This is a genomic window from Nonomuraea sp. NPDC023979 (assembly GCF_040639085.1).
Lineage (GTDB): Bacteria > Actinomycetota > Actinomycetes > Streptosporangiales > Streptosporangiaceae > Nonomuraea > Nonomuraea ceibae.
Genome location: NZ_JBEZZG010000023.1, coordinates 1 through 114228, shown reverse-complemented (window position 1 = coordinate 114228; position 114228 = coordinate 1). Strand labels below are relative to the sequence as shown.

107 protein-coding genes and 1 pseudogene (1 of these 108 only partly in view) are annotated in these 114228 nt (G+C 71.0%); 68 read left to right on the top strand and 40 right to left on the bottom strand.

The genetic code is table 11. The features are described from left to right. The 5 genes from AB0G11_RS32550 to AB0G11_RS32530 all read right to left on the bottom strand — a co-directional run. A protein-coding gene (locus tag AB0G11_RS32550; protein ID WP_357590464.1) for a flavin-dependent oxidoreductase crosses the window boundary here: on the bottom strand, window positions 1-983 show its 5' portion. Its footprint begins 259 nt before the window's first position; only the first 983 of its 1242 coding nucleotides appear in the window; the start codon lies at window positions 981-983; its stop codon lies beyond the left edge, outside the window. Between the two features lie 55 nt (window positions 984-1038). After that, the gene (locus tag AB0G11_RS32545) at window positions 1039-1974 is read right to left on the bottom strand and encodes a methyltransferase (protein WP_357590462.1); all 936 of its coding nucleotides are present in this window, start codon (window positions 1972-1974) and stop codon (window positions 1039-1041) included. 93 nt (window positions 1975-2067) lie between these two features. Continuing rightward, a complete protein-coding gene (locus tag AB0G11_RS32540; protein WP_308126088.1) occupies window positions 2068-2880 on the bottom strand; it encodes an ABC transporter permease in 813 nt (270 codons plus the stop codon). Continuing rightward, window positions 2844-3620, bottom strand: coding sequence for an ABC transporter permease (locus AB0G11_RS32535; RefSeq protein WP_219512059.1), 777 nt, complete (start codon window positions 3618-3620; stop codon window positions 2844-2846). The genes AB0G11_RS32540 and AB0G11_RS32535 overlap by 37 nt, the downstream gene beginning before the upstream one ends. Then, on the bottom strand, window positions 3617-4606 hold the full coding sequence (locus tag AB0G11_RS32530) for an ABC transporter substrate-binding protein (protein ID WP_219512049.1): 990 nt from the start codon (window positions 4604-4606) through the stop codon (window positions 3617-3619). The genes AB0G11_RS32535 and AB0G11_RS32530 overlap by 4 nt, the downstream gene beginning before the upstream one ends. Before the next feature lie 429 nt (window positions 4607-5035). On the opposite strand from AB0G11_RS32530, the gene AB0G11_RS32525 reads away from it, so the two are divergent. The 20 genes and pseudogenes from AB0G11_RS32525 (at window position 5036) to AB0G11_RS32430 (ending at window position 23327) form a co-directional block, all read left to right on the top strand. After that, a complete protein-coding gene (locus AB0G11_RS32525) occupies window positions 5036-7879 on the top strand; it encodes a nitrate- and nitrite sensing domain-containing protein (protein WP_357590460.1) in 2844 nt (947 codons plus the stop codon). Beyond that, window positions 7876-8298, top strand: a complete 423-nt coding sequence (locus AB0G11_RS32520; RefSeq protein ID WP_219512032.1) for a roadblock/LC7 domain-containing protein — start codon at window positions 7876-7878, stop codon at window positions 8296-8298. The genes AB0G11_RS32525 and AB0G11_RS32520 overlap by 4 nt, the downstream gene beginning before the upstream one ends. Before the next feature lie 98 nt (window positions 8299-8396). After that, window positions 8397-8705, top strand: coding sequence for a DUF742 domain-containing protein (locus tag AB0G11_RS32515; RefSeq protein WP_231618833.1), 309 nt, complete (start codon window positions 8397-8399; stop codon window positions 8703-8705). Further along, window positions 8686-9273, top strand: coding sequence for an ATP/GTP-binding protein (locus AB0G11_RS32510; RefSeq protein ID WP_357590458.1), 588 nt, complete (start codon window positions 8686-8688; stop codon window positions 9271-9273). The genes AB0G11_RS32515 and AB0G11_RS32510 overlap by 20 nt, the downstream gene beginning before the upstream one ends. Before the next feature lie 56 nt (window positions 9274-9329). Continuing rightward, window positions 9330-10877, top strand: coding sequence for a signal recognition particle protein (gene ffh / locus AB0G11_RS32505; RefSeq protein ID WP_219512020.1), 1548 nt, complete (start codon window positions 9330-9332; stop codon window positions 10875-10877). 196 nt (window positions 10878-11073) lie between these two features. Continuing rightward, window positions 11074-11514: a 30S ribosomal protein S16 gene (gene rpsP / locus AB0G11_RS32500; RefSeq protein ID WP_219512013.1), complete on the top strand. Its 441-nt coding sequence runs from the start codon at window positions 11074-11076 to the stop codon at window positions 11512-11514. A 1-nt stretch (window position 11515) separates the two neighbouring features. Continuing rightward, window positions 11516-11761, top strand: a complete 246-nt coding sequence (locus tag AB0G11_RS32495) for an RNA-binding protein (RefSeq protein ID WP_043634919.1) — start codon at window positions 11516-11518, stop codon at window positions 11759-11761. A gap of 70 nt (window positions 11762-11831) precedes the next feature. Next, on the top strand, window positions 11832-12335 hold the full coding sequence (gene rimM / locus AB0G11_RS32490) for a ribosome maturation factor RimM (RefSeq protein WP_357590456.1): 504 nt from the start codon (window positions 11832-11834) through the stop codon (window positions 12333-12335). Next, window positions 12332-13114 carry a tRNA (guanosine(37)-N1)-methyltransferase TrmD gene (trmD, locus tag AB0G11_RS32485; protein ID WP_219511995.1) on the top strand — a complete coding sequence of 261 codons (783 nt, stop codon included), beginning with the start codon at window positions 12332-12334 and terminating at the stop codon, window positions 13112-13114. The genes rimM and trmD overlap by 4 nt, the downstream gene beginning before the upstream one ends. Window positions 13115-13252: 138 nt before the next feature. Beyond that, window positions 13253-13615, top strand: a complete 363-nt coding sequence (gene rplS / locus AB0G11_RS32480; protein ID WP_219511985.1) for a 50S ribosomal protein L19 — start codon at window positions 13253-13255, stop codon at window positions 13613-13615. A gap of 141 nt (window positions 13616-13756) precedes the next feature. Beyond that, window positions 13757-14620 (top strand): signal peptidase I, encoded by an 864-nt coding sequence (lepB, locus tag AB0G11_RS32475; RefSeq protein ID WP_219511964.1) that lies wholly within the window; start codon window positions 13757-13759, stop codon window positions 14618-14620. Further along, the gene (gene lepB, locus AB0G11_RS32470) at window positions 14617-15207 is read left to right on the top strand and encodes a signal peptidase I (protein WP_219511945.1); all 591 of its coding nucleotides are present in this window, start codon (window positions 14617-14619) and stop codon (window positions 15205-15207) included. Before lepB (AB0G11_RS32475) ends, lepB (AB0G11_RS32470) begins: the two co-directional genes overlap by 4 nt. 45 nt (window positions 15208-15252) lie before the next feature. Continuing rightward, on the top strand, window positions 15253-15921 hold the full coding sequence (locus AB0G11_RS32465) for a ribonuclease HII (RefSeq protein WP_357590454.1): 669 nt from the start codon (window positions 15253-15255) through the stop codon (window positions 15919-15921). Window positions 15922-15960: 39 nt separating this feature from the next. Beyond that, window positions 15961-16284, top strand: a complete 324-nt coding sequence (locus tag AB0G11_RS32460) for a DUF2469 domain-containing protein (RefSeq protein ID WP_357590452.1) — start codon at window positions 15961-15963, stop codon at window positions 16282-16284. 239 nt (window positions 16285-16523) lie between these two features. Then, window positions 16524-16877, top strand: a complete 354-nt coding sequence (locus AB0G11_RS32455) for a YraN family protein (RefSeq protein ID WP_219511891.1) — start codon at window positions 16524-16526, stop codon at window positions 16875-16877. Beyond that, window positions 16878-18002, top strand: a pseudogene (locus AB0G11_RS32450) (ATP-binding protein); the annotation flags it as partial. Between the two features lie 222 nt (window positions 18003-18224). Next, window positions 18225-19316: a hypothetical protein gene (locus AB0G11_RS32445; protein ID WP_357590450.1), complete on the top strand. Its 1092-nt coding sequence runs from the start codon at window positions 18225-18227 to the stop codon at window positions 19314-19316. 1073 nt (window positions 19317-20389) lie between these two features. Beyond that, window positions 20390-20800 carry a hypothetical protein gene (locus tag AB0G11_RS32440; protein WP_357590448.1) on the top strand — a complete coding sequence of 137 codons (411 nt, stop codon included), beginning with the start codon at window positions 20390-20392 and terminating at the stop codon, window positions 20798-20800. Window positions 20801-22147: 1347 nt separating this feature from the next. Next, a complete protein-coding gene (locus AB0G11_RS32435) occupies window positions 22148-22519 on the top strand; it encodes a hypothetical protein (RefSeq protein ID WP_357590446.1) in 372 nt (123 codons plus the stop codon). 1 nt (window position 22520) lies between these two features. Continuing rightward, on the top strand, window positions 22521-23327 hold the full coding sequence (locus tag AB0G11_RS32430; RefSeq protein WP_357590444.1) for a hypothetical protein: 807 nt from the start codon (window positions 22521-22523) through the stop codon (window positions 23325-23327). Window positions 23328-23910: 583 nt separating this feature from the next. Here the strand turns inward: AB0G11_RS32430 and AB0G11_RS32425 are convergent. The 6 genes from AB0G11_RS32425 to AB0G11_RS32400 all read right to left on the bottom strand — a co-directional run bounded on the left by AB0G11_RS32425 (window position 23911) and on the right by AB0G11_RS32400 (window position 28301). Then, window positions 23911-24234 (bottom strand): hypothetical protein, encoded by a 324-nt coding sequence (locus AB0G11_RS32425; RefSeq protein WP_357590442.1) that lies wholly within the window; start codon window positions 24232-24234, stop codon window positions 23911-23913. A gap of 236 nt (window positions 24235-24470) precedes the next feature. Beyond that, a complete protein-coding gene (locus AB0G11_RS32420; protein ID WP_357590440.1) occupies window positions 24471-24857 on the bottom strand; it encodes a hypothetical protein in 387 nt (128 codons plus the stop codon). A 33-nt stretch (window positions 24858-24890) separates the two neighbouring features. Further along, window positions 24891-25736: a helix-turn-helix transcriptional regulator gene (locus AB0G11_RS32415; protein WP_357590438.1), complete on the bottom strand. Its 846-nt coding sequence runs from the start codon at window positions 25734-25736 to the stop codon at window positions 24891-24893. Continuing rightward, window positions 25718-26239 carry a DUF6879 family protein gene (locus AB0G11_RS32410; RefSeq protein WP_357590436.1) on the bottom strand — a complete coding sequence of 174 codons (522 nt, stop codon included), beginning with the start codon at window positions 26237-26239 and terminating at the stop codon, window positions 25718-25720. Before AB0G11_RS32410 ends, AB0G11_RS32415 begins: the two co-directional genes overlap by 19 nt. After that, window positions 26226-26420: a hypothetical protein gene (locus AB0G11_RS32405; RefSeq protein ID WP_357590434.1), complete on the bottom strand. Its 195-nt coding sequence runs from the start codon at window positions 26418-26420 to the stop codon at window positions 26226-26228. The genes AB0G11_RS32410 and AB0G11_RS32405 overlap by 14 nt, the downstream gene beginning before the upstream one ends. 291 nt (window positions 26421-26711) lie before the next feature. Then, the gene (locus AB0G11_RS32400; RefSeq protein WP_357590432.1) at window positions 26712-28301 is read right to left on the bottom strand and encodes a recombinase family protein; all 1590 of its coding nucleotides are present in this window, start codon (window positions 28299-28301) and stop codon (window positions 26712-26714) included. Window positions 28302-28338: 37 nt separating this feature from the next. On the opposite strand from AB0G11_RS32400, the gene AB0G11_RS32395 reads away from it, so the two are divergent. Together AB0G11_RS32395 and dprA are read left to right on the top strand one after the other, a co-directional pair. Continuing rightward, entirely contained in the window at window positions 28339-28953 is a 615-nt protein-coding gene (locus AB0G11_RS32395) for an ATP-binding protein (protein WP_357590430.1), read from the top strand. A gap of 51 nt (window positions 28954-29004) precedes the next feature. Continuing rightward, the gene (gene dprA, locus AB0G11_RS32390; RefSeq protein ID WP_357590428.1) at window positions 29005-30849 is read left to right on the top strand and encodes a DNA-processing protein DprA; all 1845 of its coding nucleotides are present in this window, start codon (window positions 29005-29007) and stop codon (window positions 30847-30849) included. A gap of 72 nt (window positions 30850-30921) precedes the next feature. Here dprA and AB0G11_RS32385 read toward each other — a convergent pair whose 3' ends face one another. Then, entirely contained in the window at window positions 30922-31455 is a 534-nt protein-coding gene (locus tag AB0G11_RS32385) for a hypothetical protein (protein WP_357590426.1), read from the bottom strand. A 476-nt stretch (window positions 31456-31931) separates the two neighbouring features. On the opposite strand from AB0G11_RS32385, the gene AB0G11_RS32380 reads away from it, so the two are divergent. Together AB0G11_RS32380 and AB0G11_RS32375 are read left to right on the top strand one after the other, a co-directional pair. Then, window positions 31932-32927, top strand: a complete 996-nt coding sequence (locus tag AB0G11_RS32380) for a hypothetical protein (RefSeq protein ID WP_357590424.1) — start codon at window positions 31932-31934, stop codon at window positions 32925-32927. 582 nt (window positions 32928-33509) lie between these two features. Next, on the top strand, window positions 33510-34415 hold the full coding sequence (locus AB0G11_RS32375; protein WP_357590422.1) for a tyrosine recombinase XerC: 906 nt from the start codon (window positions 33510-33512) through the stop codon (window positions 34413-34415). Between the two features lie 22 nt (window positions 34416-34437). Here AB0G11_RS32375 and AB0G11_RS32370 read toward each other — a convergent pair whose 3' ends face one another. Further along, on the bottom strand, window positions 34438-35283 hold the full coding sequence (locus AB0G11_RS32370; protein WP_357590420.1) for a M23 family metallopeptidase: 846 nt from the start codon (window positions 35281-35283) through the stop codon (window positions 34438-34440). Window positions 35284-35368: 85 nt separating this feature from the next. Continuing rightward, entirely contained in the window at window positions 35369-36631 is a 1263-nt protein-coding gene (locus AB0G11_RS32365) for an MFS transporter (RefSeq protein ID WP_357590418.1), read from the bottom strand. 111 nt (window positions 36632-36742) lie between these two features. Here AB0G11_RS32365 and AB0G11_RS32360 point away from each other — a divergent pair, with 111 nt between their 5' ends. From AB0G11_RS32360 to AB0G11_RS32335, 6 genes are all read left to right on the top strand, one after another. After that, entirely contained in the window at window positions 36743-37345 is a 603-nt protein-coding gene (locus tag AB0G11_RS32360; protein WP_219510003.1) for a winged helix-turn-helix domain-containing protein, read from the top strand. A 238-nt stretch (window positions 37346-37583) separates the two neighbouring features. Further along, window positions 37584-38534, top strand: a complete 951-nt coding sequence (rpsB, locus tag AB0G11_RS32355; protein ID WP_357590416.1) for a 30S ribosomal protein S2 — start codon at window positions 37584-37586, stop codon at window positions 38532-38534. 951 nt (window positions 38535-39485) lie between these two features. Continuing rightward, entirely contained in the window at window positions 39486-40319 is an 834-nt protein-coding gene (gene tsf, locus AB0G11_RS32350) for a translation elongation factor Ts (RefSeq protein WP_219510001.1), read from the top strand. Window positions 40320-40550: 231 nt separating this feature from the next. Further along, complete coding sequence (gene pyrH, locus AB0G11_RS32345) at window positions 40551-41249, top strand: UMP kinase (RefSeq protein ID WP_246646054.1); 699 nt, start codon at window positions 40551-40553, stop codon at window positions 41247-41249. A gap of 43 nt (window positions 41250-41292) precedes the next feature. Continuing rightward, window positions 41293-41850 (top strand): ribosome recycling factor, encoded by a 558-nt coding sequence (gene frr, locus AB0G11_RS32340; protein ID WP_219509999.1) that lies wholly within the window; start codon window positions 41293-41295, stop codon window positions 41848-41850. Window positions 41851-41906: 56 nt separating this feature from the next. Beyond that, complete coding sequence (locus tag AB0G11_RS32335; RefSeq protein WP_308125995.1) at window positions 41907-42731, top strand: phosphatidate cytidylyltransferase; 825 nt, start codon at window positions 41907-41909, stop codon at window positions 42729-42731. 22 nt (window positions 42732-42753) lie between these two features. On the opposite strand, the gene AB0G11_RS32330 is transcribed toward AB0G11_RS32335, so the two are convergent. Further along, window positions 42754-43764, bottom strand: coding sequence for a suppressor of fused domain protein (locus AB0G11_RS32330; RefSeq protein WP_357590414.1), 1011 nt, complete (start codon window positions 43762-43764; stop codon window positions 42754-42756). Window positions 43765-43864: 100 nt separating this feature from the next. On the opposite strand from AB0G11_RS32330, the gene rlmN reads away from it, so the two are divergent. Beyond that, on the top strand, window positions 43865-44965 hold the full coding sequence (rlmN, locus tag AB0G11_RS32325) for a 23S rRNA (adenine(2503)-C(2))-methyltransferase RlmN (protein ID WP_219509996.1): 1101 nt from the start codon (window positions 43865-43867) through the stop codon (window positions 44963-44965). A 26-nt stretch (window positions 44966-44991) separates the two neighbouring features. Here the strand turns inward: rlmN and AB0G11_RS32320 are convergent, their stop codons facing one another. Both AB0G11_RS32320 and AB0G11_RS32315 read right to left on the bottom strand, forming a co-directional pair. Next, the gene (locus tag AB0G11_RS32320) at window positions 44992-45663 is read right to left on the bottom strand and encodes a hypothetical protein (RefSeq protein WP_357590412.1); all 672 of its coding nucleotides are present in this window, start codon (window positions 45661-45663) and stop codon (window positions 44992-44994) included. Next, a complete protein-coding gene (locus AB0G11_RS32315) occupies window positions 45660-46391 on the bottom strand; it encodes an ATP-binding cassette domain-containing protein (RefSeq protein WP_357590410.1) in 732 nt (243 codons plus the stop codon). Before AB0G11_RS32315 ends, AB0G11_RS32320 begins: the two co-directional genes overlap by 4 nt. Before the next feature lie 118 nt (window positions 46392-46509). Between AB0G11_RS32315 and AB0G11_RS32310 the strand changes: the two genes are divergently transcribed. Continuing rightward, window positions 46510-47031 (top strand): DivIVA domain-containing protein, encoded by a 522-nt coding sequence (locus AB0G11_RS32310; protein ID WP_357590408.1) that lies wholly within the window; start codon window positions 46510-46512, stop codon window positions 47029-47031. A gap of 15 nt (window positions 47032-47046) precedes the next feature. Here the strand turns inward: AB0G11_RS32310 and AB0G11_RS32305 are convergent, their stop codons facing one another. The 6 genes from AB0G11_RS32305 to iolC form a co-directional block, all read right to left on the bottom strand. Continuing rightward, a complete protein-coding gene (locus tag AB0G11_RS32305; protein ID WP_219509992.1) occupies window positions 47047-47685 on the bottom strand; it encodes an HAD-IA family hydrolase in 639 nt (212 codons plus the stop codon). Between the two features lie 49 nt (window positions 47686-47734). Further along, a complete protein-coding gene (locus AB0G11_RS32300; RefSeq protein ID WP_219509991.1) occupies window positions 47735-48748 on the bottom strand; it encodes an AI-2E family transporter in 1014 nt (337 codons plus the stop codon). A gap of 65 nt (window positions 48749-48813) precedes the next feature. Then, the gene (gene iolD, locus AB0G11_RS32295) at window positions 48814-50670 is read right to left on the bottom strand and encodes a 3D-(3,5/4)-trihydroxycyclohexane-1,2-dione acylhydrolase (decyclizing) (protein ID WP_219509989.1); all 1857 of its coding nucleotides are present in this window, start codon (window positions 50668-50670) and stop codon (window positions 48814-48816) included. Beyond that, entirely contained in the window at window positions 50667-51506 is an 840-nt protein-coding gene (gene iolB / locus AB0G11_RS32290) for a 5-deoxy-glucuronate isomerase (RefSeq protein ID WP_357590406.1), read from the bottom strand. Before iolB ends, iolD begins: the two co-directional genes overlap by 4 nt. Continuing rightward, window positions 51503-52399: a deoxyribose-phosphate aldolase gene (locus AB0G11_RS32285; RefSeq protein ID WP_308125996.1), complete on the bottom strand. Its 897-nt coding sequence runs from the start codon at window positions 52397-52399 to the stop codon at window positions 51503-51505. The genes iolB and AB0G11_RS32285 overlap by 4 nt, the downstream gene beginning before the upstream one ends. A gap of 5 nt (window positions 52400-52404) precedes the next feature. After that, the gene (gene iolC, locus AB0G11_RS32280; protein ID WP_219509987.1) at window positions 52405-53343 is read right to left on the bottom strand and encodes a 5-dehydro-2-deoxygluconokinase; all 939 of its coding nucleotides are present in this window, start codon (window positions 53341-53343) and stop codon (window positions 52405-52407) included. A 274-nt stretch (window positions 53344-53617) separates the two neighbouring features. Here iolC and AB0G11_RS32275 point away from each other — a divergent pair, with 274 nt between their 5' ends. Genes AB0G11_RS32275 through AB0G11_RS32240 form a run of 8 tightly spaced genes read left to right on the top strand, consistent with a single transcriptional unit; the run spans window position 53618 to window position 63671 of the window. Continuing rightward, window positions 53618-55003, top strand: a complete 1386-nt coding sequence (locus AB0G11_RS32275; RefSeq protein ID WP_357590404.1) for an extracellular solute-binding protein — start codon at window positions 53618-53620, stop codon at window positions 55001-55003. Then, window positions 54978-55913 (top strand): sugar ABC transporter permease, encoded by a 936-nt coding sequence (locus tag AB0G11_RS32270; RefSeq protein ID WP_357590402.1) that lies wholly within the window; start codon window positions 54978-54980, stop codon window positions 55911-55913. The genes AB0G11_RS32275 and AB0G11_RS32270 overlap by 26 nt, the downstream gene beginning before the upstream one ends. Then, complete coding sequence (locus AB0G11_RS32265; RefSeq protein ID WP_219509985.1) at window positions 55910-56728, top strand: carbohydrate ABC transporter permease; 819 nt, start codon at window positions 55910-55912, stop codon at window positions 56726-56728. The genes AB0G11_RS32270 and AB0G11_RS32265 overlap by 4 nt, the downstream gene beginning before the upstream one ends. Next, a complete protein-coding gene (locus AB0G11_RS32260) occupies window positions 56729-57799 on the top strand; it encodes an ABC transporter ATP-binding protein (RefSeq protein ID WP_219509984.1) in 1071 nt (356 codons plus the stop codon). It begins immediately after the preceding gene. Continuing rightward, the gene (locus AB0G11_RS32255; protein ID WP_246646051.1) at window positions 57796-58977 is read left to right on the top strand and encodes a CehA/McbA family metallohydrolase; all 1182 of its coding nucleotides are present in this window, start codon (window positions 57796-57798) and stop codon (window positions 58975-58977) included. The genes AB0G11_RS32260 and AB0G11_RS32255 overlap by 4 nt, the downstream gene beginning before the upstream one ends. Continuing rightward, the gene (locus AB0G11_RS32250; protein WP_246646050.1) at window positions 58968-59861 is read left to right on the top strand and encodes a TIM barrel protein; all 894 of its coding nucleotides are present in this window, start codon (window positions 58968-58970) and stop codon (window positions 59859-59861) included. Before AB0G11_RS32255 ends, AB0G11_RS32250 begins: the two co-directional genes overlap by 10 nt. A gap of 49 nt (window positions 59862-59910) precedes the next feature. Beyond that, window positions 59911-60990, top strand: coding sequence for a Gfo/Idh/MocA family oxidoreductase (locus tag AB0G11_RS32245; RefSeq protein ID WP_219509983.1), 1080 nt, complete (start codon window positions 59911-59913; stop codon window positions 60988-60990). Then, window positions 60987-63671, top strand: a complete 2685-nt coding sequence (locus AB0G11_RS32240; protein ID WP_357590400.1) for an alpha-mannosidase — start codon at window positions 60987-60989, stop codon at window positions 63669-63671. Before AB0G11_RS32245 ends, AB0G11_RS32240 begins: the two co-directional genes overlap by 4 nt. Here AB0G11_RS32240 and AB0G11_RS32235 read toward each other — a convergent pair. Beyond that, a complete protein-coding gene (locus AB0G11_RS32235; protein WP_357590398.1) occupies window positions 63668-65125 on the bottom strand; it encodes a PucR family transcriptional regulator ligand-binding domain-containing protein in 1458 nt (485 codons plus the stop codon). The two genes, AB0G11_RS32240 and AB0G11_RS32235, sit on opposite strands and share 4 nt — an antisense overlap. Window positions 65126-65194: 69 nt before the next feature. Between AB0G11_RS32235 and speB the strand changes: the two genes are divergently transcribed. From speB to AB0G11_RS32220, 3 genes are read left to right on the top strand one after another with little or no spacing between them, the layout of a single operon-like run. Then, window positions 65195-66127, top strand: a complete 933-nt coding sequence (speB, locus tag AB0G11_RS32230) for an agmatinase (RefSeq protein WP_357590396.1) — start codon at window positions 65195-65197, stop codon at window positions 66125-66127. Continuing rightward, the gene (locus AB0G11_RS32225) at window positions 66124-67632 is read left to right on the top strand and encodes a cytosine permease (protein WP_357590394.1); all 1509 of its coding nucleotides are present in this window, start codon (window positions 66124-66126) and stop codon (window positions 67630-67632) included. Before speB ends, AB0G11_RS32225 begins: the two co-directional genes overlap by 4 nt. Beyond that, window positions 67629-68297, top strand: a complete 669-nt coding sequence (locus AB0G11_RS32220; protein WP_357590392.1) for a cyclase family protein — start codon at window positions 67629-67631, stop codon at window positions 68295-68297. Before AB0G11_RS32225 ends, AB0G11_RS32220 begins: the two co-directional genes overlap by 4 nt. On the opposite strand, the gene AB0G11_RS32215 is transcribed toward AB0G11_RS32220, so the two are convergent. Further along, the gene (locus AB0G11_RS32215; RefSeq protein WP_219509977.1) at window positions 68276-68770 is read right to left on the bottom strand and encodes an Lrp/AsnC family transcriptional regulator; all 495 of its coding nucleotides are present in this window, start codon (window positions 68768-68770) and stop codon (window positions 68276-68278) included. The two genes, AB0G11_RS32220 and AB0G11_RS32215, sit on opposite strands and share 22 nt — an antisense overlap. Window positions 68771-68972: 202 nt before the next feature. Here AB0G11_RS32215 and AB0G11_RS32210 point away from each other — a divergent pair, with 202 nt between their 5' ends. The 9 genes from AB0G11_RS32210 (at window position 68973) to AB0G11_RS32170 (ending at window position 79208) form a co-directional block, all read left to right on the top strand. Beyond that, the gene (locus AB0G11_RS32210; protein ID WP_357590390.1) at window positions 68973-70406 is read left to right on the top strand and encodes a gamma-aminobutyraldehyde dehydrogenase; all 1434 of its coding nucleotides are present in this window, start codon (window positions 68973-68975) and stop codon (window positions 70404-70406) included. 38 nt (window positions 70407-70444) lie between these two features. Continuing rightward, entirely contained in the window at window positions 70445-71515 is a 1071-nt protein-coding gene (locus AB0G11_RS32205; protein WP_357590388.1) for an ABC transporter ATP-binding protein, read from the top strand. Between the two features lie 6 nt (window positions 71516-71521). Beyond that, on the top strand, window positions 71522-72751 hold the full coding sequence (locus AB0G11_RS32200) for a spermidine/putrescine ABC transporter substrate-binding protein (RefSeq protein WP_219509974.1): 1230 nt from the start codon (window positions 71522-71524) through the stop codon (window positions 72749-72751). A 4-nt stretch (window positions 72752-72755) separates the two neighbouring features. Continuing rightward, the gene (locus tag AB0G11_RS32195) at window positions 72756-73607 is read left to right on the top strand and encodes an ABC transporter permease (protein ID WP_219509973.1); all 852 of its coding nucleotides are present in this window, start codon (window positions 72756-72758) and stop codon (window positions 73605-73607) included. Beyond that, window positions 73604-74389: an ABC transporter permease gene (locus AB0G11_RS32190; protein WP_219509971.1), complete on the top strand. Its 786-nt coding sequence runs from the start codon at window positions 73604-73606 to the stop codon at window positions 74387-74389. Before AB0G11_RS32195 ends, AB0G11_RS32190 begins: the two co-directional genes overlap by 4 nt. A 139-nt stretch (window positions 74390-74528) precedes the next feature. Beyond that, entirely contained in the window at window positions 74529-75923 is a 1395-nt protein-coding gene (locus AB0G11_RS32185; protein ID WP_357590508.1) for an FAD-dependent oxidoreductase, read from the top strand. A 51-nt stretch (window positions 75924-75974) separates the two neighbouring features. Then, complete coding sequence (locus AB0G11_RS32180) at window positions 75975-76847, top strand: alpha/beta hydrolase (RefSeq protein ID WP_357590386.1); 873 nt, start codon at window positions 75975-75977, stop codon at window positions 76845-76847. Window positions 76848-76937: 90 nt separating this feature from the next. After that, the gene (locus tag AB0G11_RS32175; protein ID WP_357590384.1) at window positions 76938-77837 is read left to right on the top strand and encodes a serine hydrolase; all 900 of its coding nucleotides are present in this window, start codon (window positions 76938-76940) and stop codon (window positions 77835-77837) included. A 138-nt stretch (window positions 77838-77975) separates the two neighbouring features. Beyond that, window positions 77976-79208, top strand: coding sequence for an MFS transporter (locus AB0G11_RS32170; RefSeq protein ID WP_357590382.1), 1233 nt, complete (start codon window positions 77976-77978; stop codon window positions 79206-79208). Here AB0G11_RS32170 and AB0G11_RS32165 read toward each other — a convergent pair. The 8 genes from AB0G11_RS32165 to AB0G11_RS32130 form a co-directional block, all read right to left on the bottom strand. Then, on the bottom strand, window positions 79171-80679 hold the full coding sequence (locus AB0G11_RS32165) for a DHA2 family efflux MFS transporter permease subunit (protein WP_219509967.1): 1509 nt from the start codon (window positions 80677-80679) through the stop codon (window positions 79171-79173). The genes AB0G11_RS32170 and AB0G11_RS32165 overlap by 38 nt on opposite strands. 34 nt (window positions 80680-80713) lie before the next feature. After that, window positions 80714-83524 carry a BTAD domain-containing putative transcriptional regulator gene (locus tag AB0G11_RS32160; RefSeq protein ID WP_357590380.1) on the bottom strand — a complete coding sequence of 937 codons (2811 nt, stop codon included), beginning with the start codon at window positions 83522-83524 and terminating at the stop codon, window positions 80714-80716. A 7-nt stretch (window positions 83525-83531) separates the two neighbouring features. Then, complete coding sequence (locus tag AB0G11_RS32155) at window positions 83532-84284, bottom strand: isocitrate lyase/phosphoenolpyruvate mutase family protein (protein WP_357590378.1); 753 nt, start codon at window positions 84282-84284, stop codon at window positions 83532-83534. Then, window positions 84281-85078, bottom strand: a complete 798-nt coding sequence (locus AB0G11_RS32150; RefSeq protein WP_357590376.1) for a cytochrome P450 — start codon at window positions 85076-85078, stop codon at window positions 84281-84283. The genes AB0G11_RS32155 and AB0G11_RS32150 overlap by 4 nt, the downstream gene beginning before the upstream one ends. Before the next feature lie 62 nt (window positions 85079-85140). Beyond that, entirely contained in the window at window positions 85141-85848 is a 708-nt protein-coding gene (locus AB0G11_RS32145; RefSeq protein WP_219509959.1) for a DUF998 domain-containing protein, read from the bottom strand. Beyond that, window positions 85845-87050: a glycosyltransferase gene (locus AB0G11_RS32140; protein WP_246646056.1), complete on the bottom strand. Its 1206-nt coding sequence runs from the start codon at window positions 87048-87050 to the stop codon at window positions 85845-85847. Before AB0G11_RS32140 ends, AB0G11_RS32145 begins: the two co-directional genes overlap by 4 nt. Window positions 87051-87118: 68 nt before the next feature. Next, a complete protein-coding gene (locus AB0G11_RS32135) occupies window positions 87119-87922 on the bottom strand; it encodes a DMT family transporter (protein WP_357590374.1) in 804 nt (267 codons plus the stop codon). 37 nt (window positions 87923-87959) lie between these two features. Next, the gene (locus tag AB0G11_RS32130) at window positions 87960-88577 is read right to left on the bottom strand and encodes a DedA family protein (protein ID WP_357590372.1); all 618 of its coding nucleotides are present in this window, start codon (window positions 88575-88577) and stop codon (window positions 87960-87962) included. Between the two features lie 383 nt (window positions 88578-88960). On the opposite strand from AB0G11_RS32130, the gene AB0G11_RS32125 reads away from it, so the two are divergent. Together AB0G11_RS32125 and AB0G11_RS32120 are read left to right on the top strand one after the other, a co-directional pair. Continuing rightward, the gene (locus AB0G11_RS32125) at window positions 88961-90094 is read left to right on the top strand and encodes a histidine kinase (RefSeq protein WP_357590370.1); all 1134 of its coding nucleotides are present in this window, start codon (window positions 88961-88963) and stop codon (window positions 90092-90094) included. Window positions 90095-90253: 159 nt separating this feature from the next. Next, window positions 90254-91234, top strand: coding sequence for a hypothetical protein (locus AB0G11_RS32120; RefSeq protein WP_357590369.1), 981 nt, complete (start codon window positions 90254-90256; stop codon window positions 91232-91234). On the opposite strand, the gene AB0G11_RS32115 is transcribed toward AB0G11_RS32120, so the two are convergent. The 4 genes from AB0G11_RS32115 to AB0G11_RS32100 all read right to left on the bottom strand — a co-directional run bounded on the left by AB0G11_RS32115 (window position 91142) and on the right by AB0G11_RS32100 (window position 93700). Then, a complete protein-coding gene (locus AB0G11_RS32115) occupies window positions 91142-91768 on the bottom strand; it encodes a VC0807 family protein (protein WP_219517247.1) in 627 nt (208 codons plus the stop codon). The genes AB0G11_RS32120 and AB0G11_RS32115 overlap by 93 nt on opposite strands. A 270-nt stretch (window positions 91769-92038) precedes the next feature. Next, complete coding sequence (leuE, locus tag AB0G11_RS32110; protein ID WP_357590367.1) at window positions 92039-92692, bottom strand: leucine efflux protein LeuE; 654 nt, start codon at window positions 92690-92692, stop codon at window positions 92039-92041. A gap of 55 nt (window positions 92693-92747) precedes the next feature. Beyond that, a complete protein-coding gene (locus AB0G11_RS32105; protein ID WP_357590365.1) occupies window positions 92748-93092 on the bottom strand; it encodes a hypothetical protein in 345 nt (114 codons plus the stop codon). Between the two features lie 119 nt (window positions 93093-93211). Continuing rightward, window positions 93212-93700: an Lrp/AsnC family transcriptional regulator gene (locus tag AB0G11_RS32100; RefSeq protein ID WP_357590363.1), complete on the bottom strand. Its 489-nt coding sequence runs from the start codon at window positions 93698-93700 to the stop codon at window positions 93212-93214. Between the two features lie 94 nt (window positions 93701-93794). Here AB0G11_RS32100 and AB0G11_RS32095 point away from each other — a divergent pair, with 94 nt between their 5' ends. The 5 genes from AB0G11_RS32095 to AB0G11_RS32075 all read left to right on the top strand — a co-directional run bounded on the left by AB0G11_RS32095 (window position 93795) and on the right by AB0G11_RS32075 (window position 101514). Beyond that, a complete protein-coding gene (locus AB0G11_RS32095; RefSeq protein WP_219517240.1) occupies window positions 93795-94481 on the top strand; it encodes a nitroreductase family protein in 687 nt (228 codons plus the stop codon). 70 nt (window positions 94482-94551) lie between these two features. Beyond that, the gene (locus AB0G11_RS32090) at window positions 94552-96378 is read left to right on the top strand and encodes a M14 family zinc carboxypeptidase (RefSeq protein WP_357590361.1); all 1827 of its coding nucleotides are present in this window, start codon (window positions 94552-94554) and stop codon (window positions 96376-96378) included. A gap of 242 nt (window positions 96379-96620) precedes the next feature. Further along, window positions 96621-98195: a cellulose binding domain-containing protein gene (locus AB0G11_RS32085; RefSeq protein WP_219517237.1), complete on the top strand. Its 1575-nt coding sequence runs from the start codon at window positions 96621-96623 to the stop codon at window positions 98193-98195. Next, window positions 98192-99640, top strand: coding sequence for a carbohydrate-binding protein (locus AB0G11_RS32080; RefSeq protein WP_219517235.1), 1449 nt, complete (start codon window positions 98192-98194; stop codon window positions 99638-99640). Before AB0G11_RS32085 ends, AB0G11_RS32080 begins: the two co-directional genes overlap by 4 nt. Before the next feature lie 77 nt (window positions 99641-99717). After that, window positions 99718-101514 (top strand): glycosyl hydrolase family 18 protein, encoded by a 1797-nt coding sequence (locus AB0G11_RS32075; protein WP_219517233.1) that lies wholly within the window; start codon window positions 99718-99720, stop codon window positions 101512-101514. 3 nt (window positions 101515-101517) lie between these two features. On the opposite strand, the gene AB0G11_RS32070 is transcribed toward AB0G11_RS32075, so the two are convergent. Beyond that, window positions 101518-103137 (bottom strand): molybdopterin-dependent oxidoreductase, encoded by a 1620-nt coding sequence (locus AB0G11_RS32070; RefSeq protein ID WP_357590359.1) that lies wholly within the window; start codon window positions 103135-103137, stop codon window positions 101518-101520. Between the two features lie 106 nt (window positions 103138-103243). Between AB0G11_RS32070 and AB0G11_RS32065 the strand changes: the two genes are divergently transcribed. Then, window positions 103244-104626, top strand: a complete 1383-nt coding sequence (locus AB0G11_RS32065; protein WP_357590357.1) for a hypothetical protein — start codon at window positions 103244-103246, stop codon at window positions 104624-104626. Here the strand turns inward: AB0G11_RS32065 and erm are convergent. Next, complete coding sequence (gene erm / locus AB0G11_RS32060) at window positions 104601-105422, bottom strand: ErmE/ErmH/ErmO/ErmR family 23S rRNA (adenine(2058)-N(6))-methyltransferase (RefSeq protein ID WP_357590355.1); 822 nt, start codon at window positions 105420-105422, stop codon at window positions 104601-104603. The two genes, AB0G11_RS32065 and erm, sit on opposite strands and share 26 nt — an antisense overlap. Window positions 105423-105647: 225 nt before the next feature. On the opposite strand from erm, the gene AB0G11_RS32055 reads away from it, so the two are divergent. Genes AB0G11_RS32055 through AB0G11_RS32020 form a run of 8 tightly spaced genes read left to right on the top strand, consistent with a single transcriptional unit; the run spans window position 105648 to window position 112809 of the window. Then, window positions 105648-106328 (top strand): response regulator transcription factor, encoded by a 681-nt coding sequence (locus tag AB0G11_RS32055; protein ID WP_219517227.1) that lies wholly within the window; start codon window positions 105648-105650, stop codon window positions 106326-106328. After that, window positions 106325-107716, top strand: coding sequence for an ATP-binding protein (locus AB0G11_RS32050; protein WP_357590353.1), 1392 nt, complete (start codon window positions 106325-106327; stop codon window positions 107714-107716). Before AB0G11_RS32055 ends, AB0G11_RS32050 begins: the two co-directional genes overlap by 4 nt. 24 nt (window positions 107717-107740) lie before the next feature. Continuing rightward, window positions 107741-108256 carry a hypothetical protein gene (locus AB0G11_RS32045; RefSeq protein WP_357590351.1) on the top strand — a complete coding sequence of 172 codons (516 nt, stop codon included), beginning with the start codon at window positions 107741-107743 and terminating at the stop codon, window positions 108254-108256. Between the two features lie 5 nt (window positions 108257-108261). Continuing rightward, window positions 108262-109335, top strand: coding sequence for a peptidoglycan-binding protein (locus AB0G11_RS32040; protein ID WP_357590349.1), 1074 nt, complete (start codon window positions 108262-108264; stop codon window positions 109333-109335). Continuing rightward, window positions 109335-109997, top strand: a complete 663-nt coding sequence (locus AB0G11_RS32035; protein ID WP_308126161.1) for an ABC transporter ATP-binding protein — start codon at window positions 109335-109337, stop codon at window positions 109995-109997. The genes AB0G11_RS32040 and AB0G11_RS32035 overlap by 1 nt, the downstream gene beginning before the upstream one ends. Continuing rightward, window positions 109994-111190 carry an ABC transporter permease gene (locus tag AB0G11_RS32030; RefSeq protein WP_357590347.1) on the top strand — a complete coding sequence of 399 codons (1197 nt, stop codon included), beginning with the start codon at window positions 109994-109996 and terminating at the stop codon, window positions 111188-111190. Before AB0G11_RS32035 ends, AB0G11_RS32030 begins: the two co-directional genes overlap by 4 nt. Window positions 111191-111243: 53 nt before the next feature. Continuing rightward, complete coding sequence (locus AB0G11_RS32025) at window positions 111244-112089, top strand: hypothetical protein (protein ID WP_219517223.1); 846 nt, start codon at window positions 111244-111246, stop codon at window positions 112087-112089. A 33-nt stretch (window positions 112090-112122) separates the two neighbouring features. Continuing rightward, complete coding sequence (locus AB0G11_RS32020) at window positions 112123-112809, top strand: DUF6597 domain-containing transcriptional factor (protein WP_357590345.1); 687 nt, start codon at window positions 112123-112125, stop codon at window positions 112807-112809. A gap of 13 nt (window positions 112810-112822) precedes the next feature. Here AB0G11_RS32020 and AB0G11_RS32015 read toward each other — a convergent pair whose 3' ends face one another. Beyond that, a complete protein-coding gene (locus tag AB0G11_RS32015) occupies window positions 112823-113869 on the bottom strand; it encodes an AI-2E family transporter (protein ID WP_357590343.1) in 1047 nt (348 codons plus the stop codon). Between the last annotated feature and the right edge of the window lie 359 nt (window positions 113870-114228).

Here is a 114228-nt window from a genome sequence, read left to right as displayed (position 1 = left end):
GTCGCCAGGCGGCGGGCCAGCACCCGGGCGTCCAGCACCGCCTGCGACCCGCCGTTGGAGCCGACCGGGTACATCGGGTGCGCGGCGTCGCCGAGCAGCGTCACCCGGCCCGTCCCCCAGAACGGCAGCGGATCGCGGTCCACCATCGGGTATTCGAGGATGCGCGCGGAGGAGGCGATGAACGACGGGATGTCGAAGTGCCGGTACGCCCACCCGGCGTAGTGCGGTGCCACGTCCTCCAGCCGCCCCGGCCGCGACCAGTCGGCCGCGCCCGTCACGCCCGGCTCGGCCACCTTGACCTCGGCGACCCAGTTGACCCGGCGCGGATGGGCGGGGGAGATGTGGTACGAGACGAACTTGCCCGCCGCGTTGGTGCCGGAGACCAGCACGGTCGAGCCGTCGAGGACTCGGTCGGCGTCGGCCACGCCGCGCCACATGCGGATCCCGTTCCAGCGCAGCGGGTCGCCCGACGGGTGGAGCTGGGCGCGCACCGCCGACAGCACGCCGTCGGCGCCGACCAGCACGTCCGCCCGCTCGCGCAGCACCTCGCCCGACGCGGTGTCGCGCAGCGTGACCGTGACCCCCGCGGCATCCTGCTCGAACTCCTCGAACCGGACGCCCAGCCGTACCGGCCCGACCCGCTCGCGCACCGCGGCGAGCAGGAGCATCTGCAGCTCACCCCGGTGGATGGAGTACTGCGGCCAGCGGTAGCCCGCCAGCCGGCCGCGCGGCAGCGCCAGGATCTCGCCGCCGAACCGGTCGGTGAAGGTCATGTACGTGGTCTCGACGCCGGTCGCGGCCAGCTCGGCGGCCAGGCCCAGCTCGGTGAGCTCGCGTACGGCGTGCGGCTGCAGGTTGATGCCCACGCCGAGCGGCAGCATCCGGGCGGCGCCCTCGACGACGACGCAGCCGATCCCCGCAGCGTGCAGGCTGAGCGCGGCCGTCAGGCCGCCGATCCCCCCGCCGACGATCAACACCCGCATCGGATGTCCCCCTGTCATGAGGCGGGGAGCGCCGCACCGGACGCTCCCCGGGCGATCACTTGGGAACGGCCTCGATGAGGCTCGCCGCCGCGCCCAGCTCGATGACCTCCGTCAGCCGGAGACCGGCCTCATCGAGAAGTGTGGCGTACTGCGCGGCGCTGCGCTCGGTGCCGCCGTCGAAGATGGCCAGCATGCGCATGTCGAGGTCGTTGCCCAGGTGCGGAGCCGGCTCGTCCGGCAGCACCACCTCCAGCACCAGCACCCGGCCGCCGGGGCCCATCGCGGCGCGGACGTTGCGCAGGATCCGCACCGCGTCCTCGTCGTCCCAGTTGTGCAGGACGCTGGACAGCAGGTAGACGTCGGCGCCGGCCGGGACCCCGTCGAAGAAGCTGCCCGCCACGACCTCGGTCCGGTCGGCCAGGCCCTCGGCCGCCAGCGCCTCGCGGGCGCTGCCGGTCACGTGGTCGAGGTCGAACAGGATGCCGCGCATGCCGGGGTTGGCGTGCAGCACCGTGGCCAGGATGTGCCCCCGGCCGCCGGCGACGTCCACCATGGAGGCGGCGCCGGCGAAGTCGTAGCGCTTGAGCAGGCCGTCGGTGAACGTGATGGCCCGGGTGGTCATGTACTCGTCGAACAGGCGGCTGGCCTCCGGCTGCACCGCCAGGTGGTCGTACAGGTGGCCGTAGCGCCTGGCGAACGCCGAGCTGCCCTCGCGCACGGTGGACGGCAGGTTGCCCATGGCGTACCAGAAGCTCTCCTCGCCCAGCATGCGGATCGAGCTGCGGATCGAGCCGGGCACGTCGGAGCGCAGCGCGGTGCCCCGGGCGGTCAGGTCGTAGCCGTCGTCCCCGTGCGGCCTGACCACGTCCATGCCGGCCAGCTCGCGCAGCACCCGGCGGAGCGCGGGCGGGTGCGCCCCGCTGCGCCGGGCCAGCTCGCCGGTGTCGAGCGGCCCGTCCGCCAGGTGGTCGGCCAGGCCCAGCTCCGCCATGGTCAGCAGAGCCGCGAATCGCGAAATGTCGGATACGGCCCCCCAGAGGAGGTCTTCAGATGGGGACATGTGCCCTTCCGTAGAGATGAGAGGTCAAACCGTGCGGTTGGCCTGCCGGTGCCACACCAGCACGCGGCGCTCCGCCAGCACGAACAGCCCGTTGACGGCGTACCCGAGCACGCCGAGCAGCGCGATGGCCGCCCAGACGCCGGGCGCGTCGAAGGTGCGCTGCGCGTACAGGAGCTGGTAGCCGATGCCGTCGGTGCCGCCGAACAGCTCCGAGATCACCATGAGGATCAGCGCGAGCGACAGGCTCATCCGCAGTCCGGCGAAGATCTTCGGGGAGGCCGCCGGGATGACGACCACGCGCAGGCGCTCGGCCCTGGACAGGCCGAACACGGTCGCGGTCTCGGTGTAGGTCCGGTCGATGGCCCGGGCCCCGTCGATCGTGTTGAGCAGCACCGGCCAGATCACGCCGAACACGATCACCGCGAGCTGCGTCGCCAGCAGGCCCTGCAGCAGGACCACGAACAGCGGCAGCAGCAGCGGCGGCGGGATGGCGCGGCCGAACTCGATCAGCGCGTCGACGTAGTCGGTGGCCACCCGGGAACGGCCGAGCAGCACGCCCAGCACCACGCCGATCAGCGAGGCGAGGATCCACCCGCTGAACATGCGCCCGAGGCTGGGCAGCACGTTGTCCATCGCGTCGTCGGTCAGGAACAGCCGGGAGGCCGGGCCCGAGAACCACAGCTCGTACATGCGCGCGACGATCGTCGTCGGCGGGGGGAAGTCGAGGTCGCCGGCGGCGCGCGTGACGAGCTCCCACACGACGAGGACCACCGGGACGAACCACAGCTTGTTGAGCGTCTTCACGAGCGTGCCGCCCCCGTCCGCAGCGCGTGCCACCGGAACAGGCGGCGCTCCCCGGCCAGCAGTGCGAGGTTCGCCAGCACGCCGAAGACGCCCGCCCACACGGTCGCCGCCATGATGAGGTCCATCCGGTTGGCGCTGCCGGCCATCACCACGTACACGCCCAGCCCGTCGGAGCCGCCGGCGACCAGCTCGGCGCTCACCGCCAGCACCAGCGCGATGCCGGCGGCGATCCGCACGCCCGTCGCGACGAACGGCGCGGCGTTCGGCAGGCTCACCCGCCTCAGCACGGCCAGCTCCCCGAATCCGAAGGTCCGCAGCGAGTCCTTGGCCAGCGGATCGACGTCGTGCATGCCGTACAGCGTGTTGATCAGGATCGGCCACAACGACGCGAACACGATGACCGAGACCTTCATCCACTGGTCCGACGGGATCAGCAGGATCGCGAGCGGGATGATCGCGACGGACGGGATGGGACGCAGGAACTCCACCAGGGGCCGCACCGCCTGCTCCACCGGCGGCACCGCGCCGAGCAGCACGCCCAGGGGGACGGCCACGGCCACGGCGATCAGCAGGCCGAGCCCCCAGTTGCCGATCGTCGTCAGGCTCCCGGCCAGGAAGTCCGGGTCGGCGGGGAGCCGCGCGGCCTCCAGGAAGATGACGGACGGCGGCGGGAACAGCAGATCCTCGCTCATGACGAAGCGGATGAACAGCTCGCCGGCCACAAGGAAGCCCGCGGCGCCGATGACGCCGCGGGTCAGGCGCGCTCTGGTCATCCGCTCGTCGGCGCCGGGACGATGACCGAGGAGACGTCGATGGGGCTGCTCAGGTACTTGTACTCGGCCATGAGGTCGGCGACCTTCTGCAGGCGGTCGCGGTTCAGCTCACTCGGGAAGGTGCCCAGGGTGATGACCGACGCGGTCTTGGCGTCGATCTTCGTGTAGGTCGGGATCATCTTCTCGATCTCCTTGCGGTCGCTGGAGGCGAGCTCCTGCGCCTTGGAGATGGCCCGCTGGAACGCGGCCAGCGTCTTCGGGTACTTCTGCACCCACTCGTCGGTGGCCATCCAGCCCGCGATGGGCAGGTTCTCGGTCTGGCCGGTCATCGTGTCGGCGAGCTTGGTGAAGCCGAACTGGCTCTGGTTGGCGGTGATGAACGGCTCGGTGATCCAGGCCGCGTCCGCCTGGCCGCTGTTGACCGCGTTGCCCATTTCGGGGAACGGCTTCTCGGCGAATTTGACGTCGTCTTTAGTTAGCCCCGCGACCTTCAGCTGAGTCTCGACCGCGAGCTGGGCGACGTTGTTCAGGTTGTTGACCAGGATGGTCTTGCCCTTGAGTTCAGCCACCGTCTTGATGGGAGAATCCTTGGGCACCATGATGTTGAAGGTGTTCGGACCTGCCTGATACATGTCGGCAACGAGCTTGATCTTCTCGCCCTGTGCCACGGCGGCGAACGTCGAGACGTAGTTGGTCTGCGAGATGTCGAGCTCGCGGCTCTTGATTTTCGGGATGGCCGCCGCGCCACCGGTGATGATGACCGGCTCCACGGTGAGGCCTTCCGCCTTGAAGAAGCCCTTCGCGTTGGCGATATAGACGGAAACGGGGTCGGGGATGGGGAGCACCCCGACCTTGATGGTCGTCTTCTCGAGCCCTGAGCCGTTCGCGGACGTCGTGCCGGCCTCCTCGCCGGCACCGCAGCCGGCGAGGGTGAGCGCGAGCGCGGCGCCGACGACGACCGCGCGACCGCGCAAAGTGCGTGTCATGGGAAGGTCTCCTACCAGGGGGGAAGCTTTTAGAGACTGGCAATCGGTTGCCGGGCGTGAGCGTACCGGAGCAGGGGATCATAGCTGAAGCACTATGCCGCGTATATGTTAATTTTTCTGCTTTGAGGTGTAATTATCGCGTTATGCCGCTAGAACCTGCCCTATTGGGTCTTACGGGGTATATGTCCGGATTGGCGGCGGTCGCGCTCCGTGTATGAAACCTCGCGACGTGCACCAAGGCGGGCTTGGAACGGTCTAATACTTGTGAGACGTTGGCTGAACTATGAGGTTTGTGCTCAAATTGGGCCCGAACTTGCCTGCGATCACTCCGTCGGCGTGACAAAGCCGCTCATCCCCCAGCAGGCCATGGCGAGAGGCTCCACAGTGAGGACAACAACGACCGAAGCCGGTCGTCGTAGGGCTCCAGACATGCCGCAAGAGCCCGCGCCGGCTCGGGCGCCGGTGCCGGAGGCGCCCAAACCGGGCAGCGCTTTCGCGCTGCGCAACTGGCGTGTACGCACCCGCCTCATCGCCCTCATCGCCATCCCGACCATCGTCGGCGTCATCCTGGGCGCGCTGCGCATCACGACCTCGTTCAGCAGCGCCCAGGAGTACCAGCGCATCGGCGAGACGAGCGCGCTGGTGGCGCAGGTGGGCGAGCTCTCCCGCGAGCTGGCCCTCGAACGCGACCTCGCCACCCGCTTCGTCGCCCAGAACAAGCGGCAGGCCGACCTCCAGGCGCTCACCTCGCAGTACGAGATCGTGAACGTCAGCGTCAAGCGGACCGAGGAGGCCGCCACCTCGGCCGAGGCGTCGCTGTCCGACCTGGGCCGCAGGCGCCTGGCCAACATCCGCGTCCGGCTGGACCAGATCCCCTCGATGCGCGAGACGGTCACCAAGACCCAGCTGCCGCCGCTGCCGACAATGGAGAAGTACTCCGAGACCATCGCCGAGCTGCTGCAGCTCTACGACGAGGTGGCGCAGGGCTCGACCGACGAGCAGCTCACCGCGACGAGCTCGGCCATGCGCGCCGTCGCCCGCGTCCAGGAGGAGGCCTCCAAGCAGCGCGCCCTGCTGTCCATCGCGCTGATCCGCGGCGAGTTCAGCGAGCCCGGCTTCAACGCGTTCCTGGACGCCCGCGCCCGCCGCGAGAGCGAGCGGACCTCGTTCCGCGCCGTCGCCACCGCCGCCCAGCGCCAGTTCTACGACAACACCGTCACCAGCCAGGAGATCGGCCGCGCCGAGTTCTACGTGGCCAGAGCCGTCTTCCTGCACAACGGCGGCGTGCCGCTCCAGCGGCTCGACACCACCTCCAGGAACGACGTCAGGCTCTGGTTCGACGCCATCAGCGAGACCGTCGACAAGCTGCACGTGGTGCAGAAGTCGCTGTCGCAGCAGATCGCCACCCGAAGCGCCGACCTCCAGAGCGCCGACCGGCAGGCCGCCGCGATCAGCATCGGCGTCGTCGTCGCGCTGCTGCTGCTGGTCCTCGCCGTCACCGCCGTGATGGCCCGCTCGCTCGTGCGCCCGCTGCGCCGCCTGCGCGGCGACGCGCTCAAGGTCGCCGGCAACACGCTGCCCGAGCTCGTCCGCCAGCTCCGCGAGAACGAGGTCCAGCCCGAGCAACTGCACGTGCCGCCCATCGACATCGCCTCCAAGGACGAGATCGGTGAAGTCGCCCGCGCCTTCGACGAGGTGCACCGCGAAGCGGTCCGCCTGGCGGCCGAGGAGTCCCGCCTGCGCTCCAACGTCAACGCGATGTTCGTGAACCTTTCACGGCGTTCGCAGACGCTGGTGGAGCGGCAGATCACCCTGATCGACGGGCTGGAGCAGGGCGAGCAGGACGAGCAGCGGCTGGGCAACCTGTTCAAGCTGGACCACCTGGCCACCCGCATGCGCCGCAACAGCGAGAACCTGCTGGTGCTGGCCGGCCAGGACCCGCCGCGCCGGTGGAGCCAGCCGGTCAAGCTCGTCGACGTCGCCCGCGCCTCGCTGTCGGAGGTCGAGAACTACGAGCGCGTGCTCCTCCAGGTCCCCGACGGCGTCTCCGTCGCCGGTCAGGCCGTCAACGACGTCATCCACCTCATCGCCGAGCTGGTCGAGAACGCCCTGTCGTTCTCCCCGCGCGAGACCCGCGTGACCGTCTCCGGCAGCCGCATCGACGGCGGCGGCGTCATGCTGTCCATCACCGACTCCGGCATCGGCATGACCCAGGAGGAGCTGGCCCAGGCCAACGACCGCCTGACCGACGCGCCCACCGTCGACGTGTCCGTCTCGCGGCGCATGGGCCTGTTCGTGGTCGCCAGGCTGGCCCACCGGCACGGCATCCGCGTCCAGCTCAGGCCCCAGGGCGGCGGCGGGCTCACCGCCATGGTCCTGGTGCCCGAGTCGCTGCTCGGCGCCCAGACGCCCGCCTTCGACACCCCGGCCGCCGCGGGCGCCGCCCCGGTGGCGCCCGCCCCGGTCGCCGACCGCGGCGGCCGCATGGACGCCTTCACCCCCGCCCAGCCGGCGGCGGCCGCGGCGCCCCCGTGGCAGGGCGGCTCGTTCCAGATGAGCCCCGCCCACCCCTCGTACCCGGGCGCCGACCCCACCGGGTCCTGGCCGTCCGCGCCGCAGTGGCCCTCCCAGGCCGACGGCTGGCCCTCCGACCCGCGCAGCACCAGCGGCGGCTACGACACCGCCGACGTGTGGATCCCCTCCCGCGTCCCCGGCGGCTGGGCCGGCGAAGGCGAGCCGCTGCCCAAGCGGCCCACCGAGCAGCCGGTCCCGCGCGAGTTCGACGACTGGCCCGACACCGGCGCGCAGAAGCGCAACCGCTACGACTTCCCGGAGACCGAGTCCGCCGCCACCGGGCCCATGCCCGTGGTGGGCGGCAACGCCCCCTCCGCCGGCGACGAGTTCCTGCCGATCTTCGCCTCGGTGGAGTCGGCCTGGTTCGAGCAGGGCGGCAGCGGCAGCGCCAACTGGGGCTCGTCCACGGCCGACGCCGGGTGGAGCGCCGCCCAGGCCGCCGCCGAGCCGGTGCGCGACGGGGCGACCGCCTCCGGGCTGCCCAAGCGGGTGCCCAAGGCCAACCTGGTGCCGGGCTCGGCCGACACGGCATCGGCCCCGAAGGGCGTCGTCCCGATGCCCACGGTCTCGCCCGACCGGGTACGCAGCCGCCTGTCCAGCTTCCAGCAGGGCTTCCGGGCGGCACGCGACGACATCAGCGGGGGCAGGGCATTCTCCTCTGACCCGAGGAAAGACGACAACAGGGAGGAGGGCGCGTGAACGACCTGAGTCATTCGGCGCGCGGCGTCGACTGGCTGATCACCGACTTCGTGAGCACCGTCCCCGGCGTCGCGCATGCGGTGGTGGTGTCGTCCGACGGGCTGCCGCTGGCCGCGTCGTCGGGGTTCCCGGCGGACCGGGCCGACCAGCTCGCCGCCATCGCTTCCGGCCTGGTGAGCCTGACACAGGGCGCCGCCCGGGTGTTCGAAGGCGGTGCGGTCAATCAGACCATCGTGGAGATGCAGCGGGGGCTGATGTTGATCATGGCGATCAGCGACGGCTCCTGCCTGGCCGTGCTCGCGGCCCCCGACTGCGACATGGGACTGGTGGCGTACCAGATGACATTGATGGTGGATCGCGCCGGACAGGTGCTTACCCCGGCGGTGCGCGCGGAGCTGCGCGCCAGCCAGACCAGGTGATGTAGGTGACGGACCCGAGATGGAACACCGGCGGCTGGGACCCTCAGCCGCCCCCGCAGCCGGCCTCCGACCCCGCGTCGCCGGTCCGTCCCTACGCGGTGACCGGCGGGCGCACCGCGCCCAAGCTGAAACTGGCGATGGAGGCGCTGGTGTCGTCGGCCACGGCCGAGCACCGGGAGTTCTCCCACATCACGCCGGAGTACCAGGCGATCAGCCAGCTCTGCAGGCAGGTGCGCTCGGTGGCCGAGGTCTCGGCGCTGCTGCGGATGCCGCTGGGCGTGGTCCGGGTGCTGATCGCCGACATGGCCGCCGAAGGCCTGGTCCGCGTCCACCAGCCGCAGCTGGAGGCCGGAAGGCCGGATGTCAACCTGCTTGAAAGGGTGCTCAGTGGACTTCGCAGGCTCTAGCCCCGGCCTAACCTCGACGAAGATCGTCGTGGCCGGGGGATTCGGGGTGGGCAAGACGACGTTCGTGGGGGCCGTGTCGGAGATCATGCCGCTCACGACCGAGGCCGTGATGACCGACGCCTCGGCCGGCATCGACGACCTCGGCATGACCCCGCTCAAGTCGACCACCACCGTCGCGCTCGACTTCGGCCGCGTCTCGCTCGACCGCGACCTGATCCTGTACGTGTTCGGCACGCCCGGGCAGCACCGGTTCTGGTTCATGTGGGACGACCTCGTACGGGGCGCCATCGGGGCCGTCGTGCTGGTCGACACGCGGCGGCTGGCCGACAGCTTCCCCGCGATCGACTACTTCGAGGAGGCCCAGCTCCCGTTCGTGGTCGGGATCAACGGCTGGGAGGGGCAGTACCCGCACACCGACGCGGAGGTGCGTGACGCGCTCACGCTGGCCCCGCACATCCCGCTGGTGCGGCTCGACGCCCGGTCCAAGGACTCGGTCAAGAGCACGCTCATCAACCTGGTCGAGCACGCGCTCTCGGTCCGGATGGCCGTGCCAGGCTGGAACGGCTAGCGAAGCGGATAGGCTGAGACCAGACCCACATTCGCTTTCGAGGACTGGCCAACCACGTGTTCGAGACGCTATCCGACCGGCTGACATCGGTCTTCTCCTCCCTCCGATCCAAGGGGCGACTGTCCGACGCGGACATCGACGCCACCACCCGCGAGATCCGCATCGCGCTGCTCGAGGCCGATGTCGCGCTGCCGGTGGTCAAGGCGTTCGTCGCCCAGGTGAAGGAGCGCGCCCGCGGCGCAGAGGTCTCCCAGGCGCTCAACCCGGCGCAGCAGGTCGTCAAGATCGTCAATGACGAGCTGATCGAGATCCTCGGCGGCGAGACCCGCAGGCTCCGCTACGCCAAGACGCCGCCGACGGTCATCATGCTCGCCGGCCTCCAGGGCGCCGGCAAGACCACGCTGGCCGGCAAGCTGGCCCGCTGGCTGCGCGAGCAGGGCCACGTGCCGCTGCTCGTCGCCGCCGACCTCCAGCGGCCCAACGCCGTCGGGCAGCTCCAGGTCATGGGCGAGCGCGCCCAGGTCGCCGTCTACGCCCCCGAGCCCGGCAACGGCGTCGGCGACCCGATCGCCGTGGCCCGCCAGTCGATCGACGAGGCCCGGCGCCAGCAGCACGACATCGTCATCATCGACACCGCCGGCCGCCTGGGCATCGACCAGGAGATGATGAAGCAGGCCGCCGACATCCGCGACGCGGTGCGGCCCGACGAGGTCCTGTTCGTCGTCGACGCCATGATCGGCCAGGACGCCGTCACCACGGCCCAGGCGTTCATGGAGGGCGTCGGCTTCGACGGCGTCGTGCTGACCAAGCTCGACGGCGACGCCCGAGGCGGCGCGGCCCTGTCGGTCAGGCACATCACCGGCCGGCCGATCATGTTCGCCTCCACCGGCGAGAAGCTGGAAGACTTCGACGCCTTCCACCCCGACCGGATGGCCTCCCGCATCCTCGACATGGGTGACATCCTCACCCTGATCGAGCAGGCGCAGAAGACGTTCGACGAGGAGCAGGCCGCCAAGATGGCGGGCAAGCTCACCTCGGGCGAGAACTTCACGCTCGACGACTTCCTCGAGCAGATGATGATGGTCCAGAAGATGGGCCCGATCAAGAACCTGCTCGGCATGATGCCCGGCATGGGGCAGATGCGGGACCAGCTCAACGCCATCGACGACCGTGACCTCGACCGCATCGCCGCCATCATCCGCTCGATGACGCCCGGCGAGCGGCAGGACCCGAAGATCATCAACGGCTCCCGCCGCGCCCGCATCGCCGCCGGCTCTGGCGTGACCGTCAGCGCCGTCAGCAACCTCGTCACCCGCTTCTTCGAGGCCCAGAAGATGATGAAGCGCATGGCGGGCGGCATGGGCATCCCCGGCATGCCGGGCGGCCGGGGCAAGGCACAGAAGGCTCAGAAGAAGGGCAAGAAGGGGCGCCGCGTGAGCGGTGACCCGCGCAAGGCGGCCCTCGGCAAGCAGGCCCAGGAGGCGCCCGCCGACGAGCCCAAGCCGGGCGGCGTGCTGGGCAACCTCGGCGGCAAGCTGCCTCCGGGCATGGAGCTGCCGCCGGGCTTCGACCCGTCCAAGCTCAGGCTGCCGGGCCAGAAGTAATTTTTGCCGCGCGACGCCGGTGCGGAGTGCGGGGCAGTGGCGCGCGTCTGGCACAATGGCATGTTGGAACACCGTGACCAGGCGGGTGCCCTCTCACCTCCCGCCGGCCGCGTTTGTCCCTGGAGTCGGATTCGCATCGTGCCCCACTCGATGAGGAGCCGCTCACCCGCGCTCTAATGCAGGAGAGACCACACCCGTGGCAGTCAAGATCAAGCTCAAGCGGCTCGGCATGATCCGCAACGCTCAATACCGTATCGTCGTCGCCGACAGCCGCACCAAGCGTGACGGCCGGGCGATCGAGGAGATCGGCCTGTACCACCCGAAGGAGAACCCTTCGCGCATCGAGGTCAACGCCGAGCGCGCCGCTTACTGGCTGGGAGTCGGCGCGCAGCCGACCGAGCCGGTGCTCAAGCTGCTCAAGCTCACCGGTGACTGGCAGAAGTACAAGGGCGAGCCCGCGCCGGCGCCGATGAAGGTCGCCGAGCCCGCGCCCGACCGTCAGGCCATCTACGAGGCCGCGGCCAAGGAGGCGCTGTCCGGTGGCGACACCGGCACGGCCGCCACCACGCCGAAGAAGGCCAAGAAGAAGGACGAGGCCGAGGCCCCTGCCGAGACCCCGGCCGAGGCGGAGGCCTGAGGTGCTCGAGGAGGCCCTCGAGCACCTCGTCAAGGGCATCGTCGAACATCCCGACGATGTCCGGGTCCGCGCACGCCGCATCCGCAGCGGGCGCGTCCTGGAGGTCCGGGTGCACCCCGAGGACCTGGGCAAGGTCATCGGACGCGGTGGGCGCACCGCCAAGGCGCTGCGCACCGTCGTGAACGCCCTGGCCGACGGGAAGTACGTCCGGGTCGATCTGCTCGACCTGCACGAAGCAGTCCGTTAGCGTCAGGAAATTCCCCGCGCCCTCATCGGTTGCCGCCGATGGGGGCGCTCCGCGTTGGAAAGAGGTACAGGTGCAGCTGGTCGTCGGCCGGATAGGCCGCCCGCACGGCGTACGCGGCGAGGTGACCGTCGAGGTGCGCACCGACGATCCCGAGGTGCGCTTCGCCGCCGGCACGTCGATCGCCACCGACCCGCCGGGCCGGGGGCCGCTCGTCGTCGAGAGCCGCCGCTGGCACAAGGGCATGCTCCTGGTCGCCTTCGCCGGCGTCGCGGGCCGTGACGCGGCCGAGGAGCTGCGCGGCACCATGCTGGTCATCGACTCCGCCGACGTGGCGCCGACCGGCGACCCCGACGAGTTCCACGACCACCAGCTCATCGGCCTCGCGGTCGTCACCACCGGCGGCGAGCCCGTCGGCGAGGTCACCGACGTGCTCCACCACGGCCAGGACCTGCTCGTCGTTAAGCGCGCGGGCGGCGGTGACGACGCGCTCATCCCGTTCGTCAAGGCCCTGGTGCCGGAGGTGGACCCGGAGGGCGGCAGGCTGGTCGTTGACCCGCCGGAGGGCCTGCTGTGACCCGGCTCGACATCATCTCGATCTTCCCCGAGTACTTCGCGCCGCTCGACGTCTCCCTCATCGGCAAGGCGCGCGAGCGCGGCATCCTCGACGTGCGCACCCACCAGCTCCGCGACTGGGCGCACGACGTGCACAAGACCGTCGACGACACCCCGTACGGGGGCGGTCCCGGCATGGTGATGAAGCCGGAGGTCTGGGGCGAGGCGCTCGACGACGTCATCGGCGACGGAGCCCCGCGCATGATCGTGCCGACGCCGAGCGGCCGCCCCTTCACCCAGGAGCTCGCCCAGGAGCTGGCCGCCGAGCCGTGGCTGCTGTTCGCCTGCGGCCGCTACGAGGGCATCGACTCGCGCGTCATGGCCGAGTACGGCACGCGGCTGCGCGTCGACGAGGTCAGCATCGGCGACTACGTGCTCGCCGGCGGCGAGGTGGCGGTGCTGGTGATGGTGGAGGCCATCGGCCGGCTGCTGCCCGGCGTGCTCGGCAACGCCCACTCGGCCGTCGACGACTCCTTCGCGCCCGGCGCGATGCGCAACCTGCTCGAAGGCCCCGTCTACACCAAGCCGCCGGTGTGGCGCGGGCACGAGGTGCCCGCCGTGCTGCTGTCCGGCCACCACGGCAAGGTCGCCCGCTGGCGCCGTGACGAGGCGCTGCGCCGCACCGTCGCCAACCGGCCCGAGCTGGCGGCGGCGATCGACCCCGCGACGCTCGACAAGCACGACCGGCGGCTGCTCGACGAGCTGTCGTTTCGCCTCCCGCCGGAAGATGTGGCACACTGAAGCGTTGCCAATCGTCAGGTGGTTGGTCAGCCATGCCCGGGAAAGCGTTCCCGGGTCCACCAGATCAGCAAGCGTGTCCGCCACGAGCCCAGGCCGGGTGGACCTCCGCGTGCTCGCGAGACTTGAGGAACAGCTCTCATGCACACGAAGATCCAGGAGCTCGAGAAGGCGACCCTGCGCAGCGACGTGCCGGACTTCCGTCCCGGTGACACGCTCGAGGTTCACGTCCGAGTCGTCGAAGGCAACCGCTCCCGCGTCCAGGTCTTCAAGGGGTTCGTGCTGCGCCGTCAGGGCAGCGGCGCCCGCGAGACCTTCACCGTCCGCAAGGTGAGCTACAGCGTCGGCGTCGAGCGCACCTTCCCGGTGCACAGCCCGGTCATCGAGAAGATCGTCCTCGTGACCCGTGGCGACGTCCGCCGTGCCAAGCTCTACTACATGCGCGACCTGCGCGGCAAGGCCGCCCGCATCCGCGAGAAGCGTGAGAGCACGCCCGCGAAGTAAGCATGCTTTCCCCGAATGGCCCGCACCGAGGTGCGGGCCATTCGGTTTTGCGGGGCCCTTTCCTTTATGTGGAGCGACTCGTGAGCGGTGTAACGTCGGTCGAGGCTTGTCGGGCCGGGACATCATCTAGGCTCGTCAGCAATGACTAGCGAGAGCCAGGAGCACGGCGCGCCGCGCCGCCCTGTCGAGGACGAGGTGGACGTGGTCGCCGAAGACACTCAGAAGCCGGCAAAAGACGGGAAGAAAGAGAAGAAGAAGGGGTCGTTCTGGAAAGAACTTCCCGTTCTGGTCGTCGTGGCGCTGGCGCTGGCGCTGATCATCAAGACCTTCGTCATCCAGGCCTTCTACATCCCGTCCGAGTCGATGGAGAACACGCTCCTCACCAACGACCGGGTGCTGGTCAACAAGCTCGTCTACCACACGCGCGACATCGAGCGCGGCGACGTGGTCGTCTTCTCCGGCGTCGACTCCTGGGACGGCGAGTTCCAGTTCGAGGAGCCGGCCAACCCCGTCGCGGGCTTCTTCCGCTGGGTCGGCACCGCGTTCGGCGTGGTCCCCGGCGAGAAGGACTACATCAAGCGCGTCATCGGCGTCGGCGGCGACCACGTCAAGTGCTGCGACTCCCAGCAGCGCATCACCGTCAACGGCGTGGCGATCGACGAGAGCGCCTACCTCTATCCGGGCAACCTGCCCTCGCGGGAGCCGTTCGACATCACGGTGCCGCCCAACCGCCTGTGGGTGATGGGCGACCACCGCCAGGTCTCGCTGGACTCGCGCTCCCACACGGGCGACCCCGGCGGCGGGTCCATCCCCGAGAGCCAGGTCATCGGCCGCGCCTTCGTGATCGTCTGGCCGTTCTCCCGCGCGACCACGATCCCGATCCCCGACACGTTCGCCCAGCCCGCGCTCCAGGCGCTGAGCGGGTCAGCCCCGCTGGTCGCCGGATTCGCGCTGGCCGTACCCTTGGTCGTGGTCCGTCGGCGCTGGCTGGTGAAGAGGCGATGACGGCCGTCACCGAGAAGGCAGAGGGCGTGGAGAAGAAGAAAAAGGGCGGCTTCCGCGAGACGATCTACCTGCTGGTGCTGGGCGTCGGGATCGCGCTGGTGCTCCAGGCGTTCGTGATCGGGTCGTTCTACATCCCCTCGGAGTCGATGGAGAACACCCTCAAGATCAACGACCGGGTGTTCGTCAACAAGCTCGCCGGCGCTCCCGGGCGGGGCGACATCATCGTCTTCAAGGGCTGGAACGGCGAGGACACGATCAAGCGCGTCATCGGCGTGGCCGGCGACCGGGTCGTGTGCTGCGACTCCAAGAAGCGCCTGACGATCAACGGCAAGGCGCTGGACGAGCCCTACCTCTTCCCCGACGACTTCCCCTCCGACGAGAAGTTCGACATCACGGTGCCCAAGGGCAAGCTGTGGCTGATGGGCGACCACCGCAGCGCCTCGGCCGACTCGCGCAGCCACATGGAGGAGCCGGGCAAGGGGTTCATCCCGGTCGACGACGTGATCGGCACCGCCGTGGTGCGCTACTGGCCGCTGTCGAGAGGGACGATCTTCACCACTCCCGACAGCTTCGCGAAGATCGAGTAGCTTCGGTCGCGGTATGCGGCGAATGGGGCGTACGCTTCGTGTGTCATGACAGTTGCGTTCCGCCCTCGACCGAGCGTCGTCCGGCGTGATTCCGGAATCCACGCCTACGAGCGGGCGCTCGCCCGGCGCGGCCTCACCCCCATCGCGGGGGTCGACGAGGCAGGCCGCGGGGCCTGCGCGGGCCCGCTCGTGGTCGCCGCGGTCATCCTGCGCAAGGAGATCAACGGCCTGGGCGACTCCAAGCTGCTCTCCGCGCCCGTACGTGAGCGCCTCTACGAGCGGATCGTCGACACCGCCCACGTGGGCGTCGTCATCATCCCGCCCGGCGAGATCGACGCGCGCGGCCTGCACAAGTGCAATGTGTCGGGCATGCGGCGGGCGGTCGCGCGGCTGTCCTGCGACCCTGGGTACATCCTGACGGACGGATTCCCGGTGCCGGGCCTGCCGGCGCCGTCGCTCGCCGTGTGGAAGGGGGATCAGGTGGCCGCCTGTGTGGCGGCCGCGTCGATCGTGGCCAAAGTGACAAGGGATCGGTTGATGGTCGCGCTGGACGACGATTATCCGCTGTACGGTTTCGCCGAGCACAAGGGGTATGTGACACCACAACACCGCCTCGCACTGGGGGCGCACGGCCCGTGTCCGCACCACCGTTACTCGTTCGTCACGGTGGCCAGGGAGATGGGCGAGAATGAAATGGGGGCCGGCGTTGCCTAGCCGGGCACACCGGGGGACCGGTACGACAGGAGGACCGCGATGAGCGCAGAGGATCTCGAGAAGTACGAAACCGAGATGGAGCTGCAGCTTTACCGCGAATACCGCGATGTCGTCGGGTTGTTTACGTATGTGGTGGAGACGGAGCGGCGCTTCTATCTGACCAACTCGGTCGACCTGGAAGTCCGCACGGCGGAGAACGGCGATGTGTTCTTCGACGTCAAGATGCAGGACGCCTGGGTCTGGGACATGTACCGACCGGCGCGCTTCGTGAAGCATGTCCGGGTGGTGACGTTCAAGGATGTGAACGTCGAGGAATTGGCCAAGGCCGACCTGGAAATGCCGAAGGAGGGCTTCTCGGGCTGACCGTTTCCGGGGGTGACCGCTTCCTGAGCTGGTGGTTTCCGGGGCTGGCGGTTTTCTGGGCTGGCCACGTCCGGGGCTGTGGTTTCCTGGAGCCGGTCGTTTCCGGGGGCTGGTGGCGGCGCGTGCGCACGCGTTCGTCCACAGGCCCGGCCCCGGTGCCCCGCACTTATCCCCAGAACCCCGTTCGGCCACTGCCGGCCCCGCCTCCATGAGCGAAAGTCGCTCCCCGGAGGTGCCACATGGCCGCGAAGAACGACCTGGGCAGGCACGGCGAGCGACTGGCCGCCGACTACCTGCGCTCCCAGGGCATGACCATCATCGACCGCAACTGGCGCTGCCGCCGGGGCGAGATCGACATCATCGCCGAGGATGGCGCCACGCTCGTCGTGGTCGAGGTCAAGACCCGATCGAGCAGATCCCACGGCACGGCGCTCGAGTCCGTCCGCCCCGCGAAAGTGGCCAGGCTGCGCGCCCTGGCCGCCACCTGGCTCGCCGCCCAGCCCCAGCCCTACGCGACCGTGCGGGTCGACGTGATCGCGCTGGAGCGCTTCGCCGGCGACTACTCCCTGCGTCACGTGCGGGGGGTGAGCTAGATGGCGGTCGCGTCCACCCGCAGCGTCGCCCTCGTCGGCGTCACCGGCAGCACCGTCGAGGTGGAGGCCGACGTCGGCAGCGGGCTGGCGGGCATGCACCTCATCGGCCTGCCCGACACTGCGCTGAGCGAGGCCCGCGAGCGCGTCCGGTCGGCCATGGTCAACAGCCACTACGCCTGGCCCGACGCCCGCATCACCGTCAGCCTCTTCCCGGCCAGCCTGCCCAAACGCGGCAGTCAGTTCGACCTGGCCATAGCCGTGGCCATCCTGGGCGCCGCCGGGCTGGTGCCCGCCCAGCGGGTCGCGGACATGTTCTTCCTCGGCGAGCTCGGCCTCGATGGGCGGCTGAGGCCGGTGCGCGGCGTGCTTCCGTCGGTTCTGGGCGCCGCCGGGGACGGGGCCGCCACCGTGGTCGTCCCCGCCGCCAACGCGGCCGAGGCGGCCCTGGTGCCGGGCGTGCGGGTGGTCCCGGTCGCCGACCTGCGCCGGCTCGTCGAATGGCTGCGCCGAGGCGACCCCCCACCCGCCATCCCGGCCCCTGCCGCAGCCCCCGCTATGGACCCTGCCGTGGCGCCCGCTTCAGGCTCCGCTGTGGCGTCCGCTGCAAGCCTCGCATCGGGCCTCGCTTCGAGCACGGCTTCGAGCCCCGCTCCAGGCCCGACTTCGAGGTCCGCTTCGGGCCGCGCTTCGGGCCGCGCTTCGACGTCCGCCGAGGCTTCCGGGCCCGCCGCCCAGGCGGAGGCCGGCGGCCCGGCCCCCGCCGCCCGCTCCGACCTGGACCTGTCGGACGTGGTCGGCCAGCCGATGGCCAGACGCGCCCTGGAAGTCTGCGCCGCGGGCAACCACAACCTCTGGATGCTCGGCCCACCCGGCACCGGCAAGACCCTGCTGGCCGAACGCCTCCCGACCCTGCTGCCCGACCTGGAGCTCGACCACGCGCTCGAAGTGACGGCCATCCACTCGGTCGCGGGCGTCCTACCGCCCAACAGCCCCATGGTCAGCCGCCCGCCCTTCGTCAACCCCCACCACACCGCCTCCGCCGCGGCCGTCATCGGGGGCGGCAGCACGGTCGTGCGCCCCGGCGCGATCTCCCTCGCCCACCGGGGCGTGTTGTTCATGGACGAGCCGAAGTAACCAGATTGACGCCTAAGCGATAGGCGGTGTGAGCAGCAGGAACACGGGTTCTGGGCTGTTGAGCCAGCGGTGTTCGTGCACGTCGGGAGCGTGTACACGCGGTCGCGCCCTGCGCGGGAACCGGTTATCGTCCTGCCGTACAACAGAAAACGGGCGGGGCCGGTGCGCCAACACCGGGACTCCCCGCCCTTCACCAGGAGGTATCAGCTCCCGATGCGTGTTCAGCGTACCGTGCACACGTCTGCGTTCGTGGTCATCCCGAACGCGATCGCCCAGCACCCCACCATGAGCCTCGCGGCCCGTGGGCTGCTGCTCATGCTTCTGTCGCTGCCTGACGGCTTTCAGATCAACGTGCGTGACATCTCCGCCATGATCCCCGGTCTCGGCAAGCGTGGCGCCGGTAAGGCGCTGGATGAGTTGGAAGCGTTCGGCTTCTACGTCCGTACGACGACGCGTGACAGGTGGGGCAGGGTCCGCACCGCGACGGCGGTCTACGACGTGCCGCAGATCAGCGTGACCGGTGCTCCGCTTCCCGTGTCAGCGACCGCCGGTAGGCCGACCCCCGGCAAGTCGGGCAGCAACCCCGTAAAGAACCCTCTCAAAGAAACAACCCCCCTCCCTACCCTCCCAGAGCGGTTGGCCGCTGGTGAGGATCTGGCGGACATCACCGCCCTGCCCGAAGGGGAGGGGCGGGGAGAGTCTTCGCCTGAGGACAACCCGAAGGGCAGCAACGAGCAGGGGCAGGCCCCTGCCGACGACCGCGACGATGATGGGCCGGACGACGACAGGCCGAAGGGCGGCAAGCCTGCCGACACTCGTAACGACACGGGCGCCGGGGGCGCCGTCGAGGCGGACCGCTCTATCGCTGGCGTCGTGGATCTGCTGGCGTGCATGCGGCAGCGTGACGCCCGCATGCTGTTCTCGGCGTCGGACGCAGCCCGTATCGCCCCGCTGGTCGAGGCGTGGCGTAAGCGTGGCGCATCGGACGGGGCGATAGTCGAAGCTGTCTGTGCGGGGCTTCCTGCCGAGCTGCGCTCGCCGGTCGGCCTGGTGATGAACCGGCTGACCCGGAAGATGCCCCTTCGTGAGCCTGTAAGCGCCCCTGTGACGCCCGTGGGGCCTGTTCTGGTCGAGTGTGACGGATGCGGCAAGCCTGCCCGTGTGGCTGGCTTCTGCGCTGCCTGTCGCACGTCGGCACAGGCGAAGGTCAATCCCATCGGCGACGACCAGGCGCACGACCCTGCCCTGTCGGGCGCTGCCCTTGCCCGCCGCCTCATGGCCGAGCGTCTGCATAAGGCCGCCTAGGACGGCCAGACAGCGCCTAAAAGCGCATGACGGCTCCATTCTCCCTTTCCTCTACCGCCGCCCTTCAGGGCAGTTAGGGGGCGCATTCAGAGTTTCACCGATTGACTCACCGCGTGTACACGGGCTAAAAGGCGCTACCAACCGTTCCCGGAGTGACAACCCCATCATTTGTCGGGGCAGTGTGAAAGATTGGTCATGTAGGGGCAAACGCCTCTACACCGCCGCAGGCGCCCACTGGGCTATTGCGTCGGCTCTGCCTCAACCGCTACGGCGGAGCCAGGCAGGCGTCAAAGCCCCGCCGGGGGCGGGGGCCGCTTCACCCCCACATCGCCATCCCTCGGCGGAGCGCTCCGCTTTCGGCGCCTGGTCACTTGATAACTGCATAGAGCGTGTACACGAGGTGAACGTTTGGGCCGCACCCCGGTATGTGAGCGGGTCGCTAGGGAGATCGATCGGCTAAGTCCGCTCCCAGCACCGCAGGAACACATACTCAGACTGCTACTGGCACAGCTACTCAGACAGCATGACGAACGGGAAGACAGCATGATTTATGGGCCGAAGGACACCGCCGGATTCAGAGACATGGTGATTGTCCGGCAGGACGCAAACGTACAGATCAACTATGTGAACTATGAAGACGGGCGCCTGTGGGAGGTCAATTGGACTGTAGGCGCCAACGGGGCCGTTGTCTCGGAAGCCCTCGGTTGCATTCCTCCTGTCGCTGTTCCTGATGGGCGCGGTTGGGAGACAGACGAGGGCGGACAGCGCACCTACGCGGCGTTCTGGGAAGCTGCCTAGCCCGTCGCGGACGGCGCCCGCTTCGGCGGGCAGTTCGTCACTCTCCGCGCTGGCCGGCGCTCTTCCATCCCTGGTCAACGCGGAGCCCGCCACAAGGGCACTAATCACAGCACGTGACATCCGCCCCCGTCTCGATGGCGGGGGCTTTCTATTGGAAGGACACGGGTTTGAAGGGCGACAGATACCGGCCTAGCTGGTGGAAGCTTCACAGGGTTCCCACGTTTGAAGTGGCTTTGCAGGACGGCGCTGGACTCGACAGCGCGCACAGGCTTCACATGCTCGCCATCGGACGAGCGCAGCAAGGCGGGCATGCGCACTTCGCCCCCGGTGAGATCGGGGGGCTGATCCGGAAGGTCAACGCCAGTACCGGCGAACTAGAGCCGTCGCCGGACAGGAACATTAAGCGGTGGATCGCCAAGCTTGTGGACGCCGGGCTGTTGGGTCAGCCGTCAACGGTGGAATGCCTGGTGCTGCCGTTCCAAATGATCGACTCGGACATCAAGAGGTCTCCACACCCTTGCCCGGTCCACGGACATACTCTGTCCTGGACTGCGGACGGGTGGATAGATCCTGAGGCGCTGTGGGATGACGCTCGGGAAGAGTTTCAGCGGATGATCGAGAGCATGCGCCTGCGTGGGGTGCCTGACGAGGCGTGGCAAGACACCAAACCATTTCGTGGTCTGTAGCCCAGCCGCCGGAACCACGAGATGGTCACCGAAAATGCACTGACCTGCGGAAGTTTGATTGTTGCTCTCCATATATAGAAGCAGCTCAACGGAGGTTTGAAAGGAAGGGTTTTAAGGGCTTACAAGTAAGGCCCAACGGGTTGGGCCTGGTCAGGATCTACAAGCAAGCTAACAAGCCTACGAGCGACCCCCCGGAACGAAGGGGTCGCAGTTAAGTGCAGTTACCCAGTAGGGCCGAGCATCGGCCCAGCTAGCTAGTACAGCCAAGAGCGTTGTAGCACCGGCGAATCGTAGGCCGGTGCAATAGGCACGCTTGTCAGCCATGAGCGCCCGGGAAGGGCGCATCTAAGTACGCATGAAGCGCTATCGGCCTAAGGGCCTATGGCGCTTCCAACGATAGAGGCAGCTTGGCTGCCGTCGAGCATTGGGCCTGTTGGCCCTTTCGACGGCCGATGAACGAGACGACGACAGTCGTCGATAGCAGGCGCCAGTCAGGCGCCCTATCTAGACACCGTTGAACAGGGATTCCGCCGTCAGGGCGGAATGCCCGCTAGGGCTTTGCAAAGCCATAGAACGCTTCGGAGACTCCGGCGATCCCTAACGGGCCGGAGTCGAGCCGCAAGGCGGCTTGCAGAGCCGTTTAGAACTCTTCGTTGAAACCAGGGCATCCGCCCTTGGGAGCGGAATGCCCACCTATGGCCCTCAGAGCCGCGTACAAGCCCATTGACGCTACCGGCGCGCCTAGCGCCCCGGAAACTGCGTGGTGACCGCGCTAGAGGCGCGTGGGGGCTTCACGATAACCGCTGATTCCGGCATGCCTGCCGGACGTTGAAGGGAGACGCGCTGTGGTGCGCAACTGCATTAGGTGCCCGGCGAGGCTGCCCATTGGGGCAGCAAGCCAGCGCCGTTACTGCCCGACGTGCGCGCGGGCGCGTAGACGGGAATCCAACCGCGAGAGCATGCGCCGTACACGGGTGAACGCATGAGGCGTGCACCTGCTATATGTGTGCAAAGTCACACTCACGGACTGTCGGAAAACCCGGCTTCCCGACACGTCTATTAGAGTGAGGGAAGTCCGCACAATCCAAGTAGGTCGCTTCCCTCACATTTGGTGTGTCGCTCCGTCCCGTCGTTGTCCTTTCTCCGGGATGTCGAGCGCTGCCACAGAGGCTAGCCGCCCCGCTGTCAGGCCAGGCTAGCCGCGCGATGCATTCCCGGCTTGATTCCTCCGGGGAAACATCGCAATGGGCGCCCCCATTCTTTCCCCTAGCGGGGGCGCCCTCTCGCTCTCTACAGCTTCCCCGACAGGGGATGGAATCCTGTAAGCACAACCGAAGGAATCAAGCAGTGCATGATGACGTGGTCTATCCGGCCCAGCTCGACCGGCAGGACCTTGCCGGAATGACACACGAAGCCATCCATGAGGCATACCAGGCAGGGCAGCTTAACGCTCTCATGGAGACCGGCAACTATGTGCGTGATCGTAGCCAGAGCGAAGCGACGCAGGACAGCGGCGGGGAATCCCAGCTAGAAGCCTTGCGCGCCTATAAGCGCCTCGTGGACGACCCTAAGCAGTTTGTTCGCGATGTTCTTGCCGAAGGTCCGCCGCAGCTCACACGATCCGATCTCCAGCGCATGACGCATGAAGAGATCAATGCCGCCCGCCTCGCCGGGCAGCTAAACGACCTACTTGGAGTCGCAGAAAGGAAGCCCGCTTAAAGTGCCTATCATCGTCTCTCGCGAGAAGCAGCCGGACAACACGATCCGGACCGAAAACATCTATAAGCCGATCCCATACCTTGACCAGGTTCCGCGCTTCCTTGCTTCTGAAGCTGCCATTAGGCAGCTCGACGCCTATAAGGCTTTGGTGAGCGAATACAAGGCGTTCAAAGCCGAGTATGACCAGACCATCAATCCCGCTCACGAGAGCCGGGCTAAGACTGCCGACCAGGCCGCCGCCCGCAAGGCGGTTGAGGCGGGCAAGCCGGTCAAGGACCCGACAAAGCACGCGGACGAATACCGTAGCAAGGCTGCCGTGTATGCAGTCCGCCATGAGGTATGGCTAGAGAAGCTGATCGAAGCTGAAAAGCTGGTTGAAGCTGAAATTTCCAAGCCCGGCAATGACGCTTTGATTGAACGCGCTCTTGAGATCGCGGAGGAACGCGCCGTCAAGTATCGCGAGCACACTAGTGCCATGCTGGAAGCACGTGACCACTACAGAGAATCCCTTACCGCCGTCCGGTGGGCGGTAGCGCAGTCGGCGGGTGATGCCGATACTACTCCGACCGTTCCGGCGGGAAAGATCCCCCCGCCGCCGCGCAGGGAACGTGAAGAGATCAACGTGACAGCTATTCTTGGCGACTCCGAACGGCATAAGGACAGGCTAGACGTTTTGGTGGGAACAGGTTATCGCAACGTAACCAATGCCGCGCTGAGGTTTATGTACGCCAGGCTGAAGGATAATCCCGCCTATAACCGTGACGAAGAGCCGAGCGGTTCCTACAAGGATCGGTTCTTTACTGAGTAGCACCACAGGCCCCGCTTTGGCGCGGCCTTCTTCGTTGCACCCACTAGGAAGGCATGTGCCGGCCAACCTAGAAGACGGCACGACGTGTCAGCACGACACAAGCACGAAGCCAAAAGGCCAAAGCTGCAAGCCAGAGAGCGCCCCCACACGGGGGCGACCGGCGAAGCACGAGGCACGTAACACAGCGTGTACACGCCCCCCGGTCCTACCAGGGGGTACCCCCACGGTCCAGTCAATGGAGAACAGTGGAGGGGCTGTCCTTCGCAATCCTTACGGGTCTGGGACTTTGGCCCACAAGGGGCCGTTACGCGTAGTGACCTGCGGTTTGGCGCTGATTCTGGCCGTCGAGAAACGGCCTTAAATTGCTTCAAAACGCCCTGAGATCGCCTTTTAGGGCCTAGCAGTAAGCCCCCTAGGGTCTAGTGACCTTAGGGGGCTTTTCTGCGTTCTAGGGCTGTTTGAGAGCCCCCGACCGGGAGTGTGAGGGAGGGGCGCAGTACGCCAGTGTTGCGCCCCCTGGCAGGAAACCGGAAAGGGGGGTTCGTCTGCCAGGCCGGTCGGGGGCCAGCGCCCCGGCAGAGAGCTACACGGCCTGCTCTACCGGGGGCGTATCGGATGCCTGACGACGGCTGCCCGGACGCCGGGCGGTGAAGTCGGCAAGGAAGTCGCGAAGAATCCCGTTCGCGCGGTCGTGAGCGCGTTCCCGATTGCTGAACTCTTCAGGCGGCCATGTGACGCCCTTTGGGTCGGGGAGTCGCGGGCGCAGGACAAACCGGCGGGAGGTTTCCTGCGTGACTGAGAAAGCCTTTATGTTGCCCACATAGCCGTACTCGATTTCGCCGAAGTTGGATTTCTCCCAAACGATCTCGAAAGACCTAGCCGGGCGACTCCCTGTCGCGGTGCCCATTGGTTACCCCACTGCGTGATTCTCGGCTGCAAGCCCGCGTCGCGGCTCTCGCGCGGCTTGAGTATCTAGCTTCCGCTCAAGCTCGGCGGCGTCCCAAGCAAGTAGGACGTTGAGCAAACCAGCTTGCGATTCTTCGCGGGTAATTCCCGCGTGCCGCCAGGCGGCCACGCCGTAAATAAGCTTGTCGCTGAACGCCCAGGTTCGCCCGTAGCGGGATCGCAGCGCACCAAGATTCGTCATGCTGCCGCCCGCGAGATCAACCAGGCGACGCGCTTTGCCTCCGTGCCTCGAACCACTTCTACCCGCCCGGCGCGGTCGGGCCTGTCGTCCACCAGCTCAACCAGATAGCTACCGGAGCGCGGGCCTACGCTGATTCTGGCTATCTGCCTTCCCTTGTCCGCGTAGATGACGAGCTGTGGCGGATACCAGAGCGATTGCGCGGAAGGCGCGGGCGAGGTCGCGCATTGAACCGCGACGCGCCTAATCAATTGCGCATTGATGCCGGTGGCCGTTAGGTGGCCTAGGACCTGGTCTAGTGCGGCTTTCTGTGCTGCTGCCACCGTCTCGGGGATTGGGTCGCAGAGCGAGTCACCGGGCGACACAGTTCTCTGTATGGTAGCCATGCTTCGACGGTATATAGGCTGGGGCGGTGCGGCCTAGGGTGTTTCCCGTTCTAGCAATAGTTCATCGCGGATGCCTGCAACGAACACGCTCATCTCATCGCCGTATAGCGCCGCCTGAGCGAAGCCATCAAATTTGGTGCGGTATGTGCCTATGTCTCGCGGGTCGGTTGTCACAATCTCGGCGTGCGGGGTTTCTACGGTTACTAGCCGGTCATCAAAGATGCAGAATGGCGTTCCGGGCAAGTCGCGCTGAGGCGCAGACATGGGCACTACGCCAATACTCACGTTGGGCAATCGCGAGATGGATATGAGTCGGTCTAGCTGTCCGGCCAACATAGCCGGGGGCAGGATGAGCCACCGAAGCACGGATTCCGTGATGACGAAATGGAAGCTTCGCGCTGTCTCATAGAGGATCGCTTGTCGCTCCAGGCGCGCACCTACGGTGCGGGTTGTCTCTTCTGGCGTGTAGTCTCGCCGCGCGACGACCGCACGTACGTATTCAGGCGTTTGGAGCAGGCCGGGTATCGTAGAGATTTGGAAGAGTCGCAGCGCGCTTGTCTGCGCTTCTACGGCTTGTATCTGCGCTTGCTTCTTGTGTGGCCCCATGCGCCGGTACAGGCGCCAAGCCGTAGCCTCTGTTGCCGCTAGGCGCGCCGCTTGAATGAATCCGGCCTTGACCTGTTCAGAGACGGCAAGGGCGGTGAGGATACGTTCAACGTCGGTGAGCGTTGGGGCCAGGTGGCCGTTCTCAATCTTGCTGAGCTTTGACGGGGACATGACGGCACTCCGGGCGACTGCTTTAGCGGGTAGGCCGCTAGCTTGGCGCAGTTCCCGGAGTGCTGTTGCTAGATCTTCTTTGTTCAGCCGTGACGCTCCCAAAAGGTCGCCAGCGGTTCGGCGTGCCTGAGAGCTAGCTCTCGGTATCCGATGTACTTATCGGCCTGGCTTTGAGGCAATAGCTCTGCCCCGACGTATGCGCCGTGCTCGTCGTAATCCATGCGGACGACTGTGCGGTCGTCGAATAGCCAAAAGTCGTGATCCGGAAGTCCGGGTACGTCGCGTTCGGCCAGGTCGAGGATATAGAACTCTTCCCCGGCCTTCGCGTTGCGGTGATAGCCCCAAGCGAACTCAAACCGAAGATAGTCCGTGAGGGGCGTAGTAACGACATGTACTCGGTACATGCGCTTTCCGGCCCGTACGGCGTTGCTCACGGTCGTAACCCACGGCGAGCTTTTGAACTCTTCGGGTTCTTCCTCGCCAGCGAGGAAGGCCGGTAGTCCTTTGCGTGTTCCTGCCGCGTCGTAGTAGTCCAGCGTTTCGAGCCTGAACGCTTCGCGGTCGAAGGTTTCGAAGAGTTTGCCGAATTCCTCAGGCGAGAGCACGGGCAACCTGCCGGAAGAGTTCTTCGGGGATCTCGGCGAGCGTTTCGTGATCGGGAACGTTTACGCCGTGGTCGTCCTGCACTCTGGCACCCTGGACCACGATGGTTCCCCGGTCGGTCTTGTAGATGGTGGGACAGGTGCCCTCGTCGCAGTCCTCGCCACCCAGCTTGGTTAGCCGCATGTCTGCCCCTCTCGTGTCGTGATCTCCATGCTTGAGGGCGCGCGGAGAGGGGTCAAGCTGTGTGAGTTGAGAGAACGGGAAACCATGACCCAGCCGCCGTAGTGTCTACACCCGCTGCGGGCGTTCAGCGACAGATTCGATCACTCTCCGCGCCCGCCGGCACTTGCTAAGCCCCTGGTCGACCCCCGATGTCCAGTTTCATACGCTTTCACGGAACGTACGCGTAGGACTTATCCGACGAATCTTTGCAGGGCGAGCGGGGAAGCCCCCGCCGCAGCGGGGGCCAGCCCGTCAGGAACGGGTGCCAAGCCTCACCAGCTCGTCAAGGTCTGGAATCACAAGGTGGAGCATGGGGGGCGTGTTCCGCTTACCGGTCCCGTCGGGGCCGAGGGCGTACGTGATCCCTCCGAGTGTGGACGTAGGCAGGTCTGGCCATTCGTCAGGGCTTCGCAGGTCGGGCCATTTGAGGACTTCCACGCGGACGCCTGCCGAACGCAGGAACCTGCCCCGCCCCTCGGTGTCGAGCCGCGACCAGTGCTCACCGAAGGTTTCGCCGGTCGGCAACCACTCGATCGATGACGGCCGGGACGGCATTGTCTCTAGCTTGGCGATGCGTTCATCCAGGGCGGTGATCTGCGCTAGAACGGCCTGACGGCCTGACTTGGATGTCATCGCCCCTAGCTGCTCCGAAAGCTCCGTTAGGGCCATCTGCGCCTGCTCTAGCGCCTCGCTGTGGTCTTCCCCTGGAACATGAACCTTGACGTGTCGTGGAAGGTGCCCGATGCGCTCAAGGATCGCCTCTTCAACCCGCGCTTCTAGGACGTTGTCCCTGATGCTGCCGTTGCCGCAGGAAAGGCCCGATACGGCCTTAGCCGAGCACCGGTAGGAGAACCAATCGCCGTGCCCAGATGGGTTCCTGTACAGCGGCCTCGCACAGACAGCGCAGTATGCAACCTGCAAGAGGGGAGATCCGCCCTTGCGGTTCCCCGCCCGCTTGTTGCTGTTGCCGTCGAGCGCTGCCTGTAGCCGCTCCCACTCAGCAAGCGAGATCAGCGGCTCTGCCCGCTGCACGGGCATGCCGTCGCTGCCTCGCACAACCTTCCGTTCGCCGGTCGGTGAGTCGTACTCGCTGCCCTGTGCTTCGTACTGACCTAGCAGCGTCTTAGACCGTAGAAGTTTGATCAGGTTGCCCACGCGCCACAGGGCGCCCTTAGGTTCCTTGCCTGCCCGCACACGCTGTACGTCCAAGGATGTGGGCACACCGCGCCGGTTCAGCTCCCTTGTGATGCTGTTGATGGACCGTCCTTCGATGACCAGGCCGACGACTTCCCGCAGGACTGCACTCGTCTCCGGGTCGATCTCTAGGCGCCAACCGTCGTCGGCCTTGACAGGCCGGTACCCGTAGGGGAGGAAGCCGCCCCGCCACTTGCCAGCTTTCACGTTGTGGTCGTATGCCTGCTTAGCCCTGGCTCGCATCGTCTTTCCCTCAAACTCGGCGAACACGGCAAGGATCGTTGCCACCATGCGGCCTACGTCTGACGACAGGTCGATACCGTCGTCTATGGCGACGATCTCAACGCTGTGGTCATCGGCCCACCTGAGCAGTTCCAGGAAGTCGAGCGCGTTTCGTGCTAACCGGTCGAGCTTCCAACACACGACGACGTCGTATGCGTCGGGCTTGTCGAGCCAGGCGGCCAACTCGGGCCGGTCCCACGGGCCTTTCGTGATGGCGGACACGTCGAGGTCTTCGGCGTAGCCGACGACGTGGGCGTCTTTCAGGTCTGCCCAACCGTCGATCTTCGCCCGTTGACGGGCGGGCGAGCTGGTGTCATCTGTGAGGTTCGACAGGCGTATGACGCCTAGGACACGCTTGGTTTTCATGTGACGAGCGTAACGATTTAGGCGTATATCTGCATGCTTGGACGAAGCACCGGAGTTCCCGCGCCACGTCCTCGACTCGCTCCGCCAGCCGCTGGAGTCGGGCCAGGTCACGGTGGCGAGATCGGCGGGCTCGGTCACGTTCCCGGCCCGCTTCATCCTGGTGCTGGCCGCCAACCCCTGCCCCTGCGCCCAGCCCCAGGACCAGGGCGAGAGCTGCCACTGCTCGCCCACGGTCCGGCGCCGCTACCTGGGCAGGCTCTCGGGTCCGCTGCTCGACCGCATCGACATGAAGGTCACCGTGGCTCGCTCCAGCAGGCGCGAGCTCCTGGCCGACCGGCAGTTCGTCGAGTCCAGCCGCACGGTCGCCCAGCGCGTCCTGCTGGCCCGTGAGCGCGCCGCCAAGCGCTTCGCCGGCACCCCCTGGCGCACCAACGCCGAGATCCCCTCGTCGTCTCTGCACGCCGACTACCGTCCGGCGGACGCCGCCATGCGCCCCATCACGAGCTGCCTCGACTCCGGCACCCTCAGCGCGCGCGGCCTCGACCGCGTCGTCCGCGTCGCCTGGACCCTCGCCGACCTGGCCGGCAAGGACCGCCCCGACGAGGACGAGACCTCCGCAGCCCTGGCGCTGTGGCTCGGCCTGACCCCCTGACCCGCCCCTTTTCCCTGTCCGTTCGCCTTCCGTCTCCAGGAGAAGCCCCCCGTGCACACCCCCGACCACGAGGCCCGTGCCGCCCTCATGCGCGCCGCCGACGCCGGCGACACCGCGATGGGCCGCCTAGTCTCCCACTACGGCGCCGTCCGGACCGCCGAAGCCGTTCGCGCCCAGCGCCTCCCCGACCCCGGCGACCCCCTCCCGGCCGACGGGGACCACTCCCGAGACCACTCCGGAGACCACTCCCGAGACCGCCCGGGAGACCACCCCGGGGACCTGAGCCACCGCCTTGCCACCTGGCACACCCGCCTCGCCACCTGGCACGCCCGCTTGACCGCCGCCGACCCCGCGGCGGACCTCGCCGCCGGCCACGAGGCCGGAGCCAGGCTCGTCATCCCCGGCGACCCGGAGTGGCCCACCCAGCTCGACCAGCTCGGCGCCGGTCGCCCGCTCGGCCTGTGGCTCCACGGCAACGCCGACCTCCGCTTCTCCTGCCTCAGATCGGCGGCCGTCGTCGGCGCCCGAGCCGCCACCCCCTACGGCGCCCACGTCGCCGCCCAGTTCGGCATCGGCCTGAGCGAGTCAGGCTGGACCGTCATCTCGGGCGGCGCAATCGGCATCGACGCCGCCGCCCACCGAGGCGCCCTCGCCGCCGACTCCCCGACGGTCGTCGTCCTGGCCTGCGGCGTGGACATCCCCTACCCAGCCGAACACCGGCCCCTCTTCGCCGCTGCCCGCGACCAGGGCGTCCTGGTCAGCGAGTGCCCGCCGGGCGTCCACCCCACCCGCGCCCGCTTCCTCATCCGCAACCGCCTGATCGCCGCACTCTCCCGGGGCACGGCCGTCATCGAAGCCGCCCTGCGCAGCGGCGCGCTCAACACCGCAACCCACGCCCTCACCCTCGACCGCCACCTGGCCGTCGTCCCCGGCCCCATCACCTCGGCCCAGTCCGCGGGCTGCCACCGCCTCCTCAGAGAGCAGAAGGCGGTCTGCGTGACCTCCCCCGAAGAGCTCATCGAGCTCGTCGGCACGATCGGCGACGACCTCGCCCCGCCCCAGCGCGCTCCGGCCCTACCCAGAGACGCCCTGTCACTCCAGACCCGCGCCGTCCTGGACGCCATCCCTTCGCGAGGCGGCGCCGGCCCGGCGACCATCGCCGTGGCCGCGGGCGTCCCCCTCAACACCGCCCTGAGCGCCCTGGGCTCTCTAGCGGCCGCCGGCTACGTCGAACGCGTCCCAAAGGGCTGGCGCATCCGCAAAGCCCCCTCGCCCGTCTACCCCAAAGCCACCCCCACCGCCGTCGACCAGCCCACGCCCCCTTCGGAACAGCACGCCGTCCCTTCCGAGCACCACGCTTCCGAGCACCACGCTTCCGAGCACCACGCTTGGGGGCACCACGCTTCGGGGCAGCGCGCTGCCTCGCCGAGGCCGCCCGGGGCGCCTCAAGAGCAGGGAGCCATCTCTACAGGGCCGTCTAGCGTCCCTTCCGGACAGCCCGCTGTCTCACCGGAATCGCCCAGGGTGCCTCCCGAGCAGCGCGCCGCCCCACCCAGCGTTCCGTCGGAACGAGACGCTGCGCCATCGGAGCCGCCCGCTGGATCAGCTCAACCACCTGCTCACCCGCCCGGAACGCCCGGATCGCCCGTCCCTTCGGACCGCCCACTGCTCGACGCCTCCGCCACACCCGAGCGAACCTCTCCTCCTCGCCCGGCTTTGCCCGAGGGACGGCCCACTCTCATCCCCTCACCCCGCACCGGCTCTCCGGCGCTCACGCCCCCGCCCAACGCCAGCTCGCAAGAGGACGAGACGCCGCTCCCCTCATCGACGCCCGCGTCGCAGCCCTGTCACCCGGAGAATCAGATGATCCCGTCACCCCGCCCGGAGCCGCCATGATCGACGTTCGCCGTACGTCGAGCGCGTCGCTTCCCGTGCGGCGTCCCGTATCCCCGAGCAGGGATGCATTCGTCAATCGGCGCGCATCCACCTCCGGTGCCGCCGGCTCGCGCTCTTGACGACCCGGGCCGCGGAGTCGCCGGACGGCCAGATCTGCAGGAGGTAGCGATCGGGTGCCTGCTCCTCGTAATAATCGCAGTGGCTCTCGTCCAAACCAGGAACGTGATACCGCAAACGATACTGACCAGGACCGGAGGGAAGGGGCGGGAGCGCGTAAATCTCCTCGTCTCCCCACTCATGAAGCGAAACGCTCCCCGTCGCCGAGGTGAACCCAATCTCCACGATGTCCTCGTACGCGTCCAAGTCCGGATCAGGCTCGAACGGCGTCACTTGAACGTCGAACCGCACCTTGCCGTAGTGCGTGCCGATGGTCAGCAAGGCGGCGCCTTCCATCACGCTGATGACCCCGAGAGGTTGCCCTTCATCGTCCTGACCTAAGCGCTCGGGAATGTCCGTCTCGTCATAGTCGTCGAGCAGGTACGCCTGGCCGTAATCGACACCGAGGGCGATGGTCATGGTGTGAGCGCTGGGCTGGAATTCCGTCATGAGCCGTGATCGTAAAGCTCAACGCAGACATTCTGACTGGCGCTGGGACCGGCCATTTCGACACGGCAACTGAATGTCTCCGCCCTGTCGCCCGCTCGGAATCCGCCGCCTACCGTACGGGCTGCCTTCTGTGCAGGCTGCTTCCGTGCGGCGCGTTTGCGTGCGGGGCACCCTCCGCGCGGGCCGTTTCCGTGCGGCGCGTTTGCGTGCGGGCCGCTTCCGGGTGGGCTTCTCCACGCGGGCCGGTTTCCACGCGGGCCGGCTTCCGTGTGGACGGGCTTCCACGCGAACGGGCTTCCGTGTGGACCGGTTTCGCGGGGGTGTCGCCTAATGTCGGCTTCAGGTATGGGCGGCCTTCGGCAGGGCGGGGCCGGGGGTAGGGCTGGCCTCCCTGCAAGCCGGGGGTGTGCGGGAATGTGTCCGCATCCGGCGAGGGGGACTCTGGGCGTAGCTCCGGTTGTCCTCCAGGAGGTGCCGTGTCCGCTGTTCTTGGTGCGCTGCTTCGCCGGGTGGCGCGGTGGCATCGGCCGTTGATGCTGATGGTCGCCTCGATGCTGTTGCTGCTGGTCGTCTCGGCGGTTGGGCTTGTGGTCGACGGCCGGGTGCTTCTGGGGGCTCCCGTGTGGCTCAAGCCGTTCAAGTTCGCGGTGTCGATGGCCGTTTACGGGACCACTCTGGCCTGGATGCTGTCTCTGCCTCATCGGGGCAGCAAATGGACCTCTGGGCTGGCCACGGTTTTCGCCGTCACCGGGTTCGTCGACACTGCCATCGTTGCGATCCAGGCTGCTCGGGGCACCTTCAGCCATTTCAACAAGTCCACCGAATCGGCCGAGAGAGTCATGCAGGTCATCTTCGGCAACGGGGTGCTTCTGATCATGCTGGCCAACATCGCGCTCGCGGTCATTCTGGCCGTACAGCGCGTCCATGCCGATCGTGCGATGAGCCGGGCGATTCACGCGGGGCTCACCCTGGCCGTCGTCGGCATGGCCCTGGGCTTCCTCATCCCCATGCAGGGGAAGGCGGAGATCGCGCTGACCACCGGGGGTGAGCGGGTGTTGCTGAGCAGTGGGCACAGCGTGGGCGTGCCCGACGGTGGCCCCGGCCTGCCTCTGACGGAGTGGAGCACCACGGGTGGTGACCTGCGGATTCCTCATTTCGTCGGATTGCATGGGCTTCAGGTCATGTTGATCGGCGCCCTGCTGCTGGCTGCTCTGGCGGCTCGCTACCCGCTCTTACGTGACGACCGGACTCGTGCTCGGCTGATCGGCGTGGCCGCCGTCGGCTACACCGGCCTGATCGCCTTGCTCACCTGGCAGGCGCTGCGTGCTCAGCCCTTGATCCGGCCTGACGTCCTGACGTTGGCTGCCGGCGCTCTTCTGACGGCGCTCACTGCTGTTGCGGCTGCTGTGGTGCTGGTAGCGGCCGGGCGTGCCTCGCATGGCGGGGAAGGGCGTGCCTCGGCTGTCGGCTGACTTTCGGAAGGGCTCTGCACCGGCCGCTGGTCCTGTCGCCGCCTCGCCGCGCTCCCGGCCAGTGCGCTCCGCGTTGCGCCTTCGGCCAGTGGCCCCCGCGTCACGCCTCTGGCCACTGCATCCCGCGCCGCGCCTTCGGCCGGTGCGTCCCGCGTCGTGCCTCCGGCCGGTGCGTCCCACGCCTCGCCTCCGGCCACCGCGAAGTGCTGCCCTGGCCACCGCTTCCGGTGCTGGCTCTTGGCTGCTGCGCTCCGTGCCAGGCCCCCGGACCATCGCAATCAGCTCTGGCCACGGGCTACCGCAATCCGCGCTGGCCCTGCAGCACCGCAACCGGCAGTCCGCGGTGGCTGAGGCAACCGTAAACCGTGCTCGCCTTGGCCAGCGGGGCTCGCGAGGCGTCCTTGCTGGTAGCAGCCGAAACTGTGGATGCAGGCAGTGGGCGGGCGCCTTGGTGTAGCGGCTCCGGGTGCGAGAAGGGGAGCTCGGCTTCGGGGCTGGCGGGTGGAGGTGCGGTGAAGGTAGGGGGTGCGGGGGCAGACTGGGAGTGGTGTTCAGCCGTGCAGTTCATTAGTTGTTGAGCAAATGGAGGCGGTTGTGGGGGATGGGCCTGCGGTCGGGGACGTTGTTGCGGAATTCGAGGCCTATTTGCGGTTTGAGAGGGATTTGTCGCCTCATACCGTGAGGGCCTATCTGGGGGATGTGGCCGAGCTGCTGGCTTATGTGGGCGGGGCGGTGGAGGCGCTGGATGTGGTGGCGCTGCGGGGGTGGTTGGCGGCGCAGCATGACGCGGGGAAGGCGCGGGCGACGCTGGCTCGGCGGTCGGCCTGTGTGCGGACGTTCACCGCCTTCTGCCATCGCAAGGGGTGGCTCGGCAGCGATCCCGGGTTGCTGTTGGGGACGGCCAAGGCGCCGCGGCAGTTGCCTGCCGTGCTCGATCAGGAGCAGGCGCGGCGGGTGTTGGACGTGCCGGTGGAGGGGGAGCCCAAGGATCTGCGCGACCAGGCTCTGCTGGAGCTGCTGTACGCCACCGGGATTCGCGTGTCCGAGTTGTGCGGGCTGGATGTGGATGACGTGGATCGGGAGCGGCGGGTCGTACGGGTGCTGGGCAAGGGACGTAAGGAGCGGTCGGTGCCGGTCGGGGGGCCGGCGATGCGGGCGTTGGACGGGTGGTGCGTGTACGGGCGGCCGTTGTGGGTGCGGCCGGGGTCCGGGGCGGCGTTGTTCCTGGGGGTGCGGGGCGGGCGCATCGATGCCGGGACCGTCCGGCGGGTGGTGCATGCGCGGGTGCGGCAGGTGGAAGGGGCGCCCGACATGGGGCCTCATGGGTTGAGGCACAGCGCGGCTACCCATCTCCTGGAGGGTGGGGCGGATCTGCGCAGCGTGCAGGAGTTGCTGGGGCATGCCTCGCTCAGCAGTACGCAGGTGTACACGCATGTGTCGATCGAACGGCTGCGTAGCGCCTATCGGCAGGCGCATCCGAGGGCGTGACGGCGGGACCTCCTGCGGGTGCTCAGCGGGGTGGGCGGCGGCGGGGGCGGCGGGGCTTGCGGTGCTGGCCGGTGGGGGTGGGCGGGGGATCGGCGGTGGGCGTTCTTCTCTTGGAGTGTCTGCCTTCCGGTGGGCGGGGGCGGTGGCGGCGGATCAGGAGGAAGAGGAGAAGTGCGGTGCCGATGAGGGCTGCCAGGGCGATGGACGGGGGTGCCGGGGTTGAGGCTGAGCGGGGGAGGAACGGCAGGGCGGGGGGTTGTTCAGGTCCTGGGGCCGGGGCTGGGGTCGGGGTTCGGGGTTGTTCCGTCTTTGGGCTGAGGGTCGATGCCTGGCTCTGGGCTGGAGGCAGGGATTGCCAGAAGGGGAGGAGGCGGACGGGGGCTCGGGCCAGGAGCAGGAGCGGGTCGAGGTAGGTGGTGTCGCGTTTGAGGCCCCAGTGGAGGCAGGACTCGGGGCAGTGCGGCGGTGGTGAAGGGGCGATGGCGCCCAGGCGGTCTCCGAGCGCTACGGGGTCGCCTCGGCGTACGGCGGGGATGACCGGGAGGTAGGTCGTGCGGAGGCCGTCCGCGTGGTTGACCGTGACCACGCCGCGGCCTGCCACGGGGCCGGCGAAGCCGACCGTGCCCGGGCCTGCGGCGAGGACGGGGGTGGCTGCTGGAGCGGCCAGGTCCACGCCGCGGTGGCCCGCCAGCCAGGGGGCCGGGGGCGGGGCGAAACGGCTCAGGATGCGGGGTGTGCCGTCGAGGGGCCAGCGCCACGGTGGGCGGTCTGCGGTGGCCGGGGTGGTGGGGACGAGGACGGCGCAGGTCAGGGCGAGGATGATCGCCAGGAACCTCAGCGTGGTGCGGGGTGAGGGGCGGCGGGGCATGGGGGGAGTCTGCGGCGGGGGCAGGGGGTGCGGGGGGCCGAGCGGGGTTCTGTGGATAAGGGGTTCTGTGGATAAGGGGAAGGGCTCAGCGGGAGCGGAGCGGGGAGGCCCAGATCCAGGCGGTGCTGAGGGCGATGCCCGCCGCGCAGATGAAGATCACGGGGCGTAGGCCGAGGACCTCGGCGAGGAGGCCGCCTGCGAGGCCGCCGAGGGCCATGACGCCCTGGACGGCGAAGGTCATGGTGGCGTTGACGCGGGCGCGGAGTTCGGTGGGGGAGTCGCGCAGGGTGATGGCGCCCATGCAGGTGGCGAAGGCGACGACGATGCCGCCGGTGAGGACGCCCGTGGTGGCGAGGACGACGAGCTTCCACCAGAGGGCGCCGTTGAGGAGGCCCACCGCGAGGATCTCCAGGGGGAAGAACAGCACCGATCCGAGGAGGATCCGGTTCTCGCCGAAGCGCTTGGCCAGGCGGGTGGTGGCCCAGGCGCCCAGCAGGCCGCCGGCGCCGCTGAGGGCGATGAGGACGCCGATCAGGCCCTGGGGGATGCCCAGGGTGTTCACCATGTAGAGGATGTGGACGGCCGTGTAGGCCATGGCGAAGAAGTTGATCGTGACGCCGGCGCCGAGCAGGGCGCGCAGGGTCGGGATGGTGGTGCTCGTGCGCAGGCCCTCGACGATGTCGCGCCACATGCCGCGAGTGGGGGCGGGTTCGGCGTGTTCGGGAGTGCGGATCGAACGCAGGAGCAGCGCCGAGCTCAGGAAGGAGAGCGATTCGGCGAGCACGGCCAGCGGTGCGGTGAGGATCTGCACCAGCAGGCCGGCGAGGCCGGGGCCCGCCACGGACGCCATCGAGTAGGAGGCGTGGAAGCCGGCCAGGGCGCTGGTCCGCTGGTTCTCGGGGACGATCGCGGCCAGGTGGGGGAAGTTCGCCGCGCGGAAGGTGACGCCGGCGGTGCCGATCACGAGGGCGACGACGATCAGCCACGGGACCGTGAGCACGCCCAGCAGCCAGGCCACGGGGACGGTCACGGCGGCCACGGCCGACACGAGCTCGCAGGCGATCATCAGGGGGCGGTGGCGGCTGAGGCGGTCCGCGATGGCTCCTGCCTGCAGGCCGAACAGCAGGGCGGGCAGCGAGGCGGCGGCGGTCAGGATGCCCATCTCGGCGGGGCCGGCGGCCAGGAGGGTGACCGCTGTGAGGGGGATCGCCAGCTTGGAGACCTCCGAGCCGGTGATGGAAATCGTACGGGCCGACCACAGCAGCCGGTAGTCGCGCTGCTTGCGAAGAGGAAGGTCGGACAGCGGAGGGTCTGGCAGCGGGGAATCGGTGCGAGGTGCGCCGGTCATGGGGGACTCCAAGAGGATGCAAAGTTGTGAAGGAAACCCTTCACAACTCTGAAAGTAGTCCTTCAGAGTTGTGAAGGCAACCTTTCACGAATGTCCCGGTACCGTTGGCGCATGGAGCTGGACGATCCGAAGGCGATGCGGGCACTGGCCCATCCAGCCAGGCTGGCCATACTGAACCGGCTCGGCGCCGGAAGGAGCGCGACCGCCACCGAGGTCGCCGAGGACGCCGGGATCACCCCCAGCGCGGCCAGCTACCACCTGCGGATGCTCGCCAAGTACGGCTTCGTGGAGGACGCCCCGCCGCGCGGCGACGGGCGCGAACGGCTGTGGAAGGCCGTCGACAGGTCACTCGCGATCGGCATCCTGCCCGGCGACCGGCCCGAGGTGCGGGAGGCCAAGGACCTGCTCATCCGGGCGGTGCGCAAGGACGCCGAGAAGGAGCTGGAGCGGGCCCTGTCCAACCTGCCGCAGGAGCCCGAAGAATGGCGGGACGCGAGCCGCTTCAGCCGGATCACGCTGCGCCTCGACGCGCAGGAGATGGGACGCCTCTACGCCGACATCGAGAAGCTGCTCGCCCCGTACATCGCCCGTCACCGTAGCCCGGAGGACGCGCCACCCGGGGCGAGGGTGGCGGAGGCGCAGGTGAGCCTGTTCCCGCAAGCCGACCGGCCGGTGCCCGGGCTGCCCAGCGAGGACCACGACGCCGGCGGCTGAGCCGTGCGCGCCGCCGGTTGACCTCGACGGTCAGGCGGGGGTGGCATGGGAGGTAGACTTTTCGATGGCCTGTGACCACAGGCCGACTTCGCATGCCTCACGAAGGACCGCACCATCGGTCCGGGCCTCGGCCCGGCTGGAGCGGTTCCGGGGCATCAGGGCGGTAGCTCGCCGGCTGCCGCGGCACAACCGAGAATCGCGCCCACTCGCGGGGCGCCCTGACTTGGAGGACCAGCACATGGCCCCCGTCGTCACCATGCGACAGCTGCTCGAGAGCGGCGTTCACTTCGGCCACCAGACCCGCCGCTGGAACCCGAAGATGAAGCGCTTCATCTTCACCGAGCGCAACGGCATCTACATCATCGACTTGCAGAAGTCGCTGTCGTACATCGACCGTGCGTACGACTTCGTCAAGGAGACCGTCGCCCACGGCGGCACGATCCTGTTCATCGGCACCAAGAAGCAGGCTCAGGAGGCCATCTCCGAGCAGGCCGCCCGGGTCGGCATGCCGTACGTGAACCAGCGCTGGCTGGGCGGCATGCTCACCAACTTCTCCACCGTGCACAAGAGGCTTCAGCGTCTGAAGGAGCTCGAGGAGCTCGACTTCGACAACGTCGCCGCGTCGGGGCTCACCAAGAAGGAGCTCCTCATGCGCCGCCGCGAGAAGGACAAGCTCGAGCGCACGCTCGGCGGCATCCGTGACATGGGCCGCGTGCCCAGCGCGGTGTGGATCGTGGACACCAAGAAGGAGCACATCGCGATCAGCGAGGCCAAGAAGCTTGGCATCCCGGTCGTCGCGATCCTCGACACCAACTGCGACCCCGACGAGGTCGACTACCCGATCCCGGGCAACGACGACGCCATCCGCGCCGTCGGGCTGCTCACGCGCGTCGTGGCCGACGGTGTCGCCGCCGGTCTGATGGCCCGCTCCGGCGCCGCCCGCGGCGACGAGAAGCCGGCCGCCGCCGAGCCGCTGGCCGAGTGGGAGCGCGAGCTCATCGAGCAGGGTGGTGGCGAGCAGGCCGCCGCGGCCGAGGCGCCCGCCGCTGAGGAGGCCGTCGCCGAGGCTCCGGCCGCTGAGGCCCCGGTCGCCGAAGCCGCTCCCGAGGCTGAGGCGGCTCCCGCCGAGGCTGAGGCCGCGGCCGAGGGCGAGACCGCCGAGGCCGCCGAGACCGAGCAGCAGGCCTGACGCCTTCCCGCCCGGGCCTTCGGGTCCGGACCGGGCCAGGGGTTCCGGGGTCCGGCTGATCGAGAGGTCGGCCGGACGCCCACCGGGACGCCGGGGCATCGGACCGGCGGGCCAGGGGCTCGGGGTGGTGGTTCGCCACCGCCCTCGGGTCGACGGCTCGCCGCCGGGCCGGCTCTGTGGCCGCCGCGAGTGGCCGCCACAGGTGGCACCCGGGGTGAGCCCGCCGCAGCCGACAGGCCGCCGCAAGGGGTGAGCCGCCGGACCGCCAGCCGGACCGGTGGGCCGCCGCAGGCTCCGGTAGGTGGACCGCTAGCTTGGAGCGGTGGGCCGACGCCGCAGGCGACGGGCTGGTGGACTTCCGCAGGCTCAGGCCGGTGGGGTCCGCAGGCCGCAGTCGGTGGGGTTCCGCAGGCTCCGGTCGGTGGATGCCACGGGCCGGGATCGGCGGGCCGCCGCAGGTGGCGGGACGCTTGACCGCACGTCCGGTCGGTGGGCCGCCGCAGGTGGGCGCAGGGCCGGGGTCGCAGGCGGCAGTACGGCGGGCCGCGGGGTTCGGGCGGGTGACCGCCAAAGCCCCGAGGCCCAGGGTCCCGAGGCCCCACAAGGCCACGGTCCCAGGCTCCAAGGGCCACGATCCAAGGGCCACGGTCCAAGGGCCACGGTCCCAGGGCCACGGTCCCAGGCTCCACGGTCCAAGGGCCACGGCTCACGGGCGACGGCTCAGGGCGTACGGCTTGCGGGTCGGGCTCAGGGGCCGCGGATGAGACGGTGAAGCGGTTCGGGAGCCCCCGGGCGAGGGTCGAAGGGCACGGCCCCGGGGCAGAGGGTATGGCTCCCGGGCCCATCGAGAGGCTTCTGTGCGGCACCCGGTGCCGTACCGACAAGCGGGTGGGCGGCCCCCACCCCTTCCACGACGAACAACCCACGACGACATCCCACGAGGAAAACGCAATGGCTTCCGTGAACATGGCCGACGTCAAGCGGCTTCGCGAGATCACCGCTGCAGGCATGATGGACTGCAAGAAGGCTCTTGAGGAGGCTGAGGGCGACTTCGACCGCGCCATCGAGCTGCTCCGTCTCAAGGGCGCCAAGGATGTGGGCAAGCGCGAGGCGCGCACCGCCTCCAACGGCCTGGTCGCGCTCCAGCAGGACGGCGACTCCGCCGCGGCGCTGCTCGAGCTCAACTGCGAGACCGACTTCGTGGCCAAGGGCGAGCGCTTCCAGGAGCTGGCCTCCCAGGTCGTCGCGCACGTGCTGGCCACCAAGCCGGCCGACGTGCCGTCGCTGCTGGAGTCGTCCTTCGACGGCAAGACGGTCAAGGAGCACCTGGACGTGGCCAACGCCGCGCTCGGTGAGAAGATCGAGATCCGCCGCTTCAAGGTGCTGGAGGGCGGCTACATCGGCGCCTACATGCACCGCACCGACCCGGCGCTGCCGCCGGCCGTCGGCGTGCTCGTGCAGCTCGACAAGGCCAACCCCGAGGTGGCCAAGGACGTCGCGCAGCACGCTGCCGCGATGGCCCCGCAGTACCTGAACGCGGACGCCGTGCCGGCCGAGGTCATCGAGAAGGAGCGCAAGCTCTTCGAGGAGATGACCCGCGAGGAGGGCAAGCCCGAGGCCGCGATCGGCAAGATCGTCGAGGGCCGGGTCAACGGCTGGTACAAGGACTTCACGCTGCTCCAGCAGGCGTTCGTGAAGGACAACAAGAAGAGCGTGGGCAAGTACGCCGAGGAGAACGGCGCGCAGGTTCTGGCTTTCGTCCGGTTCAAGGTCGGCCAGGCATAGGCTGGAGCGAAGTTCTCCGGCGTCGCACCGGCCAAGGCCGGTTCCGGTGCGACGTCACGCGACGTAACGCGTGGAATCCGGTCGGATCGGGGCTGAACGCCCCGCCGGCCGGAGCAAGTCCAACAGAACCGCCAATAGAGGGAGGCCGCCGCCGTGCAGGACAGTCAGGAGCCCGCCACGTCGGCGGCTTCTTCGTCCCGGAACCAGAGTCCGCTGCGCTGGAAGCGGGTGATGTTGAAGCTGTCGGGTGAGGCGTTCGCCGGCGGCGAGCCGCTGGGCATCGACCCCGGCGTGGTCGAGCAGCTGGCCGATTCGATCGCCGAGGCCGTGCGCGAGGGCGTGCAGGTCGCGGTCGTGGTGGGCGGCGGCAACATGTTCCGCGGCGCGACCTTGTCGGAGGGGGGCATCGACCGGGCCCGCGCCGATTACATGGGCATGCTCGGCACGGTCATCAACTGCCTCGCGCTGCAGGACTTCCTTGAGCGGCGCGGCGTCGAGACGCGCGTGCAGACCGCCATCACCATGCAGCAGGTCGCCGAGCCGTTCCTGCCGCGCCGGGCGATCAGGCACCTGGAGAAGGGGCGCGTGGTCATCTTCGGCGCCGGGCTCGGCTCGCCGTACTTCTCCACCGACACCGCCGCGTCCCAGCGTGCCCTGGAGATCGGCGCGGAGGCGCTGCTCAAGGGCACCCAGGTGGACGGGATCTACGACTCCGATCCACGGAAGAATCCCGATGCGGTGAGGTTCGACCACCTGGACTACGGCGAGGTGCTGATTCGTGACCTGGCGGTCATGGACGCCACCGCGATCAGCCTGTGCAAGGACAACGACCTGCCGATCGTGGTCTTCGACCTGATGGGCGAGGGCAACATCCTGCGTGCGGTCCGCGGTGAGAAAATCGGCACGCTGGTGAGTCCCGCAGGCAAATGAGGGTGCGAGCCCGACACCGCCAGCTAGAAGACAGGGAGCCGCTGTGATCGACGAAACCCTCCTCGAAGCCGAGGAAAAGATGGACAAGGCCGTTTCGGTTGCGAAGGAAGACTTCGCGGGCATCCGTACGGGCCGTGTCACCCCCTCGATGTTCAACAAGATCAACGCTGAGTACTACGGTTCGCCGACCCCGATCCAGCAGTTGGCCTCGTTCCATGTGCCCGAGGCCCGCATGGTCATCATCCAGCCTTACGACAAGGGCTCGATGGCCGCGATCGAGAAGGCGATCCGCGACTCCGACCTCGGCGTCAACCCTGGCAACGACGGCCAGGTGATCCGCGTGTCGTTCCCCGAGCTGTCGGAGGAGCGCCGCAAGGAGTACATCAAGGTCGCCAGGAACAAGGGCGAGCACGCCAAGGTGTCGGTGCGCAACATCCGCCGCTCCGCCAAGGAGATCCTCGACAAGATGGTCAAGGACGGCGAGGCGGGCGAGGACGAGGTCAGGCGTGCCGAGAAGGAGCTTGACGACCTCACGCAGAAGCACGTCGCCAAGATCGACGAGCTGCTGAAGCACAAGGAAGCCGAGCTGCTCGAAGTCTGAGCGGCTCGCCGCGCGGCCCTCGCCTGATGGCGGGGGCCGTGGCTCATGGAGACTCTGTGGAAGAACGTACGGCCGGGACCAGCCGCACCGGCCGGAACCTGCCTGCCGCGATCGCGGTGGGCGTGGGGCTGGGCGCGCTGGTCATCGTCTCCCTCTACACCATCAAGGAGCTTTTCCTCGTGGTGGTCGCGGGGGCCGTGGGCGTCGGCGTGATGGAGCTGGTGCGGGCGTTCGCGACCCGTGGGATCCAGGTTCCGGCCGTGCCGGTGCTGGCGGGCGTGGTCGCCATGCAGGCGGGCGCCTACTGGGGCGGCGGCGTGTGGCTGCTGGGCACGTTCGTGGTGTTCGCGTTCGCGCTGCTGATCTGGCGGATGGTCAGTGCCGGCACCGAGGGGTACGTGCGGGACGCGACGGCGTCGGTCTTCACTCTGTTCTATCCGCCGTTGCTGGCCGGGTTCGTCGCGTTGCTGCTGGCGCCGGACGACGGGGCGCACCGGGTGGTGGTGTTCATCGCGGTGACGGTGGCGAGTGATGTCGGCGGCTATGTGGCGGGGGTGCTGTTCGGCAGGCACCAGCTTTCGCCGATCAGCCCGAAGAAGACGTGGGAGGGGCTGGCCGGGTCGGCGGTGGCGTGCACGGCCGTGGGGGCCTGGCTGGTGACGTGGCTGCTGGACGGCGAGCCGTGGCAGGGCGCGGTGATCGGGGTGCTGGCGGCGCTGCTGGCGACCGTGGGCGACCTCATCGAGTCGATGATCAAGCGGGATCTCGGCATCAAGGACCTGGGCACGATCCTGCCGGGGCACGGCGGGCTGATGGACCGGCTGGACTCGCTGGTGGCCACGCTGGTGCCGGTGTGGCTGCTCCTGGCGCTGTTCGTCTGAGGGCCGGCTGCTCGTGTGAAAGTCAGCTGAGCGCGTCGGCGGTGGCGGGCGTGAGCCAGAGCCAGCGGACGATCTCTCCGCCAAACGCAAATCCTGACATGTCGGGCATATTGGGGGCGTCGGCCTCCATGGTCACCCCCGCGTACCGCGCGCCCATCGGGAACGTCGACGGGTCGTGATACCACTTCGCGGTGTGCCCGTTGCCGAGCCAGGTGACCGAGTGCCACGGATACTGCGCCAGCCACACCAGCAGCAGCGCCGCGTCGCGCGGATCCTCGCGGGTGGCGACGGCCAGCTCGATCCTGGCGTACGCGCCTGGCGTGTCGAGCCACTGCTCGACCGTCGGCATCCGCTGGCAGCTCATCCCGACCGTCGACAGCACGGTGAACCCGCGCTCGCCGTGGGGCGGACGCTCGGTGATGCCGACCGTGGGCAGCCGGTCGCCGCTGGCGTCCCAGTAGCGGCCCGCCGGGCCGAGCACCCGGTCGAGGTGGCCCAGCACGAACTCCTGGAACGACGGCCACGACCCCTCCGCCTGCCGCCAGCGCCAGTAGGAGTGCGCGTTGGAGATGCGCGGGCGCAGCCCTTCCAGGGCCTCCGACAGCGCCCAGGCGAACGGCGACTCGCCCACCGCGTCACGCGCGTAGCCGGGCATGCCGCGGTGCATGTCGGCCCAGCCGGGGATGACGGCCAGCAGGTCGTCCTCCTCGTAGAGCGCCACCCCGTCGCCCTCCTCGAACCACAGCGGCGTGAGCTGCCCCAGCGGCCGGCGCCCGTCCGGGTGGAGGGTGTTGGGGCGGGGCATCAGCGGCGGCAGCCCGGCGTTGACACGCGACAGGTCGATCACGGCGGGCGCGGGCCGATGGTTGGCCAGCCAGACCGCGCCCCGCACGGCGCCGTCGGGCGCGCACAGGTAAGCGACCGAGGAGTCCTCGTCCCGTTCGACCACGAGCGTCCGGCTACCGTAGGGATTGCCGGCCGTGAGGACGACCTCGGTATGCCCCTCGCCCGACGCAGACCGGAAAATCGCCATACGTGAGAACTGTAGATCCCCGGCCAGGCTCTCCGGAATGACACCGGCGAGGTAGGCGTTCACTACCCTGGTCGGAAACCGTACGAACAAAGGCAGGAACGTGTCCCAGCAGCCAGGCCAGCTCACCTTCGTCGCGCCGCGCCGGGCCAAGCCGGCCAGGCACCTGGCGGACCTGTCCATGGCCGAGCGCAGGGCGGCCGTCGCCGAGCTCGGCGAGAAGGCGTTCCGCGCCGACCAGCTCTCCCGCCACTACTTCGAGCGGCTGACCACCGACGTCGAGGCGATGACCGACCTGCCCGCCGCCGCCCGCGAGAAGCTGTCGGCGCTGCTGCCGCCGCTGCTCACCTCCGTCAGGGAGATGACCACCGACGGCGGCACCACGCGCAAGACGCTGTGGCGGCTGTTCGACGGCGCGCTGGTGGAGTCGGTGCTCATGCGCTATCCCGACCGGGCCACGATGTGCGTCTCGTCGCAGGCCGGCTGCGGCATGAACTGCCCGTTCTGCGCCACCGGCCAGGCGGGGCTGACCCGTAACATGTCCACCGCAGAGATCGTCGAGCAGGTCGTCTCCGGCGCCCGCGCGCTCGCTGCCGGTGAGGTGCCCGGCGGGCCCGGCCGGGTCAACAACGTGGTGTTCATGGGCATGGGCGAGCCGCTGGCCAACTACAAGCAGGTGATCGGGGCGGTGCGCCGCCTGGTGGAGCCCGCGCCGCACGGCCTGGGCATCTCGGCCCGGGGCGTCACCGTCTCCACGGTCGGCCTGGTGCCCGCCATCGGCAAGCTCGCCGACGAGGGCCTGCCGGTGACGCTCGCGCTGTCGCTGCACGCGCCCGACGACGAGCTGCGTGACACGCTGGTGCCGATCAACACCCGCTGGAAGGTGGCCGAGGTCCTCGACGCCGCCTGGGCCTACGCCGCCAGGACCAAGCGGCGGGTCTCCATCGAGTACGCGCTGATCAAGGACATCAACGACCAGGAGTGGCGGGCCGACCTGCTCGGCAAGCTGGTCAAGAACAAGCTGGTGCACGTCAACCTGATCCCGCTCAACCCGACGCCGGGCTCCAAGTGGACCGCCTCGCGGCCGGAGGACGAGCGGGCGTTCGTGCGGCGGCTGCAGTTCCACGGCGTGCCGGTGACGGTCCGCGACACGCGCGGGCGCGAGATCGACGGCGCCTGCGGCCAGCTCGCCGCCGCCGAATAACACCCGCCCGAAAGGAAGCCCCCGCCTCAGGGGCGGGTACGGCGCAGCCACGCGTACGCGGCCAGGCCGATCAGGCACCAGGCCAGCGAGGCGGCGGCCAGCGCGGGGAGCCGGTCGGCCAGCAGCCCGGAGTTCGCGGCGCGCATCCAGGCGGTGACCGGCACGCTGAGCCAGTGCAGCGGCGACGCGCTCACCATCAGCATCGCCAGGAAGCCGCCCACCAGCGCCATGATCGAGACGGCCGGTGACGGCAGGATCGCCCGGCTGGTGAGCGCGCCGAGCGCCAGGCCGGTGAGGATCGCCAGGGCGTGCAGGGCCAGGACGGCGGCCAGCTCGGCGCCCTGCGGGGTGGCGCTCACGCCGAGCAGCAGCCCCCACCCCAGGGCCAGCGCGTCGAAGGCGACACAGGCGGCGAGGGCGGCCAGCAGCCCGGCGGCGAGCTCGCGCCGGCGCCCGCCCGCGAGGGTGGCCGACAGCTCGCGCTGGCGGTCCGGCTCGGTGTCGAGCAGGCTCCTGGCGGCCCAGGCGAGGAACGGAATGATCAGGGCCGCCGAGTCGGTCAGCGCCGCCGCCTCCAGCCCCCCGGGCGCGCGGCTGCCGTGCAGGATGGCGAGCAGCGCCAGGATCGCCAGCAGCGCCTGGTAGACGCGGTGGGAGCGGACGTAGGCGGCGACCCGGAAGGCGGCCAGGGCGATCATCGGGTCTCCTCGCTCAGCTCGCGGGCCGCGTAGCCTTCGGCCCGCATGCGGCCGAGGAACGCGGCGACCTCCCCGGCCGGCACCGTGACCTCGACCGTGACGGGCGGCGCCTCCAGGACCGGCTCCGCCGGGGCGGCGGGCTCCGTGAGGAGGCCGCCGGTGAGCGACCAGTGGCGCAGCGACGGCAGGCCGCGCAGCCCGCCCTGGTGGTCGCTGGCCACGACGACGACGCCGCGCGCGGACAGGTCGGCGACGATCGGCGGGAGGGCGTCACGGGTGTCGGCGTCCAGCCCGGCGAACGGCTCGTCGAGCAGCAGGAGCCCCGGCTCGCCCATCAGCGCCTGGGCCAGCCCCACCTTGTGCGCGCTGCCCTTGGACAGCTCGCCGAGCCGCACGTCCAGCAGGTGTTGCATGGTGAGGCGTTCGGCCCACGGCTGCCAGCGGGCGCCGCCGCGCACCCGGGCCATGTGGTCGAGGTAGCGGGCCACGGTGAACGGCTGCTCGGTGGGGAAGCGGTCGGGGGCCAGGCCGACGACCGCGGGCCGGTCCGCGATCGTCCCGGAGGTGGGGGTGAGCAGCCCGGCCAGCAGGCGCAGGAGCGTGGACTTGCCGGCGCCGTTGACGCCGGTCAGCTCGATCACGTCGCCGGGGGACGCCTGTGCGTTGACATCCCGGATGACGGATTGGTCACGTCTTCTGTAGCGGAAGGACACGTTGGTCAGGCGCATGGTGCTGTAACGGTATAGCCCGGCTCGCATTGTCGTGATAAATGAACTCCACAATGGGAGGCGACCCCGGCAGAACTCAGGAGGAGTGGGCTTGAACCGCTTTCCGCGCGTCATGGGTATGCGTTCAGGCTATGACCCCGTCGAGGTCGACACGCTGATCGGGCGGATCGAGGCGACGCTGGGCAGGGGGCCGCGCGACCTGGAGCGCGTCACCGCCGACGAGGTGCGCACGGCGACGTTCCGGGCGCGGCGCGGCGGCTATCAGGAGACGGCGGTCGACTTCGCGCTGGAGGCGTTCGTGGTGGCGCTGGAGACGATGGCCAAGGCGCCGGTCCGGCTGGCGATGGCCGAGCCGACGGGGGAGATGCTGCGCGAGGAGTGGTTCGAGGGCCAGGCGGCCCGGGTGGAGCGGGTGGCGTTCCGTCCCGGCCGGGTGGGCACCGGCTACAACGAGGACGAGGTCGACGCGTTCCTGGACCGGATCGTGGCCACGCTGCGGGGCACGACGGACTACCCGGTGTCGGCGGCCGAGGTCAGGGAGGCGAAGTTCGCCACCGTGATCTTCCGGGCGGGCTATCTGATCGCCGACGTGGACGAGTTCCTGGCGGGCATCGCGGACGTGCTGGAGCAGCGGGCCTGAGGACCCGAGGGCGGCTCAGATCGCCCGGACGAGCCCGCGCAGGTCGGGCTGCGTCTCCTGGGGGATCGCGGGGTCGGCGGGCCGCTCGCCCTGCCGGTTGATCCACACGCGGCGGATGCCGAGCTGGTGCGCCGGGACGAGGTCGTGCACGTAGCTCTGCGCCACGTGCACCCAGTGGGCGGGCCGGTGGGCGCGTTCGAAGGCGCTGAAGTGGGCGTGCGACGGCTTGTAGGCGCCCACCTGCTCGGAGGTCACCACGGCGTCGAAGGGCACCGGGAGCCGGCGGAGGGTCCCGGCGATGAGGTCGCGGTCGCAGTTGGTGAGCAGCGCCAGGTTCCAGCCGGCCTCGCGCACGGCCGACAGCTCGGTGCCGACCTCGGGGAAGACCGGCCAGTAGGGCAGGGTGTCGCCGAGCACGAAGGCGTCGTCGGGGGCGAGCGTCACCTTCTCCTGCGCGCAGGCCCGGCGCAGCGCCTCGGCCAGCACCTGCCGGTAGCGCATCGCGGGGTTCTCGGCCTGCACGTCGAGCTCGTGCCTGACGTACGCCTCCAGCAGGCGCTCGCCGTGACCGGGGGCGATCAGCTCGGCGCCGGAGCGGATGCCGTGCCGCCAGTCGACGAGCGTGCCGAAACAGTCGAACGTGACCCATCGCATAAGGCTCATCATGCGCCCTTGGCGATCTTTACGCGACCCGTCGCGCCGGTCAGGCGCGAGCCGGAGCCGGAGTGCCGGATCCTCTGAGGTGCCCGTGGCTCAGCAGGGCCACGATGACCGAGGTCACCGGGGCGGCCAGGAACGCGCCGGTGATGCCGGCGATTACGCTGCCGACCGTGATGGCCACGAGGATGACCGCGCCGGGCAGGTCGAGGGCTTTGCCGTAGATCTGCGGCGCCAGCACGTGGCCCTCGATCTGCTGCACGAGCACGGTCACCGCGACGACGATCAGCGCGATCAGCCAGCCCTTGGCCACGAACGCGACCACCGCCGCCAGCAGCCCGGCCATGAACGCCCCCACGACCGGCAGGAACGCGCCGACGAACGTGAGCACCGCCAGCGGCAGCGCGATCGGCACGCCGAGGATCCACAGCGCGAGCCCGATGAAGAACGCGTCGACGAGCCCGACGAGCGCCACCCCGCGGATGTAGCGGCCGATCACGGAGAACACCAGCTCCCCGGTCTCCATGAGCCGCTGCCGTGCCGAGGCGGGGAACAGCTCGACCAGCCAGTGCCACAGCCGGTCGCCGCCGTGCACGAAGTAGACCGCCAGGATGACGGCCAGCACGCCGCCCACCACGATCTCGCCGGCGGTCCGCACGCCGGCGATCGCGCCCGTGGTGATCTGGTGCTCCTGCTTGGCGAAGTAGTCGCGCGCCTGCTGGAGCAGCTGCTGGTCGTCGAGCCCCAGCCAGGCGGTGAACCGGTGCAGCTCCTCCAGCACCTTGCCGACGCTGGCGTGCATCTCGGCCACGCTGGCGATGGTGGGCGGCACGAGCAGCGCGCCCAGGCCGACGGCCAGCAGCAGGCCGCCGACGAAGACGACGGTGGTGGCGAGCGCCCGGTTGAGCCCGCGCCGCATCAGCCAGCGGGCGGGCGGGTAGAGCAGGGCGGTGATGAACAGGCCGATGATCACCGAGAGGACCACGGTGCTCACGATGGAGTAGCAGTAGAGCACCACCGCGATGATCGCGATCCAGCCCAGCGCCCGCCACGGCCTCATCCCCGCCCCCTTTTCGCTGCTCAGAGGCCTTCCCTCCGCGGCCCGGGGCAACCCCTCCGAGAGGGCTAAGCGGGCGGAGCCAGGTGCGGGCGTTGCTCCAGCTTGTCCTTCTCGTACGCGCCGCGCGCCTCGCCCGCCGCCCGGGTGGTGGACACCTCGGCGACCGGGACGTCCCACCACGCCTCGGACGACGGGGTGTCGACGTGCGGGTCGGTGACCACGTGGATGACCGTGGTCGTGGTGGCGGCGCGGGCCTCGTCCAGGGCCTTGCGCAGCTCGGCGAGCGTGCCGGCGCGCACGACGGTGGCGCCGAGGCTGGCCGCGTTGGCCGCCAGGTCCACCGGCAGCGGCCCGCCGTCGTAGCGTCCGCCTCCCCGGTAGGCGTAGGCGGTGCCGAGCCGTTCGGCGCCGACGCTCTCGGAGAGGCGGCCGATGGAGGCGAAGCCGGAGTTGTCCACCAGGACCACGGTCAGCTTGACCCCTTCGGCGACGGCCGTGACGAGCTCCTGCGCCATCATCAGGTAGGACCCGTCGCCCACCATGACGAACACCTCGCGTGACGGGTCGGCGAGCTTGACGCCGAGCCCGCCGGCGATCTCGTAGCCCATGCACGAGTAGCCGTACTCGACGTGATAGCTGCCCGGACCGCTGGGCCGCCAGAGCTTGTGCAGGTCGCCGGGCATGGACCCGGCGGCGCAGATCACCACGCCGTCGTCGCCGGCCGCGGCGTTGACCGCGCCGATCACCGCGGGCTGCGGGAGCGGCGAGCCGTCGAGGGCGTACGCCTCGTCGACCAGCGCGTCCCAGGCGCGCGACAGCTCCGCGGCGCGGGCGCGGTGGGCGGCGGGGGCGGCCCAGCCGTCGCAGGCGGCGGCCAGGTCGGCCAGGCCCTCGCGGGCGTCGGCGACGAGCTGGAGCCCGGACAGCTTGGCCGCGTCGAAGCCGGTCACGTTCAGGTTGACGAACCGGGCGTCCGGCGCGAACAGCGAGCGGGAGGCCGTGGTGAAGTCGCTGTAGCGGGTGCCGATCCCGATGATCACGTCGGCCTCGCGGGCCAGCGCGTTGGCGGCCGTGGTGCCGGTCGCGCCGACGGCGCCCATCGCCATCGGGTGCCCGTACGGCAGCGCGCCCTTGCCCGCCTGCGTCTCGGCGACGGGGACGCCGTAGGTCTCGGCGAAGGCGCGCAGCTCGGCGGACGCCTCGCTGTAGAGGACGCCGCCGCCCGCGACGATCAGCGGGCGCTCGGCCGACCTGATCACCTCGGCGGCGCGGGCCAGGGCGGCGCGTTCGGGCCGGGGCCTGGGGACGTGCCACACGCGCGGGGCGAACAGCTCGGCGGGCCAGTCGGCGGCCTCGGCCTGCACGTCCTGCGGCAGCGCCAGCGTCACCGCGCCGGTCTCGGCAGGGTCGGTGAGCACCCGCATGGCCGCCAGCAGCGACGACGGGAGCTGCTCGGGCCGGTTGATCCGGTCCCAGAACCGGGAGACCGGCTTGAACGCGTCGTTGACGGAGATGTCGTACGAGCGCGTGTCCTCCAGCTCCTGGAGCACCGGGCTGGCCACGCGGGTGGCGAAGATGTCGCCCGGCAGCAGGAGCACCGGCAGCCGGTTGATCGTCGCCCCGGCCGCGCCGGTGATCATGTTGGTCGCGCCGGGCCCGATGGAGCTCGTGCAGGCCAGCGTGGACAGCCGGTTGCTCGCGCGGGCGTAGGCGGCGGCGGTGTGCACCATCGCCTGCTCGTTGCGGCTGAGGTAGTAGGGCAGCTCCGCGCCGGGGGCGGCCAGCGCCTGGCCGAGCCCGGCGACGTTGCCGTGACCGAAGATGCCGAAGCAGCCGCCGAACAGCCGGTGCTCCACGCCGTCGCGCTCGGTGCGCTGGGCGGCGAGGAAGCGCACCACGGCCTGGGCCACGGTAAGCCTCATGAGGTCCTCCCGAAGGGCAGCCTGGGGTCGATCTCCTGGCCGGTCCAGGAGCCGCGGATCCAGGCGTGGCGGGGATCGTCGCAGAACGCCATCGACCGCTCGGCGGCGGGTCCGGCCAGCACGTTCAGGTAGTACAGGTCGTAGCCGGGCGCGGCCATCGAGGGCCCGTGGTAGCCGTAGGGCACGAGCACCACGTCGCCGGAGCCGACCTCGGCCAGCGTGTCGACGTGGCCCCGTCCGGAGCCGTAGACGCGCTGGTAGCCGAGGCCCTGGTCGGCCACCTCGAAGTAGTAGATCTCCTCCAGCACGGCCTCGCCGGGGCCGGCGGTGTCGTGCTTGTGCGGCGGGTAGGACGACCAGTTGCCGCCCGGCGTGAGCACCTCGACGGCCACGAGCTTGTCGCACGCGAACGCCTCGGGTGAGGCGAAGTTGTTGACCTGGCGGCTGGCCTGCCCGGCGCCGCGCAGCTCGACGGAGACCGCCGACACGGGCACGTACCGGGCCTCCAGGCGGCGGCCGGCCCGCGCGGACGGCAGCGCGATCCGGCCGGCGCCCTCCAGCACGACGTGCTCGCCGATCGGGACGTAGGCGAAGTCGGACGGCCCGTCGAACACCGACGGCCGGCCGGACAGCTCGAACGTGCCGGAGCCGTGCGTGACCGTGCACGAGCCCGACAGCGGCAGGACCAGCATCTCCTCGCCGCCGGTGTCGAAGGCGACCGGGGCGCCGTCCAGGTCGGCGATCCGCAGCCCGGAGTAGTCCCACCCGGCCAGGCCGGGGGTGATCTCGACGGCCCAGGGAGCCGCGGCGGCCTTGCCGTACGGAATGTAAGTCATGAACCAGCCTCTCGCACCAGGGTCGCGGCGCCGTCCACGGCGGTGGCGACGTCGTCGTCCGGAGGGTAGAGCAGAGCGCGCCCGACCACGAGCCCCCGCACGCCGGGCAGCAGGAGCGCGCGCCCCCAGTCGGCGTAGGCGGCGGCCACGTCGGGCGGGTCACCGCCGAGCAGCAGCGCGGGCAGCGTGGTGGCGGCCATGACGCGCTCCATCTCGGCGACCGCGGGGATCTTCAGCCAGGTGTAGGCGGAGGTCACGCCGAGGGCCTGGGCGACGCTGATGGCCCGGATGACGGCGTCGGGCGACAGGTCGTTGCGCACGGCCCCGCTCTCCGAGCGCACCGACCAGAACGGCTCGACCATGGCCAGGAGCCGGCGCCGGGCCAGGTCGGTGACGGCGCGGGCGCACGACTCCAGGGTGGCCACGCTGGCGTGGTCGCCGGGGTCGATGCGGCAGAGCATCTTGCCGCCGTCGAGGCGCATGTCGCCGATGGAGGCCGCGTCGAAGCCGGTGAAGCGGTCGTCCAGCTCGAACACCGAGCCCTGGAGCCCGCCCCGGTTCATGGAGCCGAAGGCCAGCTTGCCTTCGAGCGCGCCGAGCAGGAGCAGGTCCTCCAGCACGTCGGGGGAGGCCAGGATGCCGTCGACGCCGGGCCTGGCCAGCGCCACCTGGAGCCGGTCGAGCAGGTCGACGCGGCTGGCCATGGCCAGCGGCCGGTCGCGTACGGCCAGCGCGCCGCGCGCCGGATGGTCGGCGGCGATGATCAGCAGGCGTTCGTCCTCGGCGGGCAGGCCGCGCCGCTGCCGGCGGGCGGCGGCGTGGGCGATCTCCTCGGGCCGGGTGGCGCGGATGTGGGTGAGCTGCTCGTAGCCGACGCTTCGGGGCAGCGTGATGTCGCTCAAGGACGGGCTCCCGTCTGGAGCGCGAGCACCTCGTCGGTGGAGGGCATCGCGTCGGCGCAGGCCAGGCGGGCGGCGACGTGCGCGCCGGCCGCGTTGGCGAAGCGGAGGGTACGTTCCAGCGGCCAGCCGCGCACCAGGCCGAGGCAGAGCGCCCCGCCGAACGCGTCGCCGGCGCCGAGCCCGTTGACCACCTCGACGGGCACGGGCTCGACGACGACGTGCTCGTCCTTGGTGCGGGCCAGCACCCCGGCGGGGCCCAGCTTGACCACGGCCACCTCCATGCCGGCGTCGAGCAGCGCCTGCGCCGCCTCTTCGGGGTCGCGGGTGCCGACGGCGATCTCCACCTCGTCGAGGTTGCCGACGGCCACGTTGGCGTGCCCGAGCGCGCGGCGCACCTCGCGGCGGGCGGCCTCGGGCGACTCCCACAGCGTGGGGCGGTGGTCCAGGTCGAACACCGTCCACCCGGACGTGCGGGCCTCCAGCGCGGTGGCGTGCGCGGACCGGCTGGGCTCCTGGCTCAGCCCGGTGCCGGTGAACCAGAAGACCGACGCCTCGCGGATCGCGGCCAGGTCCAGCGACTCGGGTTTCACCTGCAGGTCAGGCGGATGCTCGCCCCGGTAGAAGTAGATCGGGAAGTGGTCGGGCGGGAAGATCTCGCAGAACGTGACCGGGGTGGGCGGCCCGTCGACCGTGCCCACGAAGGCGTCGTCCACACCGAACCCGCGGATCGCCTGCCGTACCCATTCGCCGAAGGGATCCGCGCCCACGGCGGTCACCACGGCGGAGCGCAGCCCGTGTCGGGCCGCCGCCACCGCGACGTTGGTCGGGCTGCCGCCGAGGAACTTGCCGAAGGTCTCGACGTGAGCCAGGCCCACGCCGGTCTGCAGCGGATAGATGTCGACGCCGCAGCGGCCGATCGTGATCAGGTCGAACAACGCACCTCCAGAGATGGAGCCTTCCGCCCAACACTATGGCATATTGTCATGACATTCGGATGTCCGCTATGTTACTGAATGTGCCCTGGCCGTATCCCCCGATGGGCGGCCCCGCCGGCGCGTCGCATAGTGTCGGGCTGGCGGTCCGTCTCCCAACGGGCAAAGTCGCAGCATGAGGGCACGCTCCTGGATATGGCAAGGTCTTTACGTCATATGGATGTCATGACATATTGGCCCTGACTTCCTCCCTTTTAGGACGTGTCGGAGGGTTTGCATGGTGTTGCGGAAAAGGTCGGTGGTCGCGGTGTTGGCCGCGTCCGCGCTGGGACTCGCCGGGTGCGGCCAGTCGTCCGGCGGTGGCGGAGGTGACGCCATCGAGCTGACGATCAGCCAGAACGCCATCGCCGGCGGCAAGAACGCGGCAGCCGCCGACCACATCGCCAACTGGGTGATCCCCAAGTTCGAGGAGGCCCAGAAGGCCAAGGGCAAGGACGTCACGGTCAAGTTCGTCCCCAGCGGAGTCGACGACGAACAGTACAAGACCAAGCTCTCCCTGGACCTGAAGTCAGGCAAGGGCGCGGACGTGATCGACATCGACGGCATCTGGGCGGGCGAGTTCGCCGAGGCCGGCTACATCAAGCCGCTGGCCGAGCTGGTCGGCCCCGAGGCGGACAGCTGGGACGGCTGGCAGCAGATCCCCGAGGCCGTGCAGGGCCTGGCCACCTTCGAAGGCAAGAAGTACGCGCTGCCGGTCGGCACCGACGGCCGCGTCCTCTACTTCAACAAGACGCTGTTCACCAAGGCCGGGCTGCCCGCCGACTGGCAGCCCACGAGCTGGCAGGAGATCCTCGACGCGGCCGCCAAGCTCAAGTCGTCCGGCGTCCCCGTGCCGATCCAGATCAACGCCGGCACCGCGATGGGCGAGGCCACCACGATGCAGGGCGTGCTGCCGCTGCTCGCGGGCGCGGGCGGCGAGGTGCAGAAGGACGGCAAGTGGACCGGCGCGTCCCAGCCGCTGAAGGACACCCTCGGCCTCTACCAGAAGATCTACGGCGGCGGCCTCGGCGACCCCAAGCTCCAGCAGGAGGCCAAGGGCCGCGACAAGTCGTTCCAGCAGTTCGCCGAGGGCAAGATCGGCATCCTGCTCGAAGGCGACTACTTCTGGCGCGGCGTGGTCAACCCCAAGGACGGCGTCGCCAAGATGGACGACCGCGACCAGGTCGTCGGCTACGCCAAGATCCCGGCCATCGAGCCCGGCAAGGGCATCCGCGGCCAGGACTTCGTCAGCATGTCCGGCGGCGCGCTGCGCACGGTCAACCCCAACACCAAGCACCCGAAGGAAGCCTTCGAACTGCTCGCCTTCACGCTCTCGGCCGACGCGCTGAAGGAGGAGACCAAGGACGGCAACGTCCGGATCACCCCGCGCAGCGACGTCAACAAGGAGATCCTGGCCGGTGAGCCGCTGCTGACCTACATCTCCGAGCAGGTGCTGCCGCTGACGGCCTACCGGCCGCCGGTCGCGCTCTACCCGCAGGTGTCGGTCGCGCTGCAGGAGGCCACCGCCGCGGTGGCCGGCGGCACCCCGGCCGACCAGGCGGCCGCGGACTACCAGAAGAAGCTCGAAGGGCTCGTCGGTGGCGCAGGTAACATCGCCTCCTGAGCCGGCCGAGGTCGTCAGCCCGGACCCCGCCCGCCGCTACAGCTCCGACGCGGCGGGCCTGGGCCGGCTGCGGGCGGGCGCCTTCGTGGCGCCCGCTCTGGCGCTGATCGCGGTCTTCCTGGTCTTCCCCGCGCTCTGGGTGATCTACCTGGGGCTGACGAACTACCGGCTGACCGGCGCCGCCGCGGCCGAGCCGCAGTTCGTCGGGCTGGACAACTTCGTCAAGGCCGTCACCGACCCGGAGTTCTGGGACTCCACCTGGCTGACCTTCCAGTTCGTGCTGGGCTCGGCCGTCATCGGGCAGGTGGTGCTCGGCTTCACCCTGGCCTGGATGCTGAAGGACCGGCGCGGCACGCTCAAGAGCGTGGTCGAGGGCCTGGTCATCCTGGCCTGGATCCTGCCGAGCGCCGTGGTGTCGTTCCTGTGGGTGGCGCTGCTCGACCGCGACGCCGGCACCCTCAACGCGCTGCTCGGCATCCCCGGCTTCGCCTGGCTGCTCGACCACCCGATGCTGTCGATCATCATCTTCAACACCTGGCGCGGCACCGCGTTCTCGATGATGCTCTACGGCGCGGCGCTCGGGAACGTGCCGCCGTCGCACCTGGAGAGCGCCCGGCTGGCCGGGGCGTCCGGCTGGCAGCAGTTGCGTGACGTGGTGTTCCCGCACATCCGCGGGCACATCCTGACCAACCTGCTGCTGATCAGCCTGTGGACGTTCAACGACTTCAGCCCCTTCCTGCTCACGGCGGGCGGCCCCGACGGCAAGTCCGAGGTGCTGGCCGTGCACGTGTACAAGGTCGCGCTGCAGAACGGCGACCTGGGCTACGGCGCGGCGATCTCCACCGTGATCCTGCTCATCAACCTGGTCGTGGCGGTGTTCTACCTGCGGCTGCTCAGGAGCAAGAAATGACCCGCACCTGGGCCGGGCGGATCGGCTTCTACACGCTGATCGCGGTGCTCCTGGCCTTCTTCACGATCCCGCTGCTGTGGCTGGCGGCGGCGCCGTTCACCTCGGACCCGACGTACGAGGTCCGGATGCCGGACTTCACGTTCGAGAACTTCCAGACGATCATCGAGCACCCGTACGCGCTCGGCTCGCTGGTGAACTCGCTGATCCTGGCGATCGGCACCGCGCTGCTCGTGGTGGTGCTGTCGGCGCTGGCCGCCTACGCGCTCAGCCGGGTGCGCATCCCGGGCCGCGACGCGCTGCTCTACGCGCTGCTGCTGCTCTCGTCGATCATCACCGGGACCGCCGCGATGGTGCCGCTGTTCCAGCTCGCCATCGAGCTCGGCCTGATCGACTCGCACACCGGGCTGATCCTCATCCTGACCGGCGGCCTGCTGCCGGCCGCGATCTTCATGATCAAGGACTTCATGGACGCCACGCCGAAGTCCTACGAGGAGTCGGCGCGGGTGTTCGGCGCCTCGCCGCTCCAGATCGTCCGCCACGTGGTCACCCCCGTGGTGCGGCCCGGCCTGGCGACGATCGCGGTGTGGACGATCGCCAACGTGTGGGGCAACTTCCTGATGCCGTTCCTGCTGCTCAGCGACGTGGAGAAGCAGCCGGCCGCGGTGATCATGTACACCCTCTACACCGAGGGCGGCCAGGCCAACCTCAGGGTGCTGTCGACCTTCGGCCTGCTCTACTCGGTACCGGTCGTGCTCATGTACCTGTTCGTCAGCAAGAAGTACGGCTTCCGCTTCCACGGAGGGATCAAGCGCTAAATGGCCGCTATCGAACTTCGGGGCCTGACCAAGGTCTATCCCGGCGGGGTGAAGGCGCTCGACTCGCTCGACCTGACCGTCCCCGACGGCGAGTTCTTCGCCCTGCTCGGCCCCTCGGGCTGCGGGAAGACCACGCTGCTGCGCACGATCGCCGGGCTGGAGACCGCCACCGGCGGCGCCGTCGTGATCGGCGGGCGGGACGTGACCGGCGTGCAGCCGGGCGGACGCGACATCGCCATGGTCTTCCAGGACTACGCCCTGTTCCCGCACATGGACGTCAGCGACAACATCGCCTACCCGCTGCGCATCAAGAAGGTCCCCAAGGCCGCCCGCCACGCCAAGGCCGCCGAGGTCGGCGCCAGGCTCGGCCTGGAGCAGCTCATGGACCGGCGGCCCGGCCAGCTCTCCGGCGGCCAGCAGCAGCGCGTCGCGCTGGCCCGCGTCATGGCCACCCAGGCGCAGGCGTTCCTGTTCGACGAGCCGCTGTCCAACCTGGACGCCCGGCTGCGGCTGGAGGCGCGCACGTTCCTGAAGAAGCTCCAGCGCGAGCTCGGCGTCACGACCGTCTTCGTCACCCATGACCAGGCCGAGGCGCTGGCGATGGCCGACCGCATGGCCGTCATGGAGGCCGGGCACATCCGCCAGATCGGCACCCCCGCCGAGGTGTTCCAGCGGCCCGCCAACACGTTCGTGGCCGCCTTCATCGGCTCCACCCCGATGAACCTGCTGGACGCCGTCGTCAGGGGTGACACGCTGGAGGTGGCCGGGTGCAAGCTGCCCGTCCCCGCCTCCGCGGAAGGACTCCTGACCGAGGGGGAGAAGCTGGTGTACGGGGTGCGTCCCGAATACATGACCTATTCGGCGCAGCCGGTCGACGGGTCGCTGACCGGCGGCGTCGTCATCCTGGAGAACCTGGGGGCCTCCCACCTGGTCACCCTGGACGTGGCGGGCGTGCTCGTGCAGGCCGTCGTCCCCGAGGGGCACGAGCCGGCGCTGGGCGAGCAGGGCTACGCGGTGCCCCGGGGCGACCGGGCGCTGGTCTACCGTGACGGCGAGCTGGTGACGGCATGAGCGTGATCCGCGGGCACTGGAGCCTGGACGACCGGCTGGAGCGCATCCTGCGCGAGGTGCCCTTCGAGGTGCCCGAGGGCGCCCCGGCGGTCACCGTACGGCTGTCCTACGACCGGTCGCAGGGCGTGCTCGACCTCGGCTGCGGCGGCCCCGGCGGGTTCCGCGGCTGGTCGGGCGGCGCCCGCGACTCCTACACGATCACCCCGGGCTGGGCCACGCCCGGCTACCTGCCCGGCGAGCTCGAAGCGGGCCAGTGGCAGGTGTGGCTGCGGCTGCACCGCGTCCCGCCGCAGGGCCTCGACTACACGCTGGAGATCGACACCGCGCCCGTGCCCGAGCCGGAGAGCGCCGAGCCGCCGCACGGGGAGCGCCCGCCGCGCCGCGACATCCCGGACGTCGGCGGGCTGCGCTGGTTCGCCGGCGACTTCCACGCCCACACGCTGCACAGCGACGGGGCGCTCACCGTCGCCGAGCTGGCGGAGCTGGCGCTGGGGCGCGGCCTGGACTTCCTCGCCGTCACCGACCACAACACCGTCAGCCACCACCCCGAGCTGGCCAAGGCCGGCCGGGCCATCACGCTGCTGCCCGGCCAGGAGGTCACCACCGACCGGGGGCACGCCAACGTGTTCGGCGACGTCGGCTGGGTCGACTTCCGGCAGCCCGCCGACTCCTGGGTCGAGCACGCCGATCGGGCGGGCGGGCTGATCTCCATCAACCACCCGCTCGGCGGCGACTGCGCCTGGCTGCAGCCGCTCACCGAACGGCCCAGGATCGCCGAGGTCTGGCACTCCGGCTGGTGGGACCGCCGCTGGGGCGCGCCCCTGGCCTGGGCCGACGCCTGGCACCCCGACCTGGTGGCGATCGGCGCCAGCGACTTCCACCGGCCCGGCTCCGACGGGCTGCCCGGCTCGCCCACCACGTGGGTGCTGGCCGAGGACCCCGGCGCGGCGTTCGACGCCGTAGCGGCGGGCCGCACGGCGATCTCCGCCGGGCCCGGCGCGCCGCTGCTCCTGCGGCTGGGCGACGAACTGCTCGCCCTGGACGCCGACGGGCTCATCCTGGTCCGCCCCGGCGGCGCCCGCCAGGTGATCCGCGGCGACCGCGTGCTGCTGCCCGCCGCCGAAGGGCGGCACCGACTCGAAACCTACGAGAACGAGGTGATGGCTCTATGCGCCTGATCAGTGTCGCCAACGCCCCGGTGAGCTTCGGCGTGTTCGAGCTGAGCGACGCCCCGCCGCCGCTGACCGCCGCCGAGATGGTCGGCGCGATCGCCGGCGCCGGCTACGCGGGCATCGACCTCGGCCCCATCGGCTACCTCGGCACCAAGGACGACCTGGCCGAGCGGCTGGGCGGGCTGCTGCTCGCGGGCGGCTGGGCCGACCTGCGCTACAGCGACGCCGAGGCGTTCAAGCAGGGGCTGGCCGCGCTCGACGCGACGCTCGACGTGTTCGACGCCGCCCCGGCCGCGCCCGCGCACCTGGCGCCCCGGCCCACGCTCGGCTGCTCCGGCTCGCCCGCGCGCTTCGCCCGCCCCGGCGGGAACGCGCCCGGGCTGGCGGCGTCCGAGTGGGCCGGTTACGCCTCCCGCGTCCAGGAGGCGGCCCAGCGCTGCCGCGACCGCGGCTACGAGCCCGCCTTCCACCACCACCTCGGCACGTACGTCGAGACGCCCGAGGACGTCGAGCGGCTGCTGGAGCTGACCGACGTGCAGCTCTGCCTCGACACGGGCCACCTGCTGCTGGCCGGCGGCGACCCGGTGACCGCGCTGCGCGACTGGTCGGGCCGCGTCGGCCACGTCCACGTCAAGGACGGCGACCGCGCGATCCTCGCCCAGGCCCTGGCCGACGGCGTGGACCTGCGCGAGCTGATGGGCCGCGGCGGCTTCGCGCCGCTCGGCGAGGGCGAGCTCGACCTGCCCGGAGTGATCAGCACGCTCGGCGAGATCGGCTACCAGGGCTGGGTCATCATCGAGCAGGACACGCTGCCCGGACGCCGGTCAGTTGAGCGGAACATCGCCGATCAAGCTGCCAATCGCGAGAAGCTACGGGAACTCGGACTTTGAGGCCACGCCGGAGGGGCTGGCTGGTTGAGACCATGCTGGAGGAGCGGGTTTGAAGATCGCGCTTGTCGGATGCGGAGCCGTCACGCAAGCGGTGTACGTGCCGTTGCTGTCGCGCCGCCGAGATCTGTTCGAGGTGACGGCCGTCTGCGACCTGTCGCGGACGCTCGCCGACGCCGTGGGTGACCGGCTCGGCGCCCCCGGCCGCCACACCGAGCTCGCCCGGATGCTGGAGGCCGGCGGCTTCGACGCCGTGCTCGTGCTCGCCTCCGGCTCCCACGGCGAGACCGTGCGGCAGGCGCTCGCGGCCGGCTACGCCGTGCTGTGCGAGAAGCCGCTGGCGCTGACTCGCGCCGAGGTGGACGCGCTGCCCGAGGGGCGGCTCATGGTCGGCTACATGAAGCAGTACGACCCGGCCGTGCGCCGGGCCGAGGAGTTGCTGGCCGAGCTCGGCGGCCCGGGGCGGATCCGGTCGGTCGAGGTGACCGTGCTGCACCCGAGCGGGGAGTCGCAGCTCGCCTTCGCCAACCTGACCCAGGCCCGCGACGTGTCCCCGGAGCTGCTCGCCTCGCTGCGGGCGGCCGAGGACGGGCTGGTGTCGAAGGCGCTCGGCGAGTCCGCGCCCGCCGCCGTGCGCTCCCTGTACGGGGTGGCGCTCGGGTCGATCTGTCACGACCTGTCACTGCTGCGCCGCTTCACCGGCTCCCCCCACGAGATCGCGTACGTCGAGACCTGGGGGGAGGCGCCCGGGTCGATCGAGATCTCCGGGCCGCTGCCCGCCGCCGGCCGGTTCGCCATCCGCTGGCACTACCTGGAGGACTACCCGGCCTACCGTGAGAGCGTGGTCATCCACCACGACAGCGGCTCGCTGGAGCTGGTCTTCCCCTCGCCCTACCTGATGAACGCGCCCACCACGCTCACCGTCGTGTCCGGCGGCGAGAGCCGCACCGAGTGGCGTGACGTGACCGAGGCGTTCGAGGTGCAGCTGGCCGCCTTCCACGCGTTCGTCAACGACGGCAAGCCGCCGCTGACCGACGCCGCCGGAGCGCTGGAGGACATCGTCACCGCTCAGCGCATCGCCGCCCGCTACGCCGTCCAGCACGACCTGCCGATCGGAGGCGAAGCCGCATGACCGCGGAGATCGTCGTCGTCCCGCACACCCACTGGGACCGCGAGTGGTACGAGCCCTTCCAGCGTTTCCGGCTGCGGCTGGTGGCGCTGCTGGACGAGGTGCTCGACACGATGGAGAAGGACCCCGACTACCACTTCACGCTCGACGGGCAGCTCGCCTGCGTGGACGACTACCTGGAGGTGCGCCCGGAGAACCGCGACCGGATCGCCGCCCTGGTCGAGTCCGGGCGGCTGGCGGTGGGGCCGTGGCAGATCCTGCTCGACGAGTTCCTGTGCTCGGGCGAGAACATCGTGCGCAACCTGGAGCTCGGCATGGCCAGGGCGGACAAGCTCGGCGGCGCGATGGCCGTCGGCTACCTGCCGGACATGTTCGGGCACACCGCGCAGATGCCGCAGATCCTCAGGAGGGCCGGGCTGCTGCACGCCTGCGTCTACCGGGGCGTGCCCGCGTCCGTCACCACCGACGCCTTCGCCTGGGTCGCGCCCGACGGCACCGCCATCCGGGCCCAGTACCTGCCCGCCGGCGGCTACGGCAACGGCGCCCACCTGTTCGAGGACCCCGCCCAGCTCGGCGAGCGCGGCGCCGCGTTCGTCCGCACCATGCGCGGCTGGCACGGTCCCGACGGGCCGCTGCTGGCCATGTACGGCACCGACCACTCCGCCCCGGTGCGCGGCCTGCCCGACATGGTCAAGCAGCTCGGCGCCCGCATGGACACCCTGTCCGGCTACATCGAGGCGCACTCCGCCGACGTGACCGGGCTGCCCCGCGTCACCGGCGAGCTGCGCTCGCACGCCCGGGCCAACATCCTGCCGGGCGTGATCTCCGTACGCGCCCACGTCAAGCAGGCGATGAGCCGCGCCGAGCGGATGGTCGAGCGCTACGCCGAGCCGCTGGCCGCGCTCTGGGGCGGCGAGTGGCCCGGCCGCTTCCTCGACATGGCCTGGTGGCGGCTGGTCGACGCCAGCGGCCACGACTCGGTCACCGGCTGCGGCGTGGACGAGACCGCCCAGCAGGTGGCGGCCCGCATCGCCGAGGCCGAGCACCTGGGCCAGGCCGTGCGCGACATGGTGACCGCCCGGCTGGCCGGAACGGTGCCGTCCGGCGCCGTGCTCGTCGTCAACCCGACGCCCGCCCCGAGACGCGGCGTCGTGGCGATCAACGTGGCCGGCAGCGACCCGCTGCTCGACGCCGACGGGGTCAAGGTCCCGCTCCAGCCGCTGGAGTACGCCCCGACGCTGCTGCTCGACGAGGAGATGGACCCGGCCACCGCGCTGACCTTCATCCACGGCACCGAGCTGTACGGCCAGCACATCACCGGCTGGTCGGTCGAGGACGGCGTGCTGACCTTCACCGTCGCCCGCGAGTCGAGCGCGGCCTTCAACGTGGGCCAGGTGCGCGGCGCGCTGGAGGGCGTGACCCGCGTCCGCATCCTCGCCGAGGCCCGCCGCACGCTGGCCGCGTACGTGAGCACGCCGCCGCTCGGCCACGCCGCGGTGCGCACCGCCCCCTACTCGGAGGTGGCCGGGGCCCCGTCCGGCGACCCGTTCGTGCCGGTGCGCGCCGAGGAGCGGATGCTCGACAACGGGCTGCTCAACGTCGAGGTGGCGCGTGACGGCACGCTCACGCTGACCAGCGCCGACGGCGTCACGCTGACCGGGGCGGGGCGGATCGTCGACGGCGGCGACGTGGGCGACAGCTACAACTACGCGCCTCCGGCCCACGACCGCGTCGTGCAGGACCCGGAGTCGGTGCACGTGTCGAAGGTGTGCTCGGGGCCGCTGGTGGCGGCGTTCGACGTGTGGCGCACCTACCAGTGGCCGGCCGCCGGCGACGGGATCGACGGCACCCCGGAGATCCCGGCGCAGTCGCGTACCGAGGTCACCGAGGAGATCGCCGTCCGCACCCGGGTCGAGCTGCGCGCGGGCGAGCCGTTCGCGCGGCTGACCGTGGAGTTCGACAACCGGTGCGCCGACCACCGGGTGCGGCTGCACGTGCCGCTGCCCGAGCGGGCGACGCGGTCGCACGCCGAGGGGCAGTTCGCCGTCGTCACGCGCGGCCTGGACGCCGAGGGCGGCTGCGGCGAGGAGCCGCTGCCGACGTTCCCCGCCTCCTCGTGGGTGGCGGCCGGGGGAGTGGCGGCGCTGCTGGAGCACGTCACCGAGTACGAGCTGGTCGACGACGGGAAGGAGCTGGCGCTCACGCTGCTGCGCTCGATCGGCTTCCTGTCGCGCAACCGTCACGTGCTGCGCCCCGAGCCCGCCGGGCCGCAGCTGCCGACCCCGGCGGCGCAGTCGCGCGGGCTGCGCTCGGTGGAGCTGGCGCTGATGCCCTACAGCGGCACCTGGAAGGCGGTGCCCGAGGCGGCCGAGACGTTCCGGCACGACCTGCTGGCCGTGGCGGGCACCGGCGACCCGGCGCTGCCGCTGCCCGCGCCCGCCGCGGGGCTGTCGGTGGCCGGTGACGGCGTCGTCATGACGTCGCTGCGGGTCCGCGACGGGTGGCAGGAGCTGCGCGTGGTCGCGCTCACGGACGAGGCGACCGAGGCGGTCGTCGAGGGCGGGTTCACCCGGGCGCGCCTCGCCGACCTGCGCGGGCGCCCCGGCGCGGAGGTGCCGGTGACCGGCGGGGTGCTGCGGCTGCCCCTGTCGGCCTGGGAGATCGCGACGGTCCAGCTCTCCTAGTCGTGCAGGCCGAGCTGGCGGGCCGCCTGGAGGGCCAGCCAGACCTCGGCGAAGGCGGCGCTGGACGACAGGTCGCGGCCCGTCAGGGCGGCGAAGCGGCGCAGCCGGTAGGCGAGCGTGTTGGGGTGGATGTGCAGGGCGGCCGCCGCGTCCTCGGTGCGGCGGTCGCGTTCCATCCAGGTGCGCACCGAGGCGAGCAGCCGTGAGTCGTGCGCCTCGTCGTAGGCGAGCACCTCGCCCAGCACGTCGTCCACCAGCGCGGTGAGCGTGTCGGCGTCGTCGGGCAGCCACCGGCCGGTGGTGTCGTCGCCGTAGTGGACGAGCGGCCGGCCTGACGCGGCGGCCCGGTCGGCGGCCCAGACGGCCTCGCGCCGGGCCACCCGGGTGGACCCGCCCGCCGCGAACGGCCTGCTCACCCCGGTCCGCGCCCCGGCCGGCGCCGTGAGCGCGTCGCCCAGCCCGGGGGCGCCGAGCACGTAGTGGTCGCTGCCGCGCCGCAGCATCAGGTGCGGATGGTCGGCCAGCGCCCGGCGCAGCGCGTCGTCGGCCGCGCCCCGTACGACCATCAGGACCGTCTCCCCGTCGGCGGCCAGGCCGAGCCGGGCCAGGCGGCGGCGGGCCGTGGCCTGGTCGAGCACGTCCTGCAGCAGCTCGGCCAGCGTCTCGGCGCCCTCGCGGCGCAGCGTCTCGCGCTCGTGCCTGGCCATCGCCACCTGGAGGGCCGCGACCGTGGCGATGTGCTGCACCACGGCTAGCCCGGCGGGCCTGGCGCCCTCCCGCTCGAAGGCCACCAGGAACCCGGCCGGGCCGCCGGGTGCGGGCACCGGCAGCGCGAAGCCGCCCGGGATCGTGGGCGGCGCGTCGGGGGCCGACGGCAGCGCGTCGAGCGACGGCACGGGCACCCCGGGCAGCAGCGGGCGCCCCTGCGGCGTGCACAGGTAGACGTCGTAGCCCGACAGCCGCTCCAGCCGTTTGAACAGCGTGGCCGTGTCCAGGTCCTCGGCGGCCAGCCAGCGCAGCGCGCCGAACACCTGCAACTGCGCGCCCAGCCGGTGCCGGGCGTCCTCCTGCACGGCCGCGGCCACCTCCTGGGCGATCGCGATGAACGGCACCGCCAGCGGCACCTCCAGCACCGGCATCCCGCGCGCCTCGGCCGCCTCGAAGAACGCCTCGTGCAGCGGCGGCACGTGGAGCTGCGCCGACAGCGCCAGCGCCGAGACGCCCGCGTCGTCCAGCCGCTCCAGGTAGGCGCGCTGCCGGGCCGCCGCGCGTGGCACGCCGATGCCCGTCGTCATGATCACCTCGGCGCCGAGCAGCCACGGCGTCGGGTCGTCCAGCTCGCTCACGTGCGCCCACGACACCGACCGCCCCACCCCGGCCTCGCCGGCGAGCAGGCGGAGCTGGAGCGCGGGCGAGCGCAGCAAATCCTCGACCGTCACCTTGTGCTCAGCCACAACCCCCACCGTAGTACTTCGTGAATCGCCCAATTGCCGCAGGTCAGAGAGGTGACGTTGACTGCGTGCATGCACACAGGCCCCGTCGACTCCGCCCGGGTCCCGCGTTTCGCCGGACCCGCCACCTTCGCCCGTCTGCCCCGCCTCGACGAGGTGGGCCGCGCCGACGTGGCCGTGGTCGGAGTGCCGTTCGACAGCGGCGTCTCCTACCGGCCCGGCGCCCGGTTCGGCCCGTCGGCCGTGCGCGAGGCGTCGCGGCTGCTGCGGCCCTACCACCCCGGCCTGGACGTCTCCCCGTTCGAGCGGGTCCAGGTGGCCGACGCCGGTGACATCGCGGCCAACCCGTTCCACATCGGCGAGGCCATCGAGAGCATCGAGGCCGCCGCCGACGCGCTGGACGCCCGCCTGGTGACGATCGGCGGCGACCACACGATCGCGCTGCCGCTGCTGCGCTCGGCCGCCAGGAAGCACGGGCCGGTGGCGCTGCTGCACTTCGACGCCCACCTCGACACGTGGGACACCTACTTCGGCGCCGAGTACACGCACGGCACCCCGTTCCGGCGGGCCGTCGAGGAGGGCATCGTCGACACCGAGGCGCTCAGCCACGTCGGCATCCGCGGCCCCCTCTACGGCAAGAAGGACCTGGAGGAGGACCGGCGGCTCGGCTTCGGCATCCTCACCGCCGCCGACGTGCTGCGGCGCGGCCTCGACGAGGTGATCGACGCGCTGCGGCAGCGGATCGGCGACCGGCCGCTGTACGTGTCCGTCGACATCGACGTGCTCGACCCGGCGCACGCCCCCGGCACCGGCACCCCGGAGGCGGGCGGCCTGACCAGCCGCGAGCTGCTGGAGATCCTGCGCGGCCTGGCCGGGACGAACCTCGTCGGCGCGGACGTGGTCGAGGTGGCCCCCGCCTACGACCACGCCGAGATCACCTCCGTCGCCGCCTCCCACGTCGCCTACGACCTGGTCAGCCTGCTCGCCCTGCGGGAGAAGCCATGAGCACGAGCATCACCGAGATCGAGACGTATGGCGTCGAGCGCATCCCCGACGCCGAGCGCACCGCCCGGCCGGTCGACCTGTTCCGGGTCGCGTTCGGCGGCGCGAACACCTTCGCCACCTGTGTGCTGGGCGCCTTCCCGATCCTGTTCGGGCTGTCGTTCTGGCAGGGGCTGGCCGCGACCGTGCTCGGGCTGGCCGTCGGGGCGCTCATCCTGGCGCCGCTGTCGCTGTTCGGGCCGCTGAACGGGACCAACAACGCGGTGTCGTCCTCGGCGCACCTGGGCGTGCACGGCCGGATCGTCGGCTCGTTCCTGTCGCTGCTGACGGCGATCGCGTTCTTCTCCATCTCCGTGTGGTCCTCCGGCGACGCGCTCGTCGGCGGCGCGCACCGGCTGGTGGGGCTGCCCGACACCGACGTCACCTACGGCGTCGCGTACGCGCTGTTCGCCGGGCTCGTGCTGGTGGTGTGCGTGTACGGGTTCCGCTTCATGCTGTTCGTCAACAAGATCGCGGTGGCGGCGGCGTCGCTGCTGTTCGTGCTGGGCGCGGTCGCGTTCGCCGGCGACTTCGACCCGTCCTACCCGGGGACGCTGGCCGCCGGTGACCCATTGTTCTGGCCGTCGTTCATCGGGGCGGCGCTCATCGTGCTGTCGAACCCCGTGTCGTTCGGCGCGTTCCTGGGCGACTGGTCCCGCTACATCCCGGCCTCGACGCCGCGCTCGAAGGTGATGGCCGCCGCGTTCCTGTCGCAGATCGCCACCATCCTGCCGTTCTTCTTCGGCCTGGCCACCGCGTCGATCATCGCCGCCAAGGCCGCCGAGTACATGGACCCGGCCGCGCCCAACTACGTCGGCGGGCTGCTGGCCATCGCGCCCGCCTGGTACTTCGTGCCCGTCTGCCTCATCGCGCTGATCGGCGGCATGTCCACCGGCACCACGTCCCTCTACGGCACGGGGCTGGACTTCTCCAGCGTCTTCCCGCGCTTCTCGCGGGTGCGGGCGACGGTGTTCATCGGGACGCTGTCGATCGTGTTCATCTTCGTCGGCCGCTTCGCGGCCAACCTCACGCAGAGCATCTCCACGTTCGCCACCCTCATCATCACCTGCACCGCGCCGTGGATGGTGATCATGATGCTGGGGTACGTGACCCGCCGGGGCTGGTACGACCCGGAGGCGTTGCAGGTGTTCAACCGGAGGCAGACAGGCGGCCGCTACTGGTTCGCCCACGGCTGGAACGCGCGGGGGCTGGCCGCCTGGCTCGTCTCGGCGGCGCTGGCGCTGGCGTTCGTCAACCTGCCCGGCCAGTTCGTCGGGCCGCTCGGCGGGCTGGCGGGCGGGATCGACATCTCGTTGCCGGTCGGCCTGGGCACGGCGGCGGTGCTCTACCTGGCGCTGCTGGCCGTCTTCCCCGAGCCGCGCGAGGTCTACGGCCCCGACGGGCCGCGCCTGGTGCGCTCGGCCGACACCCCGGTGCCGCCGATCGCCGGGGCCGAGGCGGCGGCGTGAGCGGGGAGCTCGTCGACCTGTCGGTGCCGCTGACCACCGGGATGCCGGTCTACCCGGGCGACCCCGAGGTGAGCGTCGAGCCCGCGCTGACCACCGGCCGCGACGGCGTCAACGTGCTGCGGCTGCACCTGGGCTCGCAGTCGGGTACGCACGTCGACGCGCCCTACCACGTCGACGACACGCTGCCCCGGCTCGACGCCCTGCCGCTGGACCGCTTCGCCGGGCCCGCCGTGGTGGTGGACGCGCGCGGGCTGGGACCGCGGGCGGCCATCACGCCGGAGCGTCTGGGGGCCGTGCCTGCCGGGGCGCCGATCGTGCTCGTGGCGACCGGCTGGTCGGCCCACTGGGGGAGCGAGGCGTACCAGGCGCATCCGTACCTGACCGAGGAGGCGGCGGAGCTGCTGGTCGCGGCGGGGACGCGGACGGTGGGGATCGACGCGCTGAGCGTCGACCCGACGCCGGCGGCGGACTTCCCCGCCCACCGGGTGCTGTGCGGCGCCCACGCGGTGATCGCCGAGAACCTCACCGGGCTCGACCGGCTGCTGGAGGCGCAGGCGGCGGGCCTGGCGGTCGAGGTGTGGCTGATGCCGATCCGGCTCGGCGGCGCCGACGGGGCGCCGGTGCGGGCGGTGGCCCGCGTGGGTCAGCGCGTGCCCCAGGAGTAGGTCTGCTTGCGCAGCTTCAGGTAGACGAACGACTCGGTGGCGCGCACCGCCGGGATGGCGCGGATCTTGCTCAGGATCTCCAGCAGGTGGCTGTCGCCCTCGCACACCACTTCCACGATGACGTCGAAGGAGCCCGCCGTGAGCACCACGTAGTCGATCTCCGCGATCGCCGAGAGCTCGTCGGCCACGGCCTCCAGGTCGCCCTCGCAGGTGACGCCGATCATGGCCTGGCGGGGGAAGCCGAGCGTCAGCGGGTCGGTCACCGCGACGATCTGCATGACCCCGGCGTCCTGGAGGCGCTGGACCCGCTGCCGCACGGCTGCCTCGGACAGGCCGACCGCCTTGCCGATCGCGGCGTAGGGTTTGCGGCCGTCCGCCTGGAGCTGCTCGATGATCTGCTTGGCCAGGTCGTCGAGAACGACCGGACCCGGCGAGGCGCCGGAGCCGCGGCGCACCCGAGGCGGCGTCGTCATGGCGAGGAATCCTCCTAGCGGTCCGGCGTTACGGGGGCGTTCCCGCCGGGTTGCCGTCCTGGTGCGACATGTTGTCAGTTCTCGGCGCTCTGTCAAGCGAATTCGTAGCAATTTGATATCTTCACCACGAAATCCCTTGTCCTGATGCAAGTGCTCTGTAAGAGTCGCGGCATCTCAGCCACCCCACCAGGAGGTCATCACCTTGACCACCCGTCTGCAGAACTACGTCAACGGTGAGTTCGTGGACGCCAAGAGCGGCCGTTTCTCCGACGTCGTCGACCCGTGCACCGGGGAGGCCTACCTCCAGGCCCCGATCTCCGGCGCCGAGGACGTCGACGCGGCGTACGCCGCCGCGGCAGCCGCGTTCGAGTCGTGGGGGCGGACGACCCCGGGGGAGCGGGCGAACCTGCTGCTCAAGGTCGCTGACGCGATCGAGGCGCGGGCCGACGAGATCAACGAGGCCGAGTGCCTCAACACCGGCAAGCCGCGCGCCCGCATGGCCGAGGACGAGACCCCGGTCGCCGCCGACCACTTCCGCTTCTTCGCCGGCGCCGCCCGCACCCTGGAGGGCCCGACGGCCGGGGAGTTCCTGGCCGAGCACACCAGCGTCATCAGGCACGAGCCGATCGGCGTCATCGGCCAGGTCACGCCGTGGAACTACCCGATGATGATGGCGGTCTGGAAGATCGCCCCCGCGCTGGCGGCCGGCAACACGATCGTGCTCAAGCCGTCCGACACCACCCCGGCCTCCACGCTGAAGCTGGCCGAGATCCTGGGCAGCGTGCTGCCCGCGGGCGTGTTCAACGTCGTCACCGGTGACCGCGAGACCGGCGCCCTGGTCGTCGGCCACCCGACCGCCGCCATGGTCGCCATCACCGGCTCCGTCGGCGCCGGCATGTCGGTGGCCAGGAGCGCCGCCGACGACCTCAAGCGCGTCCATCTGGAGCTCGGCGGCAAGGCGCCCGTCGTGGTCTTCGACGACGTCAAGGACCTGCGCAAGGCCGCCGCCGACATCGCCGTCGCCGGCCTCTACAACGCAGGCCAGGACTGCACCGCCGCCTGCCGCGTGCTCGTGCAGGAGAGCGTCCACGACGAGTTCGTCGCCGCGCTCGCCGAGGCCGCCGCCGCGACCGTGACCGGCGACCTGTCGAACGAGGACGCGCTGTACGGCCCGCTCAACAACGAGCAGCAGCTCGCCCGCGTGCAGGGCTTCGTCGAGCGCGCCCCCGCGCACGCCAAGGTGCTCACCGGCGGTCACCGCGTGGGGGAGAAGGGCTACTTCTTCGCCCCGACCGTCATCGACGGCCTCAAGCAGGACGACGAGATGGTGCAGAACGAGGTCTTCGGCCCCGTCATCACCGTCCAGACGTTCACCGACGAGGCCGACGCCCTGGCCAAGGCCAACGACGTCCGCTACGGGCTGAGCAGCTCGGTGTGGACCTCCGACCACGGCCGGGCGATGCGGATGTCGAACCGGCTCGACTTCGGCGTCGTGTGGGTCAACACGCACATCCCGTTCGTCTCGGAGATGCCGCACGGCGGCTTCAAGCACTCCGGCTACGGCAAGGACCTCTCGGTGTTCGGCCTGCACGACTACACGAGGGTCAAGCACGTCATGCACTACATCGGCGAATAACGCACAAGGGACGAAACCTGGATATGGCCGAGCAAGGTTTGATCGAGCGGAGTGCGATCGAGCTTGAGGGGGTTGTCAAGGAATACCTCTCACATGGCGAGGTCGTCCAGGCGGTCAAGGGCGTGACGCTGGACATCGCCGAGGGGGAGTTCTTCTCCCTCCTCGGCCCGTCCGGGTGCGGCAAGACCACGACGATGCGCATGATCGCGGGCTTCGAGGAGCCCTCCAAGGGCGTGGTCCGGCTGCACGGCCAGGACGTCACGAACGTCCCGCCGAACCGGCGTGACGTGAACATGGTCTTCCAGTCCTACGCGCTGTTCCCGCACATGAGCGTGTGGGACAACGTGGCCTTCGGGCTGAAGCAGAAGAAGACGCCGCAGGAGGAGATCCGGCGGCGGGTCGGCGAGATGCTGGAGATCGTCGACCTCGGCGGCCGGGAGAAGCGCCGCCCGCGCGAGCTGTCCGGCGGGCAGCAGCAGCGGGTCGCGCTGGCCCGGGCACTGGTCAACCGGCCACGCGCGCTGCTGCTCGACGAGCCGCTCGGCGCGCTCGACCTCAAGCTCCGCCAGGCGATGCAACTGGAGCTCAAGCGCATCCAGCGCGAGGTCGGCATCACGTTCGTGTACGTGACGCACGACCAGAGCGAGGCGCTGACCATGAGCGACCGCATCGCGGTCATGAACGACGGCCTCGTCGAGCAGCTCGCCGGGCCGCGCGAGATCTACGAGCGGCCCGCCAGCACCTTCGTGGCGGGCTTCATCGGCACCTCCAACCTGCTGTCCGGCACCGCGGCCGGCGGCGTGCTGGAGACCGGCGGCGGCCGGGTGCTGGTGCCCGGCCACGACGGCGAGGTGTCGGTGACGATCCGGCCCGAGAAGATCCGCATCTCCGCGGACAAGCCCGACGGCGAGCTGAGCGCGCTGCCGGGCATCGTGGCGGAGGTCGTCTACCTGGGCACCTACACCAGCTATGCCGTGACCCTCGCCGACGGGGCCGAGATCACGGTGTTCCAGCAGAACGCGCAGGACGCGACCACCACCGCGGAGCGGGGCGACTCCGTGTGGCTGTCGTGGCAGGCGCGCCACTCCTATGTGATGGAGAGTCGATAGCACATCATGGACCGCCTGCACACCCCCGCCCTCGTCAGAGGGATGACCCAGCCCCGCACCCGCCGCGACGCGTTCAGGCTGGCCGGCCTGTCCGCCGCCGGGCTCGCGCTGGCCGCCTGCGGCGTTCAGGGCCAGAAGGCCGCGCCCCCCAAGCCCGACGCCGTCAAGGACTTCTGGGCCAAGCAGAAGAAGAACGGCAAGGTCGTCTTCGCCAACTGGCCCGAGTACATGCCCGAGGACCACGGGCCGCTGAAGAAGTTCCAGCAGGAGACCGGGATCTCCTACGAGTACAAAGAGGACATCAACGAGAACGCGGAGTTCTTCGGCAAGGCGGACCCGGTGCTGCGGGCGGGCCAGTCGCTGGGCTACGACATCGTCGTGATGACCAACGGCATCCAGCTCCAGCACATGATCGAGCTCGGCTACGCGGTGGCGCTCGACCAGAGCAGGATGCCGAACTTCCAGGCCAACGCGGGCGCCAAGTACAAGGAGCGCTCCTACGACCCCGGCAACGTCTACACGATGCCCTACGCCTCCGGCGTGACCGGGATCGCGTACAACACCAAGTACGTCAAGGACGAGCTGACCAGCATCGAGGCGCTGTTCGACGCCAAGTACGAGGGCCGGGTCGGCATGATGGCCGACGCCCAGGAGATCGGCAACTTCGGCATGATCGCCCTCGGCGTCGACCCGGAGAAGTCCACCGAGGACGACTGGAAGCGGGCCGGCGAGAAGCTCAAGGCGCAGCGCGAGGCCGGGATCGTGCGCAAGTACTACGACCAGAACTACATCGACGCCGTCTCCAGGGGCGACGTGTGGCTGACCATGGCCTGGTCGGGCGACGTGTTCCAGCGGCAGCTCGCGGGTGAGCCGGTCAAGTTCTACGTGCCCGAGGAGGGCGGCACGATCTGGACCGACAACATGCTCATCCCCAAGAACGCCGCCAACCCGGTCGACGCCATGACGCTGATGGACTACTTCTACAAGCCGGAGATCGCCGCCGAGCTGGATGAGTTCATCCAGTTCGTCACGCCGGTGCCCGCCGTGCAGGACCTGCTGCGCAAGAAGGCTGAGACCGCCTCGGGCGAGGACAAGCAGGCGCTGCTCGACATGGCCGACAGCCCGCTGATGTTCCCCACCGAGGCTGACTACGCCAAGCTGCGCAACTACACCAAGCTGACCACGGCGCAGGAGCAGGTGTTCAACCCGATCTTCCAGTCGATCACCCAGGCCTAGGCCGATGCGACGTCTCACCCCCTACCTGCTCGCGCTGCCGGGCTGGATGTGGCTGGCGATCTTCCTGGTGGTGCCGCTGGCCGCGATGGCGTCGGTGTCGCTGCAGACCGGCAACGTGATCGACGGCTTCGTCATGACGTTCAGCGTCTCCAACTACGGCGACGCCATCGGCGGCTACAGCACCCAGCTCGTCCGCTCCCTCGTGTACGGGGCGTGCGCCACGGTGGCGATGCTGGTCATCGGCTATCCGGTGGCGTACTGGATCGCGTTCAAGGGTGGCAGCCGCAAGTCGGTCTACCTGTTCCTGCTGCTGCTGCCGTTCTTCGTGTCGTTCGTGCTGCGCACGATCTCGTGGGGCTTCCTGCTGGCCGACGACGGCGTCCTGCTCGGCACGCTGAAGTCGTGGGGGCTGCTGCCGGCCGGCTTCCACGTGCTCGCCACGGCGTTCGCGGTGGTGGCGGGGCTGACGTACAACTGGCTGCCGTTCATGATCCTGCCGATCTACGTGGCGCTGGAGCGGGTCGACCCGCGCGTGGTGGAGGCGGCCCAGGACCTGTACGCGACGCGCGGGGCGGCCTTCCGCAAGGTGGTGCTGCCGCTGTCGCTGCCGGGCGTGTTCGCCGGGGTGCTGATGACGTTCGTGCCGGCGACGGCCGACCCGGTCAACGCGCAGGTGCTCGGCGGCACCGGCAACACCATGATCGGCAACATCATCCAGACCGAGTATCTGGTCAACAACGACTACCCGACGGCCTCGGCGCTGTCGTTCACGCTGATGGCGGTGCTGCTGGTGGGCATCTTCGCGTACGCCAGGGTGCTGGGCACCGAGAACGTCCTCGAGGCGGCGGCCCGATGAGGGGCGGCAGGCTGGGCGACCGGCTGCTGCACGCCTACACCTGGCTCATCATCGCCTGGCTGTCGGCGCCGATCGCGGTCATGGTGCTGTTCGGCTTCAACGACAAGCAGAGCAAGTCCAACGCGAGCTGGCAGGGCTTCACGCTGCGCTGGTACGAGGAGCTGTTCGCGATCGAGGGCCTGACCGAGGCGCTCGCGAACTCGCTGAAGATCGCGCTGGCCAGCACCGTCATCACCGTGGTGCTCGGCACGACGCTGGGGCTGGCGCTCGGCAGGCACCGCTTCCGCGGCCGGGGCGCGACGAACTTCCTGGTGTTCGCCGCGATCTCCACGCCCGAGCTGGTCATGGGCGCGTCGCTGCTGTCGCTGTTCGTCTCGGCCGGCGTCTGGCGTGACGCGATGACGATCACGATCGCGCACGTGCTGTTCTCGCTGTCGTTCGTGACCGTGACGGTCCGGGCCAGGGTCGTCACGCTGGACCCGGCGCTGGAGGAGGCGGCCAAGGACCTCGGCGCGTCCGCGTGGGGCACGTTCCGGCAGGTCACGCTGCCGTCGATCATGCCCGGCGTGCTGGCCGGGGCGATGCTGGCGTTCGCGCTGTCCATCGACGACTATGTCGTCACGAGCTTCGTCAACGGCTCCACCCCGACGTTCCCGCTGTGGATCATCGGGTCGGTGAAGACGGGCATTCCCCCGCAGGTGAACGTGATGGGTACGCTGATCTTCGGCATCGGCGTGCTGATCGCGATCGTCAACGCGGTCGCCGCCCGCCGCCGGATGTGACACGTACTTCTCGGCCACGAGCAGTTTCCGACCCAGAACAGGGAGGCGAGATCGGATTCCGGCGGGGGGAACCCGCGCGTGATCACCAATTTGGTCCCGCAATTTCACAAAATAAGACACCGTAAGGGAAGTGGGATTTGTGGATCCGCTGAAGGCGCTGGCTGACGCGGAGCGCAAGCCGTACTGGCTGGACAGCCCGGCCAGACCCGAGCCGCGACCGCGGCTCGACAGCAACACCACCGCCGACCTCGTCGTCGTCGGCGGAGGCTTCTCGGGGCTGTGGACGGCCCTGATGGCCAAGGAACGCGACCCCGGCCAGGACGTCGTCCTGCTGGAGGGCCGCCGCATCGGCTGGGCGGCATCCGGCCGCAACGGCGGGTTCTGCATGGCGACCCTCACCCACGGCCTGTCCAACGGGCTGGAGCGCTGGCCGGACGAGATCGACCGGCTGGAGCGCATGGGCGCCGACAACCTCGACGAGATCGAGCGGACGCTGGAGCGCTACGGCGTCGACTGCTCCTTCGAACGCACCGGAGAGCTCAACGTCGCCACCGAGCCGTGGCAGCTCGACGCTCTCCAGGAGAACCTCGACGTCATCGACCGGCTCGGCCTCGACTACGTGCCCCTCGACCAGGACCAGGTCCGGGCCGAGGTCAACTCGCCCACCTACCTGGGCGGGCTGTGGGAGCGCAGCGGCTGCGCCATGCTCGACCCGGCCCGGCTCGCCTGGGGACTGCGCGACGCGTGCGTGCGCCTCGGCGTGCGGGTGTACGAGCGCAGCCCGGTCCGCTCGATGCACGACGACGGCGACACGATCGAGCTGCGCACCCCCCGGGGCGCCGTGTCCGGCCGCCGGGTGGCGCTCGGCACCGGCGTCTTCCCGCCGCTGCTGCGCCGGCTCAAGCACTTCGTGGTGCCGGTGTACGACTACGCGCTGATGACCGAGCCGCTCAGCGACGCCCAGCTCGCCGAGATCGGCTGGCGCAACCGGCAGGGCGTCGGCGACTCGGCCAACCAGTTCCACTACTACCGGCTGACCGACGACAACCGCATCCTGTGGGGCGGCTACGACGCCGTCTACTACAACGGCGGCCAGGTCAAGGCCGAGTACGACCAGCGCGACGAGACGTTCGTCAAGCTCGCCGGGCACTTCTACACCACGTTCCCGCAGCTCGACGAGGTGCGCTTCACCCACCGGTGGGGCGGCGTGATCGACACGTGCAGCCGGTTCAGCGCCTTCTACGGGCAGGCGCACGGCGGCAGGCTCGCCTACGCCACCGGCTACACCGGCATGGGCGTCGGCGCCACCCGCTTCGGCGCCAACGTCATGCTCGACCTGCTCTCCGGCGAGCGGACCGAGCGGACCGAGCTGCGCATGGTCAAGGAGAAGCCCGTCCCGTTCCCGCCCGAGCCGGTGCGGTCGGGGGTGATCCAGTTCACCCGCTGGTCCATCGCCCAGGCCGACCAGCACCAGGGCAGGCGCAACCTGTGGCTGCGCGCCCTGGACCGGATGGGGCTCGGCTTCGACTCCTGATCGCGACGCCCGCGGCTCCGCGCCGCGGGCGTTCCGCGTCACACTGGGAGCATGAGAGTCGAGTTCGCCGTCGACGGCGTCGTGCTGGCGGGAGACCTGCGGGTGCCCGGCGGGCCGGGGCCGCACCCCGCCCTCGTGTTCACCGGTCCCTTCACGGGCGTGCGTGACCAGGTCACCGGGCTCTACGCCGAGCGCCTGACCGCCGAGGGCTTCGTCACGCTCGCCTTCGACCACCGCAACTGGGGCGAGTCGGGCGGCGAGCCGCGCTGCCACGAGGACCCCCAGGGCAAGCTGCACGACCTGCGCGCGGCGGTGTCGTTCCTGCGCGCCCGGCCCGAGGTCGACGCCGGCCGGATCGGGGCCGTGGGCATCTGCCTGGGCGGCGGCTACGCGCTCAAGTTCGCCGCCTTCGACCCCCGCGTCAAGGCGTTCGCGGGCATCGCCGGGGCCTACAACAACCCGTACGCGATGCGGTCGGGCATGGACTACGCGGCGGTGCTGGCCTCGTTCGCCGAGGTGCTGGAGCGCCAGGACCAGGGCGGGCCGGTCGCCTACCTGCCCGCGGTGGCCGAGGAGGGCGAGGCCGCCATGCCCGGCGACGAGCCGTACGCCTACTACGGGACCGACCGCTCAGCGTCCCCCCACTGGGACAACCGGGTCACCCGGGCGAGCGTCCGCGAGCTGGTCACGATGGACAACATGATGGGCGCCGACTTCCTGTCGCCCCGCCCGGCGCTGATCGTGCACAGCGTCGTGGACCGGTTCTGCTCGCCGGAGGGCGCCGAGGAGGCGTACAAGCGGCTCGACGAGCCCAAGCGGCTCGTCTGGATCGACGCCAAGCAGCACGTCGACCTCTACGACCGCGAGCCGTACGTGACGCAGGCCGTCGAGGCGACGGCCGGGTTCCTGCGCGAGCACCTCTAGGGTTGGCGCGCGCGGCGGCTGGGCAGGAGATCGGCTGACCCCCGGTGAGATCACGGGGGGTAGGGCGTGCGTGCGCGATCATGGGCCGCGGTGGCGGTTCTGCTGCTGGTGACGGGGTGCGAGAGCGAGGCCGCGGCGCCCGTGCGGGGCTCGGCGGGCGTGGCGGCGCGGCTGCCCGCCGCGGCGGCCCGGTGCGTGCTGACGCTGCCCGACGCGAAGGCGGGCCGGACGGCCAAGGCCAGGCTGACACGCCAGGTGGCCCGCTACCTCGACCGCAGGCCGGGGCGTGTCGCCTACAGCGCGCTCGACCTGGTCTCCGGCGTGACGATCGGCCACCGCGCGCACGAACGCGGCATGATCACCGCCAGCGGGTCCAAGGTCGACATCCTCATGGCCCTGCTGGCCCGCCGGAAGCAGCCGCTGCGCGGCAGCGAGCGCGACCTGGCCGCGCGCATGATCAGGGAGAGCGACAACCAGGCCGCCGACACGCTGTGGTGGCGGGCCGGCGGCGGCCCCGGGCTGGCCGCCTTCTACCGCAAGCTCGGCCTGCGCGAGACGACGCCCGGAGCGGGCCGCTACTGGGGCGGCACCACCACCACGCCCGCCGACCGCGTCAAGCTGCTCAAACTGCTCGCCGAAGGCGGCAGGGGACTGCGGGCCGCCGACCGGGAGCACGTGCTCGGGCTGATGGGCCGCGTCCACCGCGACCAGGACTGGGGCGTCAGCGCCGCCGCCAGGCCCGGCGACCGGGTGGCGCTCAAGAACGGCTGGACGCCCCGGCCGTTCGTGCACAACACCTGGGCCGTCACCAGCTACGGCCGCGTCACCGGGCCGGGGCGCGACCTGCTGCTGTCGGTGCAGACCGACCACCAGCCCGGCGAGAGCCACGGCATCGCCACCATCGAGGGCCTGGCCAAGCTCGTCGGCGACCGCCTGGACGCCCTCGCGCCCAGCAGGACCCGGGCCTGCGAGGCCGGGCCGACCGCGTAGGATGACTCCGTCGCGTCTCGCACGCGCCTGATAGACCGCTCGGCGGCCGGCCCTCCTGCCGGTATCACCCCGGTCGAAGCCCACCAGACGGTGCGCTCCTCCGGGACGGCTCCGTCTTGACCTGGACGGAGACCCCCCTTGAAGAGTTACCTCCCGGTGCTGGCCACGCCCGGCGCCTGGCGCTTCCTGCTGCCCGCGCTCGTGGCCCGGCTGCCGTTCGCGATGACCCAGCTCGGCGTCCTGCTGCTGGTGGAATGGTCCACCGGCGCCTACGGGCCGGCGGGCGTCGCCGCCGCGGCGGCGGCCGTGTCCCAGGCCCTCGCCGGGCCCCGCTTCGGCCGGCTCGCCGACCGCCACGGCCAGGCCAGGGTCCTCGTCCCGCAGGTCGGCGCGCACGCGCTGGCCCTCGGCGGGCTGGTGGCGCTGGCCGCCGCCCACGCCGCCGTGCCGCTGCTGGTCGCCGCCGCCGCGCTCACCGGCGCGAGCGCGCCCCAGGTGGGCGCGATGGTCAGGGCCCGATGGGCGCACCGGCTCAGCGGCCCGGCGCTCAACACCGCCTTCGCCGTCGAGTCCGTCACCGACGAGCTCACCTTCACCCTCGCCCCGGTCGTCCTCGTCGCCCTGTCGACGTCGTACTCGCCGGTGGTGGCGCTGCTGGTGGCGCTCGTCCTCGTCGTCACCGGCACGCTCACGTTCGCCGCCGTGCGCACCGCCGCCCCGCCGGGCTCGGCCCGCTCGGCGGCCTCGCCCGGCCCCGAGCGGGCGGTCGGGGTGCTGCGCCTGCGCGGCGTGGCGCTGCTGGCGACCGCCTTCCTCGCGATGGGGTCGGTGTTCGGCAGCCTCCAGGTCGGCATCACCTCGCTTACCGAGGCTCTGGGCACCGCCGCCTCCGCCGGACCCGTCTACGGCGCGTTCTCCGGCGCGAGCCTGGCCGGCGGGCTGCTGTACGGGGCCGTGCGCTGGCACGTCCCCGCGACCGTCCGGCTCGGCTGCGGGCTCGTCCTGCTCGCCGCCGCGACCAGCGCCCTCGTCCTCGCCGGCTCCCTGCCCCTGCTGTACGGCGCGGCGGCGCTGGCCGGGCTGGTGATCGCGCCCGTCGTGATCACCGGCTACACCATCATCGACGGACTGGTGCCCGCCGCCGCCCGCACCGAGGCGTTCACCTGGCTCAACGGCGCCATCGGGCTGGGCATCGCCGTCGGCTCGTCGGCGGCCGGGCAGCTCGTGGACCGGTTCGGCCCGTCGCTCGCCTTCGTCGTGCCGCCGCTGATCACGGGCCTGGCGGCGGCCCTCGTCCTGGCCCGCCGCCGCGCCCTGCTGCCCCGCCCGGCCGTCACGAGTGAGCGCGTGCCAGCACTTCCTCGGGGATGACCTTCGGCACGCCGCGCAGCCCGACCAGCGCCAGCAGAGCCACCAGCGCCAGCATGCCGGCCGTGGCGAGCGAGGTGACGTGCACCGCCTCCACGAACGCCGTCCGCGCCGCCTGCACGAGCTGCCCGGCCTGCTCGGCGGGCAGCGTCTCGGCCAGCGCCATCGCCCCGGCGATCGACTCCCTGGCCGGCTCCTCCGGCACCCCGGCGGGCACCCGCACCCCGCTCGTGTACGTGCTGTTGAGCACGGTGCCGAGAATCGCGATGCCCAGCGCGCCGCCCAGCTCGAACGACGTCTCCGACACCGCCGCGGCCGCCCCCGCCCGCCGCGCCGGCGCCGTGGCCAGCACGTTGTCGTTGTTGACGGTGAACGCCAGGCCGATCCCCATGCCGCCCAGCATCATCACGGCGGCGATGGCCAGGTAGTTCACCTCCATGCCGAGCGTGCTGTAGTAGAGGAACGACAGCGCGTTCATCGCCAGCCCCAGCGCGACCACGCCGTTCCTGCCGATGACGCCGATGAGCTTGCCGGCCAGGATGCCGCCGATTGCGCCGCTCAGGCCGCCCGGCAGCCCCGCGAGCCCCGCCTGCAGCGGCGACCAGCCCAGCACGAGCTGGAAGTACCAGGCGAAGATCAGCGACATCGCCATCATCGTGAAGATGGCCAGCAGGTTCGTGCTGATGGACGCGGTGAACGCGCGCCTGCGGAAGAGCCGCACGTCGATCAGCGGCTCGGCCAGCCGCGTCTGCCGCCACACGAACACCACCAGGCAGAGCACGCCCAGCGCGGCGGCGACGAGCACGTCCGCGTCGGGACCCCGGTGCGCCACCTCCTTGACCGCGTAGATGACCGCCACGACCCCGGCGAACGAGAGCACCACGCTCGGCAGGTCGATCCGCCCGGCGTCCGGGTTGCGCGACTCCGGCAGCACCAGGAAGCCCCACACCAGCACCACGGCCATGATCGGCAGGTTGATCAGGAAGACCGAGCCCCACCAGAAGTGGTCGAGCAGCAGCCCGCCCACCACCGGCCCCACCGCGAACCCGGCGGCGCTCATGCCGCTCCAGATCCCGATGGCCGTGGTCCGCTCGGCGGCGTCGGTGAACACGTTGCGGATGATCGACAGCGTGGACGGCATGATCGTGGCCCCGGCCACGCCCAGCAGCGCCCTGGCCACGATCAGCAGTTCCGGGCTGGGCGCGTACGCGGTGACCGCCGAGGCCGCGCTGAACGCCACCGCCCCGATCAGCAGCAGCCGCTTGCGGCCGATCCGGTCACCGAGGTTGCCCATCGTGATGAGCAGGCCGGCCAGCGCGAACCCGTAGATGTCGCCGATCCACAGGAGCTCGGTCGAGCTCGCGCCCAGGTCGCCGACCAGCCGGGGCAGTGCGAGATGCAGGACCGTCATGTCCAGCGAGAGCAGGAGCGTGGCCAGGCAGGCGACAGCCAGACAGGCCCATTTCTTCGTCATGCCGCCACTGTCGCGGCAGGCGCTGACCGCCCGCCTACCGCCGGCTGACGGCCCCGCCGACCCGCGTCAGCAGGGCGGCGACTCGCTCGCGCACGTCGGCCGTGCTGTGCCACTCCTCCGGGCACTCCTGGCTCGCCTGCTCGGCCCACCGCCGCGCCGTGGCGAGATCGCCCGCGGCCAGCGCCAGCTCGCCCAGCCCGCAGTGCGCCCGGGCCAGCGTGTCGGACGCGCCGATCCGCCGCGACAGGCGCGCGGCCTCACGGTAGTCGGCACGCGCCCCCTCCAAGTCGCCGACCCGCGCCCGGGTGTCGGCCCGGCGGCACAGGTTGTCGCTGGTGTCGGCCAGCGCGCCCAGCTCGCGCGACAGCCGCAGCGCCTCGTCGGCCATCGCGGCCGACGCCGCGTAGTCGCCCTGCATGAACGCCACGTCGCCGAGCCCCGACACCACGAGCATGGCGCCCCACCGCTCGCCCATCGCCCGGAAGATGTCCAGCGACTGCTCGAACTGCGCCTTGGCCTCCTCCAGCCGGCCCTCGAACTGCATGATGAACGCCTCGCCGCTGTGCATGAGCGCCCGCTGCCAGGGCGGCAGCCGGTCGACGAGCTGCCGGGCCACGTCCACCGACCGGTAGTCGGTGGGCGGGCCGGTGAACATCGGCAGCAGCAGCGTCAGGAACTCCAGCCGCCGCAGCAGGTACTCCTCCGGCAGCAGCCCGTGCAGCGCCTCCAGCCGCGCCGCCATCTGGTCGTCGATCGCCCGCCCGGTCCAGGCGGCGACGAGCACGCACATCGCGTACTCCTCGTCCATGCCCTCCGGGACCGTGTCGTCCAGCCGCCCCAGCAGGTCGGCCGCCAGCGTCGCGCTGGTGACCCGGTGCCCGCGCATCCACCAGTAGCAGGCGGAGTAGGCCACCAGGCGCAGCGCCAGCTCGGCCTGGCCCGACTCCGTCGCCCACCGCACAGCCGCGTTCAGGTCGTCGCCGGCGGAGTCCAGCCGGGCCAGCCACTCCAGCTGCTCGCTGCGCCGCAGGTGGGCGTCGGCGGTGCGGACCAGCTCCAGGTGGTAGGCGGCATGCCTGTCGCGCAGCTCGTGGCTCTCGCCCGACTCCTCCAGCCGCTCCGCGCAGAACGCCCGGATCGTCTCCAGCATCCGGTAATGGCCGCCGACGGACTCGACCAGCGACTTCTCCGCCAGCGAGAACAGCACCTCCTCCGGCTCCCCGCACACCCGCTCGGCGGCCTCCGCCGTCGCCCCGCCCACGAACACCGTCAGCCGCCTGGCCAGCCGCTGCTCCGCCTCGTCCAGCAGGTCCCAGCTCCACGCCACCACCGCGCGCAGCGTCTGGTGCCGGGGCAGCGCCGTCCGGCTCCCGCGCGCCAGCAGCCGGAACCTGTCGTCCAGCCGCGCCGCCACCTCCCGCACCGTCAGCGTGCGCAGCCGGGCCGCGGCCAGCTCGATGGCCAGCGGCAGCCCGTCGAGCGCCCGGCAGATGCGCGTCACGTCCGCGGCGTTGCCGTCGCCGACCGTGAACCCCTGCCGCACCGCCGCCGCCCGGTCGGCGAACAGCCGCACCGCCGGATAGCCGAGCGGGTCGGCGGCGTCCGGCGGCGGCAGCCGCAGCGGCGGCACCGGCAGGATGCGCTCGCCGATGATGCCGAGCGCCTCCCTGCTGGTCGCCAGCACGCGCAGCCCCGGGCAGGAGGCCAGCAGCAGGTCGGCCAGGTCCGCCGCGGCCTCGACCAGGTGCTCGCAGTTGTCCAGGACGAGCAGCAGCGTGCGGTCGGCGAGCGCGGTGACCAGCCGCTCGGCTGGCTCGACGGCGGGCAGCTCGGCGCCGTGCGTGCGGTCGCGGATGTCCAGCGCGGCCAGCACCGCCGCCGCCACCTCCGCGCCGTCGGACACCGGCGCGAGCTGCACGAAGCACACGTCGCCCTCGGCCCGCCCGGCCACCTCGCCCGCGAGCCGCGTCTTGCCGGAGCCGCCCGGGCCGATCAGCGTGACGAGCCTGGCCTCGGCCAGCTCGGCGCGCACCTGCGCGAGCTCCTCGGCCCGGCCGACGAAGCTGGTGAGCTGGGCGCGCAGCCCCTGCCGGGTCGAGCCCGCCGCCGGCGCGCCCAGCGACGGATCGGCCCGCAGCACCGCCAGGTGGGCGGCGGCCAGCTCCGGGCCCGGCTCGACGCCCAGCTCCTCGTCCAGGATGCGCCGCCCCTCCTCGAACGCGGCCAGCGCCTCCGCCTGCCGGCCGCTGCCGTACAGGGCGCGCATGAGCTGGGCGCGCGGCCGCTCGCGCAGCGGATGGTCGGCGGTCAGCCGTCTCAGCTCGGCGACGACCTCGCGGTGGCCGCCCAGCGCCAGATCGGCCTGGACGCGGTCCTCGACGGCGGCCAGGCGCAGCTCCGACAGTCGGGCCGCCGCCGCCTCCGCGTGCGGCGCGTCGGCCAGCGCCGTCCCGCGCCACAGCTCCAGCGCCTCGCGCAGCAGCGCCGCCGCCCGGCGCGCGTCACCGGCCGCCAGCGCCTCCCGGCCCTGACCGGCCAGCCGCTCGAACCGGTGCGCGTCGACGTCCAGCGGATCGGCCACCAGCCGGTAGCCCGCAGGATGGAACTCCACCCGGTCCCGCCCCAGCACCCGGCGCAGCCTCGACACCTGCGACTGCAGCGCGTTGGCGACCCCTTCCGGCGGGCGCGACCCGTACAGGCCGTCGACGAGCTGCTCGGCGCCCACCACCCGGCCGGCCTCCAGCGCCAGCAGCGCGAGCAGCGCGCGCACCCGGGGCCCGCCCAGCGGCACCGGGGTGCCGTCGTCGCCCAGCGCGGCGCTGGGGCCCAGGATCTCGAAGCGCATGCCCCGATTATCGTGGCTCGGGCAGCATGGCGGTGATGTCCGCGTAGGAGGGCAGGTCCGGCTCGTCCTGTCCGCGTACGGCCCGCAGCGCCGACAGGGCGCCGCGCAGGCTCGCCCGGTAGAGCAGCGAGCCGGTGCTCACCCGGGCGACGCCCACCCCGGCCAGCTCGGCGAGCGACGGGCCGCCCGGCTGGTAGAGCACGTTCACCGGCAGTGGTGTGCTCTCCACCAGCCGGGCGATCTCCCCCAGATCGCTCAGACCGGGCACGAAGATCCCGTCGGCGTGCCCGTAGGCGCGCACCCGCTCCAGCGTGTCGCCGGTCCCGAGCCAGCGGGTGTCGGTCCGCGCGTTGACGAACACGCCCTGCCCGCGGGCCGCCTCGATGATCGCCTGGTGGACGCCGATCGGCCGCAGCGTGCCGTCGGCCCGGCCGTCCTCCAGGTTGACCCCGGCCACGCCCAGCCCCGCCAAGGTGGCGATCAGCTCGGCCACCTCGCCGGGGTCGTCGCTGAACCCGCCCTCGACGTCGACGCTGACCATCACGTCCAGCGTCCGCATCGTCGCGGCGAGCGCCACCGTCTCGTCCCTGGTCGCGCCGCCCGCGTCAGGCTTGCCGTGCACGGCCGACACGCCCAGGCTGGTGGTGCCGACGGCCGCGAACCCCTCCCCGGCCAGCACCGCGGCCGACCCGTAGTCCCACGCGTTGGGCAGCAGCAGCGGCTCGCCCGGCCGGTGCAGCGCCCGGAACCTCTCGCTCATCGTCCCGCTCCGATCTCCACCAGCGCGTCGAGCACCCCGGCGGCCAGCGCCAGCGCGTGCCGTGACGCCGGGCAGGGCCGCAGCCCGGCGCCGAACGTCAGATGCGGCGCCTCCCCGCGGGCCGGGTCGAACCGCTCCGGCGACGCGAACACCTCAGGGTCGCGATTGGCGGCCACCAGGTCGATCACCACCTCGTCCCCGCTCTCGCGGTCCACCCGCCGCGTCACCTTCAGCGGCGGGTCGTGCCGCAGCGTCTCGTGCAGCAGGTCGTCCACCGCGACGCCGGGCGCCGCGTGGGCCAGCGCGTTGCCGATCAGCCCCTCCACGGAGGCGTGCGCCTGCAGCAGCAGCGTGACCAGGGCGATCCGCTCGTCCTCCGGCCCGGCCGCCCGCTCGGCGAGCTTCACCAGCTCGGCCACCGCCGCGTCGGCCGCGCCGGACTCCTCGCCGGACAGGTAGCCGGGCGCCGCCGCCCGGACGGCCTCGGCCAGGCGGCCGGGCTCCGCGAACCCGAGCGCCTCGCCCAGCACCTCCGTGGGCACGTCCCGCCACTCGCCCCGCCGGGCCGCCGTCAGCGCCCGGGCCGCCTCCCGTAGCGCCGCCGGGCCGAGCCGGGCGAGCGGCGCCGACAGCGTCGCCCGGCGGCGCGCGTGCTCCTCCCCGGAGCTGAACCTGGACACCCGGGCGCGCAGCCAGGCGAGCGTCCCCACCGGCGCGCCCTGCCGCACGGGCGGCGGCACGTACCGGGAGTCGGCGAGCACGGAACAGGCTTCGGAATGACGTGTGACGAGCATGTGATCACGCTAGCCCGGCAACGGTTCGCCGCCCGTCTAACCATGCCGGTCGTCCGCGCTGATCAGGCGACCAGCCGCTCGCTCTCCTGCGGCGGCCGCACCGGCTCGGCCGCCGGGACGGGAAGCGGCGTCCGGGCGGCGACGGCGCGTCCGCCCGCGGCCACCGCCATGGCGACGATCAACGCGATCTCAGCCACCACCAGCGCCCGCTCCAGCAGGCCGTAATAGCCGGCGCCGCCGATCCACGCCGAGGTGAACGAGGCGGGGTGCGCCGCCAGGTAGACGGCCAGCGCGACCACGGACGTCAGGCTCAGCGCCCGGACCGCGTTCCAGCGCGGCAGCGCCTTCCGGCCCCGCGCCAGCGACCACCCGGCCACCGGCAGCGTGGTGAACACGACGGCGGCGGCCCACCGGTGGATCTCCCCGGTCAGCGTGCCGATCTCCGACCCGCCCGGATCGGTGGGGAAGACCGCGCTCATCATCAGCCCGGCCGCCGCCGCCAGCAGCAGCACCCTGGTCGCCGCCGTGCGCCCCGGCTCCCGTACGGCCAGCCCGTACGCCAGCGTCAGGCACGCCCCCGCGAGCGCCAGCATGCCGGCCAGCACGGGCAGCAGCCCCCCGGACACCAGCGCGTAGTCGCTCAGCAGCGGCTGCGACGGCAGCGCGAGCTGCGCGTAGCCGAGGGCGAGCACGGCGACCAGCGCCCCCGCCACCGTCCCGCCGACGGCGAACCCGATCGCGCCCTGCGGGGCGTCCTGCCTGGATGTCATCGCGTGACCTCGTCATAGATCTGCTCGAACCGGGCGAGCGACGTCTGGTGATCGTGGGTGAGCGCCAGCTCGCGGCTGGCCCTGCCCAGCCGCTCCCGGAGCGCGTCGTCCGAGAGGATGCCGGACAGGTGCCGGGCCAGCGCCATCACGTCGCCCGGCTCGTACAGGTAGCCGTTGCCCGCCACCAGGTGCGGCAGCGCCATCGCGTCGGCCGCCACCACCGGCAGCCCCGACGCCATCGCCTCCAGCGTGGCGATGCTCTGCAGCTCGGCGACGCCCGGCATGGCGAACACGTCGGCCGCGGCGAACGCCTGCGGCATGCTCTCGTCCGGCACGAAGCCGAGGAAGAACGTCCGCTCGCCCACCCCGATGCGCCGGGCCAGCCGCTCCAGCACCTCGCGCTGGTTGCCCTTGCCGACGAACGCCACCTGCGCGTCGGTGTCGTTCAGCACGTACGGCAGCGCGCGGACGATCTCGTCGAGCCGCTTCTCCTCGTCGAGCCGGCCGACGAACAGGACCGTGGGCCGGTCCGGCAGCCCGAACGCCTTGCGCGCCCACGCCTTCGGCTCCGCCCGAGGCTGGAACCGGGCCAGGTCGATGCCGCACGACACCGCCTCCACCTCGCGGGTGAAGCCCTGGTCGCTCAGCAGCTTGGCGGCCAGCGGCGTCGGCGTCGTGATGTGGTCGGCCTTGCCGAAGATCCGGCCGAAGTCGCGCCAGGCCAGCCGCCCGGCCTTGGCCCGCAGCCGCGCCGGGATGTGGCCGAACTGGAAGAGGTTGTCCGGCATGAAGTGGTTGGTCGCCACCACCGGGATGTCGCGGCGGCGGGCTGCGGCGATGGCCGCCCGGCCGACGACGAAGTGGCCCTGCGTGTGCAGCACGTCCGGCTCGATCGCGGCGACGAGCCGGTCCAGCCGCGTCGGGACGGTCACCCGCATGGTCGGGTGGACCAGGACCGGAGCCGAGCGCAGCCGGTGCACGATCACCCCGTCGACCACGTCCGCGCTGGCCGGGCCCAGGTCCGACTGGCACACCACGTGCACCTCGTTGCCGCGCTCGGCCAGGCCGGTGGCCAGCCGGTGGGTGAAGTAGGCGGCGCCGTTCACGTCGGGCGGGTAGGTGTCGGTGGAGATCAGGATGCGGCGCGGGCGGGCGGGGACCGGGACGAGGGCGGCCGAATCGTCGACCGCGTGCAGGGGCATGGCCATGGTGGTGACTCCGTTGTGTCGAGGTTGGAGGAGCTTCACGTGTGTGGTGCGCGCTGTGGCGGTCATGTCCTGGCCTCCAGCGGCGTGGTGCGGGCCAGGGCGACGGTTCCGGCGGCGGTCAGCGCCGCCGCCGCGATCGGCAGGACTCCCGTCGGCACCGGCTCACCGAGCAGCAGCGCGCCGAACGCGACGGCGGTGAGCGGGTCGGCGATCTGCAGCGAGGCGAAGGACACCCCGAAGTGGCCGACGGCGTAGGCGCGCTGCAGCATCATCAGCGCCAGCAGCGCCGGGACGGGCAGCGCCAGCAGGTACCACCAGTTCCAGCCGCCGTCGACGAGCACCCGCAGGAGCGTGGCGGTGGCGCCGTAGAGGACCCCCGAGGCCGTCGCCAGGAGCGCGGCCCGGCCCGCGTGGGAGGCGGCCTTCGACCCCGCCCACAGCAGCACCGCCGCCACCCCGGCGACGCCGAGCAGCGTGAGCACGCCGGCCGGGTCGAGCCTGGTCGGACCGTCGGACTCCGGCACCAGCAGCACCAGCCCGATCAGCCCCGCGGCCACCACGCCCGCCGCGGCCAGCTCCCGCCGCTCCGGCCTGCGGCCGTGCAGCGTGGCGGCGATCGGCAGCGCGAACAGCAGGCTCGCCACCCCCATCGGCTGGACGACCGTCAGCGGGCCGAGGCCGAGCGCCACGATGTGCAACCCGCCTCCCACCAGGATCGACGCGCCGCCGATGAGCCAGCGCGGCCGCCGGAGCAGGGCGAGCAGGCCGGGCTTGGCCGTGCCGACCGCTTCGAACTGCTGCAACGCGGCTCCGAGCGCGAAGAACAGCGAACCGATCAGGGCGATCACCGCGGCCAGCACAGTCATGCCCACTCCTTTCAACCTGGATAGTCGCCAAAAAGGGTCAAACGGACGTGTCCGCCGGAAGGCGCTCGGGAGAAGCCTTGATGGCGCGCCGCTTCCTGACCCACCGGACGATCTCCACGACGGCCGTGACCGACAGCGCGATGCCCAGGCCGAGCAGCAGACCCTTGATCGGGTCGTTCTCGAACGCCATCCCGCCGAAGAACCCGATCAGCCCCGAGTAGACGCCCCACGAGACCGCCGCGATCGAGTCGAAGAACGTGAACGACCGCAGCGGATAGCGCACCGCGCCCATCGTGAGCGTCGTCGCCGTCCGCCCGCCCGGGATGTACCGGGCCACGACCAGCACCAGCCCGCCACGCTCGGCCAGTGCGCCGCGCGCCCACACGAACGCCTTGCGCTCCCGCAGCCTGCCGCCGCCCTTGTGGCCCAGCAGGTAGGAGATGTGGTCGCCGCAGAACGCGCCGAGCGCCGCCACCACGATGACCAGCGCCAGGTTCGTCTGCCCGCTCGCCGCGAACACCCCGGCCGTGATGACGGAGGTCTCCGCCGGCACGACAGGGAAGAACCCGTCGAGCAGGGCCAGCGCGAACAGCGCGACGTACAGCCACGGTGACGACATCACCTGCTGGAGCCACTCCAGGATGGTGTGGGACATCAGTGTGTTCTCCGATCAGTCAGGAGCGCTCTCAAGCCTGGTGGCGTGAGGGACGACGGGACATCGGGGATGCCCCCGGTCGAACGCGGGCCCTTCCCCGAGCCGGGTCAGGGCCAGCGCACTCCGAAACTAGGAACCCCGCGGGTGCCGGCACATCGGCCGATCGGCATGCACCACCCCCGACTTTCGTCAGGGGCGGCCTGCGACCTGCTTCGATCAAACCGGTTCAGGAAGCCCGGCACAGGAGTGGAGGTATCCGCCTTTGTGGTGGTGCTAGCCCCACCCGAACCGGGGGACGGCGCACCACCCCTGACTTTCGTCAGGGTCCCGAACCGACCATCGGCGGCACCGGCCGGTCGTGCGCCGCCGGTAGCTTCGGACCCGTGAAACGACTGCGCCGCGCGAACCGTCAACAGGTGATCCGGGACGTGCTCCTCTGGTTCCTGCTGTCCGTCGCGGTCTCCATCATGGGCCCCGACCCGCTCGACGGCCTGCCCGCCTTCGCCCTGGTCACCGTGCCCCGCATCGCGCTGATGGGCGTGGTCGTCCTCGTCGGCCGGCCGTGGCCGCTCGCCGCCGTCGCGCTGCTGCTGCCGTTCGGGCCGTGGGACTTCCGCGAAGGCTTCGCCACCAGCGACCTCACCTGGCTCTCGCCGCCGTCCAGCGGGGTCAAGATCCTCCCGCTCCTGCCGGTCTCGGCGTTCGTCATGTGGTACGCGTACCTGACCGGACGGCGGCTGGCCCGCGTCTGGCCCGCCCTCGCCCTGGCCGCCGTCGCCACCGGCATCGGCGTCGTCCTCGTCCTGACCAGAGGCGGCACCCTCGCCCTCTGGGTCACCATGACCTCCGGCCTCGCCGGCACCTACGCCGTGCCGTACCTGCTCGGGCTCCTGCGCCGCCGTCTCCTCCAGCAACGCGCCCAGGCCCGCCACTCCACCGCCGAACAGGCCCGCCTGCGCGAACGCGCCAGGATCGCCCGCGACATGCACGACTCCCTCGGCCACGACCTCGCCCTCATCGCCGTGCGCGCCGCCGGGCTCGAGATGTCGCCGAACCTCGACCCCGCCCAGGTCAAGGCCGCCGGCGAACTCCGCCTCGCCGCCGCCGACGCCACCGAACGGCTCCACCAGATCATCGGCGTGCTCCGCGACGACACCGACACCGCGCCGCTCGTCCCCGTCCACGAAGACGTCACCGCCCTGGTCGAACGCGCCCGCGCCTCCGGCATGCGCATCACCCTCGACGTCACCGGCCCCGTCCCCGAGCTGGCCCACGCCGTCGTCCAGGAAGGCCTCACCAACGCGGCCAAACACGCCCCGGGCGCCGCCGTCACCGTCGAGATCGGCCCCCACCGCGTCACCGTCCGCAACGGCCCCGCCACCGGCCCCCGCCCCGCCCTCCCGATCGGCGGCGGCCTCGGCCTCGCCGGCCTCCGCGAACGCGTCCGCCTTGCCGACGGCACCCTCACCGCCGGCCCCACCCCCCAAGGCTGGATCCTGACCGCCACCCTCCCCTGACCTTTCTCCGTACGCGACCTCCCACCGCCGAGCGGCACCCCGCCGGCCACGACCCCGCCGAGCGGCCCGGCGCATGCGGGGGGCAGGTCCCCCGGAGGGGGGAGGGGGGTCCCCTGGGGGCGGGAGGTGCGGGGGGCGGGGCCGGGGGAGGGTCGGGGTATGACGACTCCGAGGGCCGGAATCGGCCGGATCACCGCGGCGCTCGTGGCGATCGCCGCCATGCTCCCCTACCTCACCATCAAGATCCTCTGGCTGACCGGCAGTTCGCTGGGCGTCACGGACCCGAACCTCATGGGCACCTCCACCATGCTCGGCATGAACGCGCTGACGTTCGGCATGGACGCCGTGGCCCTGGTGCTGGCGCTGGCGTTCACGATGCGGTGGGGGATGCGGCTGCCCGCCTGGCTGGTGCTGCTGCCGCTGTGGGTGGGCACGGGCCTGCTGTCGGTGGTGATGGTGACCGCGCCGCTGGGCCTGGGGCTGGAAGGCATGGGGGTGTTCGCGAACGGCGGCCCGATCGAGCCGTGGGTCTACCTGGCCGTCTACGCCGGCTTCTTCGGCCAGGGCGCGGGCCTGCTGACGGCGTTCGTGCTGTACGCGCGCGACCGCTGGCCCGCCCTCTTCTCCACCCCGATCGGGTACGGTCCCGCGCCGGCGACCAAGCCGTTCCAGCTCGTCGTCGGGTGGGGCGCGCTGCTGGTGGTCGCGCTGCTCGGCGGGACGCGGATCGTCTGGGCACTGGGCGGCGGGCTGTCGGCGGTGGCGGCCGCGCAGGGCGTGCTGAAGGGCGGGCTGGCGATCGCGGCCGGGGCGGCGCTGCTGGTCGTCGTGCGGGGGAGCGGGCGCAGGCCGTTCTGGCAGCCGCTGGCGGCGGGCTGGCTGGGCTCGGGGGCGATGTTCGGCTGGGGCATGTACGCGCTGATCGTGATGATCGTGGGCGGCCCGCTCGGCGTCGAGATCGAGGCGGCGGCGGGGCTGGTGGAGCTGTTCACCACGCTGACGGGGCTGGTGATCGGGATGTGCGGGGGATTCGTGCTGGTGGAGAGGCTAACCGTGGGCGACGTGCAGCCGCCGCAGCACCCGCTTGAAGGCGAAGACCGAGACGGCGATCGCCAGGCCGCTCATCACGGCCACCGCTGAGGTGCGCAGCAGCATGAACCCGCCGAGTGATCCCGCCAGCGACTCGTACACGGCCAGCGCGATGCTCACCGTCGAGTTGGCCAGCAGCACGAACGCCCACAGCAGCGTGATCCTGGCGAAGAAGCGGCGTACCCGCTCGTGCTTGAGCACCGCGTTCGGCAGGTGGATGTAGTCGAGGGTGAGCTTCTGCACGAGCGGCCGGTTGAGCCGTACGGAGGCGAGGAAGGCCATGCTGATGCAGATCGTGCCGAGTTCGGGCTGGATGAAGTACCACATCCAGGTGCCGGTCCACAGGCCGACGATCGTGCGCAACGTGATCGCGGCGGCGGCCAGCAGCATCGTCGCCGGCACCGGGATCCGCCTGATCAGCCGCCACGCCACGCCCCCGTACACCCAGGCGCACGTCAGGATGAGCGCCCACTGCAGCCCCAGCACGACCATCGCCAGGTAGAACACCGCCATCGGCGCCACCACGGCTTCGAGCAGCCGGGGCGCCGCCTGGCGGGCGAGGGCGGTGAGACGGGGCAGGGTCACGGGTGGATGATTCAACGCTGACTCCGCTGATAGGCCGATGGCCGGGGCACTACCCGGGCTTACGGGCTGGCAGGCTTGCCGGATGGGCCGCTCGATGTCACCTGGCGGTCACCCTGACGCCTGAGACGATCGCACCGGCGGGTTGCCGGTCACTTACCGGTGGCTTACCGTACCTGAGGTCCCGGGCCGCGACGGCCTGTTTTGCCGCGTTCCATCGGCCCGCCGCCCGTTACCGCATGTCGGGGCCGCCATACTTCTTGGGAAAGAGTCTCAGCCGAGCGACGTCGTGGCCAGCTTGGCCCCGAACCCGACGAACAGCGCCCCCACGCCCGACGTCAGCCCGGCGCTCAGCCGCCTGCGCGAGCGGAACTGCGCCGCCAGGAAGCTCCCGCCGAAGATCAGCGCCGTCAGGTAGAGCAGGCTGAACACCTGGATGATCGCCCCCAGGATGAGGAACGACAGCGCCGGGGTCGCGTAGCCGGGGTCCACGAACTGCACGAAGAACGAGATGAAGAACAGGATGGCCTTCGGGTTGAGCAGGCTGATGGCGAGCGCCTTGCGGAACGGCCGAGGGTCGCGCACCGGCCGCACCTCCGCCGCGGCCCCGGCGGGCGACGGGTCACGCCAGGCCCGCCACGCCCCGCGCAGCATCTGGAACCCGATCCACACCAGGTAGCCGGCGCCGGCGTACTTCACGACGGAGAACAGCAGCGGCGACGACTTCAGCAGCGAGGCCGCCCCGACGGCGGCCAGCGCCATGAGCACCGTGTCGCCCACGAACACCCCGGCCGCGGCCCGATACCCCTCACGCACCCCCCGCTGCGCGGCCAGCGTCAGCACGAACAGCGAGTTGGGCCCCGGCAGCAGGATGATGAAGAAGGCGCCGATGACGTAGGTCCACAGGTCGGTGATACCGAAGAACATGCCGCTGCACTCCAGGTGAAACGTGGTGACACATCACGGTATCGCCTGGCGGGACTCAGCCGAAGAGCTCCTCCGCCGAGCTGACCTTCAACGACCGCACGAGCAGCTCGTCGAGCAGGTCGGTGTCCGTACAGGCCATCACCCGCTCCCGCACCGCATCGGGCACCTGAACCCCCCGCTGCTCCAGCACCTTCAGCACCGATCGCGCCTCGCCCTCGGCCCGGAGCTGCTGCGCGTACTCGGACTGGTAGCGGTACGTCTTGGTGGACATCAGCTCTCTCCAAAGTCGTCGGGCCTTGGTGCCACCGAGACCCACCTCGGTGAACTCGGCGAGGAATCCAGCATGGTCGCTGTCGATGGTGTCCAGGGCGGCTGCCAGCGCATCCAGTATGACATTCACCCTGCGTGAGGTCCCGTGCGTGATGGCGGAGAACGCCGCCAGCACCACGTCCTTGGCCGCCTCGGACCGGTCCGTGATCGCCGGGACGTTGTCGGGCGGTGCCAGGTGAAGTGCCTCGCTCAGGAGTTTCCGGGGAGTCGGTGGGCGGCGAGGGGGTGGACGCGGTGGTGGACGACGGTGGAGAGGGTGATGACGGTGGTGCTGCGGCGGACGCCCGGGATGGCGAGCATGCTGTCGATGACCTGCTGGACGTGTTCGTTGTCGCGGCCGGCGATGCGGCACCAGACGTCGCCGGGGCCGGTGACGATGTGGGCTTCCAGGAGCTCGGGCATGGCGTGGAGCGCTTCGGAGATGTGCGCGCGGGCGGCCTGCTCGACCTCCAGGGTGGTGAACGCCTGGACGGGGTAGCCGAGGGCGGCGGGGGAGAGGACAGGGCCGAAGCCGGTCACGACGCCGTCGGCGGTGAGGCGGTCGAGGCGCGCCTGGACGGTGCCGCGGGCGACGCCGAGCAGGCGGGCGATCTCCAGGAGCCCGGCGCGGGGCCGCTCGGCGAGGAGGCGCAGCAGTCGAAGGTCCAGTTCGTCCAGTCCGTGGCGCCGTGCTGGCATATTTGCCACCTTAAGCCGAAATTTCGTGTCGAAACGTGCAGCATAGACGGCCCCCTGTTGTCACAGAAGCGAGGCGTACGGAGACTGCGGGGTCATGGAGCACCCTTTCATCCCTTATGCCCCACCCCGCTACACCCCCGAAGAGATGATCAGGCGCGGCGAGGAGTTCTACGCGTTCGCCGACTCCCGGCGCAGCGTCCGCATGTTCAGCGACGAGCCGGTCCCGTACGAGGCCGTGGAGCTGGCCGTGCGGGCGGCCGGGACCGCGCCGTCGGGCGCGCACCAGCAGCCGTGGACGTTCGTGGTGATCGGCGACCGGGAGACCAGGAAGCGCATCCGCGAGGCCGCCGAGGTGGAGGAGCGCCAGAACTACGAGGGCGGCCGGCTGCCCCCGGAGTGGCGCGAGGCGCTGGCCCCGCTGGAGACGAACTCCGACAAGGGCTACCTGGAGGTGGCGCCCTGGCTGGTGGTGTGCTTCGCGCAGAAGTACGGGGCCCGCCCCGACGGCTCCCGCGTCAAGCACTACTACGTCAACGAGAGCGTGGGCATCGCCTGCGGCCTGTTCATCGCGGCGCTGCACTCCATGGGCCTGTCGACGCTGACGCACACGCCGAACCCGATGGCGTTCCTGACGGAGATCTGCGAGCGCCCGGCCAGCGAGCGGCCCTACATCCTGTTCCCGGTGGGCTACGCGGCCCCCGGCGTGCGGGTCCCCGACCTGGCGCGCAAGCCGCTGGAGGAGACACTGGTGCCGTTCCCACCGGATTTGGGCCTTTCCTAGCCGGGCCGTCGTCTTCACTCTCAGTTCAGGCGCGTGTCAACACCGAGCCCACGCGCCTGGGAGGACGAAGGTGAAACGCCGATTAGTCATCCTGCTCGCCGTCCTGGGTCTGATCTGCCTGACCGGCGCGACCGGGGCGGGAGCGACCGCGGAGCCGCCGGCGAACAAGCAGTACCGGGTGCAGGGCCCGGCGGACGCGCGGGAGCGCAGCGCGGTCGCCGCGACCGGGGCCGCGATCGACGAGGTGACGAAGGACTCGGTCCTGGTCACCGCCACGGAAGCCGAGGTGTCCGCGATCCGGAAGCTCGGCTATCGGGTGACGGAGGCGCCCGGCCCGTTACCCCCGGCCCGTGCGCGGGTGGCTGACTTCCCGCCCGCGGACTCCGGCTACCACACGTACGCGGAGATGATCGCGTTCATCCAGGACCTGGCGGCCGACCATCCCGGGCTGGTCAGCACGTTCACGTACGGGACCTCGTACCAGGGCCGGCAGCTCGTGGGCGTCAAGATCAGCGACAACGCCGGGACGGACGAGGCGGAGCCGGAGGTGCTGTTCACCGCGCACCAGCACGCGCGCGAGCACCTCACCGTCGAGATGGCCCTGTACATGATGGACCTGCTGACCGACGGGTACGGCACGGACTCGCGGATCACGAACCTGGTGAACACGCGGGAGATCTGGATCATGCCGGACCTCAACCCGGACGGCGGCGAGTACGACATCGCCACCGGCAGCTACCGGTCCTGGCGCAAGAACAGGCAGCCGAACAGCGGCTCCTCGGCCGTCGGCACCGACCTGAACCGCAACTGGGCCTACCAGTGGGGCTGCTGCGGCGGCTCGTCCGGCTCGACGTCGAGCGAGACGTACCGGGGCCCGTCGGCCGAGTCGGCGCCCGAGGTGAAGGCGGCGGCGAACTGGGTGCGCGGCCGGGTCGTGGGCGGCGTGCAGCAGATCAAGGCGCACCTCGACTGGCACACCTACAGCGAGCTGGTGCTGTGGCCGTACGGCTACACCTACAACGACACGGCGCCGGGCCTGACGCAGGACGACCGGGACGCGCACGCGACGCTGGGTCAGAGCATGGCCGCCAGCAACGGCTACACGCCCGAGCAGTCCAGTGACCTCTACATCACCGACGGCACGATCAACGACTGGATGTGGGGCGTCTACAAGATCTTCAGCTACACCTTCGAGATGTACCCGAGGGGCGCCAGCCCCGGCTTCTACCCGCCGGACGAGCAGATCGTGCCGCAGACGACGCGCAACCGGGAGGCGGTGCTGCTCTTCCTGGAGAGCGCCGACTGCGTCTACCGGGTGATCGGCAAGGAGTCCCAGTACTGCGGCACCGGCACCCCGCCGGTGACCGTCTACTCCGACACGTTCGAGACGGCCACGGGCTGGACGGCGAATCCGGGCGGCACGGACACGGCGACGGCCGGGCAGTGGGAGCGCGGCGACCCGGAGCAGACCGACTCCTCGGGCGTCAAGCAGCTCGGCACCACGGTCAGCGGCTCGAACGACCTGGTGACGGGCCGGTTGGGCGGCTCGGCCGGGACGTACGACATCGACGGCGGCGTGACGTCGATCCAGTCGCCGCCGATCACGCTGCCGGCCTCGGGCACGCTCGGCCTGTCCCTTTCCTGGTATCTCGCGCACGGCTCGAACGCGTCGAGCGCGGACTACTTCCGGGTCAGGGTGGTGGGCGCCACCACGGCCACGGTGGTGAACCAGGCGGGCGCGGCCACCGACCGTGACGCCGCCTGGAGTGTGGCGACCGCGAACCTGAACGCCTTCGCCGGGCAGACGGTCCGCATCGTCGTCGAAGCGGCCGACGCGGGCACAGCCTCCCTGGTGGAGGCGGCTGTGGACGACGTCCGCATCACCCAGCAGCCGTAATACCGGAAAGGCCGATTCGGGCATTATCGGCGTCCTTAACCTGGGAACTGCTTTGGGTCTTGTAAGGCAACGGTGTCAAAGCTACGATCACGGCAACTCTTAGGAAACTTTCCTAAAAGAAATCATGGCCCGCGTGACACCCCCCCAGGAGCCCGCGCCTCGCCGCTGCGGGCTGTGCCGTACGGCTCGCGTTCTCACCCCCCGGCGCGAGCCGTACGGCACATCATCCAGAAGGACGACATGTGAAACCTCGCGTCATCCTCGTAGCCCTCGCGACTCTCGCCGTCAGCCTCATCGCGCTCCCCGCCCAGGCTGCCTCGGCCACCGCCACCTTCGCCAAGGTCTCCGACTGGGGCTCCGGCTTCGAAGGCAAGGTGACCATCACCAACGGCACCACCACCGCCATGAACGGCTGGAACGTCCAGTTCGACGTGCCGGCCGGCTTCACGATCCCGTCCGCCTGGAACGCCAACATGTCCAGGAACGGCCAGCACTACACGTTCACGAACCCGAGCTGGGCAGGCAACCTGGCCGCCGGGGCGAGCGCCAGCTTCGGCTTCAACGGCACGCCCGGCAACTTTCCCGGCATCACCAACTGCACGCTCAACGGCGCGCCGTGCGGCGGCGGCGACAACGAGCCCGGCGCGCCCGGCAAGCCCGGCGCCGTCCAGGCCACCAGCACCGACAACAGCATCGCGCTGACGTGGGGCGCCTCCAGCGGAACCGTCACCGGCTACCGCGTCTACGAGGGCACCGCTGTCAAGGCCACAGTCAGCTCCACCAGCGCCACGATCAGCGGCCTGGGCACCTGCGAGCCGCACACCTACACGGTCAAGGCGTACAACGACCAGGGTGAGTCGGCGGCCAGCGACCCCGTCACCGCCACCACGACCGGCTGCGACACCGGCAACCCCGGCCCGCTGCCCAAGCACTTCCTCACCGGCTACTGGCACAACTTCGTCAACGCCGCCACCGAGCTGAAGCTCTCCCAGGTGCCGGACGACTACGACCTGATCGCGATCGCGTTCGGCGAGGCCACCTCCACGGCCGGCGAGGTCGTCTTCTCGCTCGACCCGGCCCTGGCCGCCGCCGTCGGCGGCTACACCGACGCCCAGTTCAGGGCCGACGTGCGGGCGCTGCAGCAGCGCGGCAAGAAGGTCATCCTGTCCGTCGGCGGCGAGGCCGGCCGGGTGCAGGTCGCCAGCGCGGCCGCCGCCACCAGGTTCGCCGACTCGGTGTACGGGCTCATGCAGAGCTACGGGTTCGACGGCGTCGACATCGACCTGGAGAACGGCCTCAACGCCACCTACATGGGCCAGGCCCTGCGCTCGCTGCGCGCCAAGGCCGGCGCGGACCTCATCATCACGATGGCCCCCCAGACCATCGACATGCAGTCGACCGGGATGGAGTACTTCAAGCTCGCGCTGAACATCAAGGACATCCTCACCGTCGTCCACACGCAGTTCTACAACTCCGGCTCCATGCTCGGCTGCGACCAGTCGCAGGCGTACTCGCAGGGCTCGGTCAACTTCATGACCGCGCTCGCCTGCATCCAGCTGGAGAACGGCCTGCGCCCCGACCAGGTGGCCCTGGGGCTGCCCGCCGGGCCGGGTGCGGCGGGCGGCGGCATCGTGTCGCCCACGCTCGTCAACCAGGCGCTCGACTGCCTGGCCAAGCTGACCAATTGCGGGACCTTCCGGCCGCCGCGCGCCTACCCGGGCATCCGGGGCGCGATGACCTGGTCGATCAACTGGGACGCCAGCCACAACTGGAACTTCTCCAGGACCGTCAAGCCGCACCTCCGGGGAATGCCATGAGAATCCGTCGCCTGTCCCTCGCCCTGCTCACCTCAGCGGCGCTGACCGCGTCCGGGGTGGCCGCGATCAGCCCGGCCGCCTACGGCGCCACCGGTAGCGCCACGAGCGCCGCCACCGCCGCCTACCCGGCCTGGGCCGCGTGGACGGCCTACACCGCCGGCACCCGCGTCACCCACAACGGCGCCGACTACGAGGCGATCCAGAGCCACACCTCCCTGCCCGGCTGGGAGCCGCCGAACGTGCCCGCGCTGTGGAAGACGGCCACCGGAGGCGGCAACGACACCCAGGCGCCGTCGGTGCCGGCCAACCTGCGATCGACCGGCACCACCACGACCAGCGTCTCGCTGGCCTGGAACGCCTCCACGGACAACGTGGCCGTCAGCGGCTACGACGTCTACCGGGGCAGCACGCTGGTGTCGACCGCGACGGGCACGTCGTTCACCGACACCGGCCGCACCCCGAACACCTCCTACACCTACACGGTCCGGGCCCGCGACGCCGCCGGCAACGTGTCGGCCGCCAGCAACGCGGTCACCGTCACCACGCCCGACGGCCCCGGCCAGCCGGACCCGACCAGGATGCCCGGCGCGCCCTACCTCTACATGGGCTGGGGCAGCCCGCCGAACCCGGGCACCGTCATGGACGCCACCGGCGTCAAGTCGTTCACCATGGCCTTCATCCTGGCCAGCGGCGGCTGCAACCCGGCGTGGGACGGCAACCGGCCGCTGACCGGCGGCGCCGACGCCCAGGCGATCTCCACGATCAAGTCCAAGGGTGGCAGCGTCCAGGTGTCCTTCGGCGGCTGGTCGGGCAACAAGCTCGGCCCGAACTGCTCCACGCCGCAGGCGTTCGCCGGCGCGGTGCAGCAGGTCATCAACGCCGTCGGGCCCGCCGTGGTGGACTTCGACATCGAGAACACCGACGAGTTCGAGAACTACACCGTCCAGGACCGCATCCTGAACGGCCTCAAGATCGTCAAGCAGAACAACCCGAACGTCAAGATCGTGGTCACCTTCGGCACCACCAGGACCGGCCCCAACGCCCACGGCGTCCGGCTGATCAACCAGGCCAAGGCCCTGGGCGTGCCGATCGACAACTTCACGATCATGCCGTTCGACTTCGGCGGCTCCAACATGTACCAGGACACGGTCAACGCCTCCGAGGGCCTGAAGACCGCGCTCAAGAACGCCTACGGCTGGACCGACGCGCAGGCGTACGCGCACATGGGCATCTCCGGCATGAACGGCCTGTCCGACCAGCAGGAGCTGACCTCGCCGGCGATCTGGACGCAGATCCGCGACTGGGCCCTGTCCAAGGGCCTGACCAGGCTCGCCTACTGGGCCGTCAACCGCGACCGCCCCTGCCCGGGCGGCGGCGTCACCGCTCACTGCAGCGGCATCGCCCAGACGGAGTGGGAGTTCACGAAGACCACCGCCGGCTTCTGACCGGCAGGTGATCGACGGGGGAGGGCGCCACACCTGCCGGCGCCCTCCCTTCTCATGCCAGACAAGGAAGGATCACCATGAAGTTCCGAGGGTTCGCGGCGGCGGCCGCCCTCGCGCTGGGCCTGACCGCCCTCCACCCCACCTCCGCCCTGGCCGCGAACATCGTGCTGAACCCCGGCTTCGAGTCGGGCCTGTCCGGCTGGACCTGCTCGTCGGCCGAGGCCGTCTCCTCCCCGGTGCACGGCGGCGCCGGCGCCGTCCGCGGCACCCCCGCCGGCGCCGACTTCGCCCGCTGCCAGCAGACGATCACCGTCCAGCCCAGCACCGCCTACCAGCTCTCCGCCTGGGTCCAGGGCGGCTACGTCTTCCTGGGCGCGACCGGCACCGGGGTGAACGCCAGCACCTGGGGCCAGCCCGGCGCCCAGTGGCAGCAGCTGAAGACCTCCTTCACCACCGGCGCGACCACCACCAGCGTCGCCATCCACGTCAACGGCTGGTACGGCACCGGCGCGTACGTGCTCGACGACGTGATCCTCGACGGCCCCGGCGGCCAGCCCGACACCGAGGCGCCGAGCACGCCCGGCAACCTCGCCGTCGGCAACGCCACCAGCACGAGCCTCACCGCCACCTGGAGTGCCTCGACCGACAACTCCGGGAGCGTCGCCCGCTACGAGGTCTCACGCAACGGCGGCGCCCCCGCCGCCACGACCGGCACCACCCACACGGCCACCGGCCTGACCCCCCAGACGGCCTACCGCTTCAAGGTCCGCGCCTGCGACGCCGCCGGCAACTGCTCCCCGTACACCGGCGAGGTGACCGGCACCACCACGGTGGGCGGCGGCGACGGCGGCGACCTGCCCGAACGGGTCATGGTCGGCTACCTGCACGCCTCGTTCGCCAACGGCTCCGGCTACATCCGCATGAGCGACGTCCCCGCCGAATGGGACATCATCAACCTGGCCTTCGGCGAGCCCACCTCGGTGACCTCCGGCGACATCCGCTTCAGCCAGTGCCCGGTGGCCGAGTGCCCCAACGTCGAGTCCGAGGCCGACTTCATCGCCGCCATCGACGCCAAGCAGGCCCAGGGCAAGAAGGTGCTGATCTCCATCGGCGGCCAGAACGGCCAGGTCCAGCTCACCACCACGGCCGCCCGCGACAAGTTCGTCCAGTCGGTCAGCGCCATCATCGACCGCTACGGCCTCGACGGCCTCGACATCGACTTCGAGGGCCACTCCCTCTACCTCAACCAGGGCGACACCAGCCTCGCCAACCCCACCACCCCGGTGATCGTCAACCTCATCCAGGCGCTCAAGACCCTCAAGAGCAGGTACGGGTCAGACTTCGTGCTGACGATGGCCCCGGAGACGTTCTTCGTCCAGCTCGGCTACCAGTTCTACGGCCCCGGGCCGAACGGCACGGCCGACCGCAGGAGCGCCTCCTACCTGCCGGTCATCCACGCCATGCGCGACGACCTGACCCTGCTGCACGTGCAGGACTACAACTCCGGGCCGATCACCGGGCTCGACAACCAGTACCACACGATGGGCGGCCACGACTTCCACGTGGCCATGACGGACATGCTGCTGGCCGGCTTCCCCATCATGGGCAACGCGGCCAACGTGTTCCCGGCGCTGCCGCCGGAGAAGGTCGCCATCGGCCTGCCCGCCTCGCCCAACGCCGGCAACGGCTTCACCACGGTCGGGGAGGTGCAGAAGGCGTTCGACTGCCTGTCCAAGGGCACGAACTGCGGGCCGTACAAGCCGCGCGGGGTCTACCCGGGGCTGCGCGGCCTGATGACCTGGTCCATCAACTGGGACAAGTACAACGGTTACGAGTTCTCCCGCAGCCACCGGGCCTACCTGGACCGCCAGTAGGGCTCACCGCACCAGGTGCGTCGGCTTGATCGGCAGGCCGGCGCCCGGCGGGCGGTAGACGGGCAGGGCCTCGCCGTACTCGTGCATCCAGGCGTGGTCGATCAGCAGCCGCATCCGCCGCCCGCCGGGCTCCGGCACGTCCGGCCGCCCGGCGTGGCCCGCATGACCGGCATGACCCGGGTGACCGGCGTGCCCGGCCGACAGCTTGGCCACCGCGTCGGCGACCAGGCCGGGGTCGGGCGGCGCCAGGTCGCACCGGTCGTCCGGCCCGATCAGCAGGTCCACCTCGGGCGGCAGCGGGTAGATCCACCTCGGCAGGCAGAGCACGCGGGGCGGCGGCGCCATCGGCAGCCCGTCGCCCACCGCCTCCAGCAGCATCGACCGCGCCGTCCGCCGCTCGAACAGCCCGTCGCCGAGCGCCCAGCTCAGCGCCCCCACGTCCGCCCGGTCCTCGCCGCAGGCGTGCAGGCACAGGTACGGCACCAGCGGGATGTCCGTCCCGCCCGCCGGCTGCGCCCACCCCTCGCGGCACCCGGTCAGCACCAGCAGCGCCAGCATCGCCCGGTAGGCCGTGTCGGCGTGCGGCGTCTCCAGCCGGCCGGGCACCACCATGCACCGCCCGCCCGTCTTCTCCGCCGTCACCCCCAGCTCGCGCGCGATCTTCAGCGCCCGCGACGCGGCCACGCCCGTGCACGCCTCCTGCCAGCCCGGCGTGTACGGCTCGTCCCGGTCGTCGTACCCCGACGGCCACCGGCCCGGCAGCCCCGGCCTGGCCACCCCGTACACCGCCAGCAGCAGGTCGAACACCGTCGTCACCAGCTGCCCGCCCTCGGACGCCGCCGGCACCCCGCGCCGCAGCACGTCCGGGCCCGCGTCGAACCGCGGCAGCGCCACCTCGACGCCGGCGGCCCCCTCCTCGCCGTACAGGCTCAGCCGCCCCGCCGAGCCCCCGTGCAGCCCGCCCGGCACCAGCGCGCCGCCGCGCTCGCGCAGCCGCACCAGCAGCGGCAGGTCGGTGCCCGCCAGCGCCTGCGCGGCGAACGCGGGCCGGTCCAGGTAGAACTCCTTGAGCAGCACGTGCCCGACCGCCATGGCCAGCGCCCCGTCGGCGCCCGGCCGCACCACCACCGTCTCGTCCGACAGGCGCGTCGGGTGCGGGCCGATCGCCACCACCTTCTGCCCCTTGTAGCGCCCGGCGATCACCCACGGGGTATCGGGGGAGCGTACGGTCCGGTTGTTCTCACCCCACAGCAGCACGTACGACGCGCGCGCCCAGTCCTCCGGGCGCGGCCCGCGATAGCCCGGCCCGAGCATCTGCGCGGGCGCGTTCGACTGCTCGGTCAGCACCGCGCCGCCGAGCCCCGCCACCAGCCCGGCCAGCGGCGCCGTCGCCAGCGCCGCCACCTGGTCCGCGCCGTGCTCGGACGCGGTGTGCACGATCGCGGCGGCGGCCAGCTCGGCGGCCGTGCCGTCGTCCAGCGGGACCCGCCGCCCGCCGCGCGCCCGGCGGTAAACCTCCGAGTTGGCTGTGAGTTCCGCCCAGGCGGCCACCGGGTCCCCCGGCCCCTCCCGTGCCTCGAAATAGAGCCTGACCAGCGCCTGGTTGACCTGCGATCCCCCCATGGAAAAAGTTCAGCACAGACAGTCATGTTCTGACGCCGTACGACCCGGCATGTCGGGGATAAGAATGTGGCAGCATGCGGGCGCGTACGGCACTCTAGATTCCGCCATGGAACACGCAGTCCTCACGGGGGTCGTCCTCGTCACCGGTGTCGTCCTCGCCCTGATCGCCCAGTGGCGAGACTGGCGGCCGTCCCTGCTCGTCGCGATCCTCGTCGGGATCGCGGTGCGGGTCCTGCTGCTCTTCACAGCGGCGACCGACACCCAGTGGCAGCCGGTCGACTACGTCAACAGCTTCCGCCCGGCCGGCGAGGCCGTGCTGCGCGGCGAGGATCCGGTGCTGGCCAGCAACGGCGGCTGGCACTTCCTGCCCACGATCCCCTACGTCTACGGCATCCTGCTCTGGCTCGGCATCCCGTGGGACTACGCCGGCCGCCTGGTCACCGTGGTCGCCGACATCGTGCTGATCCCGCTCGTGGCCAAGCTCGCCGGCGGCCCGAAGGCGTCGCTGCGCGCCTTCCAGTACGCGCTCAACCCGCTGGCCCTGCTGGTCGCCTCCATCCACGGGCAGGTCGAGCCGGTGGCGCTGGTGTTCGGCGTGGCCGCGTTCGTCGTCGCGCGCGGCCCCGGCTCGCCGCACCGGGTGGGCGTCACCGACGCCGCCGTCGGCCGGGTGCGCCAGGCCGTCTCCGAAGGCGGGCTGCGGGTGCTGCCGCGCATGGTGCTCCAGGCGCTGCGGCCCGGCCCCACGGACCGCGCCGACCTCAAGCGGGCCGCGCTGGCCGGCGTCCTCATGGGGCTCGCCCTGTGCGCCAAGAGCTGGCCCATCTGGCTGATCCCGGGCTTCCTGCTGCTGCTGCCCCACCTGCGCTCCCGGATCGTGGCGCTGTTCACGACCGGCGCGGTGCCGCTGTTCTTCCTGGTGACGCTGCCGGTGTTCGCCGGCACCGCGTTCGACCAGATCCCCGAGGTCATCCGCACCATCCAGTCGATCCGCCCGATCGTCGGCGAGTGGGGCTGGACCCCGCACTTCACCGGCGGCCACTGGGACCTGCGGCCCGACCTGGCGACGTTCGGCACCTACCTGATCTACGCGTGCGTGGTGGCCGCGATCCTGGTCTGGCGGCGCGCCGACCCGATCGACATGACGATCGCGATCCTGCTCATCTTCATGGTCGTCACGCCCCGGCTCGGCGCCCAGTACCTGCTGTGGTTCATGCCGTTCCTGGTCGCCAGGCCGACCCGGTTCGCCTGGCCGGCGATCCTCGGCGTCTCGCTCTGGTCGGCCTACGGCTACATCTACATGACGCAGTACAGGGGCGAGGCGTGGGGCGTGCTGCACGCCGACTGGTCGCGGGCCTCGATCGTGCTGCTGCCGGTGCTGCTGCTGGCCATGCCGTGGGGCCGGCGCAAGCCGCAGGTGCCCGGCCTGACCGGGCCCGCCACTCCGGCGGGCCCGGGCGGCCTCACCTCAGCCGGTCGTACAGGGTGATCCACTGGTCGGGTCGCACGTACCCGACCACGGTGTCGCGGGCCACGCCCGCCGCGGCGAGCGCCGCGTCCACGCCCTCGTAGCGTGTCCGCAGCGAGGCGCGCAGCGACCCGCCCACCCCGCTGAAGCCCAGCTCGACCAGCGCCTGATAGTCGCGGCGCGAGCCGGCCAGCGGCTCCGGCCTGCGCTCGACGCGCAGGATCGCCGAGTCGACCGACGGGACCGGCCGGAAGCTCTCCCGGCCGATCCGCTCGCCCAGCCTCCAGTCGAACCACGGCCACGACTCGACCGTGACCAGGCTCCAGCGGCCGTAGTCGCCCGTGCGCTTACGGGCGTACTCCAGCTGGGTGAGCAGGGTCGCCGAGGTCAGCCCCGGCGCCCGCAGGCACCAGTCGACGATCCTCGACGTGACCGCGTAGGGGATGTTGCCCACGACCGCGAACGGCTCGTGTGGCGCGCGGGCCGCCGTGAAGTCGCCCCGGACCACGTCGATCCGCGGATCGTCGCGCGTCCGGGAGGCCAGCCTGCCGGCCAGCCGGGGGTCGATCTCGTAGGCCGTGACCTGGGCCCCGGCCTCGGCCAGCGCCAGCGTGAGCGCGCCCTCGCCCGCCCCGGGCTCCAGGACGGGCCCGGCCGGTGCGGCGGCCTTGACCACCAGCTCCAGGGCATGCCTGTCGACCAGGAAGTTCTGCGACAGCTCGCGCCGCGCCCGATCCCGGGGCGTGCGGCCGCCGCCGGAGCTCCTGGCCTTCTTCTGGGTGTGTGAATAGTTTCCGTGCGCGAAGTTCTGCGCCACAGCTTTCGCCCTCTCGGGTCTTCGAGTCGATGGGAGGCTCGAAGGGCCCCGGGCGCGCCGCGGACGCGCTCAGTCGTCCGCTAGCGGGCCAGAGGCCGGCTGCGGCGCATGCGCATGTAGACGGTGCCGAACATGCGGCTGATGCTAGGAAGAGCCGCCCCCGCGCGGCAACCGATTAAATCCGCTTTGAGCTGGCATTGAAGTCCCTGAGGTATTCCTTGGCTTATGGACCGTCCGGCCAGGGTGCTCGTCGTCGACGACGAACCCAACATCCGCGCCCTGCTCTCGCAAACGCTGCGCCTGGTCTCCTTCGAGGTCAGGACCGCCGAGACCGGCGCCGAGGCGGTGGCGGCCGCCCGCGAGTTCGACCCCGACCTGGTGGTGCTCGACGTCATGCTGGCGGACATCGACGGGTTCGAGGTCGCCGGGCGGCTTGGCGAGCGCGTCCCGGTGCTGTTCCTGACCGCCCGCGACGCCGTCGAGGACCGGGTGCGCGGGCTGACGCTCGGCGCCGACGACTACGTGACCAAGCCGTTCAGCCTGGAGGAGGTCGTGCTGCGGATCCGCGCCATCCTGCGCCGCAGCCGCACCCCGGCCCCGCCGGACGACGTCCTGCGCTACGCCGACCTGGAGCTCGACGCTGCCGCCCACGAGGTGCGGCGCGGCGGCGTCCCGGTCGAGCTGTCGCCCACCGAGTTCAACCTGCTGCAGTATCTGATGGCCAACGCCGGCCGCGTCGTCAGCAAGGCGCAGATCCTCGACAGCGTCTGGCGCTACGACTTCGACGGCGACTCCAGCATCGTCGAGTCGTACGTCTACTACCTGCGCAAGAAGATCGACCGGTGGGAGCCGCAGCTCATCCACACCGTGCGCGGCTTCGGCTACACGCTCAGGACGCCCCGGTGAGACCCGCCACCTGGACGCTGCGCACCCGCCTCGTCATGGCCGTCCTCGCCCTCACCGCCGTCGCGCTCGTGCTGGCCAACGTGTTCGGCATCACGCTGCTGCACAACACCATGGTCGGCCGGGTGGACAAGGAGCTCACCGGCCTCAGCAAGATCAGCGGGGAGCGGGTCCAGCCGTCGGGGGCGGTCGTGAAGAGCGGCGTGCTGGCCAAACGGTTCGCCAGCCAGCTCCGCATCCTCGTCTTCGCCGCCGACGGCAGCGTCATCGCCCAGACGCCCGGCGCGGGCAGCCCCGGCCCCGCGATCGAGACGTTGCGGGTGGGCGCCCCGTACACCGTGCCCGGCACCACCGGCGCGTCCTGGCGGGTGCTCGTCACCCCGTCGCCCGACGGCACCGTGTGGGTGGTCGCCCAATCGCTCGCCGAGGCCGAGCAGGTCAGGACCTCCAGCATCGCCATCGCCACCGCCGTCAGCGCGCTCGTGCTGCTCCTGCTCGGCCTCGCCGGCGACGCCCTGGTACGCCTCGGCCTGCGCCCCCTGACCCGCATGGAGCGCACGGCCGGCCACATCACCCGGGGCGACTTCGCCAGCCGCGTGCCCGCCCCCGACCCGCACACCGAGGCCGGCCGCCTCGGCGCCGCCATGAACGTCATGCTCGACCGCGTCGAGTCGGAGATCGCCGCCCGCACCGCCTCCGAGGCCCGCATGCGCCGCTTCCTCGCCGACGCCTCCCACGAGCTGCGCACCCCCCTCACCTCCGTACGCGGCTTCGCCGAGCTCTACCGCCGGGGCGGCGGCGACACCGGCGAGATGATGGGCCGCATCGAGGACGAGGCCGCCAGGATGAGCGTCCTGGTCAACGACCTGCTCACGCTCGCCCAGCTCGACGAGGAACGGCCGCTGGACCGGAAGCCGGTCGACCTGCTGGCGGTGGCGGCCGACTCCATCCGCGACGCCCGCGCCCGCGTCCCCGACCGGCAGGTCAGGCTGGCCGGCCTGGGCGGCGCGCTGGCCCCCGTCTCCGCCCTGGGCGACGAGGCCCGGCTGCGGCAGGTCGCGGCCAACCTCATCGGCAACGCCCTCACCCACACCCCGCCCGAGGCCGCCGTCACCGTCCGCGTCGGCAGCCGGGCCGGGCGGGCCGTGCTGGAGGTCGCCGACACCGGCCCCGGCATCGCGCCCGAGCACGTCCCCCACCTGTTCGACCGCCTCTACCGGATCAGCCAGGGCAGATCCAGGTCCGACGGCGGCAACGGCCTGGGCCTGGCCATCGTCGCCGCCATCGTGCGCGCCCACGGCGGCAGCGTGGACGTCGACACCGCGCCGGGCCGGGGCGCCACGTTCTCGGTGCTCCTACCTGGTTCCCAGGCGGCTCCCAGCCCGCTCTGATCCGCACCCGCCACCGTCGGGGGCATGAGACGAACACTTCTCACCGCGGCCCTGCTCGCGCTGGCCGCGGGATGCGGGACGCAGCAGCCCGCCACCGGCGTCGCCTCGGTGTCGAGCGCCTCGGCCGCGCCGACGGCCTCCGCCTCCCCGGCCGCCACGGCGGACCCGGAGGAGCAGGGCAGGAAGTTCGCCGCGTGCATGCGCGAGCACGGCGTCGACATGCCCGACCCCGAGCCGGGCGGGAACGTGCGCGTGATCGGCAAGGCCCAGGCGGGCAAGGCGGAGTTCGAGAAGGCCATGGCCGCCTGCCGATCGCTGGCCCCGTTCAAGGACCGCGGCGAGCTCACCCCCGAGGACGAGGAGCGGATGCGCGCCTTCGCCAAGTGCATGCGCGACAACGGCGTGGACATGCCGGACCCGGAGCCGGGCAGCGGCCTCAGGCTCAAGGCCGACGGCCGGATCGACCCGGAGGACCCCGCGTTCCGGAAGGCGATGGACACGTGCCAGGACCGGCTGCCCCGCAACGGGAAGCGGAAGTGACCAGGATGGCCCGCACACCGGAACCCCTGCCGAGGCCCCGGCGGTCGCTGGTGCGCCCGGTCGCCTGGACCGCGGGCGCCGCCCTGCTCGCCGCGGCCGTCACGGCCGCCGCGCTCGGCTTCGGCGGCGACGCCACCGGCCCGGCCGCCGCCGTCCGCACCCCGCCCGCCACCGCCACCGTCACCAGGACCACCCTCACCGAGACCAAGACCGTCGACGGCGCCCTCGGCCACGGCCCCGCCACGACCGTCACCGCCAAGGCGCAGGGCACGATCACCTGGCTGCCCGCCGAGGGCGCCACCATCACCCGGGGCCGCGCCGTCTACAGCGTCGACGCCGACCGCCGCCCCCTCCTCTACGGCGCCATGCCCCTCTACCGCACCCTCCAGGACGGCGTCGAGGGCGCCGACGTCAAGCTCCTGGAACGCAACCTGGCCAAGCTCGGCTACACCGGGTTCGACGTCGACGACGCCTACACCTGGGCCACCCGCGAGGCCGTCGAGAACTGGCAGGAGGACCTCGGCCTCGACGTCACCGGCCGCGTCGAGCCCGGCGACGTCGTCGTGGCCGGCGGACCCCTGCGCGTCGCCGAGCTCAAGAAGGCGCTCGGCGACAGCGCGGCCGGCCCCGTGCTCACCGCCACGGGCACCACCCGCCGGGTGCTCGTCGACCTCGACGTGGCCGACAGCCACCTGGTGCGCAAGGGCATGCCCGCCACCGTCGAGCTGCCCGACGGCACCGAGGTCGACGGCGAGGTCACCGCCGTCGGCCGCGTCGCCGAACAGAGCGGCGACGCAGACGACACCGCGACCACGGTCGAGGTCGAGGTGTCGGTGTCCGGGCTGAAGAAGACCTACGACAGCGCCCCCGTCGAGGTCACCGTCGTCGCCCGGCAGCGCGAGAACGTCCTGGCCGTCCCCGTCGGCGCCCTGGTCGCCCTCGCCGAGGGCGGCTACGGCGTCCAGGTCGTCGAGGGCCCCGCCACCCGCTACGCCGCCGTGGAGACCGGCATGTTCGCCGACGGCCAGGTCGAGGTCACCGGCATCGCCGAGGGCGTCACCGTGGCGGTGCCCACGTGATCGCCGAGCTGACCGACGTGCGCAAGGAGTACGGCGACGTCGCCGCCCTGCGCGGCGTCACCATGAGCATCGGGCACGGCGAGCTCGTCGGCATCGTCGGGCCGTCCGGGTCCGGCAAGTCGACCATGCTCAACATGCTCGGCACCCTGGACCGGCCCTCCGCCGGAACCGTCCGCATCGCCGGGCACGACGTCGGCACGCTCGGCGACAGGCAGCTGTCGGCCCTGCGCGCCAACGTCATCGGCTTCGTCTTCCAGCAGTTCCACCTGGCCGCCGGGGTCCCGGCACTGGACAACGTCGCCGACGGCCTGCTCTACAACGGGCCCGCGCTGCGCGAACGCCGCGACCGGGCCGCCGAGGCGCTGGAGCGCGTCGGGCTCGGCCACCGGCTCGGCCACCGCCCGCACGAGCTGTCCGGCGGCGAACGGCAGCGGGTCGCCATCGCCCGCGCCGTCGTCGGCGACCCGGGCCTGCTGCTGGCCGACGAGCCCACCGGCAACCTCGACTCCCGCTCCGGCGCCGGCGTCATGGACCTGCTGCGCGAGCTCAACGCCACGGGCACCACCGTCGTCGTCATCACCCACGACCGCGACATCGCCGCCTCGCTGCCCCGCCAGGTGGAGATGCTCGACGGCCGGATGCTCGACGGGGCACGCCGGTGAACGTCCTGGAAAGCCCCCGCATGCGCCCCCGCGACGTGATCAGGACGGGCGGCTCCGGCCTGCGCGCCAGACCGCTGCGCGTGTTCCTGTCGGCGCTCGGCATCGCCATCGGCATCGCCGCCATGCTCGGCGTCGTCGGCATCTCCGCCTCCAGCCGGGAGGACCTGAACCGGCAGCTCGCCGCGCTCGGCACCAACCTGCTCACCGTCGCCCCCGGCCAGACGCTCTTCGGCGCCGACGCCCACCTGCCCGCCGAGGCCGAAGGCATGATCGGCCAGATAGGCCCGGTCACCTCGGTCACCGCCACCGGCCGCACCCCGGCCAAGGTCTACCGCAACGAGCACATCCCGGAGAGCGAGTCGGGCAGCATCTCCGTCCTGGCAGCCCGCCTCGACCTGCCCGCGGACGTGAACGCCGCCCTCACCACCGGCGTCTGGCTCAACGAGGCCACCCACCGCTACCCGGCCGTCGTGCTCGGCGCCAAGGCCGCCGACCGGCTCGGCGTCGTCCAGGCCGGCCCCGACCAGCGGGTCCGGCTCGGCGGTCAGTGGTTCACGGTCGTCGGCGTGCTCGCCCACGTCCCGCTCGCCCCCGAGCTCGACACCGCGGCCCTGGTCGGCTGGCCCGTCGCCGAGGAGCGGCTGGACTTCGACGGCTACCCGACCACGATCTACGCCAGGGCCGGCGAGCCGTCGGTGACCGCGGTGCGCGACGTGCTCGCCGCCACCGCCAACCCGCGGGCGCCGAACGAGGTCGAGGTGTCCAGGCCGTCGGACGTGCTCGCCGCCAAGCAGGCCACCGACGCCACGCTCAACGCCCTCCTGCTCGGCCTCGGCGGCGTCGCCCTCCTGGTCGGCGGCGTCGGCGTGGCCAACACGATGGTCATCTCGGTGCTCGAACGCCGCGCGGAGATCGGCCTGCGCCGCTCGCTCGGCGCCACCCGGGGCCAGATCAGGCTGCAGTTCCTCGCCGAGTCGCTGCTGCTGTCGGCCATCGGCGGCGTCGGCGGCGTGGCGCTCGGCATCCTCGTCACCGCCGCCTACGCGAGCCTCCAGGGCTGGCCCGCGACCGTGCCCGCGTGGGCGATGGCCGGGGGAGTGCTGGCCACGCTCGTCATCGGCGGCGTCGCCGGCTTCTACCCGGCGGTCCGCGCCGCCCGCATGTCCCCCACGGAAGCGCTGGCCGCTCCCTGACGAGGCCGATTCGTACAAGAGAACCATGCGGCCGGTGGCGTACCGTCGGCCGCATGGACGTTCTCGACCGTGCGGCCGGCTACCTGCGGCTGCACGCCAGACTCATCGACAGGCTCAGGTTCGAGGCGCTGTTCGCCGGCGGCTCGCGCGAGCGGGTGGCCGGCGCGCTGCGCGCCTACCAGAACCCCGACGGCGGCTTCGGCCACGCGCTGGAGCCCGACCTGCGCGGCGCGGGCAGCCAGCCGCAGCCCGTCGAGGTCGCCTTCCGGCTGCTGGACGAGCTCGACGCGTTCGGCGACCCGATGGTGGCCGCCGCCTGCGACTACCTCGCCGCCGTCAGCACCCCCGAGGGCGGTGTCCCGTTCATGCTGCCCACCGGCGAGCCGCGCGCCCCCTGGTGGCAGACGCCCGACGACCCGCCCGCCGACCTCAACCCCACCGCCCCGCTCGCGGGCCTGCTCCACAAGCACGGCGTCACCCACCCGTGGCTCGGCCCCGCCACCGCCTTCTGCTGGTCGCGGATCGCCCGGATCACCGACAAGGCCGAGCAGTACGAGGCGCGCGCCGTGCTCACCTTCCTCGAACACGTACCCGACAGGGAGCGGGCGCTCGCCGAGTTCACCCGGCTCAAGCCCGCGCTGCTGGCGGCGGTCTCCCTCGAACCCGACCAGCCCGGCCACGTGCACTACCCGCTCGACTTCGCGCCGGAGCCGCTCACGCTGCCCCTGTTCGAGGCCGCCGTGCTGGAGCGCCACCTGGACGTGATGCTGCGCGACCAGGACGACGAGGGCGGCTGGGCGCCCAACTGGGAGATGTGGACGCCGCTGGTGCGGCACGAGTGGGGCGGCTACATCACGGTGGCCAACCTCAACACCCTGCGGGCGTACGGACGCCTCTGAAGTTCTGTCGGTGCCCGTGCGTAGCCTGGGGGCATGTACGCGGAACGGGCTCCGGAGCCGGCCCTTGCCGATCGCGTGGCCTGCCTGTGGCGGCAGGCCAGCGAGGACGACCGGGCACAGCTGGTGGTGCCCGACGGCTGCGTCGACCTGATCTGGGGCCCCCGAGGGCCGTTCGTGGCCGGGCCCGACACCCGGCCCGCCCCGGTCGCGATGCGGGCCGGCGACCGGTTCGCCGGCGTCCGCTTCAAGCCGGGCGCCGCCGGCGACGTGTTCGGCGTGCCGCTGTCGGAGCTGCGCGACCAGCGCGTCCCGGCCGCCGCGCTCGACGCCCTCGCCGGGCTGCCCGCCGACCCGCCGGACGACCCCCTCCGGGTGCTGCTCGCGGTGGTGCAGACGCGGCTGCGCCGCACCGCCGCCCCCGACCCGTCCGTCCCCGCCATCGCCGCCCGCCTGCGCACCGGCCGCACGGTCGCCGAGACGGCGTGGGACCTCGGGCTCAGCGTCCGCCAGCTCCACCGCCGCTCCCTGACCGGCTTCGGCTACGCGCCCAAGACCCTCCAACGCGTCGTACGGTTCCAGCGCGCGCTCAGGCTGACCCGGGCCGGGGTCCCGCTCGCCGACGTCGCCGCCCGCGCCGGCTACGCCGACCAGGCGCACCTGGCCAACGACGTCAAGCGGCTGAGCGGCGTCACGCTGCGCCGCCTGGTGCCCACCGGCTGACAGTTCTACCGGGCTACCGGGGGAGGCTCGCGGGCTTGCTGGAGATGAGCGCCCCCGCCCACTCCGCCCGCGGGTCGCTGTCGATCAGCAGCGCCCTGACCAGCAGGCTCAGCGGGATCGCGAGGATCGCGCCCAGCGGCCCCAGCACGAACGTCCACAGGATCAGCGACAGGAACGTCATCGTCGTCGACAGCCCCACCGCGTCGCCGAGGAACTTGGGCAGGATGAACGACTGCGTCACCACGTTGATGGCCCCGTAGGCGGCGACGACCAGCAGCATCTCCTTCACCCCGCCGTGCAGCAGCGCCAGCAGCGCGGGCGGGATCAGGCTCAGCACGAAGCCGATGTTGGGGATGTACATGCCGATCATCGCCAGCACCCCCCACAGGAGCGGCAGCGGCACCCCGATGAGCGTGAGCGCGATGACGTCCAGCACGGCGTTGAGCAGCCCGAACACCGTCGAGACGATCAGGTAGCGGCGCGTCTTGTGGGTGAACCCGGCCAGCGCGATCACCAGCCCCCGCCGGCGCCCCTCGCCCGCCGCGAGGATGCGCGAGGTGATCGGCGCGTCCAGGCACATCGCCAGCAGCAGCACCACGATGAGGAACAGGCTCGACAGCACCCCGATCACGCCGCCCAGCAGGCTCTGCGCGATGCCGAGCAGCCGCTCGGGGTCGAAGCTGTCGAAGGCGCGGTCGATCTGCGCGTCGCTGATGCCGTGCGCGACCGCGAACCGTTCGGCGTCGCCCAGCAACTGGCTGAACTTCCCCGCGTACGAGCTGATCAGGGTGGTGAGCTGCACCGCCGACACCGTCAGCACCGCGGCCATCCCGAGCAGCACCAGCACGAGGATGAGGAACGGCACCGCCACCTGGATCCAGACGGGCGCGCCGTGCCGGGCGAGCCACCCGCGCAGTGGTGACACCGCGATGACGAGAACCAGGGCCAGGATGACCGGCCCGGCGATGGAGGCCACTTCGCGGATCCCGAACAGTGCGATCACCGCGCCGGCGATCCCCATCAGGACGATGAGCGCTCTGGGCACCGGCTGATCATTCACGCGGGGTTCCTACCCCTGCCCTTGGGAACACACCGCCGCGCGCCGCCGATTTGACGGTTGCGGGAGCCGTACATAGAGTTCACCAGTCCCGCGAGGACGGTGTGATCACCGGACTCGCCCAGGGCACCTCCTCCAACCACCTCCGGTCCGTGGATGCTTCACGTCCACGGGGCGCCGATTCGACAAGAGTCGGAGTTCGGAGTACGTTAGAAGGGTTGCTCCGGAGACGGGGCGGTCGAAATTCCCGCAGGTCGAGCGAGTCCGGTCAATTTGACAGAGACTTGAACGGCTGAAAGAATTAAGACACAACGAAATGAGCGCCTCTCGCAGGACTGGGGAGCAAGCGTCCGTTTCTTGAG

Coding starts and splice junctions, on each gene's coding strand:
- AB0G11_RS32080 (WP_219517235.1), top strand. CDS start 98,192: ATGAGAATCCGTCGCCTGTCCCTCGCCCTGCTCACCTCAGCGGCGCTG.
- AB0G11_RS32360 (WP_219510003.1), top strand. CDS start 36,743: ATGGAGCTGGACGATCCGAAGGCGATGCGGGCACTGGCCCATCCAGCC.
- AB0G11_RS32300 (WP_219509991.1), bottom strand. CDS start 48,748: ATGAGGCCGTGGCGGGCGCTGGGCTGGATCGCGATCATCGCGGTGGTG.
- AB0G11_RS32215 (WP_219509977.1), bottom strand. CDS start 68,770: ATGACGACGCCGCCTCGGGTGCGCCGCGGCTCCGGCGCCTCGCCGGGT.
- AB0G11_RS32455 (WP_219511891.1), top strand. CDS start 16,524: ATGGCCGCGAAGAACGACCTGGGCAGGCACGGCGAGCGACTGGCCGCC.
- AB0G11_RS32330 (WP_357590414.1), bottom strand. CDS start 43,764: ATGGCGATTTTCCGGTCTGCGTCGGGCGAGGGGCATACCGAGGTCGTC.
- AB0G11_RS32065 (WP_357590357.1), top strand. CDS start 103,244: ATGGAACACGCAGTCCTCACGGGGGTCGTCCTCGTCACCGGTGTCGTC.
- AB0G11_RS32200 (WP_219509974.1), top strand. CDS start 71,522: ATGGACCGCCTGCACACCCCCGCCCTCGTCAGAGGGATGACCCAGCCC.
- AB0G11_RS32315 (WP_357590410.1), bottom strand. CDS start 46,391: ATGCGCCTGACCAACGTGTCCTTCCGCTACAGAAGACGTGACCAATCC.
- AB0G11_RS32405 (WP_357590434.1), bottom strand. CDS start 26,420: ATGCGGCTAACCAAGCTGGGTGGCGAGGACTGCGACGAGGGCACCTGT.
- AB0G11_RS32275 (WP_357590404.1), top strand. CDS start 53,618: ATGGTGTTGCGGAAAAGGTCGGTGGTCGCGGTGTTGGCCGCGTCCGCG.
- AB0G11_RS32145 (WP_219509959.1), bottom strand. CDS start 85,848: ATGACATCCAGGCAGGACGCCCCGCAGGGCGCGATCGGGTTCGCCGTC.
- AB0G11_RS32545 (WP_357590462.1), bottom strand. CDS start 1,974: ATGGCGGAGCTGGGCCTGGCCGACCACCTGGCGGACGGGCCGCTCGAC.
- AB0G11_RS32310 (WP_357590408.1), top strand. CDS start 46,510: ATGCGTTCAGGCTATGACCCCGTCGAGGTCGACACGCTGATCGGGCGG.
- AB0G11_RS32140 (WP_246646056.1), bottom strand. CDS start 87,050: ATGCCCCTGCACGCGGTCGACGATTCGGCCGCCCTCGTCCCGGTCCCC.
- AB0G11_RS32055 (WP_219517227.1), top strand. CDS start 105,648: ATGGACCGTCCGGCCAGGGTGCTCGTCGTCGACGACGAACCCAACATC.
- AB0G11_RS32025 (WP_219517223.1), top strand. CDS start 111,244: ATGGACGTTCTCGACCGTGCGGCCGGCTACCTGCGGCTGCACGCCAGA.
- AB0G11_RS32165 (WP_219509967.1), bottom strand. CDS start 80,679: ATGACGAAGAAATGGGCCTGTCTGGCTGTCGCCTGCCTGGCCACGCTC.
- AB0G11_RS32265 (WP_219509985.1), top strand. CDS start 55,910: ATGACCCGCACCTGGGCCGGGCGGATCGGCTTCTACACGCTGATCGCG.
- AB0G11_RS32100 (WP_357590363.1), bottom strand. CDS start 93,700: ATGCCAGCACGGCGCCACGGACTGGACGAACTGGACCTTCGACTGCTG.
- AB0G11_RS32460 (WP_357590452.1), top strand. CDS start 15,961: ATGAGCGCAGAGGATCTCGAGAAGTACGAAACCGAGATGGAGCTGCAG.
- AB0G11_RS32525 (WP_357590460.1), top strand. CDS start 5,036: ATGCCGCAAGAGCCCGCGCCGGCTCGGGCGCCGGTGCCGGAGGCGCCC.
- AB0G11_RS32120 (WP_357590369.1), top strand. CDS start 90,254: ATGACGACTCCGAGGGCCGGAATCGGCCGGATCACCGCGGCGCTCGTG.
- speB (WP_357590396.1), top strand. CDS start 65,195: ATGCACACAGGCCCCGTCGACTCCGCCCGGGTCCCGCGTTTCGCCGGA.
- AB0G11_RS32190 (WP_219509971.1), top strand. CDS start 73,604: ATGAGGGGCGGCAGGCTGGGCGACCGGCTGCTGCACGCCTACACCTGG.
- AB0G11_RS32320 (WP_357590412.1), bottom strand. CDS start 45,663: ATGATCGCCCTGGCCGCCTTCCGGGTCGCCGCCTACGTCCGCTCCCAC.
- AB0G11_RS32150 (WP_357590376.1), bottom strand. CDS start 85,078: ATGCTCGTCACACGTCATTCCGAAGCCTGTTCCGTGCTCGCCGACTCC.
- AB0G11_RS32260 (WP_219509984.1), top strand. CDS start 56,729: ATGGCCGCTATCGAACTTCGGGGCCTGACCAAGGTCTATCCCGGCGGG.
- AB0G11_RS32045 (WP_357590351.1), top strand. CDS start 107,741: ATGAGACGAACACTTCTCACCGCGGCCCTGCTCGCGCTGGCCGCGGGA.
- iolB (WP_357590406.1), bottom strand. CDS start 51,506: ATGACTTACATTCCGTACGGCAAGGCCGCCGCGGCTCCCTGGGCCGTC.
- rplS (WP_219511985.1), top strand. CDS start 13,253: ATGCACACGAAGATCCAGGAGCTCGAGAAGGCGACCCTGCGCAGCGAC.
- AB0G11_RS32155 (WP_357590378.1), bottom strand. CDS start 84,284: ATGAGCGAGAGGTTCCGGGCGCTGCACCGGCCGGGCGAGCCGCTGCTG.
- AB0G11_RS32020 (WP_357590345.1), top strand. CDS start 112,123: ATGTACGCGGAACGGGCTCCGGAGCCGGCCCTTGCCGATCGCGTGGCC.
- pyrH (WP_246646054.1), top strand. CDS start 40,551: ATGTTGAAGCTGTCGGGTGAGGCGTTCGCCGGCGGCGAGCCGCTGGGC.
- leuE (WP_357590367.1), bottom strand. CDS start 92,692: ATGTTCTTCGGTATCACCGACCTGTGGACCTACGTCATCGGCGCCTTC.
- AB0G11_RS32465 (WP_357590454.1), top strand. CDS start 15,253: ATGACAGTTGCGTTCCGCCCTCGACCGAGCGTCGTCCGGCGTGATTCC.
- AB0G11_RS32400 (WP_357590432.1), bottom strand. CDS start 28,301: ATGAAAACCAAGCGTGTCCTAGGCGTCATACGCCTGTCGAACCTCACA.
- iolD (WP_219509989.1), bottom strand. CDS start 50,670: ATGAGGCTTACCGTGGCCCAGGCCGTGGTGCGCTTCCTCGCCGCCCAG.
- tsf (WP_219510001.1), top strand. CDS start 39,486: ATGGCTTCCGTGAACATGGCCGACGTCAAGCGGCTTCGCGAGATCACC.
- AB0G11_RS32240 (WP_357590400.1), top strand. CDS start 60,987: ATGACCGCGGAGATCGTCGTCGTCCCGCACACCCACTGGGACCGCGAG.
- AB0G11_RS32075 (WP_219517233.1), top strand. CDS start 99,718: ATGAAGTTCCGAGGGTTCGCGGCGGCGGCCGCCCTCGCGCTGGGCCTG.
- lepB (WP_219511964.1), top strand. CDS start 13,757: ATGACTAGCGAGAGCCAGGAGCACGGCGCGCCGCGCCGCCCTGTCGAG.
- AB0G11_RS32530 (WP_219512049.1), bottom strand. CDS start 4,606: ATGACACGCACTTTGCGCGGTCGCGCGGTCGTCGTCGGCGCCGCGCTC.
- AB0G11_RS32250 (WP_246646050.1), top strand. CDS start 58,968: ATGCGCCTGATCAGTGTCGCCAACGCCCCGGTGAGCTTCGGCGTGTTC.
- AB0G11_RS32305 (WP_219509992.1), bottom strand. CDS start 47,685: ATGCGATGGGTCACGTTCGACTGTTTCGGCACGCTCGTCGACTGGCGG.
- AB0G11_RS32095 (WP_219517240.1), top strand. CDS start 93,795: ATGGAGCACCCTTTCATCCCTTATGCCCCACCCCGCTACACCCCCGAA.
- AB0G11_RS32375 (WP_357590422.1), top strand. CDS start 33,510: ATGGAGGCGGTTGTGGGGGATGGGCCTGCGGTCGGGGACGTTGTTGCG.
- AB0G11_RS32225 (WP_357590394.1), top strand. CDS start 66,124: ATGAGCACGAGCATCACCGAGATCGAGACGTATGGCGTCGAGCGCATC.
- AB0G11_RS32130 (WP_357590372.1), bottom strand. CDS start 88,577: ATGTCCCACACCATCCTGGAGTGGCTCCAGCAGGTGATGTCGTCACCG.
- AB0G11_RS32425 (WP_357590442.1), bottom strand. CDS start 24,234: ATGGGCACCGCGACAGGGAGTCGCCCGGCTAGGTCTTTCGAGATCGTT.
- AB0G11_RS32160 (WP_357590380.1), bottom strand. CDS start 83,524: ATGCGCTTCGAGATCCTGGGCCCCAGCGCCGCGCTGGGCGACGACGGC.
- AB0G11_RS32420 (WP_357590440.1), bottom strand. CDS start 24,857: ATGGCTACCATACAGAGAACTGTGTCGCCCGGTGACTCGCTCTGCGAC.
- AB0G11_RS32255 (WP_246646051.1), top strand. CDS start 57,796: ATGAGCGTGATCCGCGGGCACTGGAGCCTGGACGACCGGCTGGAGCGC.
- AB0G11_RS32040 (WP_357590349.1), top strand. CDS start 108,262: ATGGCCCGCACACCGGAACCCCTGCCGAGGCCCCGGCGGTCGCTGGTG.
- rpsB (WP_357590416.1), top strand. CDS start 37,584: ATGGCCCCCGTCGTCACCATGCGACAGCTGCTCGAGAGCGGCGTTCAC.
- AB0G11_RS32365 (WP_357590418.1), bottom strand. CDS start 36,631: ATGACCGGCGCACCTCGCACCGATTCCCCGCTGCCAGACCCTCCGCTG.
- AB0G11_RS32370 (WP_357590420.1), bottom strand. CDS start 35,283: ATGCCCCGCCGCCCCTCACCCCGCACCACGCTGAGGTTCCTGGCGATC.
- lepB (WP_219511945.1), top strand. CDS start 14,617: ATGACGGCCGTCACCGAGAAGGCAGAGGGCGTGGAGAAGAAGAAAAAG.
- AB0G11_RS32445 (WP_357590450.1), top strand. CDS start 18,225: ATGCGTGTTCAGCGTACCGTGCACACGTCTGCGTTCGTGGTCATCCCG.
- AB0G11_RS32535 (WP_219512059.1), bottom strand. CDS start 3,620: ATGACCAGAGCGCGCCTGACCCGCGGCGTCATCGGCGCCGCGGGCTTC.
- AB0G11_RS32385 (WP_357590426.1), bottom strand. CDS start 31,455: ATGACGGAATTCCAGCCCAGCGCTCACACCATGACCATCGCCCTCGGT.
- AB0G11_RS32135 (WP_357590374.1), bottom strand. CDS start 87,922: ATGACTGTGCTGGCCGCGGTGATCGCCCTGATCGGTTCGCTGTTCTTC.
- AB0G11_RS32440 (WP_357590448.1), top strand. CDS start 20,390: ATGCTCGCCATCGGACGAGCGCAGCAAGGCGGGCATGCGCACTTCGCC.
- AB0G11_RS32180 (WP_357590386.1), top strand. CDS start 75,975: ATGAGAGTCGAGTTCGCCGTCGACGGCGTCGTGCTGGCGGGAGACCTG.
- AB0G11_RS32070 (WP_357590359.1), bottom strand. CDS start 103,137: ATGGGGGGATCGCAGGTCAACCAGGCGCTGGTCAGGCTCTATTTCGAG.
- AB0G11_RS32195 (WP_219509973.1), top strand. CDS start 72,756: ATGCGACGTCTCACCCCCTACCTGCTCGCGCTGCCGGGCTGGATGTGG.